General features: G+C 56.1%; 118 protein-coding genes and 1 tRNA gene (1 of these 119 running past the window's edge). 47 read left to right on the top strand and 72 right to left on the bottom strand.

The annotated features are described in order from the left end of the window. The 3 genes from tnpA to tnpC all read left to right on the top strand — a co-directional run. Positions 1-39 carry the 3' portion of an IS66 family insertion sequence element accessory protein TnpA gene (gene tnpA, locus ACYQ15_RS01040; RefSeq protein ID WP_459935682.1) on the top strand. The gene continues 309 nt to the left of window position 1, outside the view, so only the last 39 of its 348 coding nucleotides appear in the window; its start codon lies off the left edge, out of view; it ends in the stop codon at positions 37-39. Then, a complete protein-coding gene (gene tnpB / locus ACYQ15_RS01035; RefSeq protein WP_459935681.1) occupies positions 36-389 on the top strand; it encodes an IS66 family insertion sequence element accessory protein TnpB in 354 nt (117 codons plus the stop codon). The genes tnpA and tnpB overlap by 4 nt, the downstream gene beginning before the upstream one ends. Before the next feature lie 70 nt (positions 390-459). Further along, a complete protein-coding gene (gene tnpC, locus ACYQ15_RS01030; RefSeq protein ID WP_459935680.1) occupies positions 460-2,046 on the top strand; it encodes an IS66 family transposase in 1,587 nt (528 codons plus the stop codon). A 3-nt stretch (positions 2,047-2,049) separates the two neighbouring features. On the opposite strand, the gene ACYQ15_RS01025 is transcribed toward tnpC, so the two are convergent. The 3 genes from ACYQ15_RS01025 to ACYQ15_RS01015 form a co-directional block, all read right to left on the bottom strand. After that, positions 2,050-2,793 carry a DegT/DnrJ/EryC1/StrS family aminotransferase gene (locus ACYQ15_RS01025; RefSeq protein ID WP_459935679.1) on the bottom strand — a complete coding sequence of 248 codons (744 nt, stop codon included), beginning with the start codon at positions 2,791-2,793 and terminating at the stop codon, positions 2,050-2,052. Further along, a complete protein-coding gene (locus tag ACYQ15_RS01020) occupies positions 2,790-3,080 on the bottom strand; it encodes a hypothetical protein (protein ID WP_459935678.1) in 291 nt (96 codons plus the stop codon). The genes ACYQ15_RS01025 and ACYQ15_RS01020 overlap by 4 nt, the downstream gene beginning before the upstream one ends. Positions 3,081-3,156: 76 nt before the next feature. Further along, positions 3,157-4,797 (bottom strand): Gfo/Idh/MocA family oxidoreductase, encoded by a 1,641-nt coding sequence (locus ACYQ15_RS01015; protein WP_459935677.1) that lies wholly within the window; start codon positions 4,795-4,797, stop codon positions 3,157-3,159. A 494-nt stretch (positions 4,798-5,291) separates the two neighbouring features. Between ACYQ15_RS01015 and ACYQ15_RS01010 the strand changes: the two genes are divergently transcribed. Beyond that, complete coding sequence (locus ACYQ15_RS01010) at positions 5,292-5,543, top strand: type II toxin-antitoxin system Phd/YefM family antitoxin (protein WP_459935676.1); 252 nt, start codon at positions 5,292-5,294, stop codon at positions 5,541-5,543. After that, the gene (locus tag ACYQ15_RS01005) at positions 5,530-5,955 is read left to right on the top strand and encodes a putative toxin-antitoxin system toxin component, PIN family (protein WP_459935675.1); all 426 of its coding nucleotides are present in this window, start codon (positions 5,530-5,532) and stop codon (positions 5,953-5,955) included. The genes ACYQ15_RS01010 and ACYQ15_RS01005 overlap by 14 nt, the downstream gene beginning before the upstream one ends. 178 nt (positions 5,956-6,133) lie before the next feature. On the opposite strand, the gene ACYQ15_RS01000 is transcribed toward ACYQ15_RS01005, so the two are convergent. Continuing rightward, positions 6,134-7,318, bottom strand: a complete 1,185-nt coding sequence (locus ACYQ15_RS01000) for an ATP-binding protein (RefSeq protein ID WP_459935674.1) — start codon at positions 7,316-7,318, stop codon at positions 6,134-6,136. 369 nt (positions 7,319-7,687) lie between these two features. Beyond that, positions 7,688-7,855: a hypothetical protein gene (locus ACYQ15_RS00995; RefSeq protein ID WP_459935673.1), complete on the bottom strand. Its 168-nt coding sequence runs from the start codon at positions 7,853-7,855 to the stop codon at positions 7,688-7,690. Between the two features lie 121 nt (positions 7,856-7,976). Here ACYQ15_RS00995 and ACYQ15_RS00990 point away from each other — a divergent pair, with 121 nt between their 5' ends. Further along, positions 7,977-8,195 (top strand): type II toxin-antitoxin system RelE family toxin, encoded by a 219-nt coding sequence (locus ACYQ15_RS00990; protein WP_459935672.1) that lies wholly within the window; start codon positions 7,977-7,979, stop codon positions 8,193-8,195. A 165-nt stretch (positions 8,196-8,360) separates the two neighbouring features. Here the strand turns inward: ACYQ15_RS00990 and ACYQ15_RS00985 are convergent, their stop codons facing one another. After that, positions 8,361-8,606 (bottom strand): type II toxin-antitoxin system VapC family toxin, encoded by a 246-nt coding sequence (locus ACYQ15_RS00985; protein ID WP_459935671.1) that lies wholly within the window; start codon positions 8,604-8,606, stop codon positions 8,361-8,363. Between the two features lie 118 nt (positions 8,607-8,724). After that, on the bottom strand, positions 8,725-8,877 hold the full coding sequence (locus ACYQ15_RS00980; RefSeq protein WP_459935670.1) for a hypothetical protein: 153 nt from the start codon (positions 8,875-8,877) through the stop codon (positions 8,725-8,727). 180 nt (positions 8,878-9,057) lie between these two features. On the opposite strand from ACYQ15_RS00980, the gene ACYQ15_RS00975 reads away from it, so the two are divergent. Next, on the top strand, positions 9,058-10,884 hold the full coding sequence (locus tag ACYQ15_RS00975; protein ID WP_459935669.1) for an IS1634 family transposase: 1,827 nt from the start codon (positions 9,058-9,060) through the stop codon (positions 10,882-10,884). Positions 10,885-11,310: 426 nt separating this feature from the next. Here the strand turns inward: ACYQ15_RS00975 and ACYQ15_RS00970 are convergent, their stop codons facing one another. From ACYQ15_RS00970 to ACYQ15_RS00955, 4 genes are all read right to left on the bottom strand, one after another. Further along, a complete protein-coding gene (locus ACYQ15_RS00970) occupies positions 11,311-13,137 on the bottom strand; it encodes an IS1634 family transposase (RefSeq protein WP_459935669.1) in 1,827 nt (608 codons plus the stop codon). A gap of 244 nt (positions 13,138-13,381) precedes the next feature. Further along, positions 13,382-14,542 carry an RNA-binding domain-containing protein gene (locus tag ACYQ15_RS00965; RefSeq protein ID WP_459935668.1) on the bottom strand — a complete coding sequence of 387 codons (1,161 nt, stop codon included), beginning with the start codon at positions 14,540-14,542 and terminating at the stop codon, positions 13,382-13,384. A gap of 130 nt (positions 14,543-14,672) precedes the next feature. Beyond that, entirely contained in the window at positions 14,673-15,101 is a 429-nt protein-coding gene (locus ACYQ15_RS00960; RefSeq protein WP_459935667.1) for a hypothetical protein, read from the bottom strand. A 380-nt stretch (positions 15,102-15,481) separates the two neighbouring features. Beyond that, positions 15,482-16,501 (bottom strand): alpha-hydroxy-acid oxidizing protein, encoded by a 1,020-nt coding sequence (locus tag ACYQ15_RS00955; RefSeq protein WP_459935666.1) that lies wholly within the window; start codon positions 16,499-16,501, stop codon positions 15,482-15,484. Positions 16,502-16,763: 262 nt separating this feature from the next. On the opposite strand from ACYQ15_RS00955, the gene ACYQ15_RS00950 reads away from it, so the two are divergent. After that, complete coding sequence (locus ACYQ15_RS00950; RefSeq protein ID WP_459935665.1) at positions 16,764-17,855, top strand: two-component system sensor histidine kinase NtrB; 1,092 nt, start codon at positions 16,764-16,766, stop codon at positions 17,853-17,855. Between the two features lie 214 nt (positions 17,856-18,069). On the opposite strand, the gene lon is transcribed toward ACYQ15_RS00950, so the two are convergent. The 3 genes from lon to radC form a co-directional block, all read right to left on the bottom strand. Further along, entirely contained in the window at positions 18,070-20,526 is a 2,457-nt protein-coding gene (gene lon, locus ACYQ15_RS00945; protein WP_459935664.1) for an endopeptidase La, read from the bottom strand. Between the two features lie 314 nt (positions 20,527-20,840). Then, positions 20,841-21,125: an acylphosphatase gene (locus ACYQ15_RS00940; RefSeq protein WP_459935663.1), complete on the bottom strand. Its 285-nt coding sequence runs from the start codon at positions 21,123-21,125 to the stop codon at positions 20,841-20,843. A gap of 19 nt (positions 21,126-21,144) precedes the next feature. After that, on the bottom strand, positions 21,145-21,822 hold the full coding sequence (radC, locus tag ACYQ15_RS00935; RefSeq protein WP_459935662.1) for a RadC family protein: 678 nt from the start codon (positions 21,820-21,822) through the stop codon (positions 21,145-21,147). 6 nt (positions 21,823-21,828) lie between these two features. Between radC and ACYQ15_RS00930 the strand changes: the two genes are divergently transcribed. Continuing rightward, the gene (locus tag ACYQ15_RS00930) at positions 21,829-22,056 is read left to right on the top strand and encodes a hypothetical protein (protein WP_459935661.1); all 228 of its coding nucleotides are present in this window, start codon (positions 21,829-21,831) and stop codon (positions 22,054-22,056) included. Here ACYQ15_RS00930 and ACYQ15_RS00925 read toward each other — a convergent pair. The 17 genes from ACYQ15_RS00925 to ACYQ15_RS00845 all read right to left on the bottom strand — a co-directional run bounded on the left by ACYQ15_RS00925 (position 22,047) and on the right by ACYQ15_RS00845 (position 38,755). Beyond that, on the bottom strand, positions 22,047-23,030 hold the full coding sequence (locus ACYQ15_RS00925) for a DNA polymerase III subunit delta (protein ID WP_459935660.1): 984 nt from the start codon (positions 23,028-23,030) through the stop codon (positions 22,047-22,049). The two genes, ACYQ15_RS00930 and ACYQ15_RS00925, sit on opposite strands and share 10 nt — an antisense overlap. Before the next feature lie 1,272 nt (positions 23,031-24,302). Continuing rightward, entirely contained in the window at positions 24,303-26,831 is a 2,529-nt protein-coding gene (gene leuS, locus ACYQ15_RS00920) for a leucine--tRNA ligase (RefSeq protein ID WP_459935659.1), read from the bottom strand. Between the two features lie 23 nt (positions 26,832-26,854). Next, a complete protein-coding gene (locus ACYQ15_RS00915) occupies positions 26,855-27,316 on the bottom strand; it encodes a hypothetical protein (protein WP_459935658.1) in 462 nt (153 codons plus the stop codon). Beyond that, positions 27,285-27,794 (bottom strand): transcription antitermination factor NusB, encoded by a 510-nt coding sequence (gene nusB / locus ACYQ15_RS00910; RefSeq protein WP_459935657.1) that lies wholly within the window; start codon positions 27,792-27,794, stop codon positions 27,285-27,287. The genes ACYQ15_RS00915 and nusB overlap by 32 nt, the downstream gene beginning before the upstream one ends. 3 nt (positions 27,795-27,797) lie before the next feature. Beyond that, the gene (gene ribH / locus ACYQ15_RS00905) at positions 27,798-28,268 is read right to left on the bottom strand and encodes a 6,7-dimethyl-8-ribityllumazine synthase (RefSeq protein ID WP_092122058.1); all 471 of its coding nucleotides are present in this window, start codon (positions 28,266-28,268) and stop codon (positions 27,798-27,800) included. Next, positions 28,255-29,490 (bottom strand): bifunctional 3,4-dihydroxy-2-butanone-4-phosphate synthase/GTP cyclohydrolase II, encoded by a 1,236-nt coding sequence (locus ACYQ15_RS00900; protein WP_459935656.1) that lies wholly within the window; start codon positions 29,488-29,490, stop codon positions 28,255-28,257. Before ACYQ15_RS00900 ends, ribH begins: the two co-directional genes overlap by 14 nt. 27 nt (positions 29,491-29,517) lie before the next feature. Further along, the gene (locus tag ACYQ15_RS00895; RefSeq protein ID WP_459935655.1) at positions 29,518-30,189 is read right to left on the bottom strand and encodes a riboflavin synthase; all 672 of its coding nucleotides are present in this window, start codon (positions 30,187-30,189) and stop codon (positions 29,518-29,520) included. Continuing rightward, positions 30,189-31,370, bottom strand: a complete 1,182-nt coding sequence (ribD, locus tag ACYQ15_RS00890) for a bifunctional diaminohydroxyphosphoribosylaminopyrimidine deaminase/5-amino-6-(5-phosphoribosylamino)uracil reductase RibD (RefSeq protein ID WP_459935654.1) — start codon at positions 31,368-31,370, stop codon at positions 30,189-30,191. The genes ACYQ15_RS00895 and ribD overlap by 1 nt, the downstream gene beginning before the upstream one ends. After that, complete coding sequence (locus ACYQ15_RS00885) at positions 31,348-31,794, bottom strand: deoxycytidylate deaminase (protein WP_459935653.1); 447 nt, start codon at positions 31,792-31,794, stop codon at positions 31,348-31,350. Before ACYQ15_RS00885 ends, ribD begins: the two co-directional genes overlap by 23 nt. A gap of 80 nt (positions 31,795-31,874) precedes the next feature. After that, on the bottom strand, positions 31,875-33,119 hold the full coding sequence (glyA, locus tag ACYQ15_RS00880; protein WP_459935652.1) for a serine hydroxymethyltransferase: 1,245 nt from the start codon (positions 33,117-33,119) through the stop codon (positions 31,875-31,877). Positions 33,120-33,230: 111 nt separating this feature from the next. Next, positions 33,231-34,475, bottom strand: coding sequence for a beta-ketoacyl-ACP synthase II (fabF, locus tag ACYQ15_RS00875; protein WP_459935651.1), 1,245 nt, complete (start codon positions 34,473-34,475; stop codon positions 33,231-33,233). A 106-nt stretch (positions 34,476-34,581) separates the two neighbouring features. Beyond that, a complete protein-coding gene (gene acpP, locus ACYQ15_RS00870) occupies positions 34,582-34,815 on the bottom strand; it encodes an acyl carrier protein (RefSeq protein ID WP_092122076.1) in 234 nt (77 codons plus the stop codon). Between the two features lie 134 nt (positions 34,816-34,949). Continuing rightward, positions 34,950-35,693, bottom strand: a complete 744-nt coding sequence (gene fabG / locus ACYQ15_RS00865) for a 3-oxoacyl-[acyl-carrier-protein] reductase (protein WP_459935650.1) — start codon at positions 35,691-35,693, stop codon at positions 34,950-34,952. Positions 35,694-35,802: 109 nt separating this feature from the next. Beyond that, on the bottom strand, positions 35,803-36,786 hold the full coding sequence (locus ACYQ15_RS00860; protein ID WP_459935649.1) for a beta-ketoacyl-ACP synthase III: 984 nt from the start codon (positions 36,784-36,786) through the stop codon (positions 35,803-35,805). Positions 36,787-36,901: 115 nt separating this feature from the next. Next, positions 36,902-38,011: a phosphate acyltransferase PlsX gene (gene plsX / locus ACYQ15_RS00855; protein WP_459935648.1), complete on the bottom strand. Its 1,110-nt coding sequence runs from the start codon at positions 38,009-38,011 to the stop codon at positions 36,902-36,904. Next, on the bottom strand, positions 37,998-38,189 hold the full coding sequence (rpmF, locus tag ACYQ15_RS00850) for a 50S ribosomal protein L32 (protein WP_459935647.1): 192 nt from the start codon (positions 38,187-38,189) through the stop codon (positions 37,998-38,000). The genes plsX and rpmF overlap by 14 nt, the downstream gene beginning before the upstream one ends. Before the next feature lie 44 nt (positions 38,190-38,233). Next, positions 38,234-38,755 carry a YceD family protein gene (locus ACYQ15_RS00845; RefSeq protein WP_459935646.1) on the bottom strand — a complete coding sequence of 174 codons (522 nt, stop codon included), beginning with the start codon at positions 38,753-38,755 and terminating at the stop codon, positions 38,234-38,236. 219 nt (positions 38,756-38,974) lie between these two features. Between ACYQ15_RS00845 and rpmB the strand changes: the two genes are divergently transcribed. Continuing rightward, on the top strand, positions 38,975-39,187 hold the full coding sequence (rpmB, locus tag ACYQ15_RS00840; RefSeq protein WP_459935645.1) for a 50S ribosomal protein L28: 213 nt from the start codon (positions 38,975-38,977) through the stop codon (positions 39,185-39,187). Between the two features lie 69 nt (positions 39,188-39,256). Here the strand turns inward: rpmB and ACYQ15_RS00835 are convergent, their stop codons facing one another. The 11 genes from ACYQ15_RS00835 to sucD all read right to left on the bottom strand — a co-directional run bounded on the left by ACYQ15_RS00835 (position 39,257) and on the right by sucD (position 50,033). Beyond that, positions 39,257-39,568 (bottom strand): hypothetical protein, encoded by a 312-nt coding sequence (locus tag ACYQ15_RS00835; protein ID WP_459935644.1) that lies wholly within the window; start codon positions 39,566-39,568, stop codon positions 39,257-39,259. A 17-nt stretch (positions 39,569-39,585) separates the two neighbouring features. Then, the gene (gene gltX / locus ACYQ15_RS00830; RefSeq protein WP_459935643.1) at positions 39,586-40,992 is read right to left on the bottom strand and encodes a glutamate--tRNA ligase; all 1,407 of its coding nucleotides are present in this window, start codon (positions 40,990-40,992) and stop codon (positions 39,586-39,588) included. Positions 40,993-41,343: 351 nt separating this feature from the next. Further along, complete coding sequence (locus tag ACYQ15_RS00825; RefSeq protein ID WP_459935642.1) at positions 41,344-41,565, bottom strand: NifU family protein; 222 nt, start codon at positions 41,563-41,565, stop codon at positions 41,344-41,346. 142 nt (positions 41,566-41,707) lie between these two features. Next, on the bottom strand, positions 41,708-42,751 hold the full coding sequence (locus ACYQ15_RS00820; protein ID WP_459935641.1) for a tyrosine recombinase XerC: 1,044 nt from the start codon (positions 42,749-42,751) through the stop codon (positions 41,708-41,710). Next, positions 42,726-43,667, bottom strand: a complete 942-nt coding sequence (locus tag ACYQ15_RS00815) for a GGDEF domain-containing protein (RefSeq protein ID WP_459935640.1) — start codon at positions 43,665-43,667, stop codon at positions 42,726-42,728. The genes ACYQ15_RS00820 and ACYQ15_RS00815 overlap by 26 nt, the downstream gene beginning before the upstream one ends. Beyond that, positions 43,664-44,506: an HDOD domain-containing protein gene (locus ACYQ15_RS00810; protein ID WP_459935639.1), complete on the bottom strand. Its 843-nt coding sequence runs from the start codon at positions 44,504-44,506 to the stop codon at positions 43,664-43,666. The genes ACYQ15_RS00815 and ACYQ15_RS00810 overlap by 4 nt, the downstream gene beginning before the upstream one ends. Then, positions 44,503-44,871: a hypothetical protein gene (locus ACYQ15_RS00805; protein ID WP_459935638.1), complete on the bottom strand. Its 369-nt coding sequence runs from the start codon at positions 44,869-44,871 to the stop codon at positions 44,503-44,505. The genes ACYQ15_RS00810 and ACYQ15_RS00805 overlap by 4 nt, the downstream gene beginning before the upstream one ends. A 262-nt stretch (positions 44,872-45,133) precedes the next feature. Next, positions 45,134-46,297, bottom strand: coding sequence for a DNA-processing protein DprA (dprA, locus tag ACYQ15_RS00800; protein ID WP_459935637.1), 1,164 nt, complete (start codon positions 46,295-46,297; stop codon positions 45,134-45,136). A gap of 8 nt (positions 46,298-46,305) precedes the next feature. Continuing rightward, a complete protein-coding gene (ybgF, locus tag ACYQ15_RS00795) occupies positions 46,306-47,112 on the bottom strand; it encodes a tol-pal system protein YbgF (RefSeq protein WP_459935636.1) in 807 nt (268 codons plus the stop codon). Positions 47,113-47,354: 242 nt separating this feature from the next. Then, a complete protein-coding gene (locus tag ACYQ15_RS00790; RefSeq protein WP_459935635.1) occupies positions 47,355-47,822 on the bottom strand; it encodes a 23S rRNA (pseudouridine(1915)-N(3))-methyltransferase RlmH in 468 nt (155 codons plus the stop codon). A gap of 48 nt (positions 47,823-47,870) precedes the next feature. Beyond that, on the bottom strand, positions 47,871-50,033 hold the full coding sequence (sucD, locus tag ACYQ15_RS00785; RefSeq protein ID WP_459935634.1) for a succinate--CoA ligase subunit alpha: 2,163 nt from the start codon (positions 50,031-50,033) through the stop codon (positions 47,871-47,873). Between the two features lie 163 nt (positions 50,034-50,196). Between sucD and ACYQ15_RS00780 the strand changes: the two genes are divergently transcribed. The 13 genes from ACYQ15_RS00780 to ACYQ15_RS00720 all read left to right on the top strand — a co-directional run bounded on the left by ACYQ15_RS00780 (position 50,197) and on the right by ACYQ15_RS00720 (position 65,605). Further along, on the top strand, positions 50,197-50,715 hold the full coding sequence (locus ACYQ15_RS00780) for a DUF4390 domain-containing protein (protein ID WP_459935633.1): 519 nt from the start codon (positions 50,197-50,199) through the stop codon (positions 50,713-50,715). A gap of 88 nt (positions 50,716-50,803) precedes the next feature. Then, the gene (locus tag ACYQ15_RS00775) at positions 50,804-53,005 is read left to right on the top strand and encodes a sensor histidine kinase (RefSeq protein ID WP_459935632.1); all 2,202 of its coding nucleotides are present in this window, start codon (positions 50,804-50,806) and stop codon (positions 53,003-53,005) included. Positions 53,006-53,109: 104 nt separating this feature from the next. Further along, positions 53,110-56,127, top strand: a complete 3,018-nt coding sequence (locus tag ACYQ15_RS00770; RefSeq protein WP_459935631.1) for an MFS transporter — start codon at positions 53,110-53,112, stop codon at positions 56,125-56,127. Continuing rightward, the gene (locus ACYQ15_RS00765; RefSeq protein WP_459935630.1) at positions 56,124-57,320 is read left to right on the top strand and encodes an ABC transporter substrate-binding protein; all 1,197 of its coding nucleotides are present in this window, start codon (positions 56,124-56,126) and stop codon (positions 57,318-57,320) included. Before ACYQ15_RS00770 ends, ACYQ15_RS00765 begins: the two co-directional genes overlap by 4 nt. Positions 57,321-57,606: 286 nt before the next feature. Continuing rightward, the gene (locus ACYQ15_RS00760) at positions 57,607-58,008 is read left to right on the top strand and encodes a hypothetical protein (protein ID WP_459935629.1); all 402 of its coding nucleotides are present in this window, start codon (positions 57,607-57,609) and stop codon (positions 58,006-58,008) included. 117 nt (positions 58,009-58,125) lie between these two features. Continuing rightward, a complete protein-coding gene (locus ACYQ15_RS00755) occupies positions 58,126-59,289 on the top strand; it encodes a hypothetical protein (protein ID WP_459935628.1) in 1,164 nt (387 codons plus the stop codon). After that, entirely contained in the window at positions 59,286-60,809 is a 1,524-nt protein-coding gene (locus tag ACYQ15_RS00750; protein ID WP_459935627.1) for an ABC transporter ATP-binding protein, read from the top strand. Before ACYQ15_RS00755 ends, ACYQ15_RS00750 begins: the two co-directional genes overlap by 4 nt. A gap of 485 nt (positions 60,810-61,294) precedes the next feature. Continuing rightward, positions 61,295-61,795, top strand: a complete 501-nt coding sequence (locus ACYQ15_RS00745; protein ID WP_459935626.1) for a hypothetical protein — start codon at positions 61,295-61,297, stop codon at positions 61,793-61,795. An 85-nt stretch (positions 61,796-61,880) separates the two neighbouring features. Beyond that, positions 61,881-62,300, top strand: a complete 420-nt coding sequence (locus ACYQ15_RS00740; protein WP_459935625.1) for a DUF6524 family protein — start codon at positions 61,881-61,883, stop codon at positions 62,298-62,300. 220 nt (positions 62,301-62,520) lie between these two features. Beyond that, positions 62,521-63,018 carry a hypothetical protein gene (locus tag ACYQ15_RS00735; protein ID WP_459935624.1) on the top strand — a complete coding sequence of 166 codons (498 nt, stop codon included), beginning with the start codon at positions 62,521-62,523 and terminating at the stop codon, positions 63,016-63,018. Between the two features lie 516 nt (positions 63,019-63,534). Continuing rightward, a complete protein-coding gene (locus ACYQ15_RS00730) occupies positions 63,535-64,026 on the top strand; it encodes a hypothetical protein (protein ID WP_459935623.1) in 492 nt (163 codons plus the stop codon). Between the two features lie 41 nt (positions 64,027-64,067). After that, positions 64,068-65,159: a tetratricopeptide repeat protein gene (locus ACYQ15_RS00725; protein ID WP_459935622.1), complete on the top strand. Its 1,092-nt coding sequence runs from the start codon at positions 64,068-64,070 to the stop codon at positions 65,157-65,159. A gap of 41 nt (positions 65,160-65,200) precedes the next feature. Continuing rightward, positions 65,201-65,605: a hypothetical protein gene (locus ACYQ15_RS00720; RefSeq protein WP_459935621.1), complete on the top strand. Its 405-nt coding sequence runs from the start codon at positions 65,201-65,203 to the stop codon at positions 65,603-65,605. 272 nt (positions 65,606-65,877) lie between these two features. On the opposite strand, the gene ACYQ15_RS00715 is transcribed toward ACYQ15_RS00720, so the two are convergent. The 4 genes from ACYQ15_RS00715 to ACYQ15_RS00700 form a co-directional block, all read right to left on the bottom strand. Beyond that, positions 65,878-66,903: a hypothetical protein gene (locus ACYQ15_RS00715; protein ID WP_459935620.1), complete on the bottom strand. Its 1,026-nt coding sequence runs from the start codon at positions 66,901-66,903 to the stop codon at positions 65,878-65,880. Positions 66,904-66,920: 17 nt separating this feature from the next. Further along, the gene (locus ACYQ15_RS00710; protein WP_459935619.1) at positions 66,921-67,334 is read right to left on the bottom strand and encodes a DUF6524 family protein; all 414 of its coding nucleotides are present in this window, start codon (positions 67,332-67,334) and stop codon (positions 66,921-66,923) included. Positions 67,335-67,338: 4 nt separating this feature from the next. After that, positions 67,339-68,142, bottom strand: a complete 804-nt coding sequence (locus ACYQ15_RS00705) for a bestrophin-like domain (protein ID WP_459935618.1) — start codon at positions 68,140-68,142, stop codon at positions 67,339-67,341. 64 nt (positions 68,143-68,206) lie between these two features. Then, positions 68,207-68,650 (bottom strand): hypothetical protein, encoded by a 444-nt coding sequence (locus ACYQ15_RS00700; RefSeq protein WP_459935617.1) that lies wholly within the window; start codon positions 68,648-68,650, stop codon positions 68,207-68,209. 160 nt (positions 68,651-68,810) lie between these two features. Here ACYQ15_RS00700 and ACYQ15_RS00695 point away from each other — a divergent pair, with 160 nt between their 5' ends. After that, positions 68,811-69,224: a hypothetical protein gene (locus tag ACYQ15_RS00695; RefSeq protein ID WP_459935616.1), complete on the top strand. Its 414-nt coding sequence runs from the start codon at positions 68,811-68,813 to the stop codon at positions 69,222-69,224. A gap of 338 nt (positions 69,225-69,562) precedes the next feature. Here the strand turns inward: ACYQ15_RS00695 and ACYQ15_RS00690 are convergent, their stop codons facing one another. The 16 genes from ACYQ15_RS00690 to ACYQ15_RS00615 all read right to left on the bottom strand — a co-directional run bounded on the left by ACYQ15_RS00690 (position 69,563) and on the right by ACYQ15_RS00615 (position 82,958). Beyond that, the gene (locus tag ACYQ15_RS00690; protein WP_459935615.1) at positions 69,563-70,123 is read right to left on the bottom strand and encodes a DUF421 domain-containing protein; all 561 of its coding nucleotides are present in this window, start codon (positions 70,121-70,123) and stop codon (positions 69,563-69,565) included. Between the two features lie 401 nt (positions 70,124-70,524). Further along, on the bottom strand, positions 70,525-71,829 hold the full coding sequence (locus ACYQ15_RS00685; RefSeq protein ID WP_459935614.1) for a TRAP transporter large permease: 1,305 nt from the start codon (positions 71,827-71,829) through the stop codon (positions 70,525-70,527). Next, entirely contained in the window at positions 71,826-72,338 is a 513-nt protein-coding gene (locus ACYQ15_RS00680) for a TRAP transporter small permease (protein WP_459935613.1), read from the bottom strand. Before ACYQ15_RS00680 ends, ACYQ15_RS00685 begins: the two co-directional genes overlap by 4 nt. 430 nt (positions 72,339-72,768) lie before the next feature. Next, on the bottom strand, positions 72,769-73,803 hold the full coding sequence (locus ACYQ15_RS00675) for a TRAP transporter substrate-binding protein (protein WP_459935612.1): 1,035 nt from the start codon (positions 73,801-73,803) through the stop codon (positions 72,769-72,771). Between the two features lie 119 nt (positions 73,804-73,922). Continuing rightward, positions 73,923-74,354 carry an ACT domain-containing protein gene (locus ACYQ15_RS00670; RefSeq protein ID WP_459939529.1) on the bottom strand — a complete coding sequence of 144 codons (432 nt, stop codon included), beginning with the start codon at positions 74,352-74,354 and terminating at the stop codon, positions 73,923-73,925. Positions 74,355-74,448: 94 nt separating this feature from the next. Beyond that, positions 74,449-75,753, bottom strand: a complete 1,305-nt coding sequence (locus ACYQ15_RS00665) for a phenylacetate--CoA ligase family protein (RefSeq protein ID WP_459935611.1) — start codon at positions 75,751-75,753, stop codon at positions 74,449-74,451. A 171-nt stretch (positions 75,754-75,924) separates the two neighbouring features. Beyond that, positions 75,925-76,587: a PTS sugar transporter subunit IIC gene (locus tag ACYQ15_RS00660; RefSeq protein ID WP_459935610.1), complete on the bottom strand. Its 663-nt coding sequence runs from the start codon at positions 76,585-76,587 to the stop codon at positions 75,925-75,927. A gap of 37 nt (positions 76,588-76,624) precedes the next feature. Further along, on the bottom strand, positions 76,625-77,098 hold the full coding sequence (locus ACYQ15_RS00655; RefSeq protein WP_459935609.1) for a PTS sugar transporter subunit IIB: 474 nt from the start codon (positions 77,096-77,098) through the stop codon (positions 76,625-76,627). 12 nt (positions 77,099-77,110) lie between these two features. Further along, complete coding sequence (locus ACYQ15_RS00650; protein ID WP_459939528.1) at positions 77,111-77,530, bottom strand: PTS sugar transporter subunit IIA; 420 nt, start codon at positions 77,528-77,530, stop codon at positions 77,111-77,113. A gap of 25 nt (positions 77,531-77,555) precedes the next feature. Beyond that, a complete protein-coding gene (gene rapZ / locus ACYQ15_RS00645) occupies positions 77,556-78,500 on the bottom strand; it encodes an RNase adapter RapZ (RefSeq protein ID WP_459935608.1) in 945 nt (314 codons plus the stop codon). Then, a complete protein-coding gene (locus ACYQ15_RS00640; RefSeq protein WP_459935607.1) occupies positions 78,481-78,930 on the bottom strand; it encodes a PTS sugar transporter subunit IIA in 450 nt (149 codons plus the stop codon). The genes rapZ and ACYQ15_RS00640 overlap by 20 nt, the downstream gene beginning before the upstream one ends. Before the next feature lie 4 nt (positions 78,931-78,934). Beyond that, complete coding sequence (gene hpf / locus ACYQ15_RS00635; protein WP_459935606.1) at positions 78,935-79,480, bottom strand: ribosome hibernation-promoting factor, HPF/YfiA family; 546 nt, start codon at positions 79,478-79,480, stop codon at positions 78,935-78,937. A 131-nt stretch (positions 79,481-79,611) separates the two neighbouring features. Beyond that, complete coding sequence (rpoN, locus tag ACYQ15_RS00630; protein ID WP_459935605.1) at positions 79,612-81,048, bottom strand: RNA polymerase factor sigma-54; 1,437 nt, start codon at positions 81,046-81,048, stop codon at positions 79,612-79,614. 66 nt (positions 81,049-81,114) lie between these two features. Next, on the bottom strand, positions 81,115-81,840 hold the full coding sequence (gene lptB / locus ACYQ15_RS00625) for an LPS export ABC transporter ATP-binding protein (protein WP_459935604.1): 726 nt from the start codon (positions 81,838-81,840) through the stop codon (positions 81,115-81,117). Then, complete coding sequence (locus tag ACYQ15_RS00620; protein WP_459935603.1) at positions 81,837-82,355, bottom strand: LptA/OstA family protein; 519 nt, start codon at positions 82,353-82,355, stop codon at positions 81,837-81,839. Before ACYQ15_RS00620 ends, lptB begins: the two co-directional genes overlap by 4 nt. Before the next feature lie 42 nt (positions 82,356-82,397). Continuing rightward, the gene (locus tag ACYQ15_RS00615; protein ID WP_459935602.1) at positions 82,398-82,958 is read right to left on the bottom strand and encodes an LPS export ABC transporter periplasmic protein LptC; all 561 of its coding nucleotides are present in this window, start codon (positions 82,956-82,958) and stop codon (positions 82,398-82,400) included. 122 nt (positions 82,959-83,080) lie between these two features. Between ACYQ15_RS00615 and ACYQ15_RS00610 the strand changes: the two genes are divergently transcribed. The 6 genes from ACYQ15_RS00610 to gcvPB all read left to right on the top strand — a co-directional run bounded on the left by ACYQ15_RS00610 (position 83,081) and on the right by gcvPB (position 88,860). Next, a complete protein-coding gene (locus tag ACYQ15_RS00610; protein ID WP_459935601.1) occupies positions 83,081-83,311 on the top strand; it encodes a hypothetical protein in 231 nt (76 codons plus the stop codon). Positions 83,312-83,861: 550 nt separating this feature from the next. Continuing rightward, complete coding sequence (locus tag ACYQ15_RS00605) at positions 83,862-84,710, top strand: pseudouridine synthase (RefSeq protein ID WP_459935600.1); 849 nt, start codon at positions 83,862-83,864, stop codon at positions 84,708-84,710. Then, positions 84,707-85,639 carry a phosphoribosyltransferase family protein gene (locus ACYQ15_RS00600; protein WP_459935599.1) on the top strand — a complete coding sequence of 311 codons (933 nt, stop codon included), beginning with the start codon at positions 84,707-84,709 and terminating at the stop codon, positions 85,637-85,639. The genes ACYQ15_RS00605 and ACYQ15_RS00600 overlap by 4 nt, the downstream gene beginning before the upstream one ends. A 60-nt stretch (positions 85,640-85,699) precedes the next feature. Then, positions 85,700-86,077: a glycine cleavage system protein GcvH gene (gene gcvH, locus ACYQ15_RS00595; RefSeq protein ID WP_459935598.1), complete on the top strand. Its 378-nt coding sequence runs from the start codon at positions 85,700-85,702 to the stop codon at positions 86,075-86,077. 3 nt (positions 86,078-86,080) lie between these two features. Continuing rightward, positions 86,081-87,412 carry an aminomethyl-transferring glycine dehydrogenase subunit GcvPA gene (gene gcvPA / locus ACYQ15_RS00590; RefSeq protein ID WP_459935597.1) on the top strand — a complete coding sequence of 444 codons (1,332 nt, stop codon included), beginning with the start codon at positions 86,081-86,083 and terminating at the stop codon, positions 87,410-87,412. Further along, positions 87,409-88,860: an aminomethyl-transferring glycine dehydrogenase subunit GcvPB gene (gcvPB, locus tag ACYQ15_RS00585; protein ID WP_459935596.1), complete on the top strand. Its 1,452-nt coding sequence runs from the start codon at positions 87,409-87,411 to the stop codon at positions 88,858-88,860. Before gcvPA ends, gcvPB begins: the two co-directional genes overlap by 4 nt. A gap of 538 nt (positions 88,861-89,398) precedes the next feature. On the opposite strand, the gene ACYQ15_RS00580 is transcribed toward gcvPB, so the two are convergent. Further along, positions 89,399-89,533, bottom strand: coding sequence for a hypothetical protein (locus ACYQ15_RS00580; RefSeq protein ID WP_459935595.1), 135 nt, complete (start codon positions 89,531-89,533; stop codon positions 89,399-89,401). Between the two features lie 283 nt (positions 89,534-89,816). Between ACYQ15_RS00580 and ACYQ15_RS00575 the strand changes: the two genes are divergently transcribed. The 13 genes from ACYQ15_RS00575 to arfB all read left to right on the top strand — a co-directional run bounded on the left by ACYQ15_RS00575 (position 89,817) and on the right by arfB (position 100,399). Next, the gene (locus ACYQ15_RS00575) at positions 89,817-90,944 is read left to right on the top strand and encodes an iron ABC transporter substrate-binding protein (protein ID WP_459935594.1); all 1,128 of its coding nucleotides are present in this window, start codon (positions 89,817-89,819) and stop codon (positions 90,942-90,944) included. A 170-nt stretch (positions 90,945-91,114) separates the two neighbouring features. After that, positions 91,115-91,402: a type II toxin-antitoxin system Phd/YefM family antitoxin gene (locus ACYQ15_RS00570; protein ID WP_459935593.1), complete on the top strand. Its 288-nt coding sequence runs from the start codon at positions 91,115-91,117 to the stop codon at positions 91,400-91,402. Positions 91,403-91,475: 73 nt separating this feature from the next. Further along, on the top strand, positions 91,476-91,835 hold the full coding sequence (locus ACYQ15_RS00565; protein ID WP_459935592.1) for a PIN domain-containing protein: 360 nt from the start codon (positions 91,476-91,478) through the stop codon (positions 91,833-91,835). 117 nt (positions 91,836-91,952) lie between these two features. Continuing rightward, on the top strand, positions 91,953-93,026 hold the full coding sequence (locus ACYQ15_RS00560) for a FecCD family ABC transporter permease (protein ID WP_459935591.1): 1,074 nt from the start codon (positions 91,953-91,955) through the stop codon (positions 93,024-93,026). Further along, the gene (locus ACYQ15_RS00555) at positions 93,023-93,778 is read left to right on the top strand and encodes an ABC transporter ATP-binding protein (protein ID WP_459935590.1); all 756 of its coding nucleotides are present in this window, start codon (positions 93,023-93,025) and stop codon (positions 93,776-93,778) included. The genes ACYQ15_RS00560 and ACYQ15_RS00555 overlap by 4 nt, the downstream gene beginning before the upstream one ends. Positions 93,779-94,065: 287 nt before the next feature. After that, complete coding sequence (locus ACYQ15_RS00550; protein ID WP_459935589.1) at positions 94,066-94,677, top strand: FmdE family protein; 612 nt, start codon at positions 94,066-94,068, stop codon at positions 94,675-94,677. A gap of 132 nt (positions 94,678-94,809) precedes the next feature. Next, on the top strand, positions 94,810-95,469 hold the full coding sequence (trhA, locus tag ACYQ15_RS00545) for a PAQR family membrane homeostasis protein TrhA (RefSeq protein ID WP_459935588.1): 660 nt from the start codon (positions 94,810-94,812) through the stop codon (positions 95,467-95,469). A 3-nt stretch (positions 95,470-95,472) separates the two neighbouring features. Beyond that, positions 95,473-96,078: a MarC family protein gene (locus tag ACYQ15_RS00540; protein WP_459935587.1), complete on the top strand. Its 606-nt coding sequence runs from the start codon at positions 95,473-95,475 to the stop codon at positions 96,076-96,078. Between the two features lie 324 nt (positions 96,079-96,402). Continuing rightward, positions 96,403-97,203 carry an amino acid ABC transporter permease gene (locus ACYQ15_RS00535; protein WP_459939527.1) on the top strand — a complete coding sequence of 267 codons (801 nt, stop codon included), beginning with the start codon at positions 96,403-96,405 and terminating at the stop codon, positions 97,201-97,203. 57 nt (positions 97,204-97,260) lie between these two features. Next, the gene (locus ACYQ15_RS00530; protein ID WP_459935586.1) at positions 97,261-98,100 is read left to right on the top strand and encodes an amino acid ABC transporter ATP-binding protein; all 840 of its coding nucleotides are present in this window, start codon (positions 97,261-97,263) and stop codon (positions 98,098-98,100) included. Further along, positions 98,097-98,930 carry a transporter substrate-binding domain-containing protein gene (locus ACYQ15_RS00525; protein ID WP_459935585.1) on the top strand — a complete coding sequence of 278 codons (834 nt, stop codon included), beginning with the start codon at positions 98,097-98,099 and terminating at the stop codon, positions 98,928-98,930. Before ACYQ15_RS00530 ends, ACYQ15_RS00525 begins: the two co-directional genes overlap by 4 nt. A gap of 79 nt (positions 98,931-99,009) precedes the next feature. Beyond that, the gene (locus ACYQ15_RS00520) at positions 99,010-99,894 is read left to right on the top strand and encodes an amino acid ABC transporter permease (RefSeq protein ID WP_459935584.1); all 885 of its coding nucleotides are present in this window, start codon (positions 99,010-99,012) and stop codon (positions 99,892-99,894) included. A 70-nt stretch (positions 99,895-99,964) separates the two neighbouring features. Continuing rightward, on the top strand, positions 99,965-100,399 hold the full coding sequence (arfB, locus tag ACYQ15_RS00515; RefSeq protein ID WP_459935583.1) for an alternative ribosome rescue aminoacyl-tRNA hydrolase ArfB: 435 nt from the start codon (positions 99,965-99,967) through the stop codon (positions 100,397-100,399). Positions 100,400-100,433: 34 nt separating this feature from the next. Here arfB and vapC read toward each other — a convergent pair whose 3' ends face one another. Next, entirely contained in the window at positions 100,434-100,895 is a 462-nt protein-coding gene (gene vapC, locus ACYQ15_RS00510) for a type II toxin-antitoxin system tRNA(fMet)-specific endonuclease VapC (protein ID WP_459935582.1), read from the bottom strand. Continuing rightward, positions 100,895-101,101, bottom strand: a complete 207-nt coding sequence (locus ACYQ15_RS00505; protein WP_459939526.1) for an antitoxin — start codon at positions 101,099-101,101, stop codon at positions 100,895-100,897. Before ACYQ15_RS00505 ends, vapC begins: the two co-directional genes overlap by 1 nt. A gap of 464 nt (positions 101,102-101,565) precedes the next feature. On the opposite strand from ACYQ15_RS00505, the gene ACYQ15_RS00500 reads away from it, so the two are divergent. Together ACYQ15_RS00500 and ACYQ15_RS00495 are read left to right on the top strand one after the other, a co-directional pair. Continuing rightward, positions 101,566-102,693, top strand: coding sequence for a metallophosphoesterase (locus ACYQ15_RS00500; RefSeq protein ID WP_459935581.1), 1,128 nt, complete (start codon positions 101,566-101,568; stop codon positions 102,691-102,693). A 214-nt stretch (positions 102,694-102,907) separates the two neighbouring features. After that, a tRNA-Met gene (locus ACYQ15_RS00495) sits at positions 102,908-102,984 on the top strand. 527 nt (positions 102,985-103,511) lie between these two features. Here the strand turns inward: ACYQ15_RS00495 and ACYQ15_RS00490 are convergent. From ACYQ15_RS00490 to ACYQ15_RS00460, 7 genes are all read right to left on the bottom strand, one after another. Beyond that, the gene (locus ACYQ15_RS00490) at positions 103,512-103,757 is read right to left on the bottom strand and encodes a hypothetical protein (RefSeq protein WP_459935580.1); all 246 of its coding nucleotides are present in this window, start codon (positions 103,755-103,757) and stop codon (positions 103,512-103,514) included. A gap of 55 nt (positions 103,758-103,812) precedes the next feature. Beyond that, the gene (locus ACYQ15_RS00485; RefSeq protein WP_459935579.1) at positions 103,813-105,090 is read right to left on the bottom strand and encodes a Y-family DNA polymerase; all 1,278 of its coding nucleotides are present in this window, start codon (positions 105,088-105,090) and stop codon (positions 103,813-103,815) included. Between the two features lie 2 nt (positions 105,091-105,092). Further along, on the bottom strand, positions 105,093-105,773 hold the full coding sequence (locus tag ACYQ15_RS00480; protein WP_459935528.1) for an SOS response-associated peptidase: 681 nt from the start codon (positions 105,771-105,773) through the stop codon (positions 105,093-105,095). A 422-nt stretch (positions 105,774-106,195) separates the two neighbouring features. Beyond that, complete coding sequence (locus tag ACYQ15_RS00475) at positions 106,196-107,203, bottom strand: 2-hydroxyacid dehydrogenase (protein WP_459935527.1); 1,008 nt, start codon at positions 107,201-107,203, stop codon at positions 106,196-106,198. A gap of 186 nt (positions 107,204-107,389) precedes the next feature. Next, positions 107,390-107,728 carry a hypothetical protein gene (locus ACYQ15_RS00470; protein ID WP_459935526.1) on the bottom strand — a complete coding sequence of 113 codons (339 nt, stop codon included), beginning with the start codon at positions 107,726-107,728 and terminating at the stop codon, positions 107,390-107,392. 30 nt (positions 107,729-107,758) lie between these two features. Then, a complete protein-coding gene (locus tag ACYQ15_RS00465; protein ID WP_459935525.1) occupies positions 107,759-108,286 on the bottom strand; it encodes a hypothetical protein in 528 nt (175 codons plus the stop codon). A gap of 38 nt (positions 108,287-108,324) precedes the next feature. After that, on the bottom strand, positions 108,325-109,344 hold the full coding sequence (locus ACYQ15_RS00460) for a helix-turn-helix transcriptional regulator (RefSeq protein ID WP_459935524.1): 1,020 nt from the start codon (positions 109,342-109,344) through the stop codon (positions 108,325-108,327). Positions 109,345-109,566: 222 nt separating this feature from the next. Here ACYQ15_RS00460 and ACYQ15_RS00455 point away from each other — a divergent pair, with 222 nt between their 5' ends. Next, the gene (locus tag ACYQ15_RS00455; RefSeq protein WP_459935523.1) at positions 109,567-110,550 is read left to right on the top strand and encodes an ARPP-1 family domain-containing protein; all 984 of its coding nucleotides are present in this window, start codon (positions 109,567-109,569) and stop codon (positions 110,548-110,550) included. Between the two features lie 14 nt (positions 110,551-110,564). Further along, positions 110,565-111,461, top strand: an 897-nt coding sequence (locus tag ACYQ15_RS00450) for a T3SS (YopN, CesT) and YbjN peptide-binding chaperone 1 (protein WP_459935578.1), incomplete at its 3' end; no start/stop codon positions are given.

Genomic DNA, 111,461 nt, shown 5'->3' with positions numbered 1-111,461 from the left:
CTGGAAAAGCTTGTTCGCACCTTGGAGCAGCTCCGATGACGCTTCTGGGATCGGCAACCACGGTCAACCTGGTCCTGGGAGCGACGGACATGCGCAAGTCCATCAACGGCCTCTCGCTAATAGTGGCAGACCACTTGGAGCGAGACGTCTTCTCCGGGCATCTCTTCGTTTTTTGCAATCAGTCCAGAACCATCATCAAAATCTTGTATTGGGACCGCAACGGGTTTTGTCTCTGGCAGAAACGACTGGAGATGCACCGTTTCCACTGGCCCAATTCCGAACAAGACGTCCTGGAGATGGAACCTCGCCAACTTCAATGGCTGCTGGACGGACTCGATCTGAAGCAGATTTCTGGTCATCCAGAGCTGAAATATTCAAATTTAAGCTAATTTCTGAATTATATAATATTTAGCATAAATTTATTGACATTTATAAAGATTTTATCTATTTATCTAGGCCATGGACGCAGTTTCATTGCCAGATAACCTCGAGTCACTCAAGGCCATCATCGCGGACAAGGACTCCTACATCTCCCAACTCGAGGAGCAAGTCCGCCTGCTCAAATCGCTGCATTACCAATTCAAATCCGAAAAAGCCAAACTCCGCAACAGACAGGGCCAGCTCAGCTTGTTCAATGAAGCGGAGCTGGCCGCATTGGAACTCGAAAAGCAGGCAGAGGAAAGCTCAGCTGCTGAAGAATTGGAAACGGTCGATGCGCATGTCCGCAGAAAAAAAGGGCGCCGTCCTCTCTCCCCTGACTTGCCTCGGCTCGACCGGGTTCACGACATTGCTGATGATGCGAAAATCTGCCCCTGCGGCTGTGCCCTGAAAAAGATCGGTGAAGAGGTCAGTGAAAAGCTGGACGTCATCCCCCAGAAAATCCAGGTCATCCGTCATATCCGACTCAAATACGCCTGTCCGGCCTGTGAAGGAGTCGAAGATGACGGGCCCACCGTAAAAATAGCTCCCATGCCCCCGCAGATCATCAACCAGGGCATCGTCACCGCAGGGCTGCTGGCCTACATCTGCGTGAACAAATTCGTGGACGGCCTGCCTCTGTATCGCCAGGAACAAATATTCGCCCGGATCGGCGCGGCAATTTCCAGAGCTACCATGTCTGGATGGATGATCCTTGCCGCGAATGCCTGCAAGGTGCTTATGGACATGATGATCGAAGAGCTCCGATACGGCGACATCCTTAACATGGACGAGACCACCGTGCAGGTGTTGCGCGAACCGGAACGGGAAAACACCGCCAAATCCTTCATGTGGGTGGCCAGAGGAGGGCCGCCGGGAAGTCCAATTGTCACCTTTCACTATGACCCAAGTCGAGGCGGAAAAGTCGCCGAGTACATCCTGGGTGACTTCAAAGGCTATCTGCAGACCGACGGCTACGCCGGCTACAATGCCGTGGGGGCCAGACCCGGCATCATTCATGTTGGCTGCATGTTCCACGTGCGCAGCAAGTTCATGGACGTGATCAAGGCAGGAGCCAAAAACAAAAATGGAACCGCTGTCACGATCATCAACCTGATCGGCAAGATCTATAAGATCGAAAAGCAGGCCCGGATAGACAAGTTGAACCCGGATCAGATCAAGGCCTTGCGTCAGGAGCACACCAGGCCGATCATGGATAAAATCAAGGCCATCCTGGATGAACGGGTCCTGACTACCCCGCCCAAAGGCCTGCTGGGGAAAGCCATTACTTACGCCCTCGGCCAGTGGAGCCGCGTCGTGGTTTTCCTCGAAGACGGACGACTGCGGCCTGACAACAACCTTGCGGAAAACGCCATCCGGCCCTTTGCCGTAGGCAGAAAAAATTGGCTCTTTGCCGGATCTCCGGCAGGTGCCCATGCCAGCGCGATCATCTACTCCCTCATAGAAACCGCAAAAGCAAACGGACTCAATCCCTACCTCTATCTCCTGCACGTCTTCACCACCCTGCCCCAAGCCAAAACCAACACTGAAATCAGACAGCTACTCCCACAAAATCTCACACCTCAGAAACTTGAGGAATTGACTGCCCGAAATCCTGCCTCTTCATAATCCTCATGACTTGGCAGGAAAAGATGTAGGCGTTCTGACGCTTACCGTGAGTACCGCGTCTCCCGGTCCGACCTCCAGGGCCATCAGCGCCATGAGCAGGGCGTCCGTTCCCGAGGAGCAGGTAATGGCATGCTCGGCCTCTGCCGCCTGGCCAAGCCTTGCTTCCAGTTCCCTGACCTCCGGACCCAGGATGTAGCGGCCGTGATGCAAAACCGTATGAATGCTTTTTTCCAATTCTGGACGAATGAAGTCCTGCTGCGTTTGCAGGTCAACGAATTCAATCTTCGCTTGCGAGACATCTTGAATCCATTCAAGGGCCTGGGTCGGAGTCCACACCAGGACACTCGTGTCCGCGACGTCAAAGCGTTTTTCATTGGTGACTATGGCCGTAGGACCGCAAAACAGGGAGGCGGCGCGGACAACCTGGGCATCTTCCACGTCCTCTTTTGCAACAAGAGAAGCGTCCTGATGGAACCCAAAGCATGTCAGCGGAGCGGCATATTCAAGGAGACGGGTCAGCAGTTGCTTGGCAATCCGTTTGGCTTGCAGTGCGTCTGCGCCATTCTTTTTAAGTTCTCGTCGAACGACGTACTCCAGGACAGGAATGCTGCAAGCACAGATCCAGCATTGATATCCACTCTGCGGACCAGATGCGAGCAAGTCGGAGAGAAGCAGCAATTCCTCTTCCGGACGCCGCTGCAGCCAAAGGTCCAGGATGACATTGACGTCAAAGACAAGGTTTTTCATTTTGTGTATTTCTCGGCAAGTGCATCAATATATGCCGCCCTGTCTTCCTCCACGCTTGCAGCCGGGCGTTTCTCCTGGAACGGCCCAAGGATCTCCCGGAACTCATCCAAAAGCTCCCTGCCCAGCGATCTGGATGGCAGTGGGGTATTATCCCTGGTTGGGGGAGACTCCTCGGAGAGGACTGCGCTGTCAGGCAACTCCACCATCACTGGAAACGAGTCTCTGGCAAGCCTCAAGGGAACGGCAAATTCCAGGCGTCCTTGGATGTATTGGGCCTTTACCTGCATGTGCATATCTCCTGAAAAACATTTTGTATTCGATCACAAAAACAGAACAGCGCCACGATCATTCATCTTACACGAATCATACGTTGCTCGACTCCTCATTGCAAACCAGAACGTTGTCTTGCAACACATATTTTTCGCCCGTGGCCAGGCATTTTGCTTCTCCATCACCCGCCACAGGCAGATCCAATCTTTCACCATGCCGGCTGACCCACCCAGCTTGACGGGCAGGCACGCCCATGACCAGGGCAAAATCCGGGACGTCCCCTGTAACCACGGCGCCAGCGGCCACAAGTGCATACCTGCCGATGGTTGTGCCGCAGATAATGGTACAGTTTGCGCCCAGCGTGGCTCCGGTTTGAACCAGGGTTGGCCGAACCTGGTCCATCTTTCGGATCTGGGCCCGGGGATTGAACACATTGGTAAACACCATAGACGGCCCGCAGAACACGCCGTCCTCCAGAGTGACCCCCTTGTAAACCGAAACGTTGTTTTGAATTTTGCAATTCTTCCCGATGCGCACGTCCGGCCCGACCATTGCATTTTGACCGATGGTGCAGTTCTCGCCGATGGTCGTACCCGAGAGGATATGCGAAAAATGCCAGATTTTCGTGCCCGCCCCGATCTCCGCACCAGAATCAATGACCGCTGTTTCATGGGCGTGATAGGTGGGCCGTTGTACAAGATCTTGCGACGCTACCTCTGTCAGTTGCGAGGTACTTGATGCCTCCAGATTCGCCGGCCCGCCGCCATGCTCTAGGGACCATTGGGCCGCGTTCAGCACGCGCAGCACGGAAAGCCCTTCCTGACCGTCGGTCTTGGGAATACAGCCTTTCTCAACGCATTCCACAAAATGCCGGCATTGCTCCTTGAGCGGTTCCGCCTCGGGCACCTCGCAACGCAAGGGTTCTGCTCTGGAAGGTACTGGCGAACCGTTTTCCCAGCGTATCTCATGGGGATAGATCAGCAGCTTGTCCTGCCAGCTTTTCGTGTCGTCAAACACGGCCATAGCCTTTTGTCCAACGACAACCAGCTTCTGCTCCTTGAACGGGTGCAGCCAGGATACGAAAACATGTGCTTTGAGGCCCGAAGGAAAATCCAAGTGAGTGGTGGTCACATCCGCGATGCGCTGATGCAGATAGTTTCCGCCCGTGGCCAGAATGCGCTCCGGTGCTTCCCCGGCCAGGGCCAAAATCATGGAAATATCGTGTGGGGCAAAGGACCAGAGGATGTTCTCCTCCCTCCTGATTTTCCCCAGATTCAAGCGGTGTGAATAGATGTAGTCGATTTTCCCCAAGTCCCCGTGCGCGGCCATTTCCCGCAGGCGCACAAACACCGGGTGATACTGGAGCATGTGCCCGACCATGAGCACCAAGCCCTTTTCTTCGGCAAGCGCAATCAGTTCCTGTCCGTGCGCTTGCTCCAGGACAAAAGGCTTTTCCACGTAGACGTGCTTGCCGAATAGCAACGCTTCACGGACCAGGGCATAATGCGTCTCCGCGGGCGTGGCCACGGCCACGGCTTCTATGTCCGGATTCGCAAATACCTGGGAAGCGACGAGGCAAGATTGCACATCAGGATACTGTGAGCGGAACTTGGACAAGAGAGTCTCGTCCCGTTCGCAGATCATTCCCAACACTCCCAGCTCGTAGAAGTTCCGCACGAGATTCTTGCCCCAATACCCGGAGCCGATGACTGCGATATTTTTCTTTGAAGGCATGGTCATGTCACTTTTACTTTGAAGTTCAGGTTACCGGTCTGCCCGAGAAGCTATTCCCTATCATCACATCGCACCTCGACCCAAGGACCATGTTCTGAAACTCCTTAAAACGAATTGATTGATATACTGAGCATGGCATCCCTTCATTGCTACCCATTTAACGTCACAAAAACTTTGGGTGACACCATTAATAATTGCCCATTCCACGTGTACTACATTTTGGGTAGAATATCACACATCCGCCAACTACCATCACGCCACGGCCTGAACAAAACTTCCAGCCCCGGCACGATAATATTTTGACATTCATTGCCGAAGTTGAAGTATGGCGTATGTATATGTTGTCATTGAGCATTGTTTACCTACTTGCACCTTTTTTTACTAAGGTTAGCAATTTCCAGGCCGGAATGTACCAGATTGATTAGCACGCCTTGCCTTCTGAGTTATCATGCGTCTTCATTGACGGAATTGGACCAAATAGCTATTCTGTCCACATGAAAGAAATCACTTCAAAAGACGCTAAGAATCAATTCGGGCAATTTCTGGATTGGGCGCAACGAGAGCCGGTCAGGGTCACCAAGCGAGGTCGTTCAGCCGGAGTTTTCCTGTCAGAGGAACAATTTCAGAGGTTGCGCGGGTCGGCATGGGAACAGCTTGCAACGACCATGGACGCCATGCGGGACCAAGCCGAGTCAAATGGGTTGACCGATGACATTTTGACAAAGCTCCTCGATGACGAAAGCTGAACGATTTGTCATTGACAGCAACGTGCTGATCAGCGCGGCATTGCGAGCATCAGGTCCGCCGGCAACCCTGCTTGAAGCCTTGCGCAGATCGACCGCGGTGCTTCTGTTTTCTCATGAAACCCAGGCCGAACTCGTCAGCCGCCTCATGAAAAGCAAGTTTGATCGGTATGTTTCAGTGCCAATGAGACAGCGGTTTTTGGCCCAGTTGGACGCGGTTTCCGAATACGTACCCATTGTCAACAGGCCCATGGGATGCCGGGACCCGGAAGACGATATCTTTCTTGAAACCGCAATCAATGGGAATGCAGATTGCCTGATCACCGGCGACAAGGACCTGCTGGCCATGCATCCTTTTCAAGGCGTCCCAATTTTACTTCCAGCCCAAAGCTTGATGCGCTTCTTCTCTGAATGAACAAATTGGTGCTTCGTTGGCATGATCCCGGATTACCATTTTTTGCGTTCACGAGATTTGAGTAACTTTACCCATTTTCACATCCACATCCTGATCCTGAAAAGAAGAATCTGTTCGAGGCTACCAAATAAGCTGTACCTCAAATCCCCAACGCAGTTGCCAATTGCAACCAACACTTTCAATTTGCAAAAAAATGGACAACCCTGTTTCGCAATTCGCTAATATCGATGACTGGCCAGACCTCCCAGGACGATCTACGCTGCGCCGTTTGGCCGCCGAAAATAACCATCCCCCCCTTGATGCGCTCCCCCGCCACTCCGGCAAATCGATCAAGCCCCTTGAAATAGTCTCTGTTCACAGTCTGTCCGGCCTTGATTTCGACCAGGACAAGGTCATGGCCGCTCTCCATGACCACGTCCACCTCGTTGCCCGCACTGTCGCGATAAAAGGAAAGTCTGGGGCGGATCCCTTGATGGTAATGCTGCTTGAACAGTTCAGCCACGACCATGTTTTCGAAAAGGTTTCCACGTAGTGGGTCTCTGCTCACCTGTTTTTCATTATCCAAACCAAGGAGATAAGAAGCCAGTCCGACATCCCAGAAATAGATTTTCGGGGTCTTGACCAGACGCTTGGAGATGTTGGCATGCCAAGGGGGCAATTGAAAAATGACATAGCTGGCCTCGAGAATGGAAATCCACTCCCTGGCCGTGGTATGCGTCACTCCGGCATCGTTGCCCAGGCTGTTCAGATTCAAAAGCTGACCGACCCTGCCGGCGCAGAGCCGTACAAACCGCTCAAAAGCGCCGACATTGCGGATCAGAACGAGCTGCCGGACATCGCGCTGCACATACGTTTCAAAATAGTCGGCCATGGCCTGTGTCGGATTGATGCGCATCTGGTGCAGGCGGGGATAAAAACCATGCAGAAGAAGCTTGTCCACATCGGAAACGTCCAAGAAGGGCTGTACTTCGCGAAAATCAAAAGGCAGCAGGGTTAGCAGGCCGGTTCTGCCCGCCAGGGACTGACTCAGGACCTCACGGACATTGAACTGCTGGCTGCCCGTGAGAATGAATCGCCCCGGCACCGGGTCCTCGTCTACCATGGGCTGAAGGTAGGACAGCAGTTCAGGGGCACGCTGAATCTCGTCCAGGATGGCTCCCTCCCTGCACTCACTCAAAAAGCCTCGGGGGTCGTCCACGGCGAATTGCCGGACATCCGGAGCTTCAAGGTTGACATACTTCCTGTCCGGGTAGGCCATCCTGCAGAGGGTCGTCTTGCCGCTTTGCCGGGGACCTGTGACCGTGACCACCGGATATTTGACAGCAAGGGCATGGAGTGCCTGTTCGATTGTTCTTGTCCGCATGAAAAAAGGGTACTCGAGCCTGTACAAATTGCAAGTTGAACTTTCAAATTACATTACTGGAAGCAGTAACTGTGCACGTAGGGACAGGGCAGGAAGAGGTTAGACATTTGAGGCAAGCGTCCAGGTAATAACTGTTATTTGTTTGACCCTAGTCGACAGCTCGTGGCTGGTGGTTCGTAGCTGGTGGCTGATAGCTCACCTGATGGCGAATGCGGCAAGGGGCAAGGCTGAATCTCAATCCGCGATGCAGGTGCAAATGCAATCGAGATTTCCATTTTGCAAAAAGTCAACCGCCAAACGATAGATATTGTCCTGGTTTCCACGGGACTGCCTCCATTTTGATTCAGGCAGTTGGAAAAATGGGCTGACTCAATTTGGTAGGTACTGATCAAGCCAGTGTTCAAGATTCAATAACGAACAAATCAGCAGGCGGCGGTTCTTTTTGCCTACAAGGTGCTCGAGGATCAACGACCTGACGGAATTCCCGTCCAGGTACTCGTAAATCCGGGCGTTGCGCTTTACGAGTTGATTGGTCACATAGGAAATCGACTCACCCTTGAACCAGGAGGCGTCGGGCGCGGAAAAGCCCTGTTTATTGCCTGGGAAACGGTTTCCGGGACATATCTGGACATGACTGGCTCCGGATCTTCGAGACCAGATGAAAAAGAAGCTCTCTCAGCGATTGGAGCATCCGCACGTCCCCTCGGCCGCTCCTTGGGGCAAGGAGAATTGCTACAAACTCAAGCTGCGCAAGGTAGGATACAGACTTAATTACAGGGTTGAGAAGGATGCCGTTATCACGGTCATGGGCGTTGGCAAACGCGACAAGCTGAAGGTCTATTCCGAAGCCGAGTCACAAGTGCGCATCAACAGTTAAATTCTCGCATTAACGATCTTTAATTTTGTGGCTGGTAGTTCATGGCTCAAAGCTGAAAGCGTATCAGTTTAGAGCACCGAGCTGAAAGATCAAAGATCACCCAAGGCGACTTCGACCTCGGCCATATATATGCCACTACACCGATACCAGGGTCTCCTTTATCTCTTAATATTCAGAGAACTTGCTATCAGCGCTTACGAGTCGTGCTTCATGATTGATGGAAGTTGCAATTATGATACGATCCTGGGGATCTTTGTGATGCTCAGGCAACGCAGCGGCAAGACAGGCAATCTCACAGGAAACCGGCAGACTGATAATATGGGCATCCTCAGTCGCTTGAGTTATCCACTCCTGAACAGGGATTTCCAGATGAATTCTCCCATGTTCGCTCAACCATGTCACTTCAAACATGAAATTGCAGAAATTGTGACAAGTTCCGTCTGCTCAATCAGCTTTATAATTTCCACCGGGAGTCGTTGGGATGTCTGGTTGATCCACCATATCCAGATGTGCGTATCCAAGATGAGCATCAGAAAATACCCCAGTCTTCATGAGGAGCTGAAGAAAAAATGTCACCTTTTTCCAACACCACCCCTTTGAGTTTTTCAGGCGGGCGTCTCTTTTGGACAGGTAGCGAATCTACCTGAAGAGGAAACAGGACAATTAATTCAACTTGTTGCATTGGCTTAACCCAAGTTTACTAATTGCTGGGCCCAAAACCATTTTTTCGGGTCATTTTCAGGCAGACTCCGAATGTAAGCATTTAATATAATTAACATGAGCTTCCAGGAAAGGTCGTTGTAGTGCCCATATGGATAGCCTTGGGGGTTGCCAAGCCTCGTGAGTATGCTACAATGGCCCGATGTTTATCCGCGAAAAAGTCAAACAAAACAAAAACCCGAAGAAAGTTTATCATGCTCACTTTCTCGTAGAGTCCATCAGAACGGTCAATGGCCCAAGGCAGCGAACAATTCTCAAGCTGGGAACGCTCTCGTTGCCCAAGGAGAAATGGAAAGCTCTGGCCAATCGGATCGAGGAGATTTACCTCGGATCCCAAAACTTTTTACAAGTCGATCCTGAGGTTGAACCACTGGCGAGCCACTTTGCCAGGCTCCTGATCCAACAAAAAATCGCCGAGAAACAGCAGGCTCCGCAAGAAGATAAGGGAGGCCCGGATTATTTGACCGTAGATGTCAGTGAACTCTCCTCTTCACCGGCGAAGTCGGTCGGGGCGGAACATGTCGGCGTGCATGCCATGCAACAGCTCGGTTTTTTTGATCTCTTCAAAGAACTTGATTTAACGAGAAGGCAGTCCGACTTGGCGACCTTGTCCATCGTAGGCCGACTTGTTCATCCCTGCAGCGAGAACGAACTCAAACGCTTTGCAAAAGAAAACAGCGCGTTAGACCTGATCCTGAATACCGATTTTTCAAGAATCGGCCAAAATGAACTCTACAATGTTTCGGATCTGCTCTTTGAAAACAAAGAGCACATTGAATCCTTTTTGCGCAATCGCGCCAAGAAAGTGTTCTGTCTTAAGGAAACCATCATCTTATACGACTTGACGAACACGCATTTTGAAGGCGCGGTCAAGCAATGCTCCAAGGCTCATCGAGGACGATCCAAGCAAAAGCAGCATCAAAGGCCGCTGGTGACGCTCGGCCTGGTCATGGATGAACTTGGTTTCCTCAAGTCCAGCAAAACCTTCGACGGTAACGTCGTCGAAGCTCATACTTTCCAGGAAATGATCAAGGATCTTCATCAACAATCCCAAGGACTACGACCGGTTTTACCGCTTTACAAGCCTACGGTGGTCATGGATGCCGGAATCGCCACCGAAGAGAACCTTGCTTTCCTCAAGGAACAAAATTTTGCGTATATTGTCGTATCTCGCAAGAAATACAAAGAAATTCCTGAAGGAGAGGCCGTCTCCGTTAAAGACGGCGTCACGGTCAAATCCTTCACTCAGGATGATGAGGTGATCCTGCATTGTCAAAGTCAATCCAAAGAACAAAAAGAACAGGGTATCGTCACAAAAGCTAAAGACAAGATGGAAGCCGAACTCAAGGCGTTGCGCGAGGGCCTGAGTCAGAAAAACAAGCTCAAAAAATACGTCAAGGTCCTGGAAAAGATCGGTAAGCTTCGCAAACAGTATTCGCGAGTCTCCAAAGCCTTTGAAATCAACGTCACACAAGATGAAGACTTGGCCGTGGATCTCGTATGGACCTATGATCCGAAAAAACTGGGCAAACCCTACGACGGCAGCTACTTTCTGCGTACAAGTCGCACCGACCTCGATCCGGCCCGGATATGGGAGGTCTACATCATGCTGACGATTCTGGAGGGAGCCTTCCGTCACATGAAGAGCGAACTTGGCCTGCGTCCGAACTTCCACCGAAAAGAGGACCGCATCGAGGGTCACATGTTCATAACCGTGCTGGCCTACCACCTCTTGCATTGGATCGGGTACAGGCTCAAAAAGGCGGGCATGTGCAGTTCGTGGACAGGGATCAGGGAAACCCTTGATACCCATCGTCTTCTGACCACCAGCATGCCCGTCAAGGATGGTGGAATTGTGAGTATTCGGCACTGCACAACTCCAACGGTCGAACAAGCGAAAATCTACAACGTCTTGGGCGCTTCGGGGATGCCAATCAAAAAAACGAAGGTGGTCACGAAACAAAAGTAGTGCCTACGAGATGCCGCAAATCCAACGTAACACGCTAAAATAAAATGAATAATCTTCAACGCATTAGTAAACTTGGGTTAAAAGTCGGCAAATTTATGAGCCTTCCCGCTTTATCAGTAAAGGTCGTTATTTTCTGTGCTTGCATCAACTTTCTCCTGATAATACTTACTGAGTTGGCTGGGGATAGAGGCAGGAACTGGCCTACTGGGTCTCTGAGACTGATAAAAAATTGTAATACTAATCAAATCAAGACCGTAATAACAGAAAACTGAAATGGTACCTGACAGGTTGAGCGAATGTTAAAGTAACTTTTGCCGTCAGTGGTAGTTATTCAAAAAATTCAAGGTAACCCAAGTTTACTAATGCGTTGAAGATTATTCATTTTATTTTAGCGTGTTACGTTGGATTTGCGGCATCTCGTAGGCACTACTTTTGTTTCGTGACCACCTTCGTTTTTTTGATTGGCATCCCCGAAGCGCCCAAGACGTTGTAGATTTTCGCTTGTTCGACCGTTGGAGTTGTGCAGTGCCGAATACTCACAATTCCACCATCCTTGACGGGCATGCTGGTGGTCAGAAGACGATGGGTATCAAGGGTTTCCCTGATCCCTGTCCACGAACTGCACATGCCCGCCTTTTTGAGCCTGTACCCGATCCAATGCAAGAGGTGGTAGGCCAGCACGGTTATGAACATGTGACCCTCGATGCGGTCCTCTTTTCGGTGGAAGTTCGGACGCAGGCCAAGTTCGCTCTTCATGTGACGGAAGGCTCCCTCCAGAATCGTCAGCATGATGTAGACCTCCCATATCCGGGCCGGATCGAGGTCGGTGCGACTTGTACGCAGAAAGTAGCTGCCGTCGTAGGGTTTGCCCAGTTTTTTCGGATCATAGGTCCATACGAGATCCACGGCCAAGTCTTCATCTTGTGTGACGTTGATTTCAAAGGCTTTGGAGACTCGCGAATACTGTTTGCGAAGCTTACCGATCTTTTCCAGGACCTTGACGTATTTTTTGAGCTTGTTTTTCTGACTCAGGCCCTCGCGCAACGCCTTGAGTTCGGCTTCCATCTTGTCTTTAGCTTTTGTGACGATACCCTGTTCTTTTTGTTCTTTGGATTGACTTTGACAATGCAGGATCACCTCATCATCCTGAGTGAAGGATTTGACCGTGACGCCGTCTTTAACGGAGACGGCCTCTCCTTCAGGAATTTCTTTGTATTTCTTGCGAGATACGACAATATACGCAAAATTTTGTTCCTTGAGGAAAGCAAGGTTCTCTTCGGTGGCGATTCCGGCATCCATGACCACCGTAGGCTTGTAAAGCGGTAAAACCGGTCGTAGTCCTTGGGATTGTTGATGAAGATCCTTGATCATTTCCTGGAAAGTATGAGCTTCGACGACGTTACCGTCGAAGGTTTTGCTGGACTTGAGGAAACCAAGTTCATCCATGACCAGGCCGAGCGTCACCAGCGGCCTTTGATGCTGCTTTTGCTTGGATCGTCCTCGATGAGCCTTGGAGCATTGCTTGACCGCGCCTTCAAAATGCGTGTTCGTCAAGTCGTATAAGATGATGGTTTCCTTAAGACAGAACACTTTCTTGGCGCGATTGCGCAAAAAGGATTCAATGTGCTCTTTGTTTTCAAAGAGCAGATCCGAAACATTGTAGAGTTCATTTTGGCCGATTCTTGAAAAATCGGTATTCAGGATCAGGTCTAACGCGCTGTTTTCTTTTGCAAAGCGTTTGAGTTCGTTCTCGCTGCAGGGATGAACAAGTCGGCCTACGATGGACAAGGTCGCCAAGTCGGACTGCCTTCTCGTTAAATCAAGTTCTTTGAAGAGATCAAAAAAACCGAGCTGTTGCATGGCATGCACGCCGACATGTTCCGCCCCGACCGACTTCGCCGGTGAAGAGGAGAGTTCACTGACATCTACGGTCAAATAATCCGGGCCTCCCTTATCTTCTTGCGGAGCCTGCTGTTTCTCGGCGATTTTTTGTTGGATCAGGAGCCTGGCAAAGTGGCTCGCCAGTGGTTCAACCTCAGGATCGACTTGTAAAAAGTTTTGGGATCCGAGGTAAATCTCCTCGATCCGATTGGCCAGAGCTTTCCATTTCTCCTTGGGCAACGAGAGCGTTCCCAGCTTGAGAATTGTTCGCTGCCTTGGGCCATTGACCGTTCTGATGGACTCTACGAGAAAGTGAGCATGATAAACTTTCTTCGGGTTTTTGTTTTGTTTGACTTTTTCGCGGATAAACATCGGGCCATTGTAGCATACTCACGAGGCTTGGCAACCCCCAAGGCTATCCATATGGGCACTACAACGACCTTTCCTGGAAGCTCATGTTAATTATATTAAATGCTTACATTCGGAGTCTGCCTGAAAATGACCCGAAAAAATGGTTTTGGGCCCAGCAATTAGTAAACTTGGGGTAAGATAATTACATCATTGGTTTGACCATAGCCAACAGCTCATTGCCGAATTAGAAACTCTCAGTCATCAGCTATGAGCCAGGTGTTAGCCTGACCACGAATTCCCCTCTGTCTTTAGTCAGGAAAAAATCGCATTCAATATTATTTTGTGCCGCGGTGCGCATCATCTTGAGAATGCCCTTGCCGCGCTTTTCCATATATCCCAAACCTGCCAGAAAAGAGGCGAGAGCCTGATTCCGGGTGAACTGGCGGTAGATCATGCTTTCAAGGGTCAGGGTGTTGGGCAGTGCGCCTGGGGAGCGGATTTCCAATCTGTCCTGGAAGAGCAGGACCCTGATGGACGATCCGGTGATGGTGTAGTCACGATGACAGACCGCGTTGACTACGGCTTCCCGCAAGAGGTCCACGGGGTAGAGGTAGGTGTCCACTCGTTGCAGTTCATTGGCAAGATGCGTTCGCTTGGGCATGGTCAGCTTGAGAAATGCGATGGCGTTTTCAATAAGCTGATCCTGAGTTCCGGTCAGGTCTTCCTCGCGGATAACGTCTGAAAGAAAATCACTTCCTGCGTACGCCCCACAGGATACGGTATATGATGGGAAGTGCTTTTGCGGATCCTTGCCGAACACCAGCAACCCCGCCAGAGTTGGATAGGTGCCTGATTCCGTCGCGGTCAGAATGGACAAGTTGACCAACTCCTGCTCCAAGCCCAGTTCATGCTCCGCGTCCAGTCCTTGCTGCCCAAGCCGACGCAAGTAGGCGTCAACTTTTGGAATGGCAATGCTCTGAGGGGAAGCGCTCAGGACCGGGGTTTCGTCGAACTGCAGCAGATTTCGCTTCTGAAAAAGCCGGAGCAGTTCCTGCTGGGTCGGCTGTTTTGTCGAACCGACGCGAATGAAGTATTTCCCTGTTGCGGTTGCATACACTGCATCCCCGTGCTCGATGGTGACGACATAAATCAGCTTGTCACCGTGACGCATTTTTTCGATTTGAGGCAAAATCGAGGGCCGAATCGCATTGCGGCAGACATTGACAATAAAGGTTTCCATGTCAACTCGCTGGACGCCTTGCACTGTTCCGTCGTCCTCAACCCCGATCAAGATGACGCCGCCGGCAAAATTGGCCATGGAAACGATCTCCCCGGCCAGAGACTCCGCACGGACATCCTCGGTCTTGAATTCAACGGTCGACGATTCCCCGCTCATTAACATTGAGTGCAATTGTTCAAACGTCATCGCAAGGCAACTCCGATGGGCTGGTTCTTAGAGACCAGCGACACATTGTATCCAGAAGTCAAAAATTTGGCCTGATTGACTCCTTGCAGACAACCTTGGCTCGGCTCAAACCATGACAAACTCTCCCCCCTCACGTCCACCCAATGACCGACACCACCACCGGCCCCCCTTCCACGTCATGCTCCCCGGACAGTTTGTTCAATACGCTCTCATCTTCCACCGGGGCGAACATAGCAACAGTGATGCATTCCAGGCCCAGCTTGTCGGCATACCCGGCAGCCTGCTGAACGGATTGACGCAGCATGGCCATATCCACGAAACTCTTGACCTCAATAATCCCGGACTGCTCCCCGCATTTCAGGTGCAGATCCACACGGCCGTTGCCCGTGGGGAACTCGGGGCTGATCACGCAGCGTCTGCCCACCGCATTGCACAACCAGAAGTTGAGATGAAAATGCCCCACCGCCTCGGTATAATGCAGGTCGCTCCGCCGGGGCTGGTCCTGCCAGGGGTTCAAGCCCTTGGCCGTCTCAAAAGGATGATCAAATACGGGGAGCACGGGTGCACGGGGAAAGCAAGCTTGGTTTCCGGAATTCATCCTCTGCCCCCCCTTGGTCAGAATATCAGAGTGTAAGGAATATCAAAACGAATCCCGGATCCAGTTTTCCAGTATCAAAGGCGCCTTGATACGTTCAAAATGCCGAATATTTTTCGTAACAAGAACAGCCCCCAAAGATAGCGCGTGGCCGGATTATCGCGTCACCCAGAGCAATGACACGGTTGAGTGATCAAGCCTGAAAAGGGCGGAAACCTCGATGTTTGTCGGTGCTTCCGCCCCTGACATTCTGAAGGGCCTTCCAGATCATGTTCCCCGACGGATCATCCTTGCCGTTTCTGCCAGGATGGATGTTGGACAATTTGAAGGCGAGCCGCCGAACACTATTTCGCCACTGTCCGAACGATTCCGGGATTCACTTCACCGGCCTTGGCCGTGCCGGTGAGGACCATGCACTGGGTCAGTTCCTGGCGGATCTTTTCCAGATAGGTTGCCGCGCCGTCCTTGCCGCCGCCCAGGACGGCGACCGAGAACGGCCGGCCGATGAGAACCGCGTCCGCCCCAAGGGCAAGCATGCGCAGGACATCCGCGCCGGAACGCACACCGCCGTCGGCAAGTACGGTGATCTGGCCACGCACGGCGTCAGCCACCTCGCGCAGGACTCTGGCCGTGCCGGGCGTTCCATCCAGGACGCGTCCTCCGTGATTGGACACCACGATTGCTGCGGCTCCGGCATCCACGCACATCTTGGCCTCGTCGGGCGTCATGATCCCCTTGACCACGAACTTGGCCTTGGTGCGCCGAATCACCTCCGCCAACTCCGCCGCGGGCTTGGGGGAGACCGGTCGGCCCATTTTACGCAACGTGATCAGGCCCGCGGCATCCACGTCCATGCCCACGACGGTCGCGCCCGCATCCAGGGCCTTGTCCAGCTTGGCAAAAAGTTCCTCGTCCTCCCAGGGCTTGATGAATGGAATGCCCCTGCCCTCCAGGGCCTTGACCGCGGCAAAGCCGCTTTCATGGATGAAGGGCGGAACGCCGTCGCCGGTGCAGCCGATGGTTCCGGCTTCGGCACATGCTGTGAGTTTGGCCAGGATGTAGTCCTCTTCAGCCATGCCGCCGCCCATGTTGAAGGAAACGCCCCCGATGGGCGCGGCCAAAACAGGCATGGAGAGATCGAATCCAAGAATGGACACGGACAAATCCGGCTGCGTGACTTCATGCAGACAGCGCATGTTCAGCTGGATTTCCGACAGGGCCCGCACATTGTCCTGAAACGACGATCCGGTTCCCAACCCGCCCATACCCGGCACTTCTCCGGCACAAACACGCCCGTCACAAACCGGACAGACCCGACAAAATCCCTTCATCAACGTCCGCGCCTGCACAAGTATTTCCTTCATGTTTTCCTCCCTTTTGTTTTACCATGTCCGACATTCATGACTTACAGCTTCAAGCCTGTGACAAAAAAAATTGTTATCGGTTATCGGTTATCGGTTATCGGTTTTAGTTATCTGGATTTTCCTGATAACTGACAACAATTAACTGATAACAAGCCAACTGATAACCGGCTTGCGGGCAAAGCCCACTTTGGAAAAACTTCTTCCCATACGATCCACAAATGCTTACCTTCAATTTGTTGATCGCCATCGACAAGAGGTTCCCATGCCGCCGTTCCTGCCCGACCAAATCGATTATTCGCACTTTGTCCAACAACTCCTGGAATCCTTGCCCCATGCTGCCTTCCTGTGCACCACGGACGGCAAGATACTCTACGCGAACCCTGGTGCTCAATCGACTTTCGGCCATGTGCCGGGTTGGTTTTGTGACCGGAATCTGAATGTTTTTTTCCCACAGGAAGATACCGAAATCTTCTGCCGCAACCTGCTCCGTCTGGCCTGGGACAAGGGCGCCTTGAGCGAGGAGGCGATGCTCCTGCGCCGCAACGGTGCCCGTTTCATGGCCATGATCCATTTGCGAAAATATGACCACCAAGCCCGGCTGCTGCTGCTCCACATCCAGGATATCGACCGTCAGAAACATATGGAAAACGTCCTGCAAGAAGTCGGCTACCAAGATTTGCTGCGGGTTGCCAATGGGGTCGGCCATGAAATTCGCAATCCCCTGCTGATCATCGGCGGCTACCTGCGCAAGATGTACGCCACCAGCAAGGTGACGGACGAAGACGACGCTTCGTATCAGTGCATTGTGGACAATTTGCGAAAAATTGAAAACATCGTTCGCAAAATCGAATTTTTCACCCATCCACCCAAGCCGGCGCTGTACAGCACATCAACCGCGCAGGTGGTGGACGCGAGTGTCGCATTCATGGCCCGGGAAATGAATGCGGCCCAAGTCCTGTGCTTTACCGACGTGGAACCCGTGCATCTGCTCATGGATCAAGGATTGATTACCAAGGCTGTCTGCATTCTCCTGGAAAACGCCCTGGATATCCTGTCCGGAGGTGGAGAAATCCGGATCACCGGACGTTGCAAGCCCGCCTGGTACGTCTTCAGCGTCCAGGACAATGGACCCGGCATCCCCGAAGAGCACCTTTCCTCCATTTTCAACCCATTTTTCAGCACCAAACCCCAAGGCGCCGGCATTGATCTGGCCATCCTCAAACGCATCATCGAGAATCATGGCGGCCAGGTCCACGTCACCTCGAAATCGGGACAAGGCGCCCGTTTCGACATCCTTCTGCCCCTGGAGCGACGCCGTCCCATTCGCCTTTCACCGCTCGAACATGCTCCGTGATTGGCTCCCGGGCAATCGTGGACACGGTCACCGACAACCATCTTAAAGGGGCTTTCGGACGTCCGGCTTTCGAGGCCGGTCCATCAGTGCGGGACGCATGTGCCACCCAATGTGCCCCTGGGTGAGTAATGGCAAATAAACCGTAAACATGCCAAAGGCAAAGGCCGCCTCGAAAGACGGCCTTTTGTCATGCAGTGCCCACGTATTCCACCGCCTATTTCTGACTTGCGCTGGAGACCAGGGGCCAGAGTTCGTCAACATGTTCCACGAACTTGACCTTGACCTTGCGGAGCAGTTCACTGGGGACTTCCTGCAGGTCCTTTTTGTTCTGGACGGGCACCAGCACGGTTTTCAACTGATGGGCCACGGCCGCCAGAATCTTTTCCTTGATCCCGCCCACCGGCATCACCCGGCCCCGCAGCGTGATCTCGCCGGTCATGGCCAGATCGTTTTTCACCGGAATGTTGGTCAGGGCCGAAAGCAGGGCTGAAACCAGGGTCACCCCGGCGGAAGGGCCATCCTTGGGGGTTGCGCCGGCGGGAACATGGATATGGATATCGGTTTTCTCCGCGAAATCCGGATCCAGTCCCAGCGTCTTGACCCGGCTCCGAGCGATGCTCAGGGCGGCCTGGGCGCTCTCCTTCATCACGTCGCCCAACTGTCCGGTCAGAATCAACTTGCCCTTGCCGGGCATGGTGCTCACTTCCACATGCAGCACCTCTCCTCCCACCGGAGTCCAGGCCAGCCCAAGCGCCACGCCGGGGTAGAGTTCCTTGTCCTTCTCGCTTTCCAGATGCCTGGGAACGCCCAACAGCCGGGTAACCATCCTGCCGTTCACCACGAAGGGCCCGGACTCGTCCTCGGCCACCTTGCGGGCCAACTTGCGGCAGATGGTACCCAGCTCCCGCTCGAGATTGCGCAGTCCCGCCTCTCGTGTATATTCGCGGATGACCTTGCCGATGATCTGGTCCGGAATCTCCACGTCCTCCGGGTTCAGCCCGTTTTCCTTGATCTGTCGCGGCAGCAGATACCGCTTCGCGATCTTGACCTTTTCCACTTCCGTATAACCGGGAATGCGAATGACCTCCATCCGGTCCAGCAGGGCTGACGGGATGGTGTCCAGCACATTGGCCGTACAGATGAACATGACCTTGGAGAGGTCAAAGGGAACGTTCAGGTAGTGGTCGCTGAAGGTGGAATTCTGTTCCGGGTCCAGCACTTCCAGCAGCGCCGAGGACGGATCGCCGCGGAAATCCGTGCCGACCTTGTCCACCTCGTCCAGCATGATCACCGGGTTGCGCGTGCCGGCCTGCTTGATGCTCTGGATGATCCTGCCGGGCATGGAGCCGATGTAGGTCCGGCGGTGGCCCCGAATTTCCGCTTCGTCCCGGATTCCGCCCAGGGACATGCGCACGAACTTGCGGCCCAGGGAACCGGCAATGGATCGCCCAAGGGAGGTCTTGCCCACGCCGGGAGGACCGACAAAACAGAGGATTGGCCCCTTCATGTCCGGATTGAGCTTGCGGACGCTGAGATATTCCAGAATCCGGTCCTTGACCTTGTCCAGACCGTAATGGTCGTCGTCCAGGACCTCCTTGGCCTTCTGGATGATCAGCTGATCCTTGGACAGCTTCTTCCAGGGCAATTCCACGATCCAGTCCAGATAGGTCCGGATCACCGTAGCCTCGGAGGATTCCGGATGCATGGACTCCAGCCGTTTCAGCTGCTTGTCCGTCTCCTTGCGCACGTCCTTGGGCAGGCCGGCTTTTTTCAGGGAAACCCGCAGTTCCTCAAGATCCTCGTCGCTTTCGCCGGAATCCCCCAGCTCCTTGCGAATGGCCTTGAGCTGCTCGCGCAGAAAAAATTCCCGCTGGGCCTTGTCCATCCCTTCCTTGGCCATGTTCTGGATCTTGGCCTGCATTTCCGCGACTTCGGCTTCCTTGAGCAGCTGTTGGTTGACCAGCGCCAGGCGCTGGACAGGATCCTCGCAAGCCAGAATTTCCTGGGCATCCTCGACCTTCATCCGCAGGTTGGAAGCGATGAGGTCCGCCAAACGGCCCGGCTCCTCCACGTTGTTCAGAACGGCCAGAACGTCCGGTGAGGCGATGCCGCGCAAGGAGAGGATTTTCTCGCTCTGCTCCCTGGCAGTCCGGACCATGGCCTCCAACTCAGGAGTCGGCTCCCGCGCCTCCTCCTCCATGATCGGCTCGATCTCCACCATGTGGAAGGGTTCATTCTGAACATACCCGGTGATCCGCGCCCGGGTCACGCCCTGGACCAGAACCTTCAAGCGACCGTCCGGCATTTTCAGCATGCGCATGATCGTGGCCAGGGTCCCCACGGAATGCACCTCTTCCGGACCGGGATCGTCGGTTTTTTCTTCTTTCTGGGTGGCAATCAGGATGTGCCTGTTGGAGTTCAGCGCGGCGTCCACGGCGAGAATGGACCGTTCCCGACCGACAAAAAGCGGCAGGATCATGTAGTTGAACACCACCACGTCCCGCACCGGCAGCAGGGGAACGTTCTGGGGCAGTTCCTGACCGGCGTTGCCGCCGTCGCGATCTTCGGATTCGGAAACCGGCTCCACGGAGGAACCAAGTTTCACATGTGCCTCCTGCTCCTCGGATTTATTTATGACTTCCACGTGCGGGGTATCGTCATTCGTACTCATATAAAAAACTCCTTTGGAATCTCGAATTCAAAATATCTCATCAGCTTGGATTCTCGTAAAGAACAACTCGATAAAATCGAAGCAGCTCATGGCTGGATCGCCTTCGCTTCGACTACAACATCATTCCATCATGGCTATTACTACAGCGACACTTTCATTCCATTATCTGACAAGGTTTGATTAACCACGGGGCCCACAGGGAACACAGGGAAAAAAATTGATTTCATTGAATATGTTCCCCGTGCCCCCCGTGATCCCCGTGGTTAAACTTTCAGCGGTGTCGGTTGGTGCATCAAAATGTCGTTGTGGTGCTATCATGGCCGCGATGACGCGGTGATTTCAAAATCGGTAAACGGTTTGCCGCCTTCCTGGTAGGTTACGTCGACTCCATCCACGCGACTCATGGGCGGTCCTTCGCCCAAGCGTTTCTGAAACGTTTTCAGGTCATGATCCGGCCCTTGGGCCGTCACTTCCACTCGTCCATCGGACACATTCCGAACCCATCCGGTCAAACCCAACCGGCGAGCCTGATTGCGGGTCCACGCCCGAAAAAAAACACCCTGAACGCGGCCGGAAACGTATGCATGCAATTCCTTCACGAACGTGCCTCCTGTTTCGTCAGAGCAAGCCTTGGGCCTGAAAGCTGAAGTAGTCGGATTCCGTGACAATGATATGGTCCAGAACCCGGACATCCATTTCCTGAGCCGCACGCTGCATTTTTCGCGTTAATTCCTGATCCTGAACGGACGGTTTTGGATCCCCGCCGGGATGATTGTGCACCAGGATCATGCCGCTGGCTTGATGGTGCAAAACCATGCGCAGGATCTCCCGCGGATAGACCGGCGTCTGGTCCACGGTACCCCGGCTGACTTGGCGCCACTGCACAAGACGATTCTTGTTGTCCACCAGGGCCACCCAAAACTGCTCGGTCAACTCGTGGCCAAGACGGGCAATGGCAAAATCCGCCACGGTCCGGGGATGGCTGAAGACCAGACGTTCCTGAACCGCCCCCTCCTGCACCCGGCCCCAGAATTCACGCCAGACATCCAGCAGGACGAGCACGCTGGGGCTCATCCCGGGAACCGTTTCCAGCTCGTTGGGGCGAGCGGAATAGATGCCGCGCAGCGAACCAAAACGGGTCAACATCTCCTTGGCCAGCTGCTTGGTGTCCCTGCGAGGCAGGGCATACCCAAGGAGAAGTTCCATGACTTCGTAATCCGCCAACCCTTGCGAATTTTCGGCAAGGCGGGCCTTGAGCCGTTTCCGGTGTCCGAGGTAATGCTTGTCCATGGGCATATAGGTATGGATGCTGGTTGTGGCAATGAAATTGGCCTAAAAAGCCAAATTTTTCAAAAAATATGGCTGCAGAAAACGGTTAATATCAACAAAAACCTTGAAAGCAAACCGTTTGGAGCCTCAAGTGGTCCTTTTGATTCTGATGGACGGCAAATATGGAGGAGGAAAGGCGAGGAAGGAACGTGTGAGGAACAAAGTGAACCTGGAGCAGGTTCACTGAAAGGTCATCTGTGAGCTTGAGAATGCCTGGAGAGGCTGGAGACGAGAAATTCCAGAATCTGGTCCGCCTGTTTACGGCCGGATTTAAGGTCCTTTTCCGCCTGGAAAATCAGGTTGATGATCGCGGCGATGCCCTGTTCACCCATCTGTCTGGCCAACCGTCGCTTGTCGTCCTTGATGTTCGGCGGCAAGGAGACGGAAGCATCCTCTCCTGCATTCAGCATCCAGAGGTTACGCATTTCCCACTGCAACAGTCCCAGGATCGGCATGAGCATTCCGGAACCGCTCGCCTCATGATCCATGAGCACGGTTCGCCAGATGTCGGGATTGGCCGGGGAACGCAACGCCGTTTTCAGAAAGGCGAAATTATCCATGGTCGACGCATCGCCCAGCAGGTGCAGGTCCGTATTCTCCACCTGACGCCGCTCGCCCAGGTGCAGCTCCAACTTCAGCAACTCGTTGCCGAAACGGGCGCCATCCAGGGGCAACAGGGCGACCATCCTTTCCGCGACATTGGGAGCAATGGAAATGCCCCGGTTGCCGGCCCAGCTTTGCAGCTCCGTGCGCAGCGTCTGCGGCGTCATGCCCGGGGATTCCCATAACCACTTCTTCTTGCGGGCCGCCTTGTAAAAATTCTGCCTGGCCAGCACCGCGGGCACGGCAGGCGTCTTGCCCTTCCAGGCCCCTTCCAGGCAGAAGAACACCCACAAGTCCGGGTTGGCCTTGCGCAGCAACGGCTCAAGATCCGACCAGACCTTGACGGTCAGGGCATTGGCCCGGCGCAGGATCACAATTCTGCCCTTGCCCAGAAGGCTGAGCAAACCGGGCATGGACAGCATGGTCCAGAATCCTGATTCAAGGGGCTCGTCTGCCCAGAACGTGGTCCTGCTCCACTCCGTGCATCCGGCGGTGCGGATCAGCCGGTTGATCTCCCGTTGCGTCATCCAGGGATCGGGGCAGATACAGAAAAAGAAGGGAGCGCGGGACATGCTGAGGTCACAAGGAAAATGGAGGGAGATTATGGATGGGGGCTTTGATCAAAAAAATGGTAACTACTCCGCAAACGTTCTTTCTCCGGTCATCGGAATCGGGGTCGGGGTCGGAATCGGTATCGAAAAAAAATCGGATGCCCTTCCACATGGCTTCGCTTCGATACCGACTCCGATACCGATACCGATTCCGATTCCGATACCGATACCGACTCCGATTCCGATTCCGATAACGACTCCGATTCCGAGCCAAACCCGGCAACAGCATTAGTATCGCTGAGTAGTTACAAAAATGGTAACTTCAGCATGCTACTGCCCTACGAACTTTGGCATCGCAGTCGGCGTCGGGATTGGAATCGCAGGCGGAATCATGCGCAGGCCTTCTCAACATTTTTCGAAACCGATTCCGACCCCGACACCGACCCCGATGTCGGAGCAGATCGCACACCGTGTGCTGAATAGTTACAAAAAGGTAACTGCTCAAAAACTCCGGGCGATGAAGTTCCCTTGTGCAGGTATACCCATCGACGCGAAGTTTCGTGACCAAGCTACTGGGGCCATGCTCCAGCCGGAACTTTGTCCTGAGTGCGTTACACCGTTGCCGCACTGGGGTGCGGCGCTCCCAGGATTTATCCCGTAGAATGCAACAAGTTTTTGAGCAGTTACCAAAAAAAATAACTACTCAGTTGAGCCAAAATAAAGATCTGGATACCGGCCTTGGCCGGTATGACTCTAACATGGAAACGGCTTGCTCCGTTCCGTCATTCCGGCGAAAGCCGGAATCCAGTGCTGGGGAGACTGGTCATATGCCGCATGTGCTGAATAGTTACCAAAACAAAACGTAACCATTCAGCACATCATCCGTATGGTCATAAATCCGCACTGGATTCCGGCTTTCGCCGGAATGACATATTGGAGAACCCGTTTCCACGTCAGTCATGCCGGCGAAAGCCGGTATCCAGGTCTTTTTTCTGACTTTGCTGAATAGTTACAACAAATCAAAACCATGTTGATCCAGAGAGCATGGAATCAAAAAAAGGAGGCGCAACAAGAAATTTGCCCAGGCAACTTGATGCTCCCCTATCACCTACAACGACATTTTGATGCATCAATCATTACTGCTGACGGTTGAACCACGGGGAGCACGGGGTGCACAGGGAACATATTACGTAAAACCAAAACTCTTTACCCCGTGGTCCCCGTGTGCCCCGTGGTTATAAATCTGACTAGGCGATGAAAATGGAAGTGTCGCTGTAGCGCTAAAAAGAATCATCATTTCCGGGTGACGATGTTCAGCAGCTTGCCGGGGACGAAGATCATTTTGGCGATTTCCCGGCCGGAAATGTGTTTTTGGATGTTTTCACTGGCCAGGGCCTCACGCTGAACCTGTTCACCGGAGGCATCCGCGGCAACGGTCATCTTGGAACGAACCTTGCCGTCCACCTGGACCACGATGGTCACTTCATCCTGAATCAGAGCCTGGGGGTCGTGCGTGGGCCAGGATTGGCGGGAAAGCAGATCGGCGTGCCCCATAAGCTGCCACATTTCCTCGCACAGGTGCGGCGTCACCGGAGAGAGCACCACCAGGGTGGACGCCACCGCCGAGGACAGCATTTTTTTGCCGGCCTCGGTGGTCCGCAAAACGTCCTTGACCTGGTACATGGTGTTGACCAGTTCCATGACCGCGGCAATCGCCGTATTGAATTGAAACCGGTCAGCGATGTCACCGGCCACCTTGACCACGGTGGCGTGCTCCTTGCGCCGCAGGGTCACGGCTTCGGGAACTCCCGCCGACTGGGCATCCTGGGCAGAGGCCGAGCATGGGGCAACGGCGGACAGATCCGGCGCCAGTTCCGTCACCAGCCGCCATAAACGGTGCGTAAACCGCTGCGCGCCTTCGATTCCGGAATCGCTCCAATCCAGATCCCGTTCGGCGGGAGCGGCAAACAGCAGGAACAAGCGCACCGCATCCGCGCCGTAGCGCTGGGTCATCTCGTCCGGCGAGACCACGTTGCCCTTGCTCTTGCTCATCTTGGCGCCGTCCTTGAGCACCATGCCCTGGGCCAGCAAGGCCTGGAACGGCTCGTCCATGGCGACGTATCCCAGGTCCCGCAGGGCCTTGACCCAGAATCTGGCGTACAGCAGATGCAGGATGGCATGCTCGACTCCGCCGATGTACTGATCCACAGGGCACCAGTAGGCCAGATCCTCGGACCGGAAAGGCTTCCCGTCCTCCCAGGGGGCGGTATAGCGCAAGAAGTACCAGGAACTCTCCACGAAGGTGTCCATGGTGTCCGTCTCCCGTCGGGCCGGTCCGCCGCAGAGGTTACAGGTTGTCCGCACGAACTCCTGGGCATCGGGCAGGGGGGAACGGCCGTCCGCACGGACCTGCAGATCCAGGGGCAAAACCACCGGCAGATTTTCTTCCTTTTCCGGGACTACGCCGCACGTTTCGCAGTACATGACCGGAATGGGCGCGCCCCAGTACCGTTGCCGGCTGATGTTCCAATCCCGCAGGCGGTAATTGATCGCCCGCCGGCCCAGGCCATGCTCTTCCAGGTGGTCGGCCACGGCCGCCTTGGCCGCCTCGTTGTCCATCCCCGTGAAGGGACCGGAATCCACAAGCAGACCTGGCTCCGGCCGGGCTTCGGTCATGGTGGCCCCGTCCATGGTCTGGCCCTCGGGAATGATCACAGGCAGAACTTCCAGGTCATATTTGCGGGCAAACTCGAAATCGCGCTGATCATGGGCGGGAACCGCCATGGCCGCACCGGTGCCGTAGCCCATGAGCACGAAATTGGCCACCCAGATGGGCATCTTCCGGCCTGTAAAGGGATTCAGGCAGTACCGTCCGGTGAACACGCCCTCCTTTTCCAGGTCCTCGGCGCCGCGAACCATCTTGTCCATGTTCCGGACCTTGTCGCAAAAAGCGCGGACTTCCGCCTCCCGGGACGATCCCGCGATCAGTTCCTCCACCAGGGGATGTTCCGCGGCCAGGCTCATGAACGTCGCACCGCATACCGTATCCTGGCGCGTGGTGAACACGCGGATGGACCGGGTCCCTCCCGGAGCAGGCTCGACCAGGGCAAATTCGATTTCCGCGCCGATGGACTTGCCGATCCAGTTGCGCTGCATGCTCACGACCCGCTCCGGCCAGCCGCCTTCAAGCCCGTCCAGATCCTGGAGCAGTTCCTCGGCGTATTTGGTGATCCGCAAGAACCACTGGGTCAGTTCCTTCTGTTCAACCTTCGTGTCGCAGCGCCAGCACAATCCGTTCTCAACCTGCTCGTTGGCCAGAACCGTGTTACAGGATTCGCACCAGTTCTGGGCGGCCTTGTGTCGGTAAGCCAGCCCCTGCTCCAGAAACTTCAGAAAGAAGAGCTGTTCCCAGCGATAATACTCCGGCAGACAGGTGGTGACTTCACGACGCCAGTCCAGGGAATAGCCCATCCGCTGCAACTGAGAGCGCATGGTGTCGATGTTTTCCATGGTCCACTTGGCCGGATGCACCCCGTGCTTGATCGCCGCGTTTTCCGCGGGCAGACCAAAGGCGTCCCACCCCATGGGGTGGAGGACGTTGAAGCCCTGCATCCGTTTCAAGCGGGCCACGGCATCTCCAATGGAGTAGACGCGGGCATGACCGATGTGGATGCGTCCGGAAGGATAGGGAAACATCTCCAAAACATAGTATTTGGGAAGCGCGGCATCGGTTTCCGAGTGAAACGTGCCCTGCTCTTCCCAGATCCGCTGCCACTTGATCTCGACTGATTGTGGATCATAACGATCCGTCGGCTTCTCCATTCCCTCTCCCGTACCTCGTAGTCTCATGTCGTTGCATCAAGATCATGCTGGGTTGAAAACCGCACGTGGGGCATGCTCGCCTCCCACTGCCGTACGACCTGGTAAACCATCCTGCGTCGCCCGCCGACATCCAGAAAGACAAGGGCATTCTCCCGGTATGTCTCCCAGAACGGCTTGCCCCACTGGGCAAGAGCAAGGTCCGCGGCCAGATTCATGGTTCTCTGCAATGACCCGACATCCAGCCACCATGTCGGCCAAACCAGGTTGTTCATCTGGATCGCCATCAACCTCGACCAGGCATCCACATCCTCGGGGACGGCCACATGCCAGTCCAGGGCCCAGCTGGTCCGCCCCTGCGAATCCGTGAGAATCCTGACTTCAGCCTGTCCGGCTGCGGAGAACCGCTCCCGGCCCGCCAGAATGCGAACATGGCGAACATCGGGAGGGCATTGCTCAGAACTGTTTATGAAGCCCAAATTCACCATGGCTCACCGCCTTGGCCACGGCGTCCAGAATACCGTTGACAAAAGGAAACGAATGATCGTCCGCAAACGCCTTGCTCAGCTCCACGGCCTCATTGATGCTCACCCGCAGCGGAATGTCCGGCTCATGAAGCATTTCATAGACGCTCAGGCGCAAGATGCTCAGTTCGGCCTTGGCGATCCGGGCAATACGCCAATGTTTGGAAAAACGCTGAATGACCTGGTCGATCTCCTCCCGAAAAAGGTAGACCCCGGTGGCCAGCTTGGCGGCAAATTCCCTGTCCTCCAGCGTCAACGGGGTTGAATCCGAAACGGCGGCAACCGTCTCGTTGCCCCAGTCCTCGTCATCCACGGGCAACTCAAAAAAAGCCCGTTGGACCTGCTTTTTGTCTTCGAAGGTCCGGAAATTCATGGAAAAGACGAATTGCAGGGCCCGTCTGCGGGCAGATCGGCGATGAACTTTCGGGGTTGCCATGGCCATGAATCAGACTTGCTCCAAAACACGAATCAGTTCAAGGGTTGCGGCGGCCGCGTCAACGCCCTTGTTCCCGGCCTTGCTGCCGGCCCGCTCGATGGCCTGCTCCAGGGTGTCCGTGGTCAGCACGCCGAAGCCGATGGGAACCCCCGTCTCCAGCATCACCTGGGCCAGCCCCTTGGAAACCTCGGCGGAAACGTAATCAAAGTGTGGGGTGGAGCCGCGGATCACCGCGCCAAGGCAAACCACGCCGTGATATTTTTTGGTTTCCGCCAGACGCTTGGCGGCAAGGGGCATTTCATAGGCGCCCGGCACGCGCATCAGAGTGATGTCGCTTTTTTCGGCGCCGTGCCGCAGCAGATAATCGACAGCGCCGCCCACCAGACGATCCACGATAAAATCGTTGAACCGGCTGGCCAAAATGGCGAAACGCAAGCCGGTGGCATCCAGGCGGCCTTCAATGGTTTCAAGATGGTACATCCGTCTTCTCCTTATCTGCTTTGAAGTCGAGCATGTGGCCCATTTTTTCCTTCTTGGTCATCAGGTACTGCAGGTTTTCCGCGCAGGCCTGCACTTCCACGGGAACCCGGCCGGCCATTTCCAGGCCATACCCTTCCAGACCGACGATCTTCTTGGGATTGTTGGTCATCAGGCGCATTTTGCTCACCCCCAGGTCCACGAGGATTTGCGCTCCGACACCGTAATCGCGCAGATCCGGCGCAAAACCCAACTCCACGTTGGCTTCCACGGTATCCTTGCCGTTGTCTTGCAAACAGTAGGCCTTGATCTTGTTGGCCAGGCCGATGCCCCGACCCTCCTGACGCATGTAGAGAATCACGCCGTTGCCGTCCTCGGTAATGGTCCGCATGGCCGTCTGCAGCTGGGGACCGCAATCGCAGCGCAACGAACCGAAAACATCTCCAGTCAGACACTGGCTGTGCACGCGCACCAGGATCGGCACATCCGGGGAGATCTCTCCTTTGACCAGAGCCAAATGCACGCCGTTGTCCACGTCGCTCTCATAGGCATAGACCCGGAATTCTCCGTGACAGGTGGGCAGATTGGCCTCGCCCACCCGGCGCACGGAAAGCGAATCATGCTTCATCCGGTACCGGATCAGGTCGGCGATGGAGGCGATTTTCATGTCATGCTTGGCCGCGAACACTTCCAGATCCGCCATGCGGGCCATGTTGCCGTCGTCGCGCATGATCTCGCAGATCACCGCCGCGGGCTTCATGCCCGCCAGACGGGCCAGATCCACGCTGCCTTCGGTCTGTCCGGCCCGAACCAGCACGCCGCCTTTTCTGGCCCGGAGAGGAAACACGTGCCCGGGGGAAACGATGTCCTCGGCCTTGGCGTCGTCGGCCACCGCGGTCAGGATCGTGGTGGCCCGGTCATAGGCGGAAATGCCCGTGGACACTCCGGTGCGCGCCTCAATGGACACGGTGAAGGCCGTTCCGAAACGGGATTCATTGCGCGTGGACATCATGGGCAATTCCAGTTTCTGCACCATTTCCTGCTCCATGGCCAGACAAATCAGCCCGCGGCCGTGAATGGCCATGAAATTGATGACCTCCGGAGTCACGCTCTCCGCGGCAATGGTCAAATCGCCTTCATTTTCCCTGTTTTCGTCGTCCACGAGGATGATCATCCGCCCCTGGCGAATGTCCTCGATGGCCTCTTCGATGCTGCATAGCGCCATATATCGTCCCTCTTTCACTTCGGGCTGTTAAAATCCATGTTCACGCAAAAACGCCTCGCTGATGCGGCTGGGTGAGGATTTTTTCGCCTCGCCCCAGGGCCCCACCATGCGCTGCACGTACTTCCCGATCAGGTCGGTTTCCATATTCACATCCCGGCCCGGCTGCCACTCGGCAATGGTGGTGTTGCGCCATGTTTCCGGGATAATGTTCACTTCCAGAAAATTGTCGCCGCAGCTGTTGACCGTCAGGCTGATCCCGTCCAGGGTCACGGAGCCTTTCGGGACGACCAGCGTTGCGAACTCCGGGGGAAAAAGCATCTTGAACCATCGGGATTGCCCAACCTGGCGCATTTCTCGGACCTGGGCCAGGCAATCCACATGCCCGCTGACCAGGTGGCCGCCAAGGCGATCGCCCAGGGCCAGGGCTCGCTCCAGGTTGACGCGCATTCCTGGTTTCAATTGGCCCAGGTTGGTCAGGTTCAGGGTTTCGCCGGAAGCGTAGACGGCAAACCGGTCGGCGGCGAAGGATTCCACGGTCAGGCAAACGCCGTTGACCGCGATGCTCTCGCCGCGCACATAGCCCGGCATTGGCGTTTCCGGTGCAATTTCCAGGCGGGTTTCCCGCTCCCGGGCCGAAGAGGCGCCCTGCCCCGTCACGCCGAGCACCTTGCCGGGACCTTGAATCAAGCCGGTAAACATCAGCCTCGCTCCTCGTCTTCTACCTTGCCCGGCCCCGGGCCATTCGGGCGCATGACCAGCAGAAGATCACTCTCAAGCTGGAGCACCCGGGCTGTTCGCCACTGCCGGGCCTGGTTCATCCTCTCCACCGTTGAACCGGAAAGCAGGGGTACGGCCTGGACGTCGCCAAGCGTTTTGGGCGCGAGAAACAGCCACCACTCGCCCACCAGGTTGTCGGTGACCAGATGTTGGGCCAATCCGCCGCCGCCTTCGCACAGGACATCCATCACGCCCAGCTCGGATCGCAACCGGACGAGACCAGCCTGGATGTCGACCCGGCGGTCCGTTCCTGCCCCCCAGACCCGGACCCCAAGCTTGCGCAAGTCGTCCGCCCGTGCACTGGACGCTGTTTCGGCGGTCGTCAAAATAATCGTTTCCATGGGGCGTTCGCGCAGGAGGAAAAGGTTGTCATTCAGCCCAGGCAGGCTGCTCCCGACCACCACTGCCAGGGGCTGGGACCCGGAACTTTTCGGCATATTGCCGGAGAGCCCGCGGCAGGTCAGCCTGGGGTTGTCCGCGCGCAAGGTTCCGGCCCCTACCATCACGGCTCCAACCCGCCCGCGCAGTTCATGGACCCTGGCCCTGGAAACGGCATTGGTGATCCATTGGGAATCCCCGGAACGCGCGGCAATGCGTCCGTCCAGGGTCGCGGCGAGTTTCAGATAGAGGTAGGGGCGGGAAGTGTTCACCCAGGTCTGAAAATCCGCGATCAAGTCCTTGCAAGCCGTCTCGGCCACGCCGGTCACGACCTGTACGCCCTGGTCGCGCAGAAAGTCGATTCCGCCACCCACCACACCCGGATTCGGGTCCGTCGCCCCCACCACGACCCGGCACACGCCGGCCGCGAGAATGGCCTGGGTGCAGGGCGGAGTGCGCCCAACATGATTGCAGGGCTCCAGGGTCACCCAGAGAGTGCATTTCCGCGGATCCACGCCTCGTTCTCGCGCGTCGCGAAGGGCTTCCACCTCGGCATGCGGCAACCCCGGACCATGGTGGCCGCCTTTGGCCACGACCTGCCCATCCCGGGTCAGGAGGGCGCCGACGCAGGGATTGGGGACCGTCTGTCCCTTGCCCTGCTCCGCCAGAGCCACGGCCTCCAGCATGATCGCTTCAGCATTGTCAGGAAGCGGAAAGCTGTTCAAAGCGCACTCCTGCTTCACGCAACATGTTCACGGCCAGTTCGTCCGGATAGCCTTGCTCGAAGAAAATGGCGCCGATGCCGCAATTGATGAGCATTTTCGTGCAGATAAGGCAGGGTTGCGTGGTGCAGTAGATTTGAGCCCCGGACAAACGCACTCCATACATGGCAGCCTGGATGATCACGTTCTGCTCCGCATGCAAGCCGCGGCAGAGTTCGTGGCGTTGCCCCGAAGGTATGCCCATCTGTTCGCGCAGGCATCCGATATCCAGGCAATGCTCCAGGCCGGCGGCGGCGCCGTTGTATCCCGTGGCCAGGATCCGCTTTTCCTGCACGGCAACGGCGCCAACCCGACGCCGAAGACAGGTGGAGCGTTCGGCAACGAGTCTGGCGATGCCCATGAAATATTCCGGCCAGGGCAGGCGCATTATGGACGAATTTCCAGTCGGTTCACAATAGTGCGAAGCCTCCGGCCGTTTTTGAAAAGATCCCGAACCCTAATCCGTCATCAAGCCACAAAGAGCGGGAAACGGCCGGCAAAGGCCTGAACATCGGCCTTGATCCGCTGCAGTTCAGTTTCATTGTCCCGGCGCTCCAGCGCGGCCACGATCCATTCCACCACCGTCGACATATGCTCTTCGGTCATCCCTCGCGTGGTCAGTGCCGGCGTTCCCAGCCGGATGCCTGAAGTCACGAACGGAGAACGGGTTTCAAAGGGCACGGTGTTCTTGTTCACGGTGATTCCGGCCTTGTCCAGGGCGATTTCCGCGTCCTTGCCCGTGATGTCCTTGGACGTCAGATCCACCAGCATCAGGTGGTTGTCCGTGCCGCCGGAGACCAGGGAAAAACCGGCGTCGACCAGTGTTTTGGCCATGACCTGGGCGTTCTTGATCACCTGCTGCTGATACCGGACGAAGCTCGGTTGCAAGGCTTCCCCGAACGCCACGGCCTTGGACGCGATGACGTGCATCAGCGGCCCCCCCTGGATTCCTGGGAAAATCTGGGAGTTGAGCATCTTGCCGAACTCCTCGGTGGACAGGATCATCCCGCCGCGAGGTCCGCGCAGGGTCTTGTGGGTGGTCGTGGTAATGAAGTGGGCGCTGCCCACGGGTGATGGATGCAGATCCGCGGCAATCAGGCCGGCGATATGGGCCATGTCCACCATCAATTTGGCGCCGACTTCATCGGCGATCTGCCGAAATTTCGGGAAATCAATGGTCCTCGAATAGGCGCTGGCTCCGGCCACGATCAGTTTCGGCCGATGCTCCCGGGCCATGGCCAGAACCTGGTCGTGGTCGATGAACCCGGTATCCTTGTGTACTCCGTAGAAAACCACCTTGTACAACTTGCCGGAAAAATTCACCGGACTGCCGTGAGTCAGGTGCCCGCCGTGGGAAAGATCCATGCCCAGGATCACGTCCCCGGGATTCAAGGCCCCGAAATAGACCGCCATGTTGGCCTGGGAACCGGAATGAGGCTGGACATTGGCGTACTCGGCCTTGAACAGCTTTTTGGCTCGGTCCTGGGCCAGGGTTTCGGCCATGTCCACATACTCGCAACCGCCGTAATATCGTTTCCCCGGATAGCCTTCCGCGTATTTGTGCGTCAGTACGCTGCCCATGGCCATGCGCACAGCGGGCGAGGTAAAGTTTTCCGATGCGATCAGCTCCAGCTTGTTCAGTTGCCGCTGTTCCTCCAGATGGATGACTTCAGCAATGTCCGGGTCGTGGCGGCGGAGGTCGTCGAGGTTCATGGGGTCTCCGGGAATAGTATTTCTGTTATGGCGTTATGCGCGAAAAGAAAGTGATCCGTGCGGCACACCTTGCGGATGATATCCAGACCGAACCACTCCCGACAAACAAGGTCATCCTGCCCAACGCTTGAACAGGATGGTGGCGTTGGTTCCACCGAAGCCGAAGGAATTGCACAAAACATAGCCGACTTGAGCCTTGCGTGAACCGGTGGTGACGTAATCCAGATCGCATTCCGGATCAGGCTCGACCATGTTGATGGTACCGGGAATCATCCCATGGTGCAGGGTCATTACGGAGAAAACGCTCTCCACGCCTCCGGCGGCTCCGAGGAGATGGCCAATCATGGACTTGTTGGCCGTAATCGGAATGGAAGGGGCATGTTTGCCGAAAACCGTCTTGATGGCGCGGGTCTCCGTGATGTCGTTCAGCTTGGTCGATGTTCCGTGGGCATTGATATGGTCCACTTCCTCGGGAGCAATGCCGGCTTCATCCAGAGCGGCCTGCATGGCCAGAGCCATGCCCTCGCCGTCCTCGTGGGGAGCCGTGATGTGATAGGCGTCGGACGAGGCGCCGTAACCCGCCACCTCGGCCAGGATCGTCGCTCCCCTGGCCTTGGCGTGTTCCAGCGTCTCCAGGAGCAGAAGCCCGCAGCCCTCGCCCATCACAAAGCCGTCCCGGTTGTTTTCAAAGGGCCGCGAGGCTGTCTGGGGATCGTCATTGCGGGTGGAAAGGGCGCGCAATGCATTGAATCCGGCCAGGGCCAGGGGCGTCAGGCTGGCTTCGGTGCCGCCACAGATGGCGACGTCGGCTCGGCCGAGCAGCAGTTCGGAGTAGGCGGTTCCTATGGCATGCAGCCCCGAGGCGCAGGCCGAAGTGGTTACGACGTTGTTGCCTTTGGCGCCGGTGAAAATGGAGACCTGCCCGGAAGCCATGTTCGCGATCAGCGAGGGGATGAAAAAGGGAGATACCTTGCGCGGCCCGCCATTGAGGAGCAAGGTCTGGGAACGTTCCAGGGCGTCGAGCCCGCCGATGCCGCACCCGATGATCACCGCGGTCCGGTGGGCCTGATCCGCCGGAACCTCCCAGCCGGCGCTCTCCAGAAGCATTTTCGCTCCTGCCACGGCAAACTGGGCAAAGAGTTCCATGCGGCGAGTCTGCTTGGCGGGCATGTAATTTTCCGGCTCAAATCCTTTGACTTCTCCGGATATCTTGGTTGCATGCTCCTGAACATCGAACCGGGTCATCGGACCAATTCCCGATTCGCCCTTCAGCAGTCTCTCCCAACTTGTTTGAAGATCCACCCCCAAGGGAGTGAGTGCCGACAGACCGGTAACCACAATTTGTTTTCTGGACATCGCTTCCACCTTACGGGTGAGGACGGGAAAAAAACGAGCGTCTCGTGATCATGCGACGTGGATCACAAGACGCCCGGAACATATGCGAGAACACTCGAAATCGAATTTATCCGATCTTGGACTGAATATATGCCAGCGCGTCTTTGACCTTGGTCATCTTCTGGGCGTCTTCATCCTCGATCTCTACGCCGAACTCTTCTTCCATGGCCATGATCAATTCCGTCAGATCCAAGGAATCCGCGCCCAGGTCATCCACAAAGGAAGCATCCGGAGTTACCTGGTCAGCGGAAACGCCAAGTTGATCCACGACGATTTTCTTAACTTTTTCTTCCAAAGACATGCTGTTCTCCTCTCATGTGAAACAAGTAGATGGTTTATTGTTGCAGAAGAATTCAGGCAGCAACTTCAGCTATCGTTCAAACGACGAACACCCGTCGTCACGCCATGCTCGGCGCGGGACCGGTCTTCATCGAACTACATATACATCCCGCCGGTAACGCCGATCACCTGCCCGGTGATGTAGCCGGCGCTCTCGGTTGCCAGGAAGGCAACCGTGTCCGCGACTTCCTCGGCATTGCCGAAACGGCGGGCGGGAATGCGATCCATATACAATTTTTGAATATCCTCGGACAAGCCGGAGGTCATATCCGTATCGATGAAACCGGGCGCCACGGCATTGACCGTGATTCCCCGCGAGGCCAATTCAAGAGCCGCGGATTTGGTCAACCCGATCAGCCCGGCTTTGGAAGCGGAGTAGTTGGCCTGTCCGGCATTGCCCATTTGTCCGACCACCGAAGAGATGTTGATGATTCGGCCATAGCGCTGGCGGACCATGATTTTCGCCGCTTCCTGCAGGCAAACGAAACTGCCGGTCAGGTTGACGCGCAAAACTGCATCCCAGTCTTCCGGCTTCATGCGGATGATCAGGTTGTCCTTGGTCAATCCGGCATTGTTCACCAGGACTTCAAGACGAACCTTGTCCTTGACATGTTCCTTGAAAAACCCCGAGATCGAGGCCGCATCTCCCACATCCAGCTGGAAAGCCGCTGCCTTGCCGCCGCGGGATACAATCATGTCCCGCACGGCTTCGGCCAGTTCCGGCTTGCTGACGTAGGTCAAATAAACCTGGTATCCATCCTGCGCCAGACGCAGTGCAATGGATCTGCCGATTCCTCTGGAAGCGCCGGTGACCAGGGCGGTTTTCATCATTTCACTCATGTAATGTATCCGGTAGGCAATGTTTAGTGGGTAATGTTTTGGATTGTTGAGACGCATGCAATTCGGCAACCGAACTCATGTTGCAGAAGTCGCACAAGAATGTAAATGATCAGAACTGCAGCAAGGCCGCGGCCCAGTTCAATCCTCCTCCAAAGGCGGTCAACATAACTTTGCTTCCGGGTGGAATCAATCCCTTTTGCCTGGCTTCGGTCAAGGCGATGGGAATGGATGCCGCGGAGGTGTTTCCGTACTTCTCGATATTCACGAAAATCCTCTGCATGGGAATATCCAGTTTTTTTGCCAGGGATTCAATAATCCGGATATTGGCCTGGTGCGGGATGACCAGATCAATGTCCGAGGCCTGCAATCCATTCCTGGCCAAGATCTGATTGGCGATATTCGCCATGGACCGGACAGCGTGCTTGAAAATTTCCCGCCCTTGCATCTGGACGAAAAAATTCTCACCTGCCGGCTCACCGAACTTGAGCGGCGCGGCGGAACCGCCGCCGCAAACCACCAGCAGTTCGCTCAGCGAACTGTCGCCGTCCAGGAGAACATCAATGATCGAACCGCTCCCAGGACCAGGTTTCGAGGTAACCACGGCCGCTCCGGCGCCGTCGCCGAAGAGAACGCATGTCCCGCGATCCTGCCAGTTCAAACGAGAAGTGACCACCTCGCTGCCCACGACAAGAATAACGGCCTCCGGATGCAGCGTGATCATGGCTCGCGCGGTTTCCAATGCGAACAGGAAACCGGAGCATGCCGCGGAAACATCCATGGCCATGCCGTGCGGTATTCCCAGGAGACGGCGGACCCCGGCGGCCGAGGAAGGAATGTAGCCATCCGGGGAAAAGGTGCCCAGTATCACATGGGTGACCTGGGCCGCGGACAGACCGCTGTCGGCCAGAGCCTGCTGGGCTGCCCGGGCGCCCAAAACGGAACAGGGTTCATCGGGGCCGGCGATACGCCGTTCCTGTATCCCTGTCCGACTGACGATCCATTCGTCCGTGGTATCGACGAATTGCTGGATTTCCAGATTGGTCATCACTCGATCGGGAACAAAAGCCCCGGTTCCGACTATATGAATTGGCATATTCCTAACCATGAGGGAATCAGTGGACTTGATTTATGAAGGGTATGCGATGGGTGCGAGCCGACCAAAAATCACCAGGCATGGCCGCTGCGCGTAACAGCATGATGCCGCACCATCAAGGATTGGCTGGGCTTGTTGCATCCATTCCAAGCGGATCGTCGAAATTTGTGACGGTGGAGGCGGAGGTCGCTTGAACGCTTCGCCTGTATTGGACAAGATCACGGTTTACGCTGAGTTCTTGCAACAGATGGTCGTTGGAGCGGTTCTTGACAAAAGTTGCCGCCATGTGAATCGCACTGCTCAATGCCTTGGCACTGGACGCTCCGTGACAGACGATCCCGATGCCTTTCAAGCCCAGCAAGGGGGCGCCGCCATATTCCGCATAGTCGATGCGCCGAGAAAAGCGCCGCAGAGCGCCTTTTGCAAGCAATGTACCGCACCGGGACCAGAACCCGGCCAGAAGCTCCCGCTTCAGCAAGCGACCCAGGGACAGTGCCAACCCTTCACTGAGCTTGAGAACAACGTTGCCAACAAAGCCGTCGCAGACCACCACGTCGACGTCGCCGGTAAAAACATCCCGTCCTTCAACATTGCCCTTGAAATTCAAGGAGGACTTGCGCAACATTTCAAAAGCCAGCTTGACCTGCGAGTTCCCCTTGCCTTCCTCCTCGCCGATGCTCATCAAGCCGATCCGAGGCTTGGCCACCCCAAGGACGCTCCGCGCCAAAACATCGGCCATCAAGGCGAACTGAACAAGGTTGTGCGGTTTGCAGTCCACGTTGGCGCCGACATCGATGAGCACCATGGGCTTTTTCTCCGTGGGCAGGATACCGGCCAACGCCGGGCGGTCAATGCCTTCAATCCTCCCCAGGGTGAACATGCCACAGGCCAGGGTTGCGCCGGAATTCCCCGCACTGACCACTCCATCCGCACGCCCTTCCTTGACCAACCGAAAGGCGACCTGCACGGAACTGCTCTTTTTACGGCGCAAGGCATCCGATGGCTTGTCATGCATTTCAATGACCTGCTCGGCATGCACGATTTCCAGATCGGCATCACTCGCGTTCGCGGCGTCCAGCTCAGCCTTGATCTCGGCTTCCCGACCGACGAGGATCACCTTGATTTCGTCGCTGCGTAGGGCCTCCAGGGCGCCGCGAACCACCACGGAAGGACCGAAGTCGCCTCCCATGGCATCCACGGCTATACAGGGCTTATTTTTCGGCATCCGGCTCTTTTACTGCAACGCGCTGCGTTCCCTTGTACGAGCCGCACGCGGAACAGATCCGGTGAGATAGCGCCAGTTCACCGCACTCGCAGTAAATGGGATTGGGAATTGCCACGTTGTCATGGGAACGGCGCATGCCGCGTTTGGAACGGGATGTTTTCTTTTTGGGAAGTGCCATGATGTATCCTTCGCAAGAGGGTCAAGGTGGTTAAAAACAGAGGCTCAGGAGAGTTTCATCGACCGAAAAACTGCCAGCCGCGCATCGGGCTCGGGCTTGTCGCAGTCACAAGTTTGCAAGTTCGAATTTATTCCGCATTTCACGCATACGCCTCGACACAGAATTTTGCACAGAGGTTTTTCCGGCAGGGCCAGCTGGAACTGCTCCCAGAGAAAACCGGCAGCATTGAGGTAGTACAAACCATCCCTGGCGACAATCCACCAGACGTCCTCCTGCCTGGCCTCATCGCCGGGATAGGCCTCGAATTCATGAAAATGGACATCCAAAGCATACTCGAACTCCTCGACGCAGCGATCACAAGGCATGATCAGGGAGCCGCGAATCGTTCCTTCGATCAGGCAGCCATCCTGATGGGGCTGGATTCGCACCTTCGCGGTCAAGGGGGCGGCAATACGTATCGGAAGCTGGAATTCCTCAATGGGGTCGGTCCAGATGCGTTGTTCACCAAAAGAAAACTCCCGGCCGTCAACCGGGAGATTCGAGGTCTCGATAAGCAGTTCAATCATTTCTCTCTCCCAAAAGAGGTTAAGTATCCCTTCCTTGCTCCGGATGTCAAGAAAACTCTTGCCAAAAAATGAGAGTCCGGCTAATACATTCGATTCTGTTTTTGTGATCACGGCAGGGCATGAGTTCGCCATTCCACCGCGAGATCCGCCTTGCCCGACGCTTTTTCTTGAGCTTCATTTCTGCATTGAGCACTTGTCAACCATTTGAGGAGAAATATCATGTCCAAGGTTTGCGACATCTGCGGGAAACGTCCCCATACCGGCAACAATGTCAGCCATGCCAACAACAAGACCAAACGGCGCTTCCTTCCCAATCTCCAGCAGGTTCGCGCGGAAATGCCCAGCGGCGAAACCAAGCGGTTGAAAGTGTGCACCAGGTGCATCCGTTCCGAGGCGGTGACCAAGCCCACGGCCAAAGCCGTCGCGGCATAAGTCCGCAGCGACAACCGGCACCATTCTTGGCCCAAAAAAATCACCGCACCCATGCAGCTCATTCCAAGATCAGCGGTCGGATACCCGTCTTCGCGGGTATGACTGACTCGGCGACGGCATGGTAATCAAAGCCATTCCCGCGAAGGGGGGAATCCAGGTCATGCCTGCCGCAAGCCTTGAAAGCCGCCCCTTGTCAAGCTGGGTAGTTGCATAACCCTCAGATAAACCACGGGCCACAAGCCGAGATTCATTCAACTCGTCTGCTCCGCGGCTGATCATCCTGAGCTGGTATTCAAACAGTATGCTGCCGCAACAGGTTTTTCTCTCTTGAAAGGGGCGATGGCTCGCCCCTTTTTCATTCCTGCTGATCTCGATCAGCATTTCCCGCCCTGCGCAAACTACTCTCCGATGATCTGCTCCTCCGCTCTGGACAGACGTCGAAGCACGCGCTCCCTGCCCAGCACTTCCATGGTTTCGAACAGTCCCGGACTCTTGGTTCTGCCGGTCAAGGCCACCCGCAACGGCTGGGCCAGGATCTTGAATGCCAGGCCCTGCTCCTCGAGATACGACTTGAACAAGGCTTCCAGCTCCTGTTGACCAAATGTGGAAGCTGCCTCCAGCAGCCGGCGCAAATCCCCGATCCGGCCTTTGATCTCCGGAGTCAGGAACTTCTTTGCCGCTGCCTCGTCCATGGGCAGATCCCGATCATCGACCACGAAAAACGAGGCCATCTCGGCCATTTCGACCATGGTTCCGGTCCTGGGCTGCAAGAGCGGCACAATGGCCTGCAAATACTCTTGATCCCCCCCTCCGATTCCCTGCTCCTCCAAGTGCGTTGCCAACAGTCCGGCTAGGCGGCTCGGCGTCTCGTTCTTGATGTAATGGTTGTTCAGCCAAAGCAGCTTGCTCTGATCAAACACGCACGCCGCGGAGCCCAGGTGGTCCAGGCTGAAGTGCTCGATCAGTTCGGACATGGAGAAGATTTCCTGATCCCCATGGGACCAGCCCAGGCGTACCAAGTAATTGACCATGGCTTCGGGCAGATAGCCCATCTCGCGGTAAACGGTTACGGAAGTGGCCCCGTGACGTTTGCTCAGCTTCTTCTTGTCCGGCCCCAGGATCATGGGCACATGGCCGAACTCCGGCAGCTCCCGCCCCAACGCCTCGTAGAGCAGCACCTGCTTGGGCGTGTTGCTGAGATGGTCGTCCCCGCGGATGACATGGGTCATGCCCATGGTCACGTCGTCCACAACAACGGCCAGATTGTACGTCGGCATGCCGTCCAGCCGGCGCAGGATCATGTCGTCAAGCTGGGTGTTGGGGACGCTTACCGGGCCTTTGACAAGGTCCCGGAACTGGGTTTCACCGCTGAGCGGGGTTTTAAAGCGAACCACCTGGTCGGGACCGGCTGTCCGACCTTTCTCACGGCACCGGCCATTGTACTTGGGCACGGCCCCCGTGGCCCGGGCCTCGTTGCGCATGGCCTCCACCTCTTCCGGGGTGCAGGAACAGTAGTAGGCATGTCCGGTCTGCAGGAGCTGATCGATGTATTGATTGTACAAGTCCACTCGGCGGCTTTGAAAGTACGGTCCCTCGTCCCAGTCCAGCCCCAGCCACTGCATCCCGTCCAGGATGCCCTGGGTCATTTCCTCGGTGGACCGGGCCACGTCCGTATCCTCGATCCGCAATATGAACTTGCCCCCGTTCTTGCGTGCCCACAGCCAGTTGAACAAGGCCGTGCGGGCCCCGCCCACGTGCAAGTGCCCGGTGGGGCTGGGCGGAAAGCGTGTGACAACCTGTGACATTGCTGAACTCCTTGATGATTACTGAGTAGAATGAAGCGGAAGGCAAGCAGGCCCTGAGCAGGCCTTCATCTCATCTGCCTTCAATTATAGATGAATAGCCCATGCATCTCGGTCTTGCTCGCAATCGAAATCGAAATCGAAATCGAAATCGTATCAAAACAACTTTATGTAGCTATCGCGAATAGCGATTTCGATTGCGATTGCGATTGCGAAATTACGATCTATGAAACAATGACAAGTTGAATCAATGGTATCTTTGCAAATACCAAATTGGAATATGATGCCCGTATGCGGCACACGAAAGAAAAAGCGGGCCAAGGCCCGCTTTCAAAATTGCGTGTACTCAGATTGTTATGCCGCCCGGACCGATTTGATCTCCGGCAATTCCTTGAGAATGGTCTTCTCCACGGCGTTTTTCAGCGTCATCTGCGACATGGGGCATCCCTTGCAGGCTCCGGTCAGACGCACGGTGACCACACCGTCCTCCGTCACGTCCACCAGTTCGACATTCCCGCCGTCACGTTGCAGATACGGCCGAACCTTGTCCAGAACCTGCTCCACTTTTTCGCGCATCTTGACCGCTCCTTGCTGAATCGCCTGCGACCTTGCGGCCACCGGCTGTGCCGGAAGTAGTGGCTTTGAGCACCCATGTCAAACGCTGGCTGCTTCGACACATCTGTTTCAACGGCAGCGCTGCCTTACCCGCAAAAACGTTTCATCCATGCTTGCCTTCATCGACCGCATCGGCCGAATCCGGATTTTCCGACGGCCCCTGTCCACGGACTTTCTCAGGGTTGTCGGCAAGCGGCGCCGCTGCCGCCCTCTCGCGGGTCCTTGGCGTTGCAGCCAGGGGATGCGCCTGATCATAAATCCGGACAACCCGGGCCAGATCAAGGTGCGTATATCGTTGCGTGGTGCTCAGGCGGGCATGGCCCAGAAGCTCCTGCACGCTGCGCAGGTCCGCGCCGGATTCCAGGAGATGAGTCGCAAAACTATGCCGGAGCATATGGGGGCTGATATGCTGACTGATCCCGGTCGATTTGGCCGCCTTGTTCAAGATGCGGTCCGCTTCCCGACGGTTCAGCCGTCCTCCGCGCAACCCCAGAAACACGGCCCGCTCCTCCGGTTGCGGCCCGAAAGCGCCTCGATGTTCCAGGTAGGACCGCATCCGCTGCACCGAATCCGGTGTCATGGGCGCCATACGCTCCCGGCCCCCCTTGCCCATCACCCGGACCAGCCCCTGTTTCAAATCCATGTCGTACAGGTCCAGTCCCAGAGCTTCGCTGATCCGCAAACCCGAGCCATACAGCAGTTCCACCAGCGCCATGTCCCGCAGAGAACGCGGATCAGGTTTTCGGGATGCTTCCATCAGTTGCAGCGCCTGGTCCACGTTCAGGGTCGTGGGTTGACGAACGTCCTGCTTTGGGTTGGCTACGGAGGTGCAGGGGCTGGACTGGAGGATATCGTGCCGGATCAGAAACCGGAAATAGGATCGCAGTCCGGCCAGCTTCCGGGCAACCGAACTGCGTTTGATTCCTCTGCGGTGCAGTTCAGCCAGATATCCCCGCACATGGTCCCGGGATATGCTTTTCGGATTGTCCGGTTCCAGGCCCTTGTCTCGGATGAATCGTTCGAACTGCAGCAAGTCCGTCCCGTAGGCGTCGATGGTGGCTTGGGCGTAACCTTTTTCAACGCCCAGATGTGCCATGAACATCCGGCCGCGAGCGGAGAGCTCAGACTTGTCTGCGGTCCAGGACATAGGAGCTGCCGGGCATGGATTTGGCTTTTTTCTTCAGGTTCATGGCGATCTGGGATGCTTCGCCGAAGTGCTTGAGCCGGCCGTCCGTATTGAAAACCACGGCAATGGAGACGGACATCATGGCAAACTGTTGGGGGTTGCCCCTGCGATCCGTGGAAAAAATGTAACCTCGCTCCTGGTCGTCCTGGTCATAGAAATGGGGAACAATTCCGTCGAAGCTTTCAATAATCCGCCGGCATGCCGGCTCCACCACCTCCGGCGAAAGGATGAAGACGAAATCATCCCCTCCCACGTGTCCCACGAAGGAAAGCCTGCCGGCAAAAGAGCGGATGGTGTTCACGATCACCCGGCCGGCCATCATCAACACCTCGTCTCCGCGGGAAAAGCCGTACTTGTCGTTGAAGGACTTGAAATGATCCAGGTCCACGTAAGCCAGGGCGAAAGGTTCCCGGCGATCGATCAAGTCCTGGATGCGCTGGATGATGGATGTATTGCCGGGCAATTTGGTCAGCGGGTTGGCGTCCAGTTCCCGGGAAGCCCGGTGCAGGGTCAGACTGAGCCGGGACTTCGCCTCCAGTGAAGATATGGGAAAAAGCAGAAAATCATCCGCTTCCACACTGAGAAAATCAATGGTTTCCAGCTGTTGTTCCTCGGTCAGACAGAGAACCACGGGCAATTGCCGATAGACGTTCTCGCTTTTGACCATGTTCACCAGGGTCGGTCCGGAGAGCTGCGGCAGGTCCGCATCCACCAGCAGCATGTCCGGAGGGGCGTTGAAAACCTGTTCCAGGGCCATGGGACCACGCTGAAAAACCGTCCATTCCACGCCACCTTCCGGCCAGAGCCCTTGAAAAAACGCGGCCCGATCCGGATCCGAACAGACCAGGAAAAACCGCAGTTTCCGCCCTCGTGTCATCCCAGCCCCATGGACAAGCCGTCGTCCTCGATCTCGACCAGAACCGCATCCAGAACCTTGTCCAGATGGCTCAGGTCCAGTTGCAGGAGGGCCAGGGCTTCAGGATCAAGCCGCGGAACAAGGTCATCCCCGCCGGAACCCACTTCCAGCACCCGGGCCAGATAATCCCCCACATGAACCACGCAGGCCATTTTTGGATAATGCTGGGCCGTCACGGGCCGGTGATGCCCCGCAATGCCGATTTTCAGGTTCAAAGGGAGGTTCCAATGATCCGCCACCCAGGCATTGACCCTGTCGTGTCCGAAGCCCAGCACTTTCTTCTCCGCCTCCAGGTACAGCAGATCTTCGCTGCGCACCAGGGCATCAATTTCTTCCTTGGCCTGCGGCATCTGCAACGCCACGATGACCTTTCCCAGGTCGTGGAGCAGACCGGCCACGGCATATTCCTCCGGCTCCTTGAAGCCGGCCTCCCGGGCCACGGCGTGGCAGGCCATGGCGCATCCCACGCTGTGCTCCCAGAGTCCGAACATGGACTTGGTCATCAATTCAAAGACCGAAGTGCTGATGATCAGGCCCTTGATCACATTGTACCCCAAAAGCACCAGGGCGTGCTGGATCGTGCTGATCCGCCCGGGAAACCCGTAAATCGGGGAATTGACCATTTTCAGAACCTTGGCCGAAAGCACCTGATCCCGCGAGATCAGTTTGGCGATCTGCTGGGATGAAGACTGGGGATCCTCCAGCAGCTTGGAAACCTCTTCCAAGACTGTGGGGAGGGTCGGGAGGTCCTTGACCGCCAGCAACTGCCCCTTGCGCTCCGTACGGAGATCATCGGTCATGCGTGCCCTCCGGATGAATCCTGTCCGCCCTGTTCGCCGACCACCACGCTGCTTGCGGCCTTGAGCTGGAAATAGTTCTTCAGGTGCTCCTTGTTCTTCTGCATCCAAGGATCGCTCTCATGTTTTCGAAACAGATGATCCAGTCTCCCGGCCCGAACACTGTACGGGTTGGCTCCGGCGCCGGCGCCGAGATCCACCGGATTGCCCTGAACCGTGACCATGGCGATTTCCATGCGTTCCAGGCGTTCCAGCAAAGAACCGGTCAGTTCCGTATTCTCGGCCACCAGCACCAGGCCGTTGTCCCGTAGAACAGGCTTGGCCAGCTTCATGCCCTCACGAGCCAGATTCAAAGGAATTTTCTGCATATGTATTTCCAGCATCAGCGGGTTGGAACCGATTCGAGTGAAGTATCGCCGGTAAAAGACTTGGCCTAAGTAACGGAACGGCGCAGCCCCTGTGCGCTCTCAAATCTTGCGTCCAATGTGAACGAACAGCCAGTGCATGCTATAGTCGAAATCGCAATCGAAAGAAAAAACAGATGGATATGAAACTATTACGTTTTCGATTTCGTTTTATGACAACAATGTCAAGTGAAAACCAGTCTTTACTTTTGAGCGCAAAATGGAATTAATCGCTCAGCGAGTAGTACATCCCAGGATGTTGCGTGACAAGGGAATCCATTTCCATAAGCAGCAGTTTGCGGCTGATTTCCGCGGGATCCCTGTCCAGAACATTGCACAAGGCATCAATATGCACCTTGCCCTGTTCTTCCAGTAACGCGACCAGGGCCAGCTCGTCCTTGCCGAGATCGGCCCGGCGGTCGCCGCGGGATGGGCCTCGGTTCGGCGGCACGCCGATTATCGGAGGCGAGACGGCCGTGGGGAGATCGGGCATCCCTGCGGTTGCGAGCAGAGTTTGAAGCTCCACGAGAATGTCTTCCGCCGTCCGAACCAGGGTGGCGCCCTGGCGAATCAGATGGTGGCACCCAGTATAGCTTTCCAGGTTCACCGGCCCGGGCAGGGCAAAAACCTCGCGTCCCTGTTCCAAGGCAGTCGTCGCCGTGATCAGACTCCCGCTGCGCACCGCGGCCTCGATCACCAGCACACCCAGCGACAGTCCGCTGATTATCCGGTTGCGATGCGGAAAATTGACGGCATCGGGCTTGGTTCCCGGCGCGAACTCGGTCACGATCAGTCCCTGGCGGGTCAAGCGCAGCCATAAATCCCTGTTGGCGGCAGGGTAGAGCAGATCCAGACCGGTGCCGAGCACGGCAATGCTTGAACCGACTCCTTCCAGAGCCGAATCATGCGCCTGGCGATCGATTCCCGCAGCAAAGCCGGATACAACGCAAAGTCCGGCCCGACTGACGTCTCGGCAGATCGTGCCTGCCGCGGTCAGCCCATACCGGGAGCATTTCCGCGAACCAACCACGGCCAGAGCCGGCGACCGGAGCAGACCTCTATCCCCAAGGACATAGAGCAGGGCCGGCGGATCCGGAATCCGGCGCAGGATTTCCGGATAATCCGAATCCGACCAGAGCAGCACGTCCATGCCCCGTTTCAAGGCCGCCCCGCTCTCCAGTTCCGTTGCATTCCGCCATGACTTGGCCTGAAAATCCCGGAACTGGGCCTTGTTTACCAGACCAAGCTCCAGCCACTGGCCGGCATGCTCCACGGCGACATCAGCCCTGCCGTAATGCGTCAGAATCTTCTTCCAGGTTCGCGGACCCACTCCCAAAGTGTTGCGCAGGGCCAGACTGGCCAAGTATTCGTTTTTTCGATCCAGTTGCATTTGCGGTGTCAGGGCATGAACGCGGGCATTCGGGAAAGGCGTTCCCGGGCCAGAGCCGCTGCCGGAGCGTCGGGATAGTCCTCGAGTACGATCTGGAGATGAAAACGGGCGTTGGGGATGTCTTCCAGTTGCTCGTAGGCGAATCCGGCTTTCAACAGAGCGTCCGGGGCCTTGGCATGCTTGGGAAACCGTCTGCTCAACTCCTTGAAGACGAAGATGGACTGGGCGAACTGCTTCTGGGCGTAGAGCGTTTCCGCATGCCAGTACAGGGCGTTGGGCAGCAAGGGGTGGTTGGGGAAACGTTCCTGAAAGGCAAAAAAGTCGGCGCGGGCCTGGGCGTATCGGCCATCGAAATACCTGGCCAGAGCCTGATCGTAGAGTGCCTTGGCCTCTTCCAACGACCCCGCGTCAGGTTGAGGGGCTATTTTAGTCCCTGTTTCCGGAACCGTTGCCGGCGGAATCCGGGCTGGCGGCGTTTTCAATGCGACGGCCGTATCCTCGTCGCCGGGGCGAGGAATTTCCATCGCGGGATCACGTGCTGTTTCGCCGTCGCGAACATGCCGCGGCATGCTCTCCGGTCGTGCTTCCCCCAGAAAATCCTGGAGAAAGCGCTCCTGCTGCAGCAGCGACATCTCCATGGATTCCAGCCGCTCCCGAAACTCCTCGGCTTGGCGATCCTGTCGATCGCGCATTTCCACCAAGGCATATTCAAGGTTGCCCATTCGGCCCTGCTGAGAGGGAGCCGAAGCACAGCCGCTCAGCCCAAGTCCGGAAAACCACAGGAAGATGCCAATCCACGCGAAATTCGGTTTCATTCCCCCTCCTTGCAGTCCATCCGATTACACCTGACCATGCCGCGGAGCAACCTTCGCGATACGCCGCACCAGGGCAGATTTGTTCTCCCGGCTGGCTCACCCTGTTTCGGCCGGATCGAAACTTCCTCGCCGGCCTCGCAACATCAAGCCGTTGCGCTGGAACACCATGAACTGTGCTCTCTGCATACGGCAACGCCTTGATCAACAATGCCTGGCTTGGTCAGACAGTCGATCCAAATCGATCAGTGGTGATATCCCGTGCCGCGCAGGATCGTCATGGCCCTGTAGATCTGCTCAAACAGCACAACACGAGCCAGTTCGTGGGGCAATGTCATCGCTCCCAGGCTGATCAGCCCATCGCTGCGGTCCAGGACGGACGGCGAAAGGCCATATGGCCCGCCGATCACGAAGCATGGCCTGCGCACGGGATCTTCCAGCCATAGGGCCATGGCCGCGGCAAAGCCTTCGGATGAATATGCATGGCCCCGAACGTCCAGCCCCAGTACAAGATCCTTCGGTCCAAGTCCGGCCAGCAGGGCGCGGCCTTCGGACTCAATTCTCGCCTCCGGGGACAAATGGCCGGGGCCGTCCTTGATCACCGACTGATCCAGACGCGTGAATCGATTGATCAGCCTGGCATAATGGTCAGCGGCGGTGATCCAGTGCGGAGTTTTCAGCCTGCCTACGGCCAGACAACAAATTGATTTCATGGAGATGCGCAACAGCCCTGAAAAATCCGCGATCGGCCCCGATCGGCCTCAAGTCAGGTCCAGAGCTTCCTCTGTCAGTCTCGCGACGTCGCCCAGATCCGTGCACAGCGTGACCCCGGCTGCCTGGAGCCGGTCCAGCTTGGCCTGGATTCCACCGCCGCCCTTTTCCAGAATGGCCCCGGCGTGGCCGAGCCGCTTGCCTTCAGGGGCGGTGCGTCCGGCAATGAACGCCAGGATCGGACCAGACCAGCCCTGGGCGCGAAGGTGTTCAGCCGTCTCTTCCTCGGCCCGGCCGCCGATTTCGCCCAGGATCAGCAACACCTTCGTGCGCGGGTCCGCAACCACGAGTTCGGCACAGGCCGCAAGCCCCAAGCCGACGTATGGATCACCGCCCACGCCGATGCAGACGGACTGTCCGATTCCCGCGGCGCCCAGACGATGAACGGCTTCATAGGTCAAGGTGCCGCTGCGGGAAAGAACCGCCACCGGTCCGGGGGAAAAAATCCCTCCCGGCATGATCCCGAGCTTGATTTCACCCGGCACGATCAGCCCCGGAGTGTTCGGGCCGATCAGCCTGCTGTTCGACCCCTTGAGCTGCTCCAGAACCTTGAGCATGTCCATTTGGGGGATGCCCTCGGTAATGCAGATGATCCAGGGTATGTTGGCTTGGGCCGCTTCCAGAATCGCATCCGCGGCCACGGAAGCCGGCACGAAAATGATGCTCGCATCAATGTCGTGGCGAGCCGCGGCCCGGGCGACACTGGAATAGACCGGCAGCCCGAGAACGTTCTCGCCCTCTTTGAACGGCGTTACCCCCGCCACGACCTGCACGCCGTATTCGCGCATCAACTCGGCATGGCGCCGTCCCTCGCGGCCGGTCAGTCCCTGGACCAGAACCCGGGATGTCCGATCCAGGCCGAACGGCTGAGCAGCCGGCGATGCTGATCCAGGCGATCGCTTCGCCCCGGAGTATTTTTGTTTTCTCGTCGAATCTGCGCCCGGCGCGGAGGAAGGCGGAGATTTTCCGGACGTCGTGGAATCAGCTCGCGGGATGCCCTGCAAGATGCCCTGCAAGATGTCCAAAGCCTGACTCAGGTTGTCGGCCAGATGCAGGGTCTTTCCGGGCACATCCGCCAGCAGGGAACGACCGGCGTCTGCTCCATGGCCCGAGAATCGAACCACCATGGGCTTTGCCGGAGCCTGACCGCCAAGAGCCGTCTTCAGGGCCATGGCCACCTTCTCGCAGGAAAGTATCCCCCCAAACAGGTTGATCAGCACGGCTTCCACCTGGGGGTCGCCCAGCAGAATACTCATGGCCTCATCCATGGCCTGCTGCCCAGCTCCGCCGCCGAGATCTAGAAAATTCGCCGGCTGCAAGCCGGAATGATTCAGCAGATCCATGGTGGCCATGGCCAGTCCCGCGCCGTTAACCATCAGCCCGACCCGGCCCTCGAAGCGATGGTAGCTCAACCCCGCGGCCTTGGCCCGGTTCTCCTGGTCGCTGAAGTAGACCTCACTGGCGAATCGCTTCACTTCCGGACGCAGGTCCGCGTAGTTGTCGTCCACTTCGACCTTGCCGTCCAGGGCCAGCCACTGGTCTTCCCTGGTCAGCACCAGGGGATTGATCTCCGCCAGAAGCAGGCCATTGCTCGTGAAGCAGTTCCACAGATTACTCAAGAGGGCATGAAAGCCGGGCCAGAACGTCTTATCCAGGCCGAGATGAAAAAAGGCCGCCCGGATTTGATGCCCGCCCAGGCCGGCCAACGGATTGAGCCGCTGCACCAGAAGGTTCTCCGGGTCCTCGGCTCCGATGTTTTCCACCTCTACACCGCCCTGGCGGCCGATGGTGAGCACAGGGCAGCCCCACTCCCGCTGCAGGCTCAGACTGAGATAGAACTCCCGCTCGATGTTCGCCCGATTTTCAAGCCGCAAAAAGGGCGCCGGCCGACCATTGACCTCCAGGTCGAAAAGCCTTTGGGCGGCCTTGGGCAACTCATCCGGCGAATCCAGGGCTATCACGCCGCCCTGTTTGCCCCGCCCTCCAGCGAGCACCTGGATTTTCAACATCCATGGCAAGGGAATGGAAAAACTCCCGGCAGACGTATCCGCCGCCAGATTTCCTGTCGAGTCCCGTTGCAGCAGAATTCCTTGCGGGGTGGGGATTCCCGACTCCTGAAACAAAATCTTGCTGTCATGTTCGTTTAGTTGCATGGATGCTCCGCTAAAACAAAGCCGTACAGGTTGTCAAAGGCATACCAATAAGGGTAGAGATTGACGCTTGTTGCAGTAGACGATCCCTTAAGCCTCAAACAGCGCATCAATGAACCTCATTCGCCGACTTTACCTGTGTTGCATCATTATTCTGCTCGCCCTCATGCCTTCCCTTCCAGCCATGGGGGCATCGATGCTGGCATTGGACAACCTGGTTCTGGACAGCCATGCAGACAGGATTCACCTCCGTTTCGGGATACGCCTTATTGATCCGGAGCCGGTTACGGAGGTGCTGCAGGAGGGGGTGGACCTCTGGCTTGAGGGAACGGCAAGGCTGGTGTCCAAGCGGCTGTTTCTGCCCAACAGAACCCTCTATGAACAATCCTTCGAACACGTTCTGGAATGGAATCCCCTGACTCAGGATTTTGAGTTGACGCTGCCCCAGAAGGAACATTTGGTCAAGTCCAAGGACCTTGTAGAATTGATTTCCAGCCACTGGCGGGAGATCAACCTGGAAATGGGGGATTGGTCCCTGCTCTCTTCCGGCCAGACATATCATGTGGAACTGGATATCAATTTTGACAGGCGGGACATACCGATCTGGATGCGCCGGGTTCTTTTTTTCTGGTCCTGGGAAGTCATGAGTCCGATCCGTTATGAACTCGAATTTACGGCTCCCTAGCTTCGGCATGTCTGGATGAACACCGCACAAAGTCCACCGCATCACCTGCCGCTTTTCGCGGCGGGTTCGTCACGCTTACTTCTTCACAATGCCTGAGAAACCGCCTTCAGCTGAACCGATCAGGATCAGCGTTCCGGACAGAAACCAGCGCAAACGACAGCAGCGGGAATTGTATCTCGCCCTCTTCGGCTTTTTTGCCGTCGTGATCCTGGCCTGGGTGCAGCTCAATTTTCTCCAGGTTGATTCCTACGTCTTTTTTGCCCTCTACAACCTGAATTTCATTTTGCTTCTGGTCGTCCTGTTTCTGGTGGCCAGAAACGTGGTCAAACTGGTTCTGGAACGCAGACGGAAAGTCATCGGCGTTCGCTTGCGGACCAGACTTGTTCTGGCCTTCGTTTCCCTGTCTCTGGTTCCCACGGTTCTGCTCTTTGTGATTTCGCTGATCTTTGTCAGAACTTCCGTGGACTTCTGGTTTCAGGATCAGGTGGAAAATTCCCTGGAGCAGGCCCTGAATGTCGGCCAATCCTTCTACTCATCCGCCCAGGAGCGCCTGGAGCAACGCGGCTCCTTCCTGCTGTACCAGATCCGCGACCGCGAGCTGGCCTGGGGCGGTCGAAGCATGAACGCGTTTCTGGATGAGAAACGCCTGGAGTACAATCTGGGACTGGTGGGGGTGCTTTCAGCGCAGCTTCGGGAACAGAACTGGAATGCGGACGAAGACTGGGCCAGGGTTTGGCCGGAACTGCGATCCGAGATGAACCTGGAATCCCTGCTTGAAAATCCGCGCATTCTTTCCGCCATCCATCCCGGTCCGGAGTTCGATCTGGTCGTGGGGATTCTGCCCGTGGACGGCGGACGCAGCGGCTATCTTGTTCTCGGCGACAGCCTGGGCGAAGGCCTGCTTTTCAAGTTGCGCCAGATCGTACGCGGCGTGGACGAATACAAGAAGCTGCAGACGTTGAAATACCCCCTGAAGGTGACCCTCTACCTGGTTCTGGGGCTGATCACGCTATTGATCATTCTGGCTGCGATCTGGTTCGGATTTCGCCTGGCCAAGGAACTTTCGGCCCCGGTGCAGGCGCTGGCTTTGGGCACCCAACGCATCTCCGAGGGAGACCTCGCCTTTCGACTCCATGACGATGCCAAGGACGAACTGGGCATGCTGGTTCAGTCCTTCAACCACATGGTCCAGGACCTGGAAGCCAACCGGGCCAAGCTGACCAGGGCCAATCTTCGCCTGGAAGAACAAAATCTGGAGTTGGAGACCAGGGGGCGCTACATGGAGGCCGTGTTGGACAACATTACGTCCGGAGTTGTTTCCATGGGCGCGGACGGCCGCGTGACCACCGTGAACAAGGCAGCCGAGGCCATCTTGAACTTCGATTCCAGACAGATTCTGGGAAAAACGCCCAATCAGTTCCTGCATCAGGACTACCTGGTCATGCTCCAGGGCGTGGCCAAGCACCTGCAAAGCCATCCCCAGGCCAAATGGCAACGGCAACTGGACCTGCGCATGGACACACGGGAAATCAAGCTTCTGGTGAACATTGTCCATCTCCAGGATCAAGGCGGGATCATCGCGGTGTTCGAGGACGTCACGGAGCTGGAAAAAATGCATCGCCTGGCGGCCTGGAAAGACGTAGCCCGGCGCATCGCCCATGAGATCAAGAACCCGCTTACGCCCATCAAGCTTTCCGCGCAGCGTCTGGAGCGCAAATTCAGCTCCCAGGTGGAGGACCGGACAGTCTTCAGCCAGTGCACCAGGATCATCATCCGTCAGGTGGAACATCTCCAACGCATGGTTCAGGAGTTTTCCTCTTTTGCCAAGCTGCCCGAAGTTCGCCTCGCCGAAGACGAACTCGAACCGCACCTTGAAGAAGTCGTGGACATGTTCCGCAACAGCCATGTGGGCATCCAGTGGCGTCTGGAAATCGCCACCGACATTCCGCCCCTCAAATTCGACCCCGAAGCCCTGCGCCGCGTGTGGATCAACCTGATGACCAATGCCGTGGAAGCTCTGGATGAGCAACCGCATCCGGAAGTGCTCATTCAGGCTGCTTATCTTCCTGAAAACCAGACAGTGGTCGTGAAGGTTTCCGATAACGGCCTGGGCTTGAATCAGGCAGAGGACATCCAAAACATCTTTGAACCCTATTTTTCCCGAAAAAAAGGCGGCACCGGGCTTGGGCTGACCATTGCCAAATCCATTGTCGGTGAACATCACGGTACTATTCGGGTGCGTAAAAACAAACCGAATGGATGTGTCTTCGAGGTTGTTTTACCGGCGTAACAGAACAATTCGCAAGCTGAGACACGACAGGTTTCCACTTTTACCGACAAAGCAATGTCACAAGAAGCGCCTTCTTCCACCATGTACTCATTGCAAGCCTGCCAATGAATCTCCCCGTCCTCCGATTCGGTTCGATCAGCCTGGCATTGTCGACAGGCCTGTCCGTCTGGTTGATCCTTTTCTTCGGCGCCGGTCTGACCACCTACCTCAACTACACCAATTTTCAGCGTTCCCATGCAGCGCTGGTCCAGTCACGCATTCACGTCATTGCCCAGGATCTCCAGCACCAGATCGTGGCCAGCCTGGATCTTGGACTGCGGCTGGATCAGATGGACGCGCTCTCTCCCCTGGTGCTGCACTCCGTCGCCGCCGACCCCGACATTTCCGGCGCCGGCATCCATGATCCCTCTGGATTACGGTTGATCGACACCGATCTGGGCGCACCGTCAACGGTCCCCTCCTCATGGCTGGTCTCGCCGCAGCAGGGACTGGGATATTGGCACCTGACCCAGAACGAGTTCCATGTGTATGGAATGCCCCTCTTCAACAGCTTCAATGTCCTGATCGGCACTCTCACAGTGCGCTACGACCGTTCCGTGGACGAGCCTGTCGAAGCCATGCTCTTGAATTTGCTTCGCAATCTGTTGCTCACGGCTTTCTGTTTCGCTGTTCTGATCACAGTGGGGCTTGTTTTATTGAAACGCCGCTTCTTCCGCCATCTTGGCGCTCTGGCGCACAGGATCGAAACCAAATCGCCGTCACGAGCGGCTCAGGACCTTTCCGGCCTGGAACAATCCCCTTTGGCGCGGCGGATTGAGGCGCTGGTTGCGACATGCGACTCCATGGAGTCCCGTTTGCGTCAGGTGGTCGACGGGCAGTCAGATCCGAGTATTCTCAGATCCGAAGTTGTCGCAACAGTCCCGGAAGAAAATCCTGTCGATTTCCCCGCTGACGAAAAAGCAGCATGGAGGGAGCTGAATCGCGGCCTGCGCCTTCTGGTGGCCCTGGGGCTGCTCATGGTTCTGCTCGCGACAGCCGCGGTCACCATGCTTGCATGGCTGGAATTTCGGGAACGATTCGAGCCTCAGCTGCATCAAAAAATCGACACCCTGGGTCATTCCCTCGCCGGAAGCTTCCAACGGCTGTACCTCCAGGGCTTACCCATTGAACGCATAAAGGGAGTTGTCCCATATTTCGATCGATTGCGACAGGAGAACCCGGAACTGGCGTATATCGCTCTCGTGGGGCAGGGCGGCTTCATGTTCGATGCCATGAGAAGCGACGGCACGGATCATTCCAATGCCGCCGATGTGGGCGAACAAGGCCTTCTCTTGCATGCGAGCGGAACCGTTCCCGAACAGATCCGTCGTTACTTTCAAAATGCAGCCGGGGATGAGTCATGGCGCGATTCCAGGTATGCAGAAGGCGGCCGGTCGTTGGTCTTGGACAACTATGTCAACCGTACGGTCCAGATCAAGGCCGAGGATGGCCGTGTCGTGGCTTCTCTGCTTTTGGGACAGGACAGAAGCTTTGTCGACAGGATGGTCCGGGAAGTCTGGTGGGATCTTGGTACGGTACTCCTGGTGATCCTTTTGATCACTTTTGAACTCATGCTGTTTGTGATGAATACCAGGATCAGGGCGCCGATCTCGGCCATCCTGGCCCTGGCCGGTCAAGTTCGTGCCGGAGACTTCGCCCAGCGACTGAAGGTGCATGGAAAGGATGAAATCGGAAGATTGTCAGCTGCGCTGAACGCTTCGTTGGATCGCGTCAACGCGTCCTTACAGCGGTTGCGGAACGCGTCGCGCAACAATCCTGACCTGCGGACCGCGGTGGATTTTCTGGAACACCGCATCAAGCTGGGAGGATCCGCATCGGCGACGCCGGTTGTCGGGGATCGATTGGCGATAATCCGATGGCCGTTTTTCCTGTTCATCTTTGCCGAATCCCTCTCCCTGTCCTTCTTCCCGCTGTTCGTCGAGCAGCTGTACACCCCCATGCCGGGTTTGCCGCAGGGTCTGGTAATCGGTCTTCCGATTTCCCTGTTCATGCTGGTCTGGGCGCTCTCCCTGCCCCCCGGAGGGTTCTGGTCCGACCAGGTCGGCCGGAAACGGGCCTTTCTGACCGGCGCGGTCATTGCCTCAATCGGCCTGCTGATGACCGCCTTTTCCCAGGGAATCCTGGATCTCATGCTGTGGAGGTCTCTCACGGCGGTCGGCTACGGCCTGGTATTCATCACGGTCCAAGGCTACGTTGTCGACCATTCCCTGCCCACCCAACGCGCCCGGGCCATGGCCATGTTCCTGGCGGTCTTTTTTGGCGGCTCCCTCTGTGGTGCGGCCATCGGCGGAATCGTTTCGGAACGAATCGGCTTTGCACCGGTCTTTGCGATATCCGCCGGCCTCGGGCTGCTGGCGGCGCTGTTCGTCGGGCGATATATTTCCGGGACACCGGCAAACCCATCGCGCAAGTCTGAAAAATTGCGGGCCCGCAATGTTCTCACCCTGGTCCGGAACCGACGCTTCCTGGCAATGACCATCTTGAACGCCATTCCTGCAAAAATGGCCCTGACCGGGTTCCTGTTTTTCGCCATGCCCCTCTACCTGAAATCACTGGGGCTCTCTCCTGGAGACATCGGGCGGGTGATGATGAGTTACGGTCTGGCAATGATTCTTTTGTCCCCACTGGTGGGTCTGCTGGCGGATATCTGGGGACGCAGGCACTATTTCGTCTTGACGGGGGGCTTGCTTGCCGCCGTGGCGATCATGCTGATCACGTTGCAACCCGGCCCCCTTGCCTCCGTCCTGAGCATTCTGCTCCTGGGAGCCGCCCATGCCGTCGGCATATCCCCGCAACTGGCTCTGGTGATGGAATGGAGCAAGGATGAGGTTGCCGAAATTGGACCCGGCACGGTCATGGGCATTTTTCGGCTTCTGGAACGTATCGGAAATGTCATGGGGCCGATTGTCATCTCCTTGCTGATCGCGGCCCTTGGTTTTTCCGGAGCCTTTACCGCCTTTTCCTTTTATCTGCTCATATCCGTGCTCCTCTTCGCGGGGCTCTTATGCTTTTGCCAAAAGTCCCGCGCGATAACCGAGTCTGATGAAAAGGAGCGTTCATGAGCGCAACCCATTCAGAAAGCCGACTTTTCCTCGCGGCATCTCCGCATTGTCACGTATCGACATTGCTTCGATGCCTTGCGTTTTGCATTTTGATAACGCTTCTGTGCATTGCATCCGCCGTCGCCGCCGAACCGGTCCTGGGCTTTCCCATCTCAGAGAATCATGAAGTTCATTCCCGCAATTTGGTCCTTAATACCGCTCAACTTCCAGTTTCTGCCGAGATCTCGCCTGGCTCTGCGTCGAGCTCCAGCGACAACCCCGCCCTGATCTATCTGGCACTGTATCGCGGCATCACCGAAGCCGAACAGGGATTCATGGACTACCTGCGTGCTTCCGGACTGGAAGTAAACTTTATCATCCGTGATGCTGCCGGCAATGCCGCTACAGTTGAAACAATGCGCAGCGAAATCAAGAGACTGCGCCCGGATCTGGTCTATGCTTTCGGGAGCACGGTGGCGACGATACTGGCGGGTACCTGGGATGAACGAGATCCCGAAATCCATATTACCGAACTTCCGATCCTGTTCAACATTGTCGCCGATCCCGTTGGGGCGCGCCTGGTCAGGACCCTGCAAAACAGCGGCAGAAACATTACCGGAACCACGCATGCCGTTCCCATCAATGCCCAAGGTCGCACCCTTCGACGAGCCCTGACCTTCAACCGTCTGGGGGTGATTTACAATCCCCTGGAGGTGAATTCGCGATTATCCGTGGAGGCATTGGTGAATGAACTGGCGGATGACGATATCATGGTCATCCGCGCCCCGATCACCGTTCAAGCCTCGGTTGCCGGAGACGCAGCCATCGTTGCCGCTGCCACCAAGAATTTGATTCTCGCCGGCGTTGAGGTGATTTATCTGCCTTCCGATTCAACAATCATAACCCATGCTCGAACCATCACAGACCTGACCAATGCCTCCGGCATCCCGACCTTTTCGGCCACCGAGGCGCCGATCAGAACCGGAGGCGCCGTCATGGGGTTGACCAGCGCCTACTACAATGTCGGACAATTCGCCGGCCACAAGGCCTTGCAAATCCTGCGCGGTTTTGCCCGTATTGAAGAAATTCCCATTGAATCGCTGAACCGTTTCACATTTGTAGTGAATGTACCAGCTGCTATCGACACCGATGGACTGCCCCCAATGGAGTTGCTGCGTATTGGAGAACTGTTGCATCCGCCTCCCCCCCCTTGACCTGCCAACCTCTCTCGACTACTCATCGTTGCAACAGCGAATTTATCGCTACCATAGACCTTCAGATGATGGTTTGAGTGGCCCGTAAAGACAACCAAAAAATTTGAATGTATCGACAAAGCGTTCTGCGTTCATCTTGACGATCAGCGATTGGATTCTTGCACAAGGTTGTCCAGCTGCATCTTTATTCGCAGGTTCAGTGTCAGTCGAAATTGCATTAGGACGAGGAATTTGAAATCTTTTCTGAAGGTCTATGCAACGCCAAAACCCTATGGAGGAACCCGCGATGAAATCCTTTCTTGCCTTGTTACTGGCCCTGACACTGCTTCTATCTTTCAGCCCGGCCATGGCCCAGCAGGTTGCCTCGGCACCGGAGCATTCGTCGGCAACCGTTGCTGAACTGGAAAGATTGATCGACGCTATGTATGCGGATCTTGAAAGCCTGCGGCAAAATACTTCCCCCGGCATGCAGGAAATACTTGCGGTCGGGACAGGCGCGGGGCTGGGATTTTTGGCATCCGGATGGTTGATGACGGGCATCCTCAGCCCCATGGTATATGGTTATGCCGGAGCCGTGGGCTTTTCTGAATTGACCGCAAGTTTGATCACCGCTTCAGTGACAACCATCGGCATTGTTTCCGGCACCTATGCCGGCGGCATGTACGCGCGCAATCTTGTCATGGACTAATGAGCCGGAGTCGGGGCCGCGATAGCGGCCCCCATGACTTTCCCACTTTGAATCTCTCATCACCTTCCGAAATCTTGCAATCAAGCAACTCCCTCGACAGATCATGATGCATTTTGCTTGATGATGACTACCGCTCCTTCAACGCATCGCCGCATCTTGCCGGGCATCACGAGTCTCCTTTTGATCCTGGTGGCCTTGTGGCTGGGAGTCTCCACCTTGCCCCCCAGCGTATTTCCACGAAACGAGACGACAATTCAACTCTTTGCGGAATCTTCGCCGCGGGTTTATCCCCAACACCCAACGCCGGTCTTTCTCTTCGACGCCGATTTTTTTCCCATGCAATGCGGCAGCGTTGTTCTCGCTCATCATCCCTCCCCTGAATTCCTGGAAAGCAATCCCGTCACCCTGACGCCCTATCGCTCCAAAACCTGCGTCCAGGGGGTCAAAGACGCCCAGATGCTGTATCTGCAGCCCGCCAGCCTGCACCTGCTCTGGGCGCTCCTGCCGACTGACGCCCGCGAGGCGCTGGCGAAAGGCTTTTGGGGATCCGCCCAGGGTCTTGGCCGGCATGTGGCGGATGCTTTTGATTCAGGCCATTACGAGCGAATATATCGCCAGGAACTGATGGACATAGCCCGTGACGCCGCGCGCCGCGTTATTGAGGACCCTGAACAGCAGGCCATGATTATTGAAACCGTACGCATGGTGAACCCGCAATACGTGGACCGTTACGTCAATGAGATCTGGCCTGTGGTGCGTGAAAAGGCCGGATCCAGCCTATGGGACAGCCTGCATGGGTTCGCCGGGGGGATCATTGGCTGGGGTGATACGACAAATCGCGGTTCCTTTACCGGACGGATGTTGCAATCCATAGCGGAAGATCCACGTGGTCTGGAGCTTGCTTTCGAGATCGGCCTGGAATTTCTGGCCGAACCACAGGTCGTCCATTTGACCAACCACCTTGGACAGGCATTCATCAAGGACTTGCTCACAGATCCTCGGCTGCCGCCGCTGATTGACCGCATGTTGATGGACCCGCAGTTGTTTCCGGAAGGTCACGGTCTGAAGTTGGATCTTGATTTTCTTGTTCGGGAACTGCCCAAACGTCTGCTCCGGTATCGTCATCCCAAGGATCACAACCCGCTCGTCGCCTACCTGGTCCGAGCCATTGTCCGAGGCGATACGCGGTATGTCGTTCTGGCTCTCAATGATTTTCAGACGGATCAGACGACGGAGCTCGGCTTTACCGCCGGCATACCGCTGCATCGATCAATGCCATGAACTTCCAAAAAGCATCGTCGCCTGATACCAGACTTGTTCTGGAAAATCTGCGCATTGCGACCCCGGAAGGTCGTGTGTTGTTGGAAAACGGCAATTTCACAATGGCTGCCGGGGAATTGCTGCTTTTGATCGGCCCCAGCGGCGGCGGGAAGTCGACCATCGTCAACGTGCTCAGCGGTCTTCTGGGTTCAGAAGGCGCTCCGTGGCAGGTCCGCGGCTCCTTGACCCTGGACGAGAAGTATTACGACCTGGCAGACGACATTTGTGACGCAGGCGGACTGGTGTTTCAGGGCAATGCTCTTTTCGATGACCTGACCGCTGCGCAAAACCTGTCCATCGTTATTGATCATGCAGGCAGCCCAACCCCGGAACTCGCGCGCCTCATTGAATCCCTGCTGCGCGACGTCGACCCTAATCAGGCAGTCGCCTCGCTCAGCGGGGGACAACGGCAACGGGTGGCCATTGCACGCACCGTTTTGTCCCGGCGTCCGATTCTGTTGTTCGACGAACCCAACTCGGGGCTTGATCCCCATGCCGCTCAACGCCTTGCGGAGCTGATCAAGGAATTGTGCATCAAGATGGGCACCCCGGCCTTGATCGTCGCGCACCACTATGACGATCTTCTGGAGATGGCGGATCGGGTGCTGATCCTGGACCCGGTTCAACGCATGCTGCATCAAGCTCCTCCGGAACGGGAAATCATCGCCGCCCGGTTGAATGCCATCGGCGCAGTCGCCGAAGAACGCGCCCAGGATGAACTCCCAGGCGTTCCCTCCCGAGCCTGGGAAAAACGATTGCGCGAACGGCCGCCTATTTTATGGTTCCTCCATTATCTCTGGGAGTACTTCTGGGTGCTGACCGCCTCGCCGCTGACCATTGCCTACGTCCTGGGCGGAGCGGCCATTGTCAGCTTCGTAACCATGTGGTTCGGTTTCAACTACGACATGCTCGGCGATTATATGCGCTCCTTCGTGCACGACGACGCCCTGCTGGGCGTGGGATTCATCATCATGACCATCGCGGTGCCGTTGATAGGCTGCATTTTGATCGTTGCCCGCAACAATGCCATCATTACGGCCGATATCGGGAACCGGCTCTACTCGGCACAATTTCGTGCAATGCACAATTTGCACATTCCAGGCCGAAGGTATTTGAATGCCGCCATTGTGCTGAACATGGTGGTCGGTTCTCTGCTCCTTATCCTGCTTTCCAGCGGGGTCGCCATATGGTTCGCCCTGCAGACATGGCGGTTGATATTTCCGGGCCAACCCTTCGAGTTGTGGCGCGAACACTTCTTTCGGCTCTTTGTGATGCGCCCGGACATATTCTGGGAGAATGCCGGATGGGTGGTCCTCAAGACCGTCATCAGCACGTTTCTGGCTGCCCTGGTCGCCATCCAGTCCGGCATGGGCCGCAAGAATTCGGTCATTGACATCAACAACGCCATAGCCCGTTCCATCGTCTACGGAACTTCGGTCACCCTTCTGGTCCACGCCAGCATCGCAGTACTGCAGTTCTAACCGCCTTTGATGCTTAACGAGTCGGTACATGAATGATTTTTTTTCAGAACTTGTAACTACTCAGCACGTTTCATGAGAATACTCGGAGTGTTCCGGCTTGTCTCGTTTTTTTGGCATCGCCTGTCTGACTGAGCCAGGATTCGTTCATCAAACCATTGCCAAACGCCTGGAGTGCAAATTGATGTTTATTCAAGCAATGGTTTGATGTTACGAAGCCGGCGAAGGAGTTGCGATGCCAAAAAAAACGAGACAAGCCGAAACAGCTGAATAGTTGCCGGAACTTTTGCATGCGCGTGATTTGGTTCCGCGTTGGAATCGGGACAACCCATTGCCTGTCTCACATTTCTTAAAGGTTTATTCCAATGTATCATTTTATTTTTAAAGCAGGCATGCATGCTTGTATCTTGACGTAACTGACGCGGACGGTGTATCTCTCATCGCAATCGTTCGCAATTGCGATCACCCTAGACGCCGAGGTAACATCCGTGAAAATCATTCCCATCCTGTCCCTCGCTCTGCTCCTCTCCTTCTCCCCGGTCATGGCCCAGCAACAACTTGCCTCCCCGGAACGTTCCCCGGCGAACAGTATCAGTCTGGATGCGGCGATTGATGCCCTGCACGCGGATATCGACCGCCTTCAGAGAAGCCCTGCGCCGACAATGCTGGAAATCCTGGCTCTGTCAACCAAACTGGCGGAACTGGAAAGGTTGTCCGCACCGATGAATGTCGATTTCATTCCGACCCCGGAAACCACCTCGCACGACACGCTGGATTTCCTGACGATCGGGGCCGGCGCCGGACTTGGATTTCTGGCTTCCGGACTGGTGATGACCGGCGTATTGGGTCCGATGACCCACAGCCTGGCAACCGGCGTTGGATTGTCATTGATGACCGCCAGACTTCTTTCCGCTTCGGTAACCACCCTGGGCGTCGTCTCCGGCACCTATGCCGGCGGCATGTACGCCCGAAATCTCGTTATTGATTAGTTCAAGAAGCAACAACCATGATATCGCTGCTCGGGAGTGACGTTGAATCGCCACTCCCGTATTGCCTACCCAGACTTTTTCGGCCGTGTCCGTAAGAACCCGCCTTGATCTTGGCTCGACCAAACGTCGGTTTGTATACTTCGGGGGCTTGCTGTTCCTGATCCACAACCCGACAAATTTTTCCGCGCTGGATCTTCTGCGCAATGCAACGTTACGCTTTGAGTTGCGCATCACGATTCTTATATTCATTTCCGCGGTCCTGCTTGTACTGGTTCGGCATATGTGGACGTCCTTTCGACTCCTTGGTCCTGTCATCCTGGGCGCTCTCCTCCTTTCCACGCTGTCCTTGCTCTGGTTTATTCGCGAGTGGGTTACCCAGAACTACATGACACAGTACTTTGCCAGTCTGATGGTCATCACAGCCTACCTGACCCTGGGTCATATTCTGCCCTTTTATGTGCGTCAGCTTTCCGGGCAGGCAACCATACTGCGTGACCCCCCTTAAAGTTTGACGACTTCATTATGAAACACAAATCTCTTCATCCGCTAGGTCAGGCCGGTTTAAATACGCGAATATGCTGCTAACCTATCAACATCATTGACAACCAAAGACCTACCCTTTGTCACTATCCGATATCCTCCTTGCGGCATTGCTTATCCCTCTGCTGCCAACCGCCCTCATTTTGACGAGCGCCTGGCTTATCCGGCGACTTGACGACCGGGGCATGTACGCTGTTTTTCCTTTTTCCGGACTGCCCATCGCCGCCGGGATTATTTTCTGCTGGGCCATGCTTGTGGCGATGCATATTCCTCGCTCATTTACAGTTCAGGGCATCTGGTTCTCAAACTACTGGGCCCTTGCTCCCATGGAACTCTATCTGCTCTGGCTCTCTCCCTGGGCCATGTATCAGGCTTGGATTTCAGGCCTGGCAGTGCTTTTTTCAGAGATTCTCAAATTCAGTTGGCTCGCGGCAACGTTTCTGGCCATTTCCTTTATCGCGTTCACGGTAGCCGGATTGGCTTGGCGCAATCGTCATGCCTGGCGTGGAGTACTCCTTTATTTTCTGCTTGGCCTGACTGCCGCGTCATGGTTTTATCTTTCCGTGATCTTGATTGCCTGGCTGGTGCATTGGCTGAATTTCTGGTTGCTGCTGCTGATTTTTGCCGTGCTTTACTTCGTAGGAGCAAAATCGTTTTACAATATTTTGCGGCATCCGTTATAGATCGGCATCACAACTCCTTCACCGGCTTCGTAACATCGAACTTTTGCTCGAATTAACGTAACTGCTCAATAACTCCGGGCCGCTGACCTTCACAAAAACACCTGGCCCCCGGCCTGCGCCGGGGTGACGACCGAGAGAACTCGCTATCGAGACACTCCATTCCGTCATACCGGCGCAGGCCGACGCGTTCCGCTATCCAGGCAGCACGGATCCGCGGTGGTTGGTGCCCTGCCTTATTGAGCAGTTACGAATAAACCTCATCTGACGCTTCGGGCATTCGGCAATGGTGCAATGAACGAATCCTGGCTCTGTCAGACAGGCGATGCCGGAAAATCGAGACAATTTGGAATACTCCAGTCCTATCCCTTGGATAGTGCTGAGTAGTTACAAGAGATTGCGAAAAGAAATCCCTCACCAGGCAAACATGTTGCGCAGGTTGGTGATCGTGGATAGGATGATCCATAATCCTTAAAGGTGTCCATTCATTCTCCTTGTCCTTCCGGATTCTGTTCAGGTATGGAGGATATCGAGCAGCTTGGCAGCCGACATCGCAGCAGGAATACAATGGACGTATGTGACCTTTGCAAATTTCAAATAACCGTAATCGTATTTACGATCTGTTTGATTTTGGCGGCGTATCCGGTTCAAGCCCGTGATTCGGAAAACACGAGCGGCGTGAATCACGATGAACCAACGGATATTGCCGAACAATACCCATTAGTACGCCGGATGGGTGAGGCCTGTTTCTTCGGTGCGGGGGCTGGAGCCGCCAGCACCTTGATCTCCAGCCTGCCTCTCGCTGGACAAGGGCTGTCCGTCTCCACCACCTTCGGCATTGCCGTCGGCGCTGCCACCCTAGGATGCGTGGTCGGATTTGCCGGAGCATCTGCTTCCAGTTTGTTTACCAATTGGTGGTGGGACCAGGGACTGGAATGGGCGGCAATCTGGAACGACACCGGACAACCTGCCGGCCGAGCGGACGCATTGGACGAGCAGATTACGAAGTAATTCATTTCTGGACACGTTTTGCAAACCGTGAGGACCAAGCCATGTTCCTGACCACATTATTGACCAGCGGCACCTCCGTCCTGGTGCTCGCGGCCATGCTGGCCACTGATCCGGTTTCCATACGCAAGTTCTCCGTGCCGGCATATGCCGAATACCATGGTTATTCCGGCGAAATCGTCAGCAAATTTCTGCGAGAACGCATCCGGTACATTGCCCGGGAGGCAGGGACTGCTCGTGGTGAAGTGCTCAGCGTGTTTCACGACGACGTATCGGCCATCGAGATTCTGGCCGACCGGCTGCAGCTTGGTGGACTTGTGGATGCGGTGCAGGAGTTCATGAACCTGCAGGTCTATTCGGTGGGGGGATATCTCCTGCTTGAGCACGGAGAAATGAAAATTGGAACCCGCGTGGAAACGGCCAACGGAGAAGTGTTCTTTTTGACCGCCAGTGGTGGCCGTGACATTCGGAAACTCATCAACACAATGGCTGAAATGTTTGTTGAACGTGTGGACCCGTACGTTCTTGCCCTGTACCACTTTCGGAAAGAATATCCCTCAGGAAATTTTGTCAAAGCCCCCGCTCTTGTGGAACATTGCATCAGCGTGTTGCCCACACAGCAGAAGCAGTGGCCGATGCTGCTCAAGGGGCGCATGGCATATCGTTCCGGACTATATGAAGAGGCCATAGCGTCATATCAAAGAGCTTTGGCTCTGGATCCCGATTTTGCCTTTGCCTTGGCCCGCTGGGGCGAGGCCTTGGTGGCCATGGGGGATGTGCAGGGAGGACTCGACAATATGCGCCTGGCAGTATCGAAAAAGAACGCTACGGCTGTAATTTTTCAGCTTTTGGGGGACACCCTGGCTCGCAACAAGTTTCCGGAGGAGGCCCGTGAGGCTTATATTCAGGGACTGCAAAAGACTCCTGATGATCCGGGACTGCAGATCAGTTTGGCGCGCCTATACCTCGATCACCTCCAGCCCGAACCTGCTCTTGCCCTCCTGGAAAAAGCCGTCATCAAAAGGGGCGACGATGTCGAGACGCACATCCTGCTGACTCAGGCTCTGCAGGGTGTCATTGCACACCGTCGGGCAGCTTTGGATCGTGATTCGCAAATTTCAACGGCAACGCACTAAACACTCAACCAGTTCGCCATGACCTCATCAAAGGTGCAACCATGAAAAGTACAATCGCATTGTGTATGGCAGTCTGGCTGTGGCTCGCAAATCCTGCTCTGGCGGGAGCAACAACGACGGGTGAACAGTTCCTGCAGGGGACCGGAACCGCATGTCTTGTTGGCGGAGCGGTTATGGGTGTCGCGGCCCTCTCCGCCGGGCCGACTGTCGTCGGCGCCTTGACCGGCGGAACGATGGCCATGCCGGCATCCGTGACAACAACCGGCGCAACGCTACTTGGTTGCAGTGCCGGCGCCGCGGTTGCCGTAACCTATTACTCGATCAACTGGGTCTATGAAACCTTCTTTCGGCCAACGGAGTTTCCGCTGCTCTACCCGCCACTTGCCCGGGACTTGAATATTGACATGGACGAGGGAATCATCACGCAAGCCGCGGAGGAAAAGTAGAACAGCGGTAACTACTCAGCAGCTGAAGCAGAAATGGTCCGGGTTGCCTTGATTTTGCGGTCTCGCCTGTCTGACTGAGCCAGGATTCGTTCATTGAACCATTGCCAAACGCCTGAAGCGCCAATGAATGTTTATTCGAGCAATGGTTCGATGTTACGAAGCCGGCGAAGGAGTTGGCGAAGCCGCAAAATCAAGGCATCCCGGACCTCAACTGAATGGTTGCAAACAGCGGGCAATGGCGTACGACCATGAGAACGATTTTCCTGGCATGTTTACCTGAGCAGCCCGATCATGACCAGAAAGCTGCGAGTTGCATCGAGAAACTTGTCGAAAAAGCTCTCGCCTTTTCCGTTATTGCCATTGCCGCCTGAACCGACCTTGGGCTCGGTGCGGTCGTTTCCATTGACGCCCGCCAATGCATTGTAGAGTGCATAGATCAATTCGTCGGCGCCCTCCCGAGGCATGGCCAAAACGAAAGGATCACAAACCGTTTCATACACCTGGGGATTTTGCCAGAACCAGGCCCTGTTTATTACCACATCTCCCGGGCTCAATCGATCGTGGTGCTTGAACAGATTCATGGGAACAGGCAGGAGCCGCAGGTTTCTCTCCTTCACAAAAGCCACGACATCCGCCATTTCACCGGACACTCCGCGACGTGGCGCATCAATAACCAGCACATCCGAATCATTGGAGACAAGTCGCTGAACCGCGACATGGGTGGGCCTGACCGTCAGAGCAACCTCCGTCGCCAGCGGAAATGTTTCAAGAATACGCTCAAATTTCCGTTTGGCAGCCGGGCTGACGGTCTCCACCCGGAGTGGCTGTGTCGAGCCGTAGTTGAGATCGGAAAAACCATTCCAAGGCGCATCTTGCCGCACTGCCAGGAGCATGCAGGATGCCGGACCCACCTCAAGCAGTTCCAGGCCAAGTTCAGCGGCTCCCAGGTCCAATGCGCTGGATCGATGAACCAGGGCCAGCCGGCCGGGCGCCACGGCCACAGCTCGCAAACCAAGCTCCGGCTCCACGCGTAACGTCGAGAACGGGGCTAAACGTAAAAGGCTGTGCAGCAGCGGCGGCACCAGACGGGCCTCCCATTCGGCGCTCAGCGGCTCGACCAGAAGCTGAAACATCGGAAGAGCCGACTGACCTTCCGCATCCAACAAAATATGATCATTGGAACGTTCAAGGGATGGAGCATTTTCCTTCGGTTTGACCATTACACTGGGATCATCCTCGGCATGCAGGATCCCGACATGCATTGACGCGAACAGAGAACAAACCGCCATAGCGTACATGAATCGTTTCATAATGTTCAAAGCCTCTTGCTGATGTCGTCGGAATCCACCTGGCCGGACAGCCGGGTGCGCAATGCGGACCAGGAAACCCCCAGTGTGAGGGCAAAGCTGAAGAAAAGAATGACATACAGAATGAACATGTCCAAATTGACCAAGGTGACCCAGCCCATTCGGGGCAAGGTCACGGCCACGGAGGTGACAACCAGGGTCAGCACCAAGGCTCCGGATAGCCCCATGGAACGGAAGGTGAGTCGGACAAAGATCATGTTCAGTGCGAACAGAATCAAGCCAACGGATATTTTGAGGCTGATTTCAACATCCGCGGTTGTTGCCCAGTGATAGTATGAGCGTCCGCTCGGATTGTAGGTTCCCAGGATAATACCCGCGATGAGCATCCATCGCAGCAACACGCTGTACACGCCGAACTTCATCCGTCTACCCTCCTCTACGGCCTGCCACCTGCGTGAGATAATCCTGTAAAAGTTCCGGAGGAATCGTCAGTTCGCCGGCAAAAGGATACATTAACTTTGCGGACATGACGATGAGGGAAATAAAGACCACCACCAGCAAAACGCCGAGAATAATGTGCACCTCGAGATAGGGCGTGAAGAGAAACCAGGGCATGGCAAAGGCGATCAACGTTGCCACCAGGAGAACATAAGACAACTTGCCGCCGAGGATGTCACCGGGACCAGCCGCAATGCGGTCTGCGCGGTTCAGCATAATGTGGCGTGCCAGTTGCTCTGCCTGAAGAGCGCTGGCCTGGTGTTCAGCGCCGCCGGCCGCAATTTTTCCCACCGTCAAAAATACGGCATCCAGGTGGGCCTGGGCTTGCGGACTCCAGAGGCCGAAAGTCAACAAGGGCCACTCTTCCTCGACAACGGTATGTGCATACGCCTCAAGGTGCATCGTCAGGTCTTGTTGCAAGGGCGCAGGCAGACTCCGCACAACCTGATCCAAGGCACGCACGGACATGGCCTCCGTGTTCACCGTCGTTTGCATTTCCTGATACATCTCATATGCAGTGACCAGAAAAAAACCCAATACCACGGCATAGGTCTCCGCCATGTAATTGACCTTGCCGCTCGCGATCTGACTTTGCATCCGCGCCATCGGAGGATACGCAATACGGATCAGAATGATGCCAATTACCGAGAGCACCACGGAGGGTATGGCAAGCACCAGAAATGCTATCAAAAAAGGGGTTACCGCGACCCATTCAAAGACGTTTTCGGGCATGCTTCCACTTTGGAATGAGGTAATATTCAGTTGAGTTGGATTCTGGTTTGATCCATGATGAGGATCAGACTTTCAGTTGCGGCAAACCTTTTGTCCGAAACCATCGGCGGGAACGAAACAGGCCGTTGCCGCGGGGTTTGAGATTGTTACGCAGCACAGCGTCCTTGACCAATTGCTCGGCATGATCCTGATCCAGTGCATTTCGAGAGAAAGCCTGCAACAACATGGAAATGCGCGTAAAATCCTTCTTGCTCAGACGCCTGGAACGACCGGCTGCCTGTTTGACGAGCTCATCCAGCACACGCTCGACTTCGGTTTCCACGAAGGCATCACGTGCGGCAGCGGCGCCCAGAACCAGCGCCCTTGCGGAAAAAGGCTCAAGATCGAGATCAAAAGTCGCCATCTGCAGCCATTGGGTTTCGTTATCCTTTCCAACCCACTTCCTGCGTACGGCTTGTTCGACCACGAAATCATAAAACCGTCGATATCTTTGTTCCGTGTCGGACACCGTTTATATCTCCAAAGTTGTGCTGTTAGACTGGTGATCGTTGGCACTGTTGAATGTACTTCATCATAATGTACAGGTCGTTGCAGAGAGAGGACTTGCCGCCATTGCAAGAATGCGGCACTCTACTTTAGAATCGCAATAATGAAAAGGAGCACATCCAATGAAGTCTTTCTTAATCCGTGTCAAGGGCGAACGCGACCCCTGGTGGACGGAAGTCAAAAGCCTGCTTTCAGGAAAGGGAATTCGGCGAGAATCTCCGGAGGAGTTGGCCGTATCTCGGGCCCTGGAAAAAATGCATTCTCCTCGGGAAATTGACGACCGCTCAGCGCAACAGGTCCACATCAGCCTGTCCCATGATGGAGAAGGACCGGATCGAGCCGTGACAGTACTGGCCTATGACGCGTCCGCGGCAGGTGGACCATTCGGGGAGACAAGCCCAGATGTGGAAATCCAGCGTGATGTGAGCAGGTTTCCGAGATTGAGAACCCTTTTTTCATGGTGTGGAAACAGCCCGCGCATCAGCCGGACCTTTGGAAAGGTCCGGCAGTACTGCCGCTTTGAGATATTCTCGTAGCTATTCCAATACCGGCTCATGCAGTACGCCGGACGCAACATCAGGTGACTTACGCGGTGCTGGAAAGGTCTGTGGATGTACCGAATCCAACAGCGGGGGGACGAAACAGGGATGTGATTTGGATACCGCGGTGGCAGGATGATATGAAGTCGGCAAAGGCAGGAGTTTGCGAGCCGCAATACCAAGACACGCCGACATCAGCTGAATAGCTGCTCAGCAAATTCTGATGCGAACCGGTTCTTCATTCCAGTTCGCTTTTGATCTCGACGAAAAGCACAAAGGGGCAAGCCATACCCGAGGAGGTGGGCGCAAATATTTCTTCTACACTGGCGGGAAGATCAATCACCTTTGTTAATTATCTTGGATGCATCAGGGGCACCTGGGGCACCAATACCGGCCAGAGCCGATTCGCCGGAAGTATTGCTTCTTTTGACCACACTGAACGAACCGTCGGTCTCCAGGACCACGGCTTCAATCTCATCCAGCGCGGCCGTTCCGGAAGTCCGCACGGCTGAACGCACCTCATCCCGCGTTACCCGTGCTTTGCGAAGACTGTCCGTAAGATATGCCCCGCGGTAAAACAGCAGCGCAGGCTCTCCCGTGACCACCTTCTTGACCCACTGAGCACGGACGCTCGACCAGGTAACGACGAACTGGATCCCGATAAGCAACCCCATAGCCAGCGCCCCTTCCGCAAGACTCACTTCCGGATTGAGCAGGATGTTTGCCAAGGTAGATCCCAACGCAACAGTCACGACAAAATCAAAGGCGTTCATCTTGGAAAGCGTACGCCGCCCCGAAATCCGCAGAAAAAAGACCAAGACAACATAGGCAAGACAGCCCACAATAATTGTCCGTGCCAGGGTCTCCCAGCCACTGAAGAAAATATCTTCCATCATCGACCTCCAGAAAGCGGTTCTTGCCATAGCCGAAGCCAACTTCTGATAAGTCTAAGACCAAACCTCGGCTTGTGAAGAAGTGCGAAACAGCCATTCCCCAGATGCTGCTCCGCATGCCGGGGGATAAGCGCGGGAAAACCTGAAGTCGGGGTAACTATTCAGGTAAATTTTCAGCATGCTACTGCCCTACGGACTTTGGCTCGCAGTCGGGGTCGGTATCGGTATCGGGATCGCAGGCGGAGCCATGCATAGGTCTTCTCAACATTTTACGAAACCGATTCCGACCCCGACACCGACCCCGATCTCGGAGGCAGATCGCACCCCATGTACTGAATAGTTACAAGTCGGGATGGATTTACAGGGGTCTCAAAAACGATGAGCCGGTTGCCTGGAGAACTGGATCAGATCATGTTCGGGAGAAACAGCGTCAGGGAGGGAAAGGCGAGGAGAATGACGATGCAGAGGATCAGCGCGGCCAGAAATGGCCAGATTCCCCTGAATATGGTTTCCAGGGGCACATCGGCGGCAATGCCCTTGATGATGTAAACGTTCATGCCCACTGGCGGAGTAATGACACCCATGGCCACCACCATGACCATAATCACGCCGAACCAGATCGGGTCGTAGCCGAGCACGTTGACCACCACGGGATAAAAGATCGGGATGGTCAATAAGACCAGGGCCAGGGCGTCGATGAAAAAACCAAGTACAAGATAGATCAGCAGGATCAAGGCCATGATCACATACGCCGGCAGGTCCAACTGTCCGGTCCAGGTGGCCAGCTCGAAAGGAATGCGGCTTACGGCCATGAACCGTCCGAAAATGACCGCGGAAGCCACCAGCATCATGATCATGGCCGTGGTCCGGGTGGAGTCCGCCAGGGCGCGCTTCAATCCGTCCCAGCGCAGTTTGCGCTGGATGAGGGTCAGGAAAAAGACGCCGGCCGCCCCCACGGCTCCGGCTTCCGTGGGCGTAAACCAGCCGGCGAAAAGACCTCCCAGGGAAAGAGAAAAAATCACGAATACTTCCCAGATCCCTCCCTTGAGCGCGGCAAACCGTTCTTTCCAGCTGAAAACCGGACCTGCCGGGCCCAGGGCTGGATTGAATCTGGCCATGATGAAAATGGTGGCCATGTACAGGAACATGAGCACAAAGCCGGGTATGATTCCTGCCAGAAACAGCTTGCCGATGGACTGCTCCGTGGCCATGCCGTAGACGATGAAGATCACGCTGGGTGGAAACAAAACGCCCAGGGCGCCGCCTGCCGCAACGCTGGCCGTGGAAAGGGTGTCCGCATAGCGGTATTTTTTCATCTCCGGAATGGCAATGGCGCCGATGGTCGCGGCCGTGGCCGTGTTCGACCCGCATACAGCCCCGAAAAGCGCGCATGTGGCCTGGGTGGCGATGGCCAGCCCGCCGGGAAAGTGCCCCATGGTCCTGTAGGCAAACGTGAACAGTCTGGCTCCGATACCGGAATAGAACGCCAAAAAGCCCATGAAAATGAACATGGGGATAACGCTTAGCGAATACGAGGAAAAGGTTGCGTAGAGATCCTTGGAAACCACCCGAAAGGCGGCTTCCGGCGATACCAGCCAGCTGAATCCCAGGAACCCGGACAGAGCCATGGCGTAGGCAATGGGCATCCGGACAATCAGCAGCAGAAAGAAGAGTCCGATTCCCGCCAGCCCCACAAGTGTCGCGCTCACCGTCGCACCGCCATTGCCGTCATTTCCACGGTTCGCAGGACCAGGACCAGGCACAGCAGGATCAGAGAAGCCGCCAGTCCGTAAACAAAGGGGTAAAAGGGCACTTTTGTCGTCAAGCCGACTTCGCCGCTGGCCACGAAGCTTTGACCGTAATCCAGCATGTGCTTTGCACAGAAAATGAAAAATACCGAGGCAATGGCATTGGTCAGGGCGTCAATGCCCGCCCGGAGACGATCCGGCAGCTTGGCCACCAAAAATCCCACGGCGATGTGACCGTTTTTCAAGGCGCAGTGGGCCAGCGCCATGCTCACCGTGAGGGAGGTTAAAAATCCCACATACTCGTAGGTTCCAAGAATGGGGCTTTTGAAAACAGCACGCAGAATGATGTTCAAAACAATCAACAGCATGACGCCTATGAGGCTGATTCCGGCAATGGCATCAAAAACCTTGCAGGCGCCCCAGACATGTTTTTCAGCTTGTTTCAAATAGATGGTCGAACGTGACGGCATGGTATTCAAAAGTATGGGTGGATAATGCGCGGCGAACCGCTGTCGGAAAAAGGGAGACGCTCCATTCGGAGCGTCTCCCATCGGTTGCGGGATGCAAATGAGATTCGGTAAGTTGAGTAACTATTCAGCACATTACAGTGAATGATCATTCTCCAGCACTGGATTCCGGCTTTCGCCGGAATGACGAATCGGAGCAAACCTTTTCTTGTCATACCGGCGAAGGCCGGTATCCAGTTTTTTTCTCTGGCACTGCTAAATAGTTAAAGTTGATGTAACTATCTAGCAGTGCCAGCACTGGATTCCGGCTTTCGCCGGAATGACGTATCATACAACGTTCTTTCCAATTCAAGTCATACCGGCGAAGGCCGGCGCTATCGCTATCCAGATTCTTTGCTGGTTCTGCTGAGTAGCTACAAGTTGATTCCCTGTCTCAATAAAGGGCATTATATTTTTCGGACAACTCCTGGACCAGATCCAGAGCCTGTTGTCCTGGCAGCCCCTTCTTCCTCATTTCTTCGACAAATTCAACCTGAATGGGCAGTACCAATTCGGTCCAACGGGCAACCTCTTCATCCGTCAGAGTGATCACCTGCTGGCCTGTCTCTTCCACCGCGTATTTCAGCGCGGCCTCGTTTTGCGTATCCCAGAGTCCCATGGCCACATCATGGAAAAACCGTTCCGAGACCTCTTCCACCACGGCCTGCAGATCCGCGGGCAAAGCTCGCCAGGTTCGCTGATTCATGGTCACAAAAAACAGCGTGTTGTACAAGAACGGGGTCAAGGTCAGATAATCCGTCACCTCGGCATGCCGCCATCCTTGCAGAACTTCCAGAGGAGACAGGTTGCCCTTGACAAGTCCGCGGGCCAGGGCTTCATAGGCCTCTGATTGGGGCATGGCCACGGGTATCGCTCCCAAGGCGGCCAAGGTCTTGGCGCTCAGACCGGTGGCCCGGATTTCCAACCCCTGCAGGTCTTCAAGCGTCCGAACCGGTGTCTTGGTAAACAGATCGCCGGGTCCGGTGGCCAGAACCATCAACAGTTTCGTATCCTTCACTTCCGCCGGATCCAGTTCCTTGATCGCCTCCCAGGCCACCTGGCTGGCAACCTTCGAGTTTTCATAGGTCACTCCGGGCAGTTCGAAAACTTCCAGCAGTGGGAACCGGCCCCGGGTATAGGCGAAGACGGACAAACCGATATCCGCGATGCCGATGACCACGCCGTCATAGATTTCCGGTGCGGCGAGCAGGGTCTGTCCCGGATAGCTTTCAATCTTTATTCGTCCATTGGAAGCCTCGGCCAAAGCCTGAGCCCACCCCTGCACCAGGACCGTTTCCGCCGGATGGGTTGCCGGAAAGAAATGGGCCAGGCGCAACGTCACGGGCTTGCCTGTCGCTCCGACACTGCCCACGCTGACGACCAGAGTCGTCAGCAGTGCCAGTATTGCTACGCCAATTTTGTTCATCATATTTTCCTCAACTTGTTGGAAAGATCATCCAGCGACGGGTCATCAAAATCCATCCCCCGCCAAGTAAAAGCATTTCGTTCAGAAGGATGCAGGTCGACCGGGTATTTCCGTCGAACCGATTACAAGTTGTACAATTCTTCCCCGGGGATGATCCGGATGTTGTTCTTCTGCAAAATCTCTATTGCCTGATCCGTCCGATCGAACCGGAAAATCAAGACGGCATTCTTGCCGGACTGCTGAACAAAGGCGTACATGTACTCGACATTGATCTGACTGTTGCTCAGCAGTTCGAGGATCGAGTGCAGCCCGCCCGGTCTGTCGCCCACCTCCACGGCCACCACGGAAGTTCGGCCCACGGTGAAGCCGTTGTCTTTCAAAATCTGCTTTGCCCGCTCATGATCCGTAAGGATCAGGCGGAGAATGCCGAAATCCGACGTGTCGGCCAGGGACAGCGCCCGGATGTTCACCTTGGCTTCGGACAAGACCCGCGTCACATCGGTCAGGCGACCGGCCCTGTTCTCCAGGAAAATTGAAATCTGTTCCACCTTCATCATTGAATCCTCCCTTTGCGGAGTTCTTGTTTTGGCAAATGTAATGGGGAATGCCGACATCTTGAAGCCCGCCCCATACCCCTTCTTCCTGGCTTTATGCTGCGTTGCGGCGATCGATGATCCGTTTGGCCTTGCCTTCGGATCGTACGAGGCTGCGGGGTTCGACCAGTTTGACCTTTGCCGTGACGCCGAGAAATTCCTTGATGTTCCCCTGAATCTTCGCTTCCAGGCGCTGCAGATGACGCACCTCGTCGGAGAAGATTTTTTCATTCACCTCCACCTGGACTTCCAGGGTGTCCAGAACACCCTGCCGATCCAGGATCAACTGATAGTGGGGCGTCAGGCCTTCGGTTTCCACCAGAATGGCCTCGATCTGGGAAGGAAAGACATTCACGCCACGGATGATCAGCATGTCGTCGCTGCGTCCCTTGATCCGGCTCATGCGCACATGGGTCCGCCCGCACCGACAGGGGACGTAGTTCAAGGACGTGATGTCCCGGGTCCGATAGCGGATCAACGGCTGGGCCTCTTTTGTCAGGGTGGTCAGGACAAGTTCGCCTGTTTCGCCGGGTGGAAGCACTTCTCCCGTGACCGGATCGATGATTTCCGGCAGGAAATGATCCTCGAAGATATGCAGCCCCTTCTGGGCCGCGGCGCATTCCATGGCCACTCCAGGCCCCATGATCTCGGAAAGACCATAAATATCCAAGGCGATCAGGCCAAGTTTGGATTCGATGTCGTGACGCATCTCCTCGGACCAGGGCTCGGCTCCGAAAATGCCGATCCGGATGGGCAATTCGCTGATGGAGATCCCTGCTTCCAGCGCGGCCTCATACAGAAAGAGGCTGTAGGACGGCGTGCTGCAGAGCACCGTGGGACCGAAATCACGAAGCAGCATGACCTGACGCTTCGTTCCGCCCCCGGAGATGGGAACGATGGTCGCTCCCAGTTCCTCGGCTCCGTAATGCACCCCAAGTCCACCGGTGAACAAGCCGTAGCCATAGGCATTATGCACCACGTCGCCCCGATTCACTCCGGCGGCCATGAAGGCCCTGGCCATCAGACCGGCCCAGTTTCGAACGTCCCGGTGCGTGTACCCGACGACAGTTGATTTGCCGGTAGTTCCGGATGAGGCATGAATCCTGACCACATTCTCTCTGGGAACGGCAAAAAGCCCGTAGGGGTAATTGTTGCGCAAGTCCTGTTTTTCCGTAAATGGAAGGTGTTGCAAATCCTTCAGTTTTTTGACGTGATCGGGCCGAAGGCCGGCCTCCTCAAACTTGCGCCGATAGAATGGAACATTGGCACCGACACGCTCCACGAGGCTCTTCAACCTGGACAACTGCAACGGCTCCAGATCCTCGCGGGGCATTGTCTCCTTGTCTACATCGTAAATCACGCCACATCCTCCTTCAAGGGATAAACAGGTTTGGGGGAAGGTTCGAAGCAACCACGGCAAATTTTGATCACAAGACGGGAACTGATCCGGCCGGCCTTGATCCTGTGTCCGCACATGTCTGTTGATCCGGGATTGTTGAATGCTGACTGTATGGAACAGTTGCTGCATCTATCACATCACGCCGACCCAATAGAACCCGCCGGCCAGGAACACGGCCACGAACAAAATGGCGTAGACCCTGCGCGAACGGAGGGAAAGCAAAGCTCCGATGGTCCCAAGCACCCAGATCAACGGCCATGTAATCGGAAGAACCAGGACACGACCGCGGACATGATGCAAGAGCCAGTCGGTAAGCGGTATGAGCACGACCATGACCAGAACAAAGGCAAGCAGGTTCAGCATGCACAGCGGGAAGAAAGATTTGCCGACAAGACTCGGCATGGGGACGGAATGTTCCCTTCCAGCTCTGGTGGACAGAAGCATGCGCGTGTATTCGACATTCTGACGTCGCCGATGGGCATGCTCCAGCTTGCTGCCCAGAAATGCCATGGGCAGACACAGCAACATCAGCATGAAAACCGCGGGCGGCTGGGTAACTTCAAAAGTGTGGGCGAGGGCCAAAGTCGTGAGCAGGGCAAAGGGCCCATGAGGAGGAATGTATGTTCCGATGGGAAACAGATCCAGAAAAAAGAGTTCAAAAAAGACCGCTGCCGGCAACGCCGTTTCCCAGTGTCCGGTCACGGCGGCCCAGATCATGCCGATCACCAGGGGCCGATCCAGGAACCCGATGTTCAGCCCGAAACGGGCCAGGGAAAAAAGCACAAAAAAAAACACGCAAGTGCGACCCAGGCCAGGGAGTTCAAGTCAAAGCTTACCATGTCGCCTTGACCTGCGTGGAATCATTGGGCACGCAGCGGAAATCAAGCTGAATGCCCCGATTGCAGAAGGACTTGAGGCATCCGATGTCCTCGTTGCTCAAGGCCACATGCGGGCAGAGCTGCTGCTTGCCCGGTGAATAGTGCAGGTTGCCGATGTTGACCGTGGTCAGCGCGAAACCGTTTTGCAGAGCCCGCTGGACGTCTCCGCAGGTGGCGAAAAGGACGAGAATGCCGCCGCGTTGCCGTCTGGACTGACTACACTGATCCAGAAATTTCGCTATCCTCTCCACTGTGGTAAACAGCAATTCCACGTTTGCGGGCACGGCCAACCGGATAATCTCTTGCCGCAAATCGTCCTCGGCCAACTCGTCATTGACCACGACGATGCTCTTCGCTCCCAGATAGGGAACCCAGGCTTCAATGACCTGCCCGTGAACCAATCGATTATCAACTCGCACCCAGTTCATGACGGTACCGAACTATCCTTTGGCCACCTTGCTGCGCAACAGATCTCCGGCCACGACAATGCCCTGGGACCCGGCGGCTTTTGCCTCCTTGGCCAGATCGGCCAGGGGCAGCTTGCGTGAACCCAGCACTCGCAACAGCATGGGCAGATTGACGCCGGTGATCACTTCCAGTTGATGGTCGTTCTTGTTCAGCAGGGAAAGGCTCAGATTTGTCGGCGTTCCTCCGAACATGTCCGTGAGAATGACGACTCCTGGACCATGGTCGGCGCTTTTAACGCTTGCCTTGATCTGCGAGAGGGATTTCTCCACCTCCTTGGTCACATCCACGCTGACGAAATAGCAGTCTTGCTGCGGCCCAAGAATCAATTCCGCTGCCTTGAGCAGGTATGCCCCATACTCGGTATGGGTAACGAGTACGACTCCGATCACCATGTTCTCCAAATGGTTGCGGCTGGGTTCATCCCAGATCCAGGTGGCGATGTTCAATGGTCACGACAAATCCCGTGGCCTGCAAGGAGGCCAAAAGCGCCTGGGATACGGCAACGGATCGATGCCGCCCTCCCGTGCACCCCAGGGCCAACGTCAGACGATAGCGCCCCTCGGCGGCATAAAGAGGCAACAGGTATCGCAAAAAATCATCGAAACGGTCAATGAATGCTTTCCCGGGATCATGCTGCAGCACGTACCGGGCGATGGATTCGTCCAAGCCTGACAGAGGCCGCAACTCCGGATCAAAATACGGATTGGGCAAAAAACGAAGATCAAAGACCAGATCCGCTTCCAGGGGAACGCCGTACTTGAAGCCGAATGAAATGAGGTGGATCCGCATTCCTTCGCCGGTTTCCTTTTCCAGAGGCCACTTTTCCTGGATCACCCGACGCAGATCGTGAATTGAAAAATCCGAAGTGTCCACCACCAGATCAGCATGGCTCCGCAGGCCTCCCAGCATGATCCGTTCCTGAAAAATGGCCTGGTCCAGCCCCATGCCTTGCGCTTCCAGGGGATGGGGCCGCCTTGTGGTGGCGTACCGCCGGATGAGTACCGCGTCCCGGGCCTCCAGAAAGACCAGCTTGAGGCTGATCCCGGCCTGATCCATCTCCTGAACGAAGTTTTCCCATTGCAGCGCAAAATCAGGCAGCCGAACATCCAGCCCCAGAGCCACGCCGGGATAACGATCCAGCTTCATTTTCTCGGCCAGCGTGACCAGTTGCCCGGCCAGTCCGGCCGGAAGACCGTCCACACAATAGAAGCCGAGATCCTCGAATACGTTCAAGACCGTACTTTTACCGGCCCCGGATTGGCCGGTGACCATCACCAGCGAGACATCATGTTTGCCGCGGAGATGTTGTTCAGGCTGTTCCGGCGCCTGTCCAGGTGGTTGCTCAGGCTCTATGGAGTGCATCCCAGAAATGATCCTTGTCTTGGGCTGTGAGGAAGGCGTGCCGAAACTCCTCGTTCTTCAGCAGTCTAGTGATGGAAGCCAGGATGCGCAAATGCATCCCGGCCACATGTTCCGGGGCCAGAACCATGAAAAAAATATGACACGGTTTGTAATCCAGGGCATCGAAGTCAACCCCGGAGGAGCTGCGGCCGATCACGAGCACAATCTGCTCAAGCCCCTCCAGTTTGCCGTGGGGTATGGCGATGCCGTCGCCGATGCCGGTACTGCCCAGGCTCTCACGATCCCGCAAGACCCGGAACGCGGTCTCGGCGTCGAAGCCCGGCCACTTCAAGGCCAGGGCGGAGACCAGCTCCGCCAGGACCTCTGTCTTGTTCCGGGCCTGCAGTTCGGGAAGGAGCAGGTCCTTGCTTAAATATTCCCGGAGGATCATCAGGTTAGATTCCCGGATCAATCAAGCCGAAATCGCCGCTTTTTCGGCGATAGATAACGTTCACGCGCTCAATGTCCGCGTTGAAGAACACCAGGAATTCGTTGCCCAGGGTTTCGAGCTGCATGGCTGCTTCGTCCACGGACATGGGCTTGGGCTCGAAATTGTCCGTTTCCGTGATGGTCTGTTCACGCTTTCCGGTTTCGTTCTGGGTGAAGGAGATCACATCCACCCTGGCGGATTGGCCTTTCTGGCCGCGGCGGTGGTCCTTGCTCTTCTCCTTGATCTTGCGAACCTGGGCCTCCAGCTTGTCCAGAACCAGATCAATGGTGGAATACATGTCTTCGCTCTCGCTGGTCGCGGAGAAATGCATGTCCTTGCCCGTCAATATGACCTCCGCCATGTGGCGGTATTTTTCCACCGAAAGATTCACCGCGATCTCACCATCATCGTCCGGGCGCAAATATCGGTTGATTTTATCAAAACGTTCACGTGCATACCCTTTGAGGTGATTCGACGGCTCAAAATTCTTAAACGTGAATGTGATTTCCATGCAGACACCTCCAGGTAAAGGGTTCAAGGTTGACTATGTGGACAAGGCGCAATGGGATTTTGCCAAGGTGTTGATGGAGCTTCTCGTTTCAGTGCGACAAGGCCGGAATTCGACTTCGGGACCATTTCGGATCAAAAAATCGATTTCCGTTTGGACGACGAGTCGATGTTCAGTGCCATACGATACTTGGCAACGGTTCGGCGGGCAATGTTCACCCCCAGGGACTTTTTCAGCAGCTGGGAGATCAACTCATCGCTCAGCGGCCGTTTAGGGTCCTCCTCGGATATCAGTTTCTTGATTTCCGCCTTGACGCTTTCCGAGCCGGCCTCGCTGCCGTCATCCATTCCCAATGCGCTGTTGAAGAAAAATTTCAATTCAAAAATGCCGTGCGGCGTGTTCATGTACTTGTTCGTGGTAATCCGGCTCACCGTGGATTCGTGCATGCTGATGTCCAAAGCCACGTCCTTCAGAATCATCGGCTTCAGATGAGTCACGCCGTGACGGAAAAATTCCAACTGAAACCGGACAATGCTTTCCGCGACCTTGTACAGGGTCCGCTGGCGCTGATACAGACTTTTCATCAGCCAGTGAGCGGAACGCACTTTCTCCTGGATGTACTCTTTGGCCCCCTTCCCATGGATGGCCATGTCCTTGGCATAGGCCTCATTGATCATCAAGCCCGGTATTTCGTCCTCGTTCAGGACCACGATAAAATCTTCGCCTTGTTGATGCACATACACATCCGGGCTGGTAAACTGCGGATCATCGTTGTTGAAGCTCTTCCCGGGCATGGGATCAAGCCGTTGAATGCATTCCAGGTACTCCCTGATCTCATCCATGGTCAGCTTGAACTTCTTGGCCAGAGGCTTGTAGCGGCGCTTTTCCAGTTCCTCCATGTGATCCTTGACGAGAGAAACCAGCACGGGATCATCCAGCCCCAATTCCTCCATCTGAACCATCAGGCATTCCCGCAGGCTTCGGGCGCACACTCCGACAGGATCCAACCGTTGCATGATCCGGAGCACCTTTTCAGCTTCCTCGACACTGCACTCCGCCATTGCCGCAATCTCTTCAATGGGCTCGCACAGGTATCCCACTGAATCAAGATTGCCAAGGATCACGTTGCTGATGTCGAGCTCACTTTGCGACAATGCCGAAAGCCGCAATTGCCAGGAGAGATGGCCGATCAAGGTCGACTTGCCCGCCAGCCTGGCTTCAAAACTCATTCCTTCTTCAGGAACTTCCCAGTCCCTGCCTTGCATCTGTCGGCTGACACTGGAAAATTCCCCAAGATAGTCCTGCCATTCCGGGTCATGCAGTTGTCGTGGCTCTTCAACATTGACGGATTGAAAACGCTCCTCGGCAGAATCTTTCTTCTCCACCTCCATGACGGCCTCGTCGAGGCTTTCCGGAACAATCTCCAAAACCGGATTTTCCAACAACTCCTGTTGAATGCTTTCAACCAGTTCCATCCGGGAAAGCTGAAGCAACTTGATGGCCTGTTGCAGCTGGGGTGTCATCACCAGTTGCTGCGTCAGCTTCAGCTGCTGGCGTAATTCAAGAGCCATGCCCTACCCTCGATGTTGAATGCATTTGAGCAGGGAAATCTTGCGTGCACAAGGCAAAACGCGTGATCATAGACAAAAATCCTCACCAAGATATACTTTTCGAGCACTTGAATCCGCAACGATTTCCTCCGGCGAGCCCTCGAAAATGGCTTTCCCTTCGAAAACAATGGAGGCTCTGTTGCAAATTTTCAAAGTCTCACGGACATTGTGATCTGAGATCAGCACCCCAATGCCCCGTTCCTTAAGCGATGTCACGATGACCTGAATATCATCCACCGCAAGTGGATCAATACCCGCAAATGGTTCATCCAACAACATGAATTTTGGATTGCGGATCAGGGCGCGGGCAATCTCCAGTCTTCGACGTTCCCCGCCGGACAAGTGCATGGCCTTCTGATCCGCCAGTTTGGAGATCCCAAGTTCTTCCATCAGGGCTTCGGCTTTCTTGTGCTGCATGGAGCGGGAAAAATCAGTGTACTCCAGAATGATCTGCAGGTTTTGCAGGACAGTCAATTTTTTGAAAACCGAGCTTTCCTGGGGCAGGTAGCTCAACCCCAGCCGGGCCCGCTCATGCAGCGGACACGTCGTAATTTGCTGCCCGTCCAGTTGGACGGATCCGCCCGAAGGTTTGATCACTCCGACCAGCATGTAAAACGTGGTGGTTTTGCCCGCGCCGTTGGGCCCCAGCAGCCCGACGATTTCTCCCTGTTGCACACGAACCGTGATTCCGCGGACCACCTCTTTCTGGCCGAAGGCTTTCCGCAGATCCTTGCCGATCAGAATCGAACTCATTGCCCCCCCTGCTCGCGGGGCAGCATGAACACGCCCTCCACTCTCCGATCCTTGCGTCCCTGCACGTCTACCTCTTTTTCCTGGACGTTGAGCGTGATTACATTGCCTTCCAGCTTGGTACCCCCGTCTTCCACAATGGCATTGCCCTCCAGACGCAGCACCCCCAGGTCAACCCAATAGGTAGCCATATCCCCGTGACCGATCCGTTCTTCATGCTTCAAAAAAACCTTGCCCAGGGCGATCATTTTCTCAATATCCACCTGGGCTTCCATGTCCTGTTCCGCGGACACGTCTTCCGGACGATCCTCCCGGGGCAGGGTGCGCAAAAAAATCAGCAGCCGTTCCGAGCGAAGTTGAAAATTCGGCCTGTCCACATGGACGTTGCCGATGAACTCAATCTGGTGATCATGGTGATCATAGCGCAAACGCTCAGCTGTGATCCGGGTGGGCACGGCCTCCTCGTCATCCGCCCTGCTCCATGTGGCGAAGGCCATGACCGCGACAAGGCACAACAATACCGATTTCCAAGCCACGTTCAATGGGCGACGAACAGCCACTTACAACCCTTTGGCAAAATTGTTTTTGGCAATGATAACCTCCACGCCGCCTTCGGCATTGACCACCCAGGTGGTCAGATCGACATCCCCTTTTTCGGAACGCAATTGCAATCCTTGCCGGTCCAGAAGGATGTCTCCGGACAAAAAGATGGTGTCGTCCACCTGAACAAATATGGCTTCCCGGGAATTGAGATAGGTTGGCCCGTATTCCATATGCACTCCGGACCAGAGCCGGATATCACTGGAGGCTTGATCCACCTCGCCCAGGGGCGCGTTCACGATGACCGGAACATCCTTGCCCACCAGATTTTTGGTGATGTATGGAGAATTCAGCAGAACCACCTGCTGTCCCTGGTCATAGGAGGCCGAATGCGCCTTCAAGGTCCAAAGCATGCGCCCCTGCTGTCCCAATCGCATTTCCACGCCGCTCATGCTCACATCCACGTCCACATCCTCAGCCATGGGACCGATGGTTCGCCGCTCCTGTTCCGAGTTCCTGGAAAAAACGAAAAAAAACACAACCAGCAGGCAGACAATCCCAATAAGTATTTTTCGATGCATGGATCCTCCAACTTGGATCAGATCGTTTATCTATAAATTTGAGACGCGTGCACGGTCAAAGCCCGGTCCTCAGAGCAAGCTTGGCGTTGCAACGTTGGGCAAGAAAAAACTGAGTACAATAATTGCAAGATAAAATCGAGTACCGCGGTAACTTGCGCAATTACGAGCAATTGATGCCTCGCCGCCAAATCGGCGTTTCAGGCCGTCATGAAGGGATCGAAGTTTTTTTTGAACCGAATGCGTTCCAACGCCTTTTTTTCGGCTCCATTGAAACTGCCTATAGCCACGTCTGGATAAACGGTCAAATGAATGCCTTGCCCGCTGCAGGACAAAATCCGTATTCACTGCAATAATCGCAATCGCAATCGAAATCGAAATCGAAATCGGAAAATCATACACCACCCGTAACTATTCAGCATAAGTTTTTACTCCGATAATCGGTATCGGGGTCGGTATCGGAATCGGTATCGAAAACATTATATTGCCCTTACACATGGCTCGCTTCGATACCGACCCCGACTCCGACCCCGATACCGGTGTCAAACTCGGCAACAGCACGAGTTTGCTGAATAGTTACCACCACCCGTAACTATTCAGCACATACTCTGTGGTCATTCGCCAGAGCTGGATTCCGGCTTTCGCCGGAATGACGTATCATACCACCTCTTTTCCAAGTTAAGTCATACCAGTGAAGGCCGGAATCCAGTCTAATTTCTCGGATGAGCTGAGTAGTTACCACCACCCCATGATTACGCCGTCTTCATGATATGATGTCCGATTTCGATTTCGATTTCGATTGCGATTTCAATTTCAATGAGGTTGAGGTTGCAACACTTGGATCGAATAGCGCGTGAGCATCGAGAACAAGTTCAGCCCTGATTCCCGCTTGGGCAGGCCGTCACCTTGACCCCGCTGCCGCCGTCGCCCTATTATCAGGGAGTGATACATACTGAATCAGACCAGACATTACGCCTGAACAAGGTCTTGGCGCAATCCGGACTTTGTTCACGCCGGACAGCGGACGAATTGATTATTGCAGGAGCCGTCATGGTCAACGGCGAGGTGACGAGAACTCCCGGAATTCGCATTGATCCCAGCCGGGACCGCGTTCGGGTTCACGGCAAGGACATCCCACTGATCCCGAGAGAACAACGCGAACTCCTGTATCTGGCCATGCACAAGCCCCCCGACGTGGTAACCACGGCCCACGACCCCCAGGGCCGTAAAACCGTCATGGATCTTCTTTCCCCTGAAATCCGCCGCTGGCGACCATTTCCCGTGGGCCGCCTGGACCGGCTTTCCGAAGGTTTGCTCCTGCTGACCACGGACGGCGAAATTACCCTGCGCATGACCCACCCACGCTGGGAGCATCCCAAAACATATCATGTCCGGGTCCGTGGGCATGTAACGCGAGCGAAGCTCGAGACCATGCGCGGCGGAATGCGGCTTGCCGAGGGGGAGCGGCTCGCCCCTGTGGATGTCCGCGTCATCGGCAATGACGGAAAGTCATATCGCCGAAACGGCCATCATTCCGAGGGAGGCGTGATTCTGGAAATGACCCTGCGCCAGGGCGTGAACCGGCAAATACGGCGAATGTGCCGCGATCTTCGCCTGCATGTCCTGCATCTGCGACGGTTGAGCCAGGGTCCCATCCAGCTTGGCGATTTGCCCAGCGGCGCATGCCGGTCCTTGACTGCATCCGAAATCAACGCCCTGCTCGCCTCCCTCGACTTGAACAGGAGATCCGCATGATCCATCTTTTCTTCTGCCCGCAAATGACGGAAACCGCCCTGCGCATCCATACGGCCCATCCCAAAGACATCACCCTCGGGCGGATCGACTGGTCCTACTTCCAGGACGGCTTTCCCAACCTGCGGATCGAAAACGCTCCCAATCTCCGCAACCGCGACGTGGCCTTTCTCGGAACCCTGACCACCCCCGGAGAGATGTTCGCCCAACTGGCCGTGCTTTTCGAATTGCCTCGATATGCCGTCCGCTCCTTCAAGCTGATCCTGCCCTACTTTCCCACGGGGACCATGGAGCGGGTCGAGGAAGAAGGCCAGATCGCCACCGCCGCCACTTTGGCCCGGCTGCTCTCGGACATTCCCCTGTCCATGTCCGGACCGGCCCAGATCGTTATCTACGACATCCACGCCCTGCAGGAACGATTCTATTTTTCGGACAGCGTCATTCCCCGGCTGGAAACCGCCGTGCACCTGCTCAAGGAGGAGATCCAGAGCCTGCCCGACGTGTCCATTGCCTTTCCGGATGAAGGCGCCTGGAAACGCTTCGGACGGCTCTTCTCTGATTTTCCGCAGATTGTCTGTCTCAAGGCCCGGCAGGGAGATCGCCGGGGCGTTCTGATCAAGGAAGGCGATCCCCGGGACCGGCACGTCCTCATCGTGGACGACCTGATCATGTCCGGCGGAACCCTGATCGAGTGCAAGAACGTTCTTCTGGAAAAGGGCGCGAACTGCGTCAGCGCCTTTGCAACCCACGGAGTTTTTCCCGACAGGGCTTGGCTGCGTCTGGAAAATGAGGGTTTTCAAACCATCTGGATCACGGACTCCTGCCCCGCCCAAGCCGAGGCCGTCTACAGCCGGTCTCCGTTCCAGGTCATATCCCTGGCTCGGGATATTGCCAGAATCCTGCTTGAACCGTTATCACCGCCCAGCGATTGAGCGTGCTGATCACGCCTGCTTTCCAGACACAATCTTCCATGTCCACCCAAGGAGACAAACATGATCCCCGACGACCTGCTGTATGCCGCATCGCATGAATGGGCCCGCATCGAAGGCCAGGAAGCGCTGGTCGGAATCACGGACTTCGCCCAGTGCCAACTCGGCGACATCACCTTCATCGAACTGCCCACGGTGGGCGATACCGTTGTTCAAGGCCGGGAAATGGGCAGCATCGAATCAGTCAAGGCGGCAAGCGAATTAAACAGTCCGGTTACCGGAACGGTACTCGAAGTGAATGAAGAACTGGACGGCGCACCGGAAAAAATCAACCGGGACCCGTACGGCGTCGGCTGGATGATCCGCGTCAAGCTCTCCGAGCAGCCGCAAGGCCTGCTGACTCCCGAGCAATATAAAGCCCTGGCCGAATGCCGCGAGTAGACCATGCCCTACATTCCTCACACCCCGGATGAACAGCGTAGAATGCTGGATGTGATCGGCGCGGCCGGCATGGGCGACCTGTTCGCGGAAATTCCCGAGACGCTCCGCCCCCAAAGCTTCGACATTCCCGAAGGCCTTGGCGAACATGAGGTGCTGAGCCGACTGGAAGCCTTGGCGAACAAGAACAATACTCAGCTGATCAGCTTTCTGGGCGCCGGTTTCTACGATCACGCCATTCCCGCGGCCGTGGATTTTCTGACCTCCCGCGGTGAATTTGCCACGGCATACACCCCCTACCAGCCTGAAGCTTCCCAGGGGTCCCTGCAGGCCATTTTCGAGTACCAGACGGCCATTGCCCGGCTACTGGAGATGGATTTCGCCAACGCATCCGTCTACGACGGCGGCACGGCCCTCTATGAAGCCATGATGATGGCCGTGCGCCAGACCAAACGCCGCCGGATCGTGGTGGATGAATGCGTCAACCCCATCTACCGGCGCATGCTGGACTGCTACACCTCAAACCTGTCCCTGGAGATGATCCTGGTGCCGCACCAGGAAGGCTCGTCCGACATGCAGGCCCTTTCCGCGGCCGTTGACGAAAACACCGCCGGAGTCATTGTCCAGAATCCGAACTTTTTCGGGGTCATTCAGGACTTTACCGACCTGTTTTCCCACGTCCGGAACCACGGCGCCTTGAACATCATTTCCGTCTATCCCCTGATGCAGGCGATCCTGAAGACTCCGGGCGCCATGGGCGCGGACATTGCCACTGCCGAAGGCCAGAGCCTGGGATTGCCGCTGAGCTTCGGCGGGCCCTACCTGGGCATGATGACCTGCTCCAAGGCCTTGATCCGCCAGATGCCCGGACGAATCGTGGGCCGCACCACCGATGCCGATGGGCGAACCGGGTACGTCCTGACATTGCAGGCCCGGGAGCAGCATATTCGCCGCCAGAAAGCCACCTCCAACATCTGTTCCAACCAGGCTCTGTGCGCCATGCGGGCCATCGTCTATCTCTGCCTGATGGGCCCCAGGGGCTTGGCCAACACGGCGACCCACTGCACCGAACTCGCCCATTACGCCGCAAGGAGGCTGCTCAAACTTCCGGGAACACGAATGCTCAGCCCGGCGCCCTTTGCCAATGAATTCGCTCTGGTTCTGCCAATCCCAGCCTACCACGTCATTGACCGGCTGACCCGGCGCGGGTTTCTGCCCGGTTTTCCTCTGGGCCGCTACTATCCCGGCCTGGAAAACGTACTGCTTGTGGCCTGCACGGAAAAAAACACCCGCGAAGACATCGGCATTCTCAAGGAACTGCTGGGAGGCGCATTATGAAAACGATATTCGATCAGTCCGTCTCCGGGCGACCCGGCGTGGGAATGCGCGAGTTAAAAAAGGACCTGACCGGCCTGATTCCCCGGGAGTTGGCCAGAACCGGTCCGCTCTGCCTGCCCCAAGTCGGAGAGTTGGACGTGGTGCGCCATTTTACCCGCCTTTCCCGGCTGAACTTCGGAGTGGACAGCCATTTCTATCCCCTGGGCTCGTGCACCATGAAATACAATCCCAAGTTCATGGAGCAGGCAGCGGCCCTGCCCGGCTTCAGCCGCCTGCATCCCCTCGTGCCCCAGTTCCGGGGCGCGGGCCACTTCGCCCAGGGCGCGCTGGAAGTGATCTTCGAAACCGAACGCCTGCTCAGTGAAATTACAGGCATGGCCGGTTTCACCGTGCATCCCATGGCCGGCTCCCACGGCGAACTGACCGGCGCCATGATCATCGCCGCCTACCACAAGGACAAGGGACGCAAGCGATCCAAGGTCATCGTGCCGGATTCGGCCCACGGAACCAATCCGGCATCCGCGGCCATCGCCGGCTTCGACGTGATCAGCCTGGAGTCCAGGGACGGCATCGTCGATCCGGTCGCCCTGGAAGCGGCTCTGGACGAGGACGTGGCTGCGGTGATGATGACCTGCCCCAACACCCTGGGCCTGTTTGAACAGCACCTGCCCCGGATCGTTGAACTGGTCCGGTCCGTGGACGCCCTGCTCTACTACGACGGCGCGAACCTGAACGCCATTCTCGGAAAAATGCGCGTGGGCGACGCCGGTTTCGACGTGGTCCATCTGAACCTGCACAAGACCTTCGGCACGCCGCATGGCGGCGGAGGACCGGGATCCGGTCCGGTGGGGGTCAGCGAGCGGCTGGTGGATTTCCTGCCCATATCTCGGGTGGTCAAACTGGAAGACGGCCAGTTTTTTCTGGACTACGACTACCCGAAATCCATCGGCTATGTGGCCCCGTTTTACGGGAACTTCGGCGTCTACCTGAAGGCCTATGCCTACATCCTGCGCCTGGGCCGCGAGGGTCTGATCCGGGTTTCCGAAAACGCCGTTCTTGCGGCGAATTATCTCCGCAAACGCCTGGAAGATCACCTGGAAATCCCCTTCAACCGGATCTGCATGCACGAATTCGTGGCCTCGGCCGTGCGACAGGCCGCCAAAGGCGTCCGGGCGGTGGATATTGCCAAAGCCCTGCTGGACAAGGGTCACCATGCGCCCACGGTCTATTTTCCCCTCATCGTCAAGGAAGCGTTGATGTTCGAGCCCACGGAAACCGAATCTCTGGACACCCTGGACCAGTTCGTGGACGACCTGATCGAAATCCTGGAGAAGGCCGAACAGGACCCCGCCTCCATCCAGTCCGCTCCCAGCCAGACTGCCGTGAGCCGCCTGGATGAAGTCAAGGCCGCGCGTAACCTGGAACTGACGGATCACTGCGGGCTCTAATCTCTTCGCTGTCCAAAAAATAGCCGTGAGATCCCGGACGGGATCTCACGGCCCCTGATCGACTTGTCGCGCTGGATCGCCAAGATTCTCAGCCAGCCCTGAAATTACTCCGCAACTGGTCACTGCTCAAAAAAATGTGGCAATGAGCGGGTTGAATCCAGGGAGCGCCGCACCCCAGTGCGGCAACGGTGTAACGCACTCAGGACAAAGTTCCGGCTGGAGCATGGCCCTGTAGCTGAATCATGAAACTCAATCCCGGAGACACTCCTTGCACGTTAAACCTCATCGTTCGACCTTTTTGAGCAGTTACCGCAACTGCTCAAAACTTGCGGCAATCAATGAGGATAAATCCAGGGAGCGCCGCACCCCAGTGCGGCCAGCGGTGTAACGCACTCAGTACCAGGTTCCGGCTGGAGCGTGGCCCAGCAGCTGGTTACAAAGCTTCACTCAGGGTGGGATCACCTTGCTCGCGTAACCGCAACGCCCGCCCTTTTTGAGCAGTTACATCACTCCTTCACCCTGTATATGATCGCCGAGATCACCGCCCCTTGCGGGTCCTGCAGCACGCAGAAACACCCGACTTCAAGATATTCGTCAACGATACGACCTCCACATCCGTGGTCAGCAGCACGTTCCAGCTGAACGCGCCGTGGATTTCATACCTGTTGCCCATTAACCACTCCTTTGTGCTTGGTTTCCGTTTCATGATCCGCCTGCCTCGCAACAGGCAGAGTAGCACGCACACCTACCAAAAATAGCACGATTCACGTTTTTATAATTTTGTGTTGTAAAAAAACTTGGAAACGTATACACTAGTATCAACAAATTACTGCCAAGGCTCCAGCACCAAGGATCTGTCAGTCAGATCAACAGCCCAGATTCGTGATTTGTAACTACTCAGCAACTTGTGACAAACCCGGAGTGTTCTATCTGGGTACAAGCGGGGAGAATTCAACATGCGACACGTTTCGTCACGCCTTTCACTCATTCTGGCTTTTTTCCTGTTCATTTGCATGACCAGTTCCACATCTGCCTCTGCCCAAGACCGGCAGATCAAGGACATCCTGGACCGGAAAGTGTCCATTCCGGATCAGGTGGACCGGGTGATCTGTTCCGGTTCCGGGTGTCTGCGCCTGCTGGTTTACCTGCAAGGTCAGGACCGGATTGTGGGTGTTGACAGCGCGGAAAAGGGCGGCCTGCCCTCTTCGGTGGAAGCCCGCCCCTATGCCGTTGCCCATCCCCGACTCGGCGAACATCCCTTGTTCGGAGAGTTCCGTGGCCACGACAGTCCGGAATTGATCGCGGCACTGGATCCCGGGCCCCAGGTGATCCTCAAGGCCAATGCCCCTCGGGACGGCGGCATTGACTCGCTCCAGGCCAAGACCGGCATCCCGGTCGTGGGACTGGGGTACGGGAACCTGACCAGCCAAAGAGCCAATCTCGACCAGACCCTGCGGATCATGGGCCAGGTCCTGGGTCTGGAGGAACGGGCCGAAGCCGTGATCGCCTACTTCGACTCCCTGGAGGCGGATCTGCGGCAAAGGGCCGCGGCGGTTTCCAAGGACAAGCGGCCCAGCGTCTATATCGGCGGCCTGGCCCACCGCGGCGGCCACGGATTCGCGTCCACCGAACCATCCTATGCGCCTTTCGCGTTCCTGAACGTGCGCAACGTGGCCGGTGAACTCGCCGGGAACAAGGAAACCGCCGCCCACGCCGTGGTCGCCAAGGAACAGCTTCTGCTCTGGGATCCGGAGATCGTGTTCCTGGACATCTCCACGACCCGGCTCCAGGCGGAAGCCAACGGCCTGGAGGAACTGCGCACCGACAGGGCGTATCAGGCCTTGAGCGCCGTCCGGAACAACAACGTTTTCGGCGTGTTCCCCTACAATTCCTACACCACGAACTACGAATCCGTGCTCGCCAATGCCTATTACATCGGCACGGTCATCTACCCGGAACAGTTCGCGGACATCGACCCCATGGCCAAGGCCGAGGAGATCAGCACCTTCCTCAACGGCGGCCCGGCCTTCGGACAGATCAACGCCGACTTCAACAACCTGGGGTTCAGCCGGATTGAGTTATAAGATCAAAATGTTTCGACTCACCTGGGATTGGATGGATTCACATACTCTCTCCCTTCGTGCTCTTCGTGCCCTTCGTGGTAAAATAAGGTGCAGAATTCTGAACCATTGACCACCACCTCCGCAACGGCTACGTTTTTGTACAAATCAGTGCACCAAATGTGGAGTTTCGCATGAAAATCATCAGTGATCGTGAATTCAGAAATAATCCCGGCAAGTTCCGCAAAGAACTTGAACAAGGTGATGTCGTCCTCGCGAACCGAGGCAAACCATATGCGGTCATGCTTCCCGTGCCGGATATTGAAAATTTGGATGAAGTTTTGGAATTGGCCTCCAGGATCAAGGCGCAAATGGCCTTGTCCAGCGTCAGGAACAAGGCGGCGCTCAGTGGAATGGACCAGATCAGTGTGGCGGAAATCAATGCGGAAATCGCGGAAGTTCGCAAGGAAAGGCGCAGGTAGGGATGCTTGCGGTTGTGGACACAAACGTTAGGTATTAGGCCTGCTCACCCTGCACGCAATACCGGCCAGAATCGTGGATATGATCTATACCGGCCGTATCCATTGCCTGCATGATGATCGCATCCTGGACGAATACAGGCGTGTCTTGGCGCGGCCGAAATTTGCTCAAATCATTTCCGCCCAGGAGAAGGAAGACCTGTTGGCCTATTTGATACGCAACGGTCAGAAAGTTCTTTCCGGACCGCTCAAAGGACTCAGTGCATCGGTTCCAGATCCCGATGATCTGCCTTTTGCCGAGGTTGCCGTTACCGGAAAGGCTGCATGTTTATTAACCGGAAATACAGTCCATTTCCATTTCCTCAGCATGCCTCCCTGGGAAATTGCGGTTCTCTCTCCTCGTGAAGCCTATGACAGGCTTTGCCAGGAAGCTTGACCCGCCATTACTTGCGCATGATTCTCACATTCGCCTCGAATCTGCCCCATATTCCAACATTGATTTAGTTCCGAACATACTACCACCTGACCCTTCATCCTGATTACGTCTCCCTCCATGACTCACTTCGATTACGGCCAGCCGCCGTCGGAATACAACGCCTACATCGGCCGCAAAATCCTGTTCCTGTTCCTGCTGACCCTGCTGACCGGCATGCTGCTGATTACGGCTGTTTCCCTGGGCGCGGTGCGCATTCCAGCGTGGGAAGTGATTCTGGCGTTTTTCGGCCTGGGCGAGGACGCCCGGTTTTCCATCATCATCCGCAACATCCGCCTGCCCCATGCCCTGGCCGCCCTGCTCGCCGGAGCCGGGCTGGCCGCGGCCGGGGCGGCCATGCAATCCATTCTGCGCAATCCCCTGGGTTCGCCTTTCACCCTGGGCATCTCCCAGGCCGGGGCCTTCGGCGCGGCCTTTGCCGTGATGCTCCTGGGCACCGGAACCATGCAAAGCACCCATGTAGGGGCTGTGAGCATCGCCAACCCCTACATGACCACCATCTGCGCCTTCATCGCCTGCATGGCCGCGTCCCTGGTGATCATCGCCATTGCCCGGCTACGGGGGGCCAGCCCGGAAGTGATGGTCCTCAGCGGAGTGGCCCTGGGATCGCTTTTCTCCGCCGGAACCATGTTTTTGCAGTATTTTGCCGACGACGTGCAGCTGGCTGCCATGGTCTTCTGGACCTTCGGCGACGTGGGCCGGGCCGGTTGGCCGGAAGTGGGCTTCATGGCCGTGGTGGTGGCGGTCGCCCTGCTCTTCTTCATCCTGAACCGCTGGAACTACAATGCCATTGACGCCGGAGACGAAACAGCCAGGGGCCTGGGCGTGCGCGTGGAGCTGGTCAGGGTGATCGGCATGCTGGTCGCCTCCCTGGTCACGGCGGTGATCGTCTCCTTTCTGGGCATCATCGGCTTCGTGGGGCTGGTCTGCCCGCACATCGTGCGCCGGATCATCGGCGACGACCATCGCTTTCTGCTGCCCGCCTCGGCCTTGACCGGCGCCTGCCTGCTCCTGGCCGCGGACACCGCGGCCCGTTTGATGCTCGCCCCCCGGGTCCTGCCCGTTTCCATCCTCACGGCCTTTCTCGGCGCGCCCACCTTCCTCTACCTGCTGATTCGGGGGCGCAATCGATGATCCTGGACGTACGCGACATCCGCATCGGCTACAACGGCCGTCTGGTCCTACAAGGCCTGGACTTTGCCGTGGACCGCGGCCAGGTGCTGACCATTCTCGGCCCCAACGGCGTGGGCAAGACCACACTGTTGCGCTGCATCAACGCCATGCTCAAACCCAAGTCCGGGGCCGTGCTCGTGGAAAACGCCGACGTCTTCCGGATGCGCGCCGGGGACATTGCCAAGCGCCTGGGATACGTGGCCCAGCGCAACGAGGCCGGACGCATGACCGCCTTCGACGCCGTGCTTCTGGGCCGCAAGCCGCACCTGCGCTGGAAGGTGACCGAAGCGGATTTGCGCAAGGTGGACGCCGCCCTGAAACAGCTCGGCCTGGAGCATCTGGCCCTGCGCCATATCAACGAGATGAGCGGCGGCGAGCTGCAGAAGGTCTGCATCGCCCGGGCCCTGGTCCAGGAGCCCTCGGTGCTCCTCCTGGACGAGCCCACCAGCAGCCTTGATCTCAAGAATCAATTGGAAATCCTGCGCACCATCAGCCATGTGGTCCATGAACACCAGTTGGCAGCGGTGATGACCATGCACGACCTGAACATGGCCTTCCGCTTTTCGGACGCCTTCGTGTTCATCAAGGAGGGCAAGGTCTTTTGCTGCGGCAAGAACGAGGAACTCACCCCGGACATGATCCGGGAAGTCTATGGCGTCCCCGTGGACATCCTGCGGCATCAGGGACAGACCGTGGTCGTTCCTTGCGGGTGAAGTTTCGAGATCTCGTGGACACAGGACAGGCACAGGGAGCCTGCTCTTACGGAATAATCATTATCTGGCTCATTACGATAATCCATTAGGACTACGGTGAAACCTCGATTTCCCTACGAAAAATGGCCAGCACGGTCTACGGCTTCCTGGGAACGCGAGGCTCTGCACTCGCAGTTCTTGAAGAGCGGGTACGGAGCCCCGCGTTCCCGGGTTTACTTTGGATACGAGCATATCAGGTACGTCGAAAAGAATTCGCTGTAGAAAGTTAACCAAAAAGGCGGCATGACATGAACTGCACCCTGACCAAAGAACAAATCGACAGGGCCATAACCTTTCACGGCCATGAGTGCCCGGGACTGTGGATCGGCCTGCGGGCCGCGGAGCTTTGCCTGCGCGAACTGGGCCACAACGACGACAATCCCGTCACCGCCGTGGTGGAAACGGACATGTGCGGCGTGGATGGCATCCAGGTGCTCACCGGATGCACCTTGGGCAAGGGCAACCTGATCCACAAGGACCTGGGCAAGACGGCCTTCTCCTTTTATCGAGCCTCGGACGGCAAGGCCTTGCGGGCTGTTTTTCAAAGACAGGCCATGGGGCCGGAAAGCGGCGAACTGCGTGAATTGATGAAGAAAGTCTTTTCCGGGTCAGCCACCGAAGAGGAACAGAACAGGGCCAAGGAACTCAAGGCGAATGCCCGTCGGCGCATTTTTGAAGCTCCCCTGGAGGATCTCTTCACCGTGGCCGAGCCGACCCTACCCGCGCCCCGCCCGGCCAAGATCCTGGACAGCCTGAACTGCTTTGCCTGCGGCGAATCCACCATGGAATCCCGCACCCGCCGCTTTGCCGGGCAAAATTACTGCATTCCCTGCTTTGCAGCCGTGGAGCAAAAAGTGTAGGATCTGTTCCTGAGAGCCTGAGAGTCTGAGAGCATTGATTCCGCATGAACGGGTTGCTCATCGTCAACCACTGAATCAACCACTGAACTTTCCCGCCGAAAACGTCCATAACCAGATCTACGAGAGGAACCTATGGTCGCCTTGGACATTTCCGGAAGATACACCCTGCGTGAAGAGATCGCCAACAGCATCACTCATGGCCTTGGAGTCTTGTTGTCCATTGCCGGGCTGGCCGTCCTGACCGGACTGGCCAGCCGCTACGGCGATGTCTGGCATATTGTGAGCTGCAGCATTTTCGGCTCCACCCTGATCCTGCTGTACACCGCATCCACCCTGTACCACGGCATCCCCCATCCCGGCGCGAAAAGGATCCTGCGCATCGTGGACCACTGCGCCATTTTCCTGCTTATCGCCGGAACCTATACCCCCTTCACCCTGGTCAACCTGCGCGGTCCCTGGGGATGGTCCCTCTTCGGAGCGATCTGGGGCCTTGCCCTGCTGGGCATCATTCTTCAGTTGACGCCCTGGCGCCGCTTTCGAGTGCTGTCCGTGCTGCTTTACGTGGGCATGGGCTGGGCCGTGGTCGTGGCCACCAAGCCGCTGCTCAACGCCGTTCATCCCCACGGCCTGCTCCTGCTGGCCCTGGGCGGCCTGGCCTATACCGGCGGCATCGTCTTCTACGCCTGGCGCAGGCTGCCCCACCACCATGCCATCTGGCATCTGTTCGTCCTGACCGGCAGCGTGCTGCATTTCTTCGCCGTGCTGCTCTACGTCATCCCCATCAGCGCCTGATCCATGGCCGAACAATTCAATCTCTTTCTGAGCGTGTACATCATGCTCTTCTTCCTGCTCACGCCCTTTTTCGTGCTCTCCGCCTTTTTGTCCATGACCAAGGAAATGGGCATTCCTGCTCGCAGGCGGCTGGCCCGGCGGGTCACCCTGGCCGTGACCATTACCGGATGCATTCTCTCCGTTGCCGGCAACGCCATCTTCAATGTGTTCGGCATCACCCTGGACGCCTTCCGCATCGGCGCCGGCGCCCTGCTCTTTCTCTCCGCCGTGTCCCTGGTCCGGGGCACCAGGGTCGAGCCGACCCAGGAAGCGGACGGCGACATCAGCGTGGTTCCCCTGGCCATCCCCATCACCATCGGCCCGGCCACGGTGGGCGCCCTGCTGGTCATCGGCGCAGGAGCCGAGAACCTGACAGAACGGGCCATCAGCATTGTCGCCTTCATCTGCGCCAGCCTTTCCGTAGGTTTGATGCTCATGACCGCCAACACCATCGAACGAGTCGTGGGGCGGCTGGGACTGACCATCCTCTCCAAGATCACCGGCCTGATCCTCTCCGCCCTCTCCGCCCAGATCATCTTCACTGGAATCAGGGGCATGTTGGAGTTGTAAACGTTACATTTTTGCGTTGATTTGACTTTCCGGGACACGAAACTTATCCAAAAGTATCATGTCCTGTCGTACCAGCCTGTTCTGCATCATAGCGTTCTATCATCCCACGCGACTGCCTGCCCCTTCAGAGGTCTTTTTCGGACCCGGCGGCTGTCGCAGCGATGCAACTCGATCCCGCGGCGACGCTTCCCCGGCGACGTCGATTTCACATGACCATCAATCGACACCTTTCGCTTCACCAAACTCTCCTTCCGATCCTCCAACCAGCCTGAATACATTCCCTTACGCCACTGCACCGGCTTGTGAGGTCGCTCTGTGACCTCCATGGCCCTCCGGCCCATCCGCTTCGCAGTGAACCATTATCGGGACTTCCTGCTCTACGCCCTGCTCATGGGCGCCCTGGCCTGGTTCATTGCCAGCGGAGAGCAGAGCATGGGATACCAGTGGAAATGGTATCGCATGTCCCGGTATCTGCTGCAGATCACCGAGGACGGCTGGATCATCGGGCCGCTGTTCCAAGGGCTGATCGTCACGTTCAAGATTTCCGGCCTGAGCCTGATTCTGGCATTGTTTTTCGGTCTCACCGCGGCACTTTTACGCCTCTCGGACTCATTCACGGCCAGGCTCGTGGCCAAGGGTTATGTCGAATTCATCCGTAACACCCCGTTGCTGACCCAGATTTTTTTCATCTACTACGTCATCGGTCCGGTCCTGGGCCTGAACGCCTTCGGATCCGCCGTTCTGGCCCTGTCGCTCTTCGAAGGCGCCTATGCCTCGGAAATCTTCCGGGCCGGAATCGTTTCCATTCACAAGGGGCAGTGGGAGGCATCCTATAGCCTGGGTCTTTCCCAGTGGGACACCTACCGCAAGATAATCTTTCCCCAGGCCATCAGGCGGATTCTGCCGCCATTAACCGGCGTCGGCGTCACGCTGATCAAGGATTCCTCCCTGGCCAGCACCATCGCCATTTACGAACTGACCCAGCAGGGCAACATTGTGGCCTCGGACACCTTCATGGTCTTCGAGGTCTGGTTCACCGTGGCGGCCATCTATCTGGCCATCACCTTTCCCCTGTCCATGGCCGTGGCCGAACTGGGCAAACGCATGCGTTCCAGAGAGCAGTAACGCAAAGTAAAGATAATCGGCACATGCTTCAATCGATCGTGAAAGTTGGGCAAGACCATGCAAAAACGCACCAAAGGATCAATCACTCCGAACAATAAGGCCATTGGAGCGGAGATCATTATCGTCCAGGACATCGTCAAAACCTATCCCGGCGGCTTCCGAGCCTTGGACCATGTCTCCTTCACCGTCCGTCAGGGCGAGGTGGTGGTGGTCATTGGTCCTTCGGGCTCCGGAAAATCCACCTTGCTGCGCTGCCTGAACGGTCTGGAGGATGTGGACTCCGGATCGATCACCATCGACGAGGTCCCCCTGGACGACACACCCCGGAACCGGCTGACCATCCGGACCGAGGTGGGCATGGTCTTCCAGTCCTTCAACCTTTTTCCGCACATGACCGTGCTGCAAAACGTGAATCTGGCCCAGATCCAGGTTCGGAAAAAATCCCGAAAGGATGCCGAAGCAACCACCTACGGCCTGCTGGAACGGGTCGGCCTGACGGACAAAGCCCATGAATATCCGGCCCGGCTTTCCGGCGGGCAGCAGCAACGGGTGGCCATCGCCCGGGCCCTGGCCATGCACCCCAAGGTCATGCTCTTTGATGAAGCCACGAGCGCACTGGATCCGGAGACCATCGGCGAAGTCCTGGAGGTCATGAAGGGCCTGGCTTTCGACGGCATGACCATGGTCGTTGTAACCCACGAGATGGGTTTTGCCCGCGAAGCCGGAGACCGGATTGTATTCATGGAAAACGGCCAGATTTTGGAAGAGGCCGCGACGCAAGACTTTTTCAGCCGTCCACGCCAGGACCGGACCCGCGCCTTTCTCAGCCAGATTCTGTGCGGCCCTGTCCCTGGTATTGAAGATTCAACCCCAACCTCAAAGGAGAACAACAAATGAAAAATTGCCGCAACCTGCTGCGTACGGCTCTGTTGGCCGCCCTGCTCCTCTGCCTCGCCGTCACGGCCCAGGCCCGGAACGTGAGTCAGGAACTGACCCGCGAAAGCGCCCTGACCCGGATCATGGAACGCGGCGCCCTCCGCGTGGGCTTCGACACCTTCGTGCCATGGGCCATGCAGGACAAGACCGGCGAATTCATCGGCTTCGAGATCGATGTGGCCAGACGTTTTGCCGAGGATCTGGGCGTACGCATCGAACTCGTGCCCACGGCCTGGAGAGGAATCATTCCGGCCTTGATGACCGGCAAATTCGACCTGCTCATCGGCGGCATGAGCATCCGTGCCGACCGCGCCCAGCAGGTCTACTTCAGCATGCCCTACTACTACACCGGTCAGTCCCTGGTCGCCCACCGGGAAAAAGCCGCAGGCTTCACCACCCTGGAGGACTTCAACAACTCCGACGTGATCATCGTCGCCCGTACCGGCACCACGGCCCAGCGCGCCGCGGAAACGCTCTTCCCGAATGCCCAGCGCAAGTACTTTGAAAAGGAACCCCAGGCCGTCCAGGAACTGCTCATGGGCCGGGCCCATGCCCTGATCGGCAATGCTCCCCTGCCTTCCCAGGAAGCCATCAAGAACCCGGAGCGGCTCTTCCAGCCCATCACCGAAAACCTGACCCGCGAGCCCGTGGGCATCGCCATGCGCAAGGGCGACCCGGACATGCTCAACTACGTCAACAGCTGGATCTTCCAGATCACCGGCGAAGGCTGGATCCAGGAACGCTACACCTACTGGTTCGAAACCATGGACTGGAGGGACCAGATCGAATAACCCCCAACCCCAAACCCTACAAAATCCACGAACCCTACAAACCCCACAAACCCCAAACCCCAAAAGCCAACAAACCCAAATGCCCCTGAAAAAGACCCGCTTCACAACCCTCGATGCCGTGCTGATCCTGGCGATCATCGCCTTCGGGATCTTTTTCGCCTGGCGGGTCACGACCACCCTGGAATACCAGTGGCGCTGGCATCTGCTGGCCAACTACCTGCTGCGCTGGGACGAGGCCGCCGGCCGCTGGGTTCCGGGGCTGGTCACCCAGGGGTTGCTGACCACCATTCGCCTGAGCATCTGGACCATGCTTCTGGCCACGCTCATCGGCGTTGTCATGGGGCTGGCCAGGTCGAGCAAGGCCTTGTTTCCGCGCATGGTGGCCTGGACGTACGTGGAGGTGGTGCGCAACATTCCGCCGCTGGTCTTGATCTTCATTTTCTATTTTTTCCTGGCAGACCAGCTGATGTCCTTCCTGGGGGTGGACGCCCTGCTGCGCAACCTTCCGGATTGGGCCAAGGACCTGCTGCCCTGGGTGGCCGTGCCCGTGGACCGGATGCCCAATTTCCTGGCCGCCCTGCTCACCCTGGCCGTCTATGAAGGCGCCTACATCACCGAGCACGTCCGGTCCGGGATCCAGTCCGTGGAACGGGGCCAGCGCGAGGCTGCCTACGCCCTGGGGTTGTCGCCCTGGCAGCAGATGCGCCACGTCATCTTTCCCCAGGCCTTGTCCCGGATCATTCCACCGCTCTCCGGACAATTCATCGCGACCATCAAGGACACGGCCATCGTCTCGGTGATCAGCGTTCAGGAACTGACCTTTCAAGGCCTTGAACTGATGGCCTCCACATATATGACCTTCGAGATCATGATCACCATTACCGCGCTCTACCTGGTGGTGACCCTCACCTTCTCCTCTTTGGCGGGCCTGGTTGAGCGGCGGATGCGCAGAGCCTATGCATAGCGCATGTTGATCATGGAAACGTCAATGCAACTCGTTGCACCATGCACGGCGTGAACTTACAGGAATGATCATGGAACAACATTCCCCCATCTCCCCTGAAGAGCTTGAGCGCTCACCGGACCTGGAGCTGGAATTCATGCGCGCTTCCGGCCCCGGCGGACAGAACGTGAACAAGGTCTCCACGGCCGTGCGTCTGCGGTTTGCCGTTTTCCGCTCTGCCTTGTTGCCCGAAGACGTTCGTCAACGGCTGGTCCGGGTGGCCGGAAGAAGAATGACCGAGGAAGGCGAACTGATCATCGAGGCCCGCCGCTTTCGGACCCAGGAACGCAACCGGGCCGATGCCCTGCAACGGCTGGCCGATCTGATCGCCAAAGCCTGGCATGGGCCCAAACCGCGCCGGCCCACAAAGCCGACCCTAGCCGCACGCCGACGGCGACTGGAGCAGAAGAAGGAACGCAGCAGGGTCAAGAAGACGAGAGGAAAGGTCGGTAGCGAGGATGGATAAGATAATAAGTGAAGATCAGGAATCAGGTTGCAACTCAAGAAGCTGTTCCGGGCCAACGAGGTTTGTCTTCGTGCAGCACTCCTGAACCGCCAATAACAGGAGCTGTCCAATTTTCCACGATCAAATTTGGGATATGCTCGAAATGGCGGATATTGTTCGTCACAAGGACGGCGCTTTGGCTGAGTGCATGCGCGGCAATCATCATGTCCATGTTTCCGCTTGTCCTGCCCTGCTTTTCCAGGATTGCTCGCAAACTTCCATAGGCTTCGGCAGCTTTTTCATCCCAGGAAAAAACGGAAAGCCGGGCCATGAAATCATCAATATCCTCACGAATGCGTTGACCCTGAGGATGTCGGGCGGCTCCATAATGTAATTCGGCGAGAACAATACACGAAATGCAAATTTCTCTGGGATCAACGAGATCGAACCGCGCCTTGACCGGAGCAGGACGGCATTTCAGAATGTAACTGCAGATGTTCGTATCCAGCATCCACATCAAAACATCTCCCTCTGCTGCGGTGGCATGTCATCTCGGTCGCTCAAGAAGTCTTCAGGGACTTTCGAAGGACGCGCAAAAAAATCATCCCAGTTTTCCGGCTTCGGTCGCAAAATGATCCGATCTCCGTCCCGTTCAACGTAGACCTCCTTGCAGGAAAAACGGAACTCGGCCGGCAAACGAACTGCCTGACTTCGGCCATTCATGAATACTTTGGCTGTGTGGCTCATGGACGCCTCCTGATATATGACAGTGATAGATATTTTTACGAAACCAAAAATCAAAATGTCAACCCAACGCGGGCTTTGCCCGCAAACCAGTTATCAGCTATTTGTTATCTGGATTTTCCTGACAACAAATAACTGATAACAATTTCTTGTTGTTTTGACAGGACTTCAGGAGTAAATCACTAATAATGTCCCATGGTTCGGTTTATGTTCAGTAACTGCTCAAAAACTTGTGGGCATTCAACGGGATAAATCCTGGGAGCGCCGCACCCCAGTGCGGCAACGGTGTAACGCACTCAGGGCAAAGTTCCGGCTGGAGCATGGCCCCAGTAGCTTGGTCACGAAACTCCGCGTCGATGGGTATACCTGCACAAGGGAACTTCATCGCCCGGAGTTTTTGAGCAGTACGATGTTCAAAACGCCAATGACCATCCGGAGATGACATGACATTTTTTCTGATTGCGACGTTGGTGTATTTTTCCATGCACCTGCTGGTCTGGGCTAGGGTCGGCGCACAACTGGGTCTTGGATGGCGACCCTGGCTTCTGGGACTGACCGCGGTTCTGGCCCTGACCCTGACGCCGATTCTGGCCTACCAGATTCCCGTTGACTGGCCCCAGCCCCTGGGTCGCACCCTCTGGTGGCTGGTGTTCGTCTGGATGGGATTGATCTTCTACCTGTTCTGGCTCCAGATCCTGGGCTACATCCTGGAAAAACTCGTCGGACTGCTGCCGGATGCGTACACAACCTGGTTCCCCAGGGGCAAACTGCAACTGCGAGCCATCTGGATTCTGGCGGTCCTGATCGTTGGATACGGCCTCTACGCCGCCACGCAATGGGAAGTGCCCCGGATTCCGATCCGGACGCCCCTGGTGGCCGAGGACACCCGCATCGTATTGATCAGCGACACCCATTTCGGCGTGATGACGCGGCAGGCCTGGGTGGAACGGCTGGTGGACTTTGTCCAAAGCCTGGAGCCGGACCTTGTGCTCCTGGCCGGGGATCAGATCAACGATCACCCGGAATGGCTGGAACCCAAGGCCGCGGCAGTGGCTGAACTCGCCCCTCGCCTCGGCGTCTTCGGCGTGCTCGGCAACCATGAAGCCTATGTCGGCCTCCAACCCAGCCGCACATTTCACGACATGGCCAAAATCAGCCTGCTGCGCAACGAGACCCTGATCCTGCCGGATTCCGGCATCCAGCTGATCGGCATCGACGATCCCACCTGGGGCCGCATGGATCGCCAGTTCATGATCCGACACCTGAAAAACCTGGCTCCGGAACTGTCGCCCGACAATTTCCAGATCCTGCTCACCCATCGCCCCTGGGCCTGGGATGAAAAAGCCGTCCCCCTGGGAATCCACCTGATGGTCGCCGGCCATACCCACGGCGGCCAGATTTTTCCCTTTCACTGGTTCGTCCGTCTGCAGCACAAATATATTGCCGGACATTTTCAGCAGGACCAGAGCCATCTGTACGTCACCACCGGCGCCGGCACCTGGGGCCCACCAATGCGCGTCCGCGCGAAGCCGGAGGTGGTGGTTATCGATTTGATCCGGGAGGAGGGGTAAGGGACTTTGATAGGCTATGGGTTATGGGGCGAAAGGGGAGCTAGTTTGGGGTGAGGTTTGCGAATATGCGTCAATGATTCGTTATGCTTTCTCTAATCAAATTAGCAGGTAAGCGATCAATTATCTTGTATCGTTTTTTTCGAGTTCAGGACTTGCCAAATCCGGCTAGATCATATAAACGATCAAATTCTTGTTCGGGAGGCAATCCCTCAAGGGCGAGGTAGCTCAGGTGGTCAGAGCATGCGGCTCATATCCGCAGAGTCGGGGGTTCAAGTCCCTCCCTCGCTACCAAGCAAAATCAAGGGTTTCAGCTGTTTAGCTGAAACCCTTTTTTATTATGGGCCTACTTGTCCAACCCCTGTCCAACCAAAAAAATAAGGGCGTCATTGGTAACTGCTCAAAAAGGCAGGGCGATGAGATTTCCCGTGCAAGGATTCCCACCCGTGCGGTGTTTCGTGATCCAGTTCCTGGGGCCAAGCTCCAGCCGGAACCTGGTCATCAATGCGTTACTCCGTTGCCGCACTGGGGGTGCGGCGCTCCCAGGATTTACACCCTTTGCCGCAAGTTATTGAGCAGTTACCGTCCTTGAACTGGCAAGGGCCACGCAAGACGGATCTCGGCATGAAGCCGGGACAACTCAATTACTGCGCATGAGGCAAGCGATCGCCAAGGCAATCGAGAAGCGAACACTGCCGGCTTCCCGATCTCGCATATCGATCCAACTCCTTCCGGGGGATGATCGTCAGTTGTCCTTTCTTGCCGTCCTGGTTGGCCCAACGAATATTTTGCGCCGAACATGCCCGAGGGACTGATGCGCATCAATGCGCCGTTGGCTTGGCTCTTTCTTGAATGGGTTGTCGCTGAAAGGCGGGTTTGTTTGAGGTTGTGGAATCCTCATTGAGCTTTGACTGGAGCTTCTCAATCAAAGCCTTTTGCTGACCCAATTGGGCTTTCAACTCGATATTCTCTTCGTAAAGCTCATAAACCAAACCCAGCATGGGCCATGGAGTGTACATGACCACCACGGGTGAAGTTTGCTTGACCACATACCGCAAAGCTTTCATGGATTACCACTAAACATGTTTGCCCTTTTGTACAGACACTGTGAGCGATTACCCATTAACTTACCCTCGGCAACTCCTTCCAGTTCGTCGTGTACCTCGGACTCAGGTGGGCCTGACGCATAACCCAGCGCTTTCCCGTGCCTTCCGATCCGAGTCGCATTGTCATTGAGCCCCATTTGGCATTGATCCGGTCCATGGTGTCCATCACCGCCTTGTTCCGTGCGCGTTCTTCCTGGGGCGGGTCAAACAGGTGCAGTCGGCGGCCCTGTTGGCGTTCGGTGCCAAAAACCATCACCCCGGCTTTGCGGTATTCGTAGCCCGGCTTGAAAATCTGCTTCAATGCTTTCAGGGACGCCCGGATAATGTCCGGCGTGTAGCATGAGGACACGGCCAAGGAGACGGTGGCTGCGTTGCTGTACTGGGGCTTGTCGAAACGGAAACGATCCGTCAGCACAAAAACCTGGACCTGTCCAGCTACGCATTCCTGAGCGCGAAGGCGCTCCCCTACTCTAGCCGCATACCCGGAAAGAATCTGCTCAAGCTGCTCCTTGTCCGTGACGGCTTTGGCGAAGGTCCGTGAGCAGACGATGCTCTTGGGTGTAGCCACTGCCTGTTCAAGTGGGATGCATGGGATGCCCTGAAGTTCCAGCAGAGTGTGCATTCCGCAGACAGTCATCCGTTTCCGCACCCAGTCCTTGTCCAGCTTGCTGAATTGCAAGGCATTACGAATGCCAAACTCTCGTAGCTTCTTGCTGTATCGCCGCCCGATGCCCCAGATGTCTTCGACGTCGATTCCGGCCAGAATGCGGTCCGGATCAGGATAATCCACAAGGCTGAAAGCCCCGCCATGCTCCGGCTGCTTTTTGGCCACCCGGTTGGCAACCTTGGCCAGGGTCTTGGTCGGGCCGATGCCGATGGACACCGGGATGCCTGTCCATTGCAGGACAGTAGCCCTGATCTTGCGAGCCAGTTCCAGGGGATGGTCGTGCATCAGGTCCAGGCGCAGGAATGCTTCATCAATGGAATAGATTTCCATGTCCGGCGTGAACCGGGAAACCGTATCCATGACCCGCCGGGACATGTCCCCGTACAGGGCGAAGTTGGAGGAAAACACGTAAACGCCGTGCTTCCTGAACAAGGGTTGGAACTTGAAGGCCGGCGCGCCCATGGGGATGCCCAAGGCTTTTGCTTCGTTGGACCTGGCAATGACGCATCCATCATTATTAGACAGGACCACGATGGGCTTGCCCCGCAGCTTGGGGTTGAACGCCCGCTCGCAGGAAGCGTAGAAATTATTGCAGTCCATCAGGGCGAAGATCTTCGAAGGTGGCATGTTCAGCCTTGAGTGGCATTCTGTTGCAGAACCGGAGCGATGCATTCCGGATCGTTGTTTTTCGGGCTGTTTATCCTGGGGCTAATCGGCATCATCAAGGTGTGCATGGCGTTGAAGGGTTGAAGTAGAGCGTCGATCTGAACCCGAGGATTATCAAGCCATGCTTGATAATCCTCGGGTCTGATGATCACCGGCATTCGGTCATGGATGACCGCCACAGTCTCGTTGGCATTGGTGGTCAGGATGGCGCAGGAGTCGAAAACCTCACCCGTCGCCGGGTTCTTCCAGGACTCCCAGATTCCGGCCATGGAGAATAGTTCCAGGTTCTCGAAGCCAATCAAGTATGGCTGCTTTTTGGTTCCTGACTTCTTCCACTCCAGGAACCCGTTGGCCGGGATTAGGCAACGTCTGTGCTGTATGGCGGAACGAAAAGACGGCTTGTCCCAAACCGTCTCGGACCGGGCATTGATGCACTTCGTAGCTTTGGCCAGATCGCGGGTCCAGGATGGAATCAAGCCCCACTTAAAGCGGGCGAGTCTGCGGCCAGAAGCATCTTGGTGCACCCCCATAACTTCCTGCCCCGGCGCAATGTTGTAGCTTGGCAGGATTGGCTCTCCGAGCGTGGAAAGGCCGTAGTGTTCATGGATGATCAAGGTGACCCACAGGCCAAATCGTCCGCACATATTGCAAGCTGTCTCTTCCAGTGCTTTAGGGCATCTAACTAACCATAATCAAAATATTTTTTTACTTCGCTGAGACTGCGTTTCCCAAACTTTGGCAATCAAAATCCAAGTATGCTCCCAGGACCGCGAACAAAAATCTACAAAGGCATCAAAAGTTTCGGAGTTGAATGCAAACGATTTTCCGGGCGTGATTTGTCCGACAAAATGATGAAAAGGGTGGCTATTTTTAACTTTGCTCATCCAAAAACCCTTTTGCCTGTCAAAACAGCTGAATCAGGGCCTTCTATTGTTGCGTCTGAAGTCTAACCGCCCTTGATAGTCTCATTTATTGTCTGCGTGAAGCGGATGATGGCGATGCCCCACACTGGACTGTGTGGCTTCAAATGGCGTGATTCACCATACCGCAGGGCAGAGCTAAATGATCAACCCTTGACCCGCTCTTGAATAACCAAATGGATATTGTCTCCGCCTGTTTGAAAGGCGGTGATGTTTTCAAGAGTGGTTTCAGCGATGTTGCGCAGGGCCTCTTCGGTGAAGAAACCCTGATGTCCGGTGATCAGGACGTTGGGAAAGGTCAAGAGCCGAGCAAACACATCATCCTGGATCACCTCGTCAGATAGATCCTCGAAAAAGAGGTCTGCTTCCTCTTCATAGACATCCAGGCCCACGCTGCCGATTTTGCCGCTTTTCAGGCCGTTAATAAGCGCCCGGGTATCAACGATGGCTCCCCTGCTGGTATTGATGATCATCACCCCTTTGCGCATTTTGGAAATGGCCTCACCGTTGATCAGATGACGTGTTTGAGGAGTCAGCGGGCAGTGCAGGCTGATAATGTGGGAGCGTTCAAACAACTCATCAAGCTGGACGTATTTCATGCCGAGTGCTTGGCATTCTTCCCTGGGATGGGGAGAATATCCAAGCAGATCACATCCGAAGCCGGACATCAGCCTAGTAAAGATCGACCCAATCTGTCCGGTGCCGATGACGCCCACTGTTTTCCCGTGAATATCAAATCCCAAAAGCCCATCCAGGGCGAAGTTTCTTTCGCGGACGCGGTTATAGGCCTTGTGAATATGCCGGTTCAAAGACAGCACAAGGGCCAATGTATGTTCTGCCACGGCATGAGGTGAATAGGCAGGCACCCTGGCAACTGTAATATTGAATTCCTTCGCCGCCTTCAGGTCGACATGGTTGAATCCGGCGGAACGAAGCGCCAGGAGCTTTACTCCACCTTCAGCCATGCACTGCAGGACGGTTCTGTCCACCGAATCATTGACAAACACGCAGACCGCGTCGAACCCACGGACCAGAGAACAGGTTTCCGAGGTCAGCCGTGTCTCAAAATAGCGCAGTTCATGGCCAGCCTGCTTGTTTGCATCGTCCAGAAATACCTGGTCATACTTTTTGGTGCTGAATACGGCGACGCGCATCACGTACCTCCCGTTTTAGATTCACCGAACGCGGGTGCTTGTATTTTATTCCCAGAGAATGACTTGACACCTTGTTTGTTGAATTTGCTGATGAAGAGGAACTAACCGGCCGGAAGATTTCCGTATCTTGTGCATTCCCAATGGCATCTTTTTGTATCTCGCGCGATCCGGAAAATGCCACGAAAATCATGGCATATCCCGCATAATCCCCAGAAGAAAATCGCTTGTTTCATTGGTGAAATGATCAAGATGCTCCTGGGTCAGCAGCTTGTTCTGGCAAAGGTTGATCAGTGTCATATGCATGGACGACCGTCGCCAGTCGTCGAAACATTTGCTGATTGCCTGATCTGCATTTTTGATTTGCTTGAAGGCCTTGAGATACCGCTCATGCTCCGTCAGTCCCTGTTCCCGCAGAATGCCCATGGTCTCGGCATTGATCCTTCGGCATAATGTCTGAAGAAGGTCATCACGTATCGCAAAGAGATACTTCCAGTCCTGTTCCGGGATTTTCCTTGTCATCTGCATTCAAGCCTTCCCTTTGAATATTCATTAAAACTACCTGTACTGCAAGACATTCAGGCTGCCCTGGATGTTTCTGTCCGGTGACCACTGCGACGACAACCTGGAATAGACCGCAACGCAGACCTCAATGTCCATCATGTAGTTATCGATGGCCGACAACTGGGTCAATATTGACGATCCCCGGAAAACGGACAGAACCAGTTTGGGCAACGCGACGGCGCGGCATTTCTCGTAAAGCATCTTCCGCTGGGCTTCATCGAAACTGTCATACATCTCCAACCGGTCGGATGTCGCGGAATTGTTGAGCGATTTAATCAAATCCACAACTTCCTGATCCTTGACCACATGCACGGCGATCATCAACAGGGCGTCTTCAAGCATGTCTTCTACCGTGGGAATCCAGACAATCTTCCTGTTCCTGGCGCACTGGAAAAGGTTCTGTTCCACCAGCAACCAGGCCGGCCTGCTGTTTTCTGAAAGAAAAAGGTAGTGACTCGGCCCGATGCCGTCGTGATTGGGATGCCCGGAACCGATCAGGATTTGTGCGGTCATTGCGCCCATGAAGAGTTCTCCTGTTTCGACGTCTGATTGTGGACCTGCTACTCGCTTCCCTGTTCCGCCAACGGATATAAGGCATACATTCGCGCGACTTCCTTCATGATATCCTCTTTCACGTCCTTCGGCCTGATCAATTCCGCATGACCGCCGAAGCCCAGTACCCAGGAGACCACCTCGGGTCTGCTCTGGGCGGTGAATTCCAGCACCACTGACCCGTTCTTGCGTTGGGTGCACTTCTGATCCTCGCTCCAGGTGCGTTCCAGAACATAGTTTGCCACCTCGGGGCTGAACCTGACTGTCACGCGGAAAGGGGTTTCGCGCTGGAATCCGAAGTATCCGTCGTTGGCCTGATCCGCATGGTGATCATGTACCCTGATGGTCGGAACGACATCCTTGATCCGATGCACGCACAGGGTCATGGGGTTGACGATTTCCGGCCTGCCCTCGTGTGGTACCTTGAACCCGCTGACATACAAGGCTTCGCGATAGGAAACCATGCGCAAAGGCGCGAAGCTGTGGCATTTCTCCGGTGAAGCTGGTGAGGCCTGGTAAACGACGGTGCAGACAACCTTCTCCCGAATGCACAGGAAGAGCTTTTCAATGGTTTCCTGATGCGGCGTATAATCGATGGAGCCCTTGACCATGGAACGGGCCATGGAGATCAAGGCTTCAGATCGTTCCTGCATGTCCGGCAGCAGAACCGTGGACCGGGCAATGGTGCCCTCGATCTCGTCGCGCAACCCCTTGGGCAAGAGGTGCATGACCATGTCCCGGCACAGCACCAGATGCTGGATCTGTTCCGGCGAAAAGGACACGCAGGGTTTTGTTCGAGGGGCTTTGGCCCGGTACCAGCGCTGCCCGTCGGAGGCGAGCCTGCTTTCAATTTTGACCTCCCTGCTGCGCTCGATGCTTTCCATCATCCGCAGAACGGTCTGCTTGGAGCAATTGAGCATCGTGGCCAACCCGGTCAAGGAATATTCCCTCCCAGTGAACAGCAAGGCCCCGAAGAGGCCAAGAAGCTTCTGGGCCGGCTTTGCGAACTGATCGTGTTTCGGCGGCATGATCCCCCCTTTGTGGTGGCGTGAACATGACCGCTAATCACCCTCAAGTGCAAGCATTTTTTGAGGGTCCAAATCTCTTTTTTTGACCCTCATGCAACATCTTGTCGTTCTGGAATAAAATAATTTTGGTTCCGTTCCTGATTATGGAACAGGGGCAGTGTAAATTTTATCTTCCTCGGAAGTATGGATTCCGTTGATGAACAGAGCCAAAGGGAGAGGGAGATGGAAACGATCAAGAAAAAATTGTCGTCGTTTGAGCTGGGAGATGTTGTTGCATTTCAAGGATTGGCAATGGTTCCGCTCTTCGGCGAATCAACCGACCCTGACTACCTGCTTCTGGAAGAGGCCCTGAAGTCCGGCTGCGCCCATGTGGACGAGGTTTCGGAGTCGGGCAACGTCAACCAACTGCTGTTCGTCAACCACTGCGAACGTCCTGTGCTACTCCTGGATGGTGAGGAGATCCGAGGGGCAAAACAAAACCGCGTGATGAACCTGACCATCCTCGCATCTGCCAAAAGTGAAATGAAAATTCCCGTATCCTGCGTTGAAGCCGGAAGATGGCGACATGACGGGATGGACTTCGCTCCGACCAGACAAATGCATTTTGCCGAAGGCCGCGCGGCCAGAATGTCTCAGGTGTCCGAGAACATCAGGACCAGCCGGTCCAGGCAGGCGGATCAGCGAGATGTGTGGGACAACATCTCCCGAAAGATGGAGCGCATGTCCTTGCATTCCCCTTCCGCGGCCATGGCTGATGCCTATGCGCAATCCGAGGATCTTCTAGAAGGCTATGTGTCAGCGTTGCCTGCAGTTGAAAACCAGGTGGGCGCGGTTTTCGGGATGCATGGCAAGGCAGTCGGTTTGGAATCTTTCGACAGTGCCCAGACCTACGCAAGACTTCATGTAAAGATCGTACGCAGCTTTGCCATTGACGCCCTGGAACGTGGGGCCAAGGACCAAGAGCAGTTTGCCAACGACCAAGCTGCAGCCTTTATCAAGGAGATCATTGAATCGTCCATGGAGGCATTCGATGCCCTGGGGCTTGGTCAGGATGTCCGGATTACAGCCAAGACCGTTAGAGGCGGTATTCTTGTGGCAAATGATCGTGTCCTGCACCTTTGCGCCTTCAGAGCGACTGACGGTGCACGAGGTAATGGCCGCGGCTCCAGGCTGGTCAGGAGTTCCCAAAGAGGTCAAAGGCATTGAGCAAAGGAGGGTTTATGCAACAGCGGCTGGAGAAGAATATTGATGCGGCGCAATGCGTGCCGTCCGTCTGGACGGCTTTTGCCGAAAACCTGGCCCAGGTGCTCGCGGGATTGCAGGAGGACCAGTACCTGATTCTTGAAGCCAAGCGATCCAACCGGTACATCCAGTTCGCCGGCCAAGGCGCGTACGGGCTGCGGATGGAAACTACGAGCAATCACTACCTTTTGAAGTCCGATCAGCTTACGGAACAGCAGATTGCCCTGCTCACGGAAAATGGCTGGAACAGCCCGACAAGAGATCCTCGCGAGTCGTCGCCGGAGGACAATCCGGAAGGCTCACCGAACTTCTTCATCAATCATCCGCTACCTGTAGCATACGAGACGGTAGCAAACCTGACGGTCAGAACCTTTGATACGATTTTGCGGGTGACCCATCCCGGCTGGCTTGAATATGATGCCCTTGATGCAGACAGCAATTCCTTCTCCTTCCCCTCTCTGGGTATAAAACGCAGGATACGTTTAGCGGGCAAGGACCCAAACCAGGTGCGCCAACGATTGCTGGCCTCGGTCCAGGAGTTCACGAATCTCAACGATCTGGCCTTTGATCAGGATGGGGATATCGCAATTCGCGTCGGGACTGCCATCGTCTTTATCCGCTACCAGACCGACCCGCCCATGGTGCGGCTGCATTCACCGCTGGTTCTCGACGTCGAAACCAGTCCAGCCCTGCTGGCCCGCCTCAACGAGTTGAACAAACGCGGGTACCTGCACTTCTTTTTCGACCAAGGCAGAGTCATAGCGGCAGCGGATGTGAATGCAACCCCATTTATTACACAGCATGTCGGCTGGATGTTGAAAACATTCTTCAACATCGTTGATGATGTCGACGACCTTCTTGTCTGCGAGTTTGGA

This window comes from Desulfonatronum parangueonense, assembly GCF_054656975.1.
Note: the sequence above shows the minus strand (reverse complement) of the source record. Positions and strands in the feature narration are given on the sequence as shown.

What these genes read in the sequence shown, in the direction of transcription:
- ACYQ15_RS00490 (WP_459935580.1), bottom strand. Translation starts at nt 103,757, where the DNA reads ATGAAAGCTTTGCGGTATGTGGTCAAGCAAACTTCACCCGTGGTGGTC.
- rpoN (WP_459935605.1), bottom strand. Translation starts at nt 81,048, where the DNA reads ATGGCTCTTGAATTACGCCAGCAGCTGAAGCTGACGCAGCAACTGGTG.
- ACYQ15_RS00600 (WP_459935599.1), top strand. Translation starts at nt 84,707, where the DNA reads ATGATCCATCTTTTCTTCTGCCCGCAAATGACGGAAACCGCCCTGCGC.
- ACYQ15_RS00650 (WP_459939528.1), bottom strand. Translation starts at nt 77,530, where the DNA reads ATGGTGATCGGAGTCGTACTCGTTACCCATACCGAGTATGGGGCATAC.
- rapZ (WP_459935608.1), bottom strand. Translation starts at nt 78,500, where the DNA reads ATGCACTCCATAGAGCCTGAGCAACCACCTGGACAGGCGCCGGAACAG.
- gcvH (WP_459935598.1), top strand. Translation starts at nt 85,700, where the DNA reads ATGATCCCCGACGACCTGCTGTATGCCGCATCGCATGAATGGGCCCGC.
- ACYQ15_RS00765 (WP_459935630.1), top strand. Translation starts at nt 56,124, where the DNA reads ATGAGCGCAACCCATTCAGAAAGCCGACTTTTCCTCGCGGCATCTCCG.
- ACYQ15_RS00990 (WP_459935672.1), top strand. Translation starts at nt 7,977, where the DNA reads ATGAAAAAGAAGCTCTCTCAGCGATTGGAGCATCCGCACGTCCCCTCG.
- ACYQ15_RS00735 (WP_459935624.1), top strand. Translation starts at nt 62,521, where the DNA reads ATGTACGCTGTTTTTCCTTTTTCCGGACTGCCCATCGCCGCCGGGATT.
- ACYQ15_RS01005 (WP_459935675.1), top strand. Translation starts at nt 5,530, where the DNA reads ATGACGAAAGCTGAACGATTTGTCATTGACAGCAACGTGCTGATCAGC.
- ACYQ15_RS00525 (WP_459935585.1), top strand. Translation starts at nt 98,097, where the DNA reads ATGAAAAATTGCCGCAACCTGCTGCGTACGGCTCTGTTGGCCGCCCTG.
- ACYQ15_RS00900 (WP_459935656.1), bottom strand. Translation starts at nt 29,490, where the DNA reads ATGGCGCTATGCAGCATCGAAGAGGCCATCGAGGACATTCGCCAGGGG.
- ACYQ15_RS00520 (WP_459935584.1), top strand. Translation starts at nt 99,010, where the DNA reads ATGCCCCTGAAAAAGACCCGCTTCACAACCCTCGATGCCGTGCTGATC.
- ACYQ15_RS00575 (WP_459935594.1), top strand. Translation starts at nt 89,817, where the DNA reads ATGCGACACGTTTCGTCACGCCTTTCACTCATTCTGGCTTTTTTCCTG.
- ACYQ15_RS00480 (WP_459935528.1), bottom strand. Translation starts at nt 105,773, where the DNA reads ATGTGCGGACGATTTGGCCTGTGGGTCACCTTGATCATCCATGAACAC.
- ACYQ15_RS00715 (WP_459935620.1), bottom strand. Translation starts at nt 66,903, where the DNA reads ATGTACGCTATGGCGGTTTGTTCTCTGTTCGCGTCAATGCATGTCGGG.
- tnpC (WP_459935680.1), top strand. Translation starts at nt 460, where the DNA reads ATGGACGCAGTTTCATTGCCAGATAACCTCGAGTCACTCAAGGCCATC.
- ACYQ15_RS00815 (WP_459935640.1), bottom strand. Translation starts at nt 43,667, where the DNA reads ATGACACGAGGGCGGAAACTGCGGTTTTTCCTGGTCTGTTCGGATCCG.
- ACYQ15_RS00725 (WP_459935622.1), top strand. Translation starts at nt 64,068, where the DNA reads ATGTTCCTGACCACATTATTGACCAGCGGCACCTCCGTCCTGGTGCTC.
- ACYQ15_RS00670 (WP_459939529.1), bottom strand. Translation starts at nt 74,354, where the DNA reads ATGAAGGTGGAACAGATTTCAATTTTCCTGGAGAACAGGGCCGGTCGC.
- ACYQ15_RS00720 (WP_459935621.1), top strand. Translation starts at nt 65,201, where the DNA reads ATGAAAAGTACAATCGCATTGTGTATGGCAGTCTGGCTGTGGCTCGCA.
- ACYQ15_RS00535 (WP_459939527.1), top strand. Translation starts at nt 96,403, where the DNA reads ATGGCCCTCCGGCCCATCCGCTTCGCAGTGAACCATTATCGGGACTTC.
- ACYQ15_RS01015 (WP_459935677.1), bottom strand. Translation starts at nt 4,797, where the DNA reads ATGCCTTCAAAGAAAAATATCGCAGTCATCGGCTCCGGGTATTGGGGC.
- tnpB (WP_459935681.1), top strand. Translation starts at nt 36, where the DNA reads ATGACGCTTCTGGGATCGGCAACCACGGTCAACCTGGTCCTGGGAGCG.
- glyA (WP_459935652.1), bottom strand. Translation starts at nt 33,119, where the DNA reads ATGAACCTCGACGACCTCCGCCGCCACGACCCGGACATTGCTGAAGTC.
- radC (WP_459935662.1), bottom strand. Translation starts at nt 21,822, where the DNA reads ATGCCCATGGACAAGCATTACCTCGGACACCGGAAACGGCTCAAGGCC.
- vapC (WP_459935582.1), bottom strand. Translation starts at nt 100,895, where the DNA reads ATGTGGATGCTGGATACGAACATCTGCAGTTACATTCTGAAATGCCGT.
- ACYQ15_RS00810 (WP_459935639.1), bottom strand. Translation starts at nt 44,506, where the DNA reads ATGACCGATGATCTCCGTACGGAGCGCAAGGGGCAGTTGCTGGCGGTC.
- ACYQ15_RS00705 (WP_459935618.1), bottom strand. Translation starts at nt 68,142, where the DNA reads ATGCCCGAAAACGTCTTTGAATGGGTCGCGGTAACCCCTTTTTTGATA.
- ACYQ15_RS00985 (WP_459935671.1), bottom strand. Translation starts at nt 8,606, where the DNA reads ATGTTTGAAGTGACATGGTTGAGCGAACATGGGAGAATTCATCTGGAA.
- plsX (WP_459935648.1), bottom strand. Translation starts at nt 38,011, where the DNA reads ATGCCGAAAAATAAGCCCTGTATAGCCGTGGATGCCATGGGAGGCGAC.
- ACYQ15_RS00980 (WP_459935670.1), bottom strand. Translation starts at nt 8,877, where the DNA reads ATGCAACAAGTTGAATTAATTGTCCTGTTTCCTCTTCAGGTAGATTCG.
- ACYQ15_RS00975 (WP_459935669.1), top strand. Translation starts at nt 9,058, where the DNA reads ATGTTTATCCGCGAAAAAGTCAAACAAAACAAAAACCCGAAGAAAGTT.
- ACYQ15_RS00970 (WP_459935669.1), bottom strand. Translation starts at nt 13,137, where the DNA reads ATGTTTATCCGCGAAAAAGTCAAACAAAACAAAAACCCGAAGAAAGTT.
- ACYQ15_RS00780 (WP_459935633.1), top strand. Translation starts at nt 50,197, where the DNA reads ATGCCTTCCCTTCCAGCCATGGGGGCATCGATGCTGGCATTGGACAAC.
- ACYQ15_RS00845 (WP_459935646.1), bottom strand. Translation starts at nt 38,755, where the DNA reads ATGATTGAACTGCTTATCGAGACCTCGAATCTCCCGGTTGACGGCCGG.
- fabG (WP_459935650.1), bottom strand. Translation starts at nt 35,693, where the DNA reads ATGAGTGAAATGATGAAAACCGCCCTGGTCACCGGCGCTTCCAGAGGA.
- ACYQ15_RS00680 (WP_459935613.1), bottom strand. Translation starts at nt 72,338, where the DNA reads ATGCCGTCACGTTCGACCATCTATTTGAAACAAGCTGAAAAACATGTC.
- ACYQ15_RS00690 (WP_459935615.1), bottom strand. Translation starts at nt 70,123, where the DNA reads ATGATGGAAGATATTTTCTTCAGTGGCTGGGAGACCCTGGCACGGACA.
- lon (WP_459935664.1), bottom strand. Translation starts at nt 20,526, where the DNA reads ATGAGTACGAATGACGATACCCCGCACGTGGAAGTCATAAATAAATCC.
- ACYQ15_RS00640 (WP_459935607.1), bottom strand. Translation starts at nt 78,930, where the DNA reads ATGATCCTCCGGGAATATTTAAGCAAGGACCTGCTCCTTCCCGAACTG.
- acpP (WP_092122076.1), bottom strand. Translation starts at nt 34,815, where the DNA reads ATGTCTTTGGAAGAAAAAGTTAAGAAAATCGTCGTGGATCAACTTGGC.
- ACYQ15_RS00695 (WP_459935616.1), top strand. Translation starts at nt 68,811, where the DNA reads ATGAAGTCTTTCTTAATCCGTGTCAAGGGCGAACGCGACCCCTGGTGG.
- ybgF (WP_459935636.1), bottom strand. Translation starts at nt 47,112, where the DNA reads ATGAAACCGAATTTCGCGTGGATTGGCATCTTCCTGTGGTTTTCCGGA.
- gcvPB (WP_459935596.1), top strand. Translation starts at nt 87,409, where the DNA reads ATGAAAACGATATTCGATCAGTCCGTCTCCGGGCGACCCGGCGTGGGA.
- ACYQ15_RS00570 (WP_459935593.1), top strand. Translation starts at nt 91,115, where the DNA reads ATGAAAATCATCAGTGATCGTGAATTCAGAAATAATCCCGGCAAGTTC.
- ribH (WP_092122058.1), bottom strand. Translation starts at nt 28,268, where the DNA reads ATGTACCATCTTGAAACCATTGAAGGCCGCCTGGATGCCACCGGCTTG.
- ACYQ15_RS00505 (WP_459939526.1), bottom strand. Translation starts at nt 101,101, where the DNA reads ATGAATGGCCGAAGTCAGGCAGTTCGTTTGCCGGCCGAGTTCCGTTTT.
- ACYQ15_RS00530 (WP_459935586.1), top strand. Translation starts at nt 97,261, where the DNA reads ATGCAAAAACGCACCAAAGGATCAATCACTCCGAACAATAAGGCCATT.
- ACYQ15_RS00895 (WP_459935655.1), bottom strand. Translation starts at nt 30,189, where the DNA reads ATGTTTACCGGCTTGATTCAAGGTCCCGGCAAGGTGCTCGGCGTGACG.
- gcvPA (WP_459935597.1), top strand. Translation starts at nt 86,081, where the DNA reads ATGCCCTACATTCCTCACACCCCGGATGAACAGCGTAGAATGCTGGAT.
- ACYQ15_RS00885 (WP_459935653.1), bottom strand. Translation starts at nt 31,794, where the DNA reads ATGCGCCTGCCCTGGCCGGAATATTTCATGGGCATCGCCAGACTCGTT.
- ACYQ15_RS00675 (WP_459935612.1), bottom strand. Translation starts at nt 73,803, where the DNA reads ATGATGAACAAAATTGGCGTAGCAATACTGGCACTGCTGACGACTCTG.
- ACYQ15_RS00965 (WP_459935668.1), bottom strand. Translation starts at nt 14,542, where the DNA reads ATGACGTTTGAACAATTGCACTCAATGTTAATGAGCGGGGAATCGTCG.
- ACYQ15_RS01025 (WP_459935679.1), bottom strand. Translation starts at nt 2,793, where the DNA reads ATGAAAAACCTTGTCTTTGACGTCAATGTCATCCTGGACCTTTGGCTG.
- ACYQ15_RS00500 (WP_459935581.1), top strand. Translation starts at nt 101,566, where the DNA reads ATGACATTTTTTCTGATTGCGACGTTGGTGTATTTTTCCATGCACCTG.
- ACYQ15_RS00475 (WP_459935527.1), bottom strand. Translation starts at nt 107,203, where the DNA reads ATGCGCGTCGCCGTATTCAGCACCAAAAAGTATGACCAGGTATTTCTG.
- ACYQ15_RS00950 (WP_459935665.1), top strand. Translation starts at nt 16,764, where the DNA reads ATGCCGCCGTTCCTGCCCGACCAAATCGATTATTCGCACTTTGTCCAA.
- ACYQ15_RS00860 (WP_459935649.1), bottom strand. Translation starts at nt 36,786, where the DNA reads ATGCCAATTCATATAGTCGGAACCGGGGCTTTTGTTCCCGATCGAGTG.
- ACYQ15_RS00825 (WP_459935642.1), bottom strand. Translation starts at nt 41,565, where the DNA reads ATGCGCGAAAAAGTGGAGCAGGTTCTGGACAAGGTTCGGCCGTATCTG.
- ACYQ15_RS00555 (WP_459935590.1), top strand. Translation starts at nt 93,023, where the DNA reads ATGATCCTGGACGTACGCGACATCCGCATCGGCTACAACGGCCGTCTG.
- ACYQ15_RS00540 (WP_459935587.1), top strand. Translation starts at nt 95,473, where the DNA reads ATGGCCGAACAATTCAATCTCTTTCTGAGCGTGTACATCATGCTCTTC.
- ACYQ15_RS00710 (WP_459935619.1), bottom strand. Translation starts at nt 67,334, where the DNA reads ATGAAGTTCGGCGTGTACAGCGTGTTGCTGCGATGGATGCTCATCGCG.
- ACYQ15_RS00550 (WP_459935589.1), top strand. Translation starts at nt 94,066, where the DNA reads ATGAACTGCACCCTGACCAAAGAACAAATCGACAGGGCCATAACCTTT.
- ACYQ15_RS00470 (WP_459935526.1), bottom strand. Translation starts at nt 107,728, where the DNA reads ATGCAGATGACAAGGAAAATCCCGGAACAGGACTGGAAGTATCTCTTT.
- ACYQ15_RS00460 (WP_459935524.1), bottom strand. Translation starts at nt 109,344, where the DNA reads ATGCCGCCGAAACACGATCAGTTCGCAAAGCCGGCCCAGAAGCTTCTT.
- ACYQ15_RS00730 (WP_459935623.1), top strand. Translation starts at nt 63,535, where the DNA reads ATGGAGGATATCGAGCAGCTTGGCAGCCGACATCGCAGCAGGAATACA.
- leuS (WP_459935659.1), bottom strand. Translation starts at nt 26,831, where the DNA reads ATGGAGAAGCCGACGGATCGTTATGATCCACAATCAGTCGAGATCAAG.
- ACYQ15_RS00930 (WP_459935661.1), top strand. Translation starts at nt 21,829, where the DNA reads ATGGATGCTGGTTGTGGCAATGAAATTGGCCTAAAAAGCCAAATTTTT.
- ACYQ15_RS00925 (WP_459935660.1), bottom strand. Translation starts at nt 23,030, where the DNA reads ATGTCCCGCGCTCCCTTCTTTTTCTGTATCTGCCCCGATCCCTGGATG.
- ACYQ15_RS00560 (WP_459935591.1), top strand. Translation starts at nt 91,953, where the DNA reads ATGACTCACTTCGATTACGGCCAGCCGCCGTCGGAATACAACGCCTAC.
- nusB (WP_459935657.1), bottom strand. Translation starts at nt 27,794, where the DNA reads ATGGCCATGGCAACCCCGAAAGTTCATCGCCGATCTGCCCGCAGACGG.
- ACYQ15_RS00750 (WP_459935627.1), top strand. Translation starts at nt 59,286, where the DNA reads ATGAACTTCCAAAAAGCATCGTCGCCTGATACCAGACTTGTTCTGGAA.
- ACYQ15_RS01000 (WP_459935674.1), bottom strand. Translation starts at nt 7,318, where the DNA reads ATGCGGACAAGAACAATCGAACAGGCACTCCATGCCCTTGCTGTCAAA.
- sucD (WP_459935634.1), bottom strand. Translation starts at nt 50,033, where the DNA reads ATGCAACTAAACGAACATGACAGCAAGATTTTGTTTCAGGAGTCGGGA.
- dprA (WP_459935637.1), bottom strand. Translation starts at nt 46,297, where the DNA reads ATGCAACTGGATCGAAAAAACGAATACTTGGCCAGTCTGGCCCTGCGC.
- ACYQ15_RS00455 (WP_459935523.1), top strand. Translation starts at nt 109,567, where the DNA reads ATGGAAACGATCAAGAAAAAATTGTCGTCGTTTGAGCTGGGAGATGTT.
- ACYQ15_RS00790 (WP_459935635.1), bottom strand. Translation starts at nt 47,822, where the DNA reads ATGAAATCAATTTGTTGTCTGGCCGTAGGCAGGCTGAAAACTCCGCAC.
- gltX (WP_459935643.1), bottom strand. Translation starts at nt 40,992, where the DNA reads ATGTCACAGGTTGTCACACGCTTTCCGCCCAGCCCCACCGGGCACTTG.
- ACYQ15_RS00580 (WP_459935595.1), bottom strand. Translation starts at nt 89,533, where the DNA reads ATGGGCAACAGGTATGAAATCCACGGCGCGTTCAGCTGGAACGTGCTG.
- rpmB (WP_459935645.1), top strand. Translation starts at nt 38,975, where the DNA reads ATGTCCAAGGTTTGCGACATCTGCGGGAAACGTCCCCATACCGGCAAC.
- rpmF (WP_459935647.1), bottom strand. Translation starts at nt 38,189, where the DNA reads ATGGCACTTCCCAAAAAGAAAACATCCCGTTCCAAACGCGGCATGCGC.
- ACYQ15_RS00835 (WP_459935644.1), bottom strand. Translation starts at nt 39,568, where the DNA reads ATGCTGATCGAGATCAGCAGGAATGAAAAAGGGGCGAGCCATCGCCCC.
- ACYQ15_RS00615 (WP_459935602.1), bottom strand. Translation starts at nt 82,958, where the DNA reads ATGCATCGAAAAATACTTATTGGGATTGTCTGCCTGCTGGTTGTGTTT.
- ACYQ15_RS01020 (WP_459935678.1), bottom strand. Translation starts at nt 3,080, where the DNA reads ATGCAGGTAAAGGCCCAATACATCCAAGGACGCCTGGAATTTGCCGTT.
- ACYQ15_RS00955 (WP_459935666.1), bottom strand. Translation starts at nt 16,501, where the DNA reads ATGAAGGAAATACTTGTGCAGGCGCGGACGTTGATGAAGGGATTTTGT.
- hpf (WP_459935606.1), bottom strand. Translation starts at nt 79,480, where the DNA reads ATGGAAATCACATTCACGTTTAAGAATTTTGAGCCGTCGAATCACCTC.
- ACYQ15_RS01010 (WP_459935676.1), top strand. Translation starts at nt 5,292, where the DNA reads ATGAAAGAAATCACTTCAAAAGACGCTAAGAATCAATTCGGGCAATTT.
- ACYQ15_RS00775 (WP_459935632.1), top strand. Translation starts at nt 50,804, where the DNA reads ATGCCTGAGAAACCGCCTTCAGCTGAACCGATCAGGATCAGCGTTCCG.
- ACYQ15_RS00820 (WP_459935641.1), bottom strand. Translation starts at nt 42,751, where the DNA reads ATGTCCTGGACCGCAGACAAGTCTGAGCTCTCCGCTCGCGGCCGGATG.
- trhA (WP_459935588.1), top strand. Translation starts at nt 94,810, where the DNA reads ATGGTCGCCTTGGACATTTCCGGAAGATACACCCTGCGTGAAGAGATC.
- arfB (WP_459935583.1), top strand. Translation starts at nt 99,965, where the DNA reads ATGGAACAACATTCCCCCATCTCCCCTGAAGAGCTTGAGCGCTCACCG.
- ACYQ15_RS00915 (WP_459935658.1), bottom strand. Translation starts at nt 27,316, where the DNA reads ATGGTGAATTTGGGCTTCATAAACAGTTCTGAGCAATGCCCTCCCGAT.
- ACYQ15_RS00465 (WP_459935525.1), bottom strand. Translation starts at nt 108,286, where the DNA reads ATGGGCGCAATGACCGCACAAATCCTGATCGGTTCCGGGCATCCCAAT.
- ACYQ15_RS00485 (WP_459935579.1), bottom strand. Translation starts at nt 105,090, where the DNA reads ATGCCACCTTCGAAGATCTTCGCCCTGATGGACTGCAATAATTTCTAC.
- ACYQ15_RS00805 (WP_459935638.1), bottom strand. Translation starts at nt 44,871, where the DNA reads ATGCAGAAAATTCCTTTGAATCTGGCTCGTGAGGGCATGAAGCTGGCC.
- ACYQ15_RS00760 (WP_459935629.1), top strand. Translation starts at nt 57,607, where the DNA reads ATGAAATCCTTTCTTGCCTTGTTACTGGCCCTGACACTGCTTCTATCT.
- ACYQ15_RS00770 (WP_459935631.1), top strand. Translation starts at nt 53,110, where the DNA reads ATGAATCTCCCCGTCCTCCGATTCGGTTCGATCAGCCTGGCATTGTCG.
- lptB (WP_459935604.1), bottom strand. Translation starts at nt 81,840, where the DNA reads ATGAGTTCGATTCTGATCGGCAAGGATCTGCGGAAAGCCTTCGGCCAG.
- ACYQ15_RS00655 (WP_459935609.1), bottom strand. Translation starts at nt 77,098, where the DNA reads ATGAACTGGGTGCGAGTTGATAATCGATTGGTTCACGGGCAGGTCATT.
- fabF (WP_459935651.1), bottom strand. Translation starts at nt 34,475, where the DNA reads ATGTCCAGAAAACAAATTGTGGTTACCGGTCTGTCGGCACTCACTCCC.